General features: G+C 69.1%; 110 protein-coding genes, 5 tRNA genes and 1 riboswitch (2 of these 116 running past the window's edge). Of the genes, 76 read left to right on the forward strand and 39 right to left on the reverse strand.

The annotated features are described in order from the left end of the window. Positions 1–791 carry the 3' portion of a TIGR03564 family F420-dependent LLM class oxidoreductase gene (locus G6N14_RS01095; protein WP_085134927.1) on the forward strand. The gene continues 163 nt to the left of window position 1, outside the view, so the window shows 791 of its 954 coding nt (coding positions 164–954); its start codon lies beyond the left edge, outside the window; it ends in the stop codon at positions 789–791. Next, the gene (locus tag G6N14_RS01100; RefSeq protein ID WP_085134928.1) at positions 792–1817 is read left to right on the forward strand and encodes a CaiB/BaiF CoA transferase family protein; all 1026 of its coding nucleotides are present in this window, start codon (positions 792–794) and stop codon (positions 1815–1817) included. A gap of 26 nt (positions 1818–1843) precedes the next feature. On the opposite strand, the gene G6N14_RS01105 is transcribed toward G6N14_RS01100, so the two are convergent. From G6N14_RS01105 to G6N14_RS01115, 3 genes are all read right to left on the reverse strand, one after another. After that, a complete protein-coding gene (locus G6N14_RS01105; RefSeq protein ID WP_085134929.1) occupies positions 1844–2998 on the reverse strand; it encodes a thiolase family protein in 1155 nt (384 codons plus the stop codon). A gap of 13 nt (positions 2999–3011) precedes the next feature. Then, positions 3012–3428 carry a Zn-ribbon domain-containing OB-fold protein gene (locus tag G6N14_RS01110; protein WP_085135072.1) on the reverse strand — a complete coding sequence of 139 codons (417 nt, stop codon included), beginning with the start codon at positions 3426–3428 and terminating at the stop codon, positions 3012–3014. A 210-nt stretch (positions 3429–3638) separates the two neighbouring features. Next, complete coding sequence (locus G6N14_RS01115) at positions 3639–4355, reverse strand: TetR/AcrR family transcriptional regulator (RefSeq protein ID WP_109559752.1); 717 nt, start codon at positions 4353–4355, stop codon at positions 3639–3641. Positions 4356–4525: 170 nt separating this feature from the next. On the opposite strand from G6N14_RS01115, the gene G6N14_RS01120 reads away from it, so the two are divergent. Next, complete coding sequence (locus G6N14_RS01120) at positions 4526–5308, forward strand: enoyl-CoA hydratase (protein ID WP_085134930.1); 783 nt, start codon at positions 4526–4528, stop codon at positions 5306–5308. Positions 5309–5427: 119 nt separating this feature from the next. Next, positions 5428–6780 (forward strand): cytochrome P450, encoded by a 1353-nt coding sequence (locus G6N14_RS01125; protein WP_085134931.1) that lies wholly within the window; start codon positions 5428–5430, stop codon positions 6778–6780. Here G6N14_RS01125 and G6N14_RS01130 read toward each other — a convergent pair. From G6N14_RS01130 to G6N14_RS01150, 5 genes are read right to left on the reverse strand one after another with little or no spacing between them, the layout of a single operon-like run. Then, positions 6749–8215 carry an AMP-binding protein gene (locus G6N14_RS01130; RefSeq protein WP_085134932.1) on the reverse strand — a complete coding sequence of 489 codons (1467 nt, stop codon included), beginning with the start codon at positions 8213–8215 and terminating at the stop codon, positions 6749–6751. The genes G6N14_RS01125 and G6N14_RS01130 overlap by 32 nt on opposite strands. Beyond that, entirely contained in the window at positions 8212–8997 is a 786-nt protein-coding gene (locus G6N14_RS01135; protein WP_085134933.1) for an SDR family NAD(P)-dependent oxidoreductase, read from the reverse strand. The genes G6N14_RS01130 and G6N14_RS01135 overlap by 4 nt, the downstream gene beginning before the upstream one ends. Positions 8998–9000: 3 nt before the next feature. Next, a complete protein-coding gene (locus tag G6N14_RS01140) occupies positions 9001–10602 on the reverse strand; it encodes an AMP-binding protein (protein WP_085134934.1) in 1602 nt (533 codons plus the stop codon). Beyond that, a complete protein-coding gene (locus G6N14_RS01145; RefSeq protein ID WP_085134935.1) occupies positions 10599–11336 on the reverse strand; it encodes a GntR family transcriptional regulator in 738 nt (245 codons plus the stop codon). Before G6N14_RS01145 ends, G6N14_RS01140 begins: the two co-directional genes overlap by 4 nt. After that, positions 11333–12940: an SMP-30/gluconolactonase/LRE family protein gene (locus G6N14_RS01150; protein WP_085134936.1), complete on the reverse strand. Its 1608-nt coding sequence runs from the start codon at positions 12938–12940 to the stop codon at positions 11333–11335. The genes G6N14_RS01145 and G6N14_RS01150 overlap by 4 nt, the downstream gene beginning before the upstream one ends. Before the next feature lie 176 nt (positions 12941–13116). On the opposite strand from G6N14_RS01150, the gene G6N14_RS01155 reads away from it, so the two are divergent. From G6N14_RS01155 to G6N14_RS01225, 15 genes are all read left to right on the forward strand, one after another. Then, on the forward strand, positions 13117–14253 hold the full coding sequence (locus G6N14_RS01155; protein ID WP_085135074.1) for a CaiB/BaiF CoA transferase family protein: 1137 nt from the start codon (positions 13117–13119) through the stop codon (positions 14251–14253). After that, a complete protein-coding gene (locus G6N14_RS01160; RefSeq protein WP_085134937.1) occupies positions 14250–15419 on the forward strand; it encodes an acyl-CoA dehydrogenase family protein in 1170 nt (389 codons plus the stop codon). The genes G6N14_RS01155 and G6N14_RS01160 overlap by 4 nt, the downstream gene beginning before the upstream one ends. Continuing rightward, complete coding sequence (locus tag G6N14_RS01165; protein WP_085134938.1) at positions 15416–16333, forward strand: acyl-CoA dehydrogenase family protein; 918 nt, start codon at positions 15416–15418, stop codon at positions 16331–16333. Before G6N14_RS01160 ends, G6N14_RS01165 begins: the two co-directional genes overlap by 4 nt. Further along, positions 16330–17112, forward strand: a complete 783-nt coding sequence (locus tag G6N14_RS01170; protein ID WP_085134939.1) for an enoyl-CoA hydratase/isomerase family protein — start codon at positions 16330–16332, stop codon at positions 17110–17112. The genes G6N14_RS01165 and G6N14_RS01170 overlap by 4 nt, the downstream gene beginning before the upstream one ends. Next, positions 17109–18380 (forward strand): acyl-CoA dehydrogenase family protein, encoded by a 1272-nt coding sequence (locus tag G6N14_RS01175; protein WP_234808842.1) that lies wholly within the window; start codon positions 17109–17111, stop codon positions 18378–18380. The genes G6N14_RS01170 and G6N14_RS01175 overlap by 4 nt, the downstream gene beginning before the upstream one ends. Further along, positions 18377–19393 (forward strand): acyl-CoA dehydrogenase family protein, encoded by a 1017-nt coding sequence (locus G6N14_RS01180; RefSeq protein WP_085134940.1) that lies wholly within the window; start codon positions 18377–18379, stop codon positions 19391–19393. The genes G6N14_RS01175 and G6N14_RS01180 overlap by 4 nt, the downstream gene beginning before the upstream one ends. A 35-nt stretch (positions 19394–19428) precedes the next feature. Then, entirely contained in the window at positions 19429–21135 is a 1707-nt protein-coding gene (locus G6N14_RS01185) for a thiamine pyrophosphate-binding protein (RefSeq protein ID WP_085134941.1), read from the forward strand. Positions 21136–21193: 58 nt separating this feature from the next. Next, complete coding sequence (locus tag G6N14_RS01190; protein ID WP_109559744.1) at positions 21194–22384, forward strand: acyl-CoA dehydrogenase family protein; 1191 nt, start codon at positions 21194–21196, stop codon at positions 22382–22384. Further along, positions 22384–23589, forward strand: a complete 1206-nt coding sequence (locus G6N14_RS01195) for a CaiB/BaiF CoA transferase family protein (protein WP_085134943.1) — start codon at positions 22384–22386, stop codon at positions 23587–23589. The genes G6N14_RS01190 and G6N14_RS01195 overlap by 1 nt, the downstream gene beginning before the upstream one ends. Beyond that, entirely contained in the window at positions 23589–24395 is an 807-nt protein-coding gene (locus G6N14_RS01200) for an enoyl-CoA hydratase/isomerase family protein (RefSeq protein ID WP_085135076.1), read from the forward strand. The genes G6N14_RS01195 and G6N14_RS01200 overlap by 1 nt, the downstream gene beginning before the upstream one ends. A gap of 4 nt (positions 24396–24399) precedes the next feature. After that, a complete protein-coding gene (locus G6N14_RS01205) occupies positions 24400–25545 on the forward strand; it encodes a thiolase family protein (RefSeq protein WP_085134944.1) in 1146 nt (381 codons plus the stop codon). 8 nt (positions 25546–25553) lie between these two features. Continuing rightward, a complete protein-coding gene (locus tag G6N14_RS01210) occupies positions 25554–26702 on the forward strand; it encodes an acyl-CoA dehydrogenase family protein (protein WP_085134945.1) in 1149 nt (382 codons plus the stop codon). Positions 26703–26796: 94 nt separating this feature from the next. Then, positions 26797–27411, forward strand: a complete 615-nt coding sequence (locus tag G6N14_RS01215; RefSeq protein WP_085134946.1) for a TetR/AcrR family transcriptional regulator — start codon at positions 26797–26799, stop codon at positions 27409–27411. Positions 27412–27431: 20 nt separating this feature from the next. Then, positions 27432–27947: a hypothetical protein gene (locus G6N14_RS01220; protein ID WP_085135077.1), complete on the forward strand. Its 516-nt coding sequence runs from the start codon at positions 27432–27434 to the stop codon at positions 27945–27947. A 24-nt stretch (positions 27948–27971) separates the two neighbouring features. Further along, a complete protein-coding gene (locus tag G6N14_RS01225) occupies positions 27972–28724 on the forward strand; it encodes a fatty-acid--CoA ligase (RefSeq protein WP_085135078.1) in 753 nt (250 codons plus the stop codon). A 4-nt stretch (positions 28725–28728) separates the two neighbouring features. Here G6N14_RS01225 and G6N14_RS01230 read toward each other — a convergent pair whose 3' ends face one another. After that, complete coding sequence (locus G6N14_RS01230; protein ID WP_085134947.1) at positions 28729–29031, reverse strand: hypothetical protein; 303 nt, start codon at positions 29029–29031, stop codon at positions 28729–28731. Next, positions 29028–30545, reverse strand: coding sequence for a class I adenylate-forming enzyme family protein (locus G6N14_RS01235; RefSeq protein WP_085134948.1), 1518 nt, complete (start codon positions 30543–30545; stop codon positions 29028–29030). Before G6N14_RS01235 ends, G6N14_RS01230 begins: the two co-directional genes overlap by 4 nt. A 96-nt stretch (positions 30546–30641) precedes the next feature. Here G6N14_RS01235 and G6N14_RS01240 point away from each other — a divergent pair, with 96 nt between their 5' ends. Genes G6N14_RS01240 through G6N14_RS01255 form a run of 4 tightly spaced genes read left to right on the forward strand, consistent with a single transcriptional unit; the run spans position 30642 to position 35045 of the window. Then, positions 30642–31598: an enoyl-CoA hydratase/isomerase family protein gene (locus G6N14_RS01240; RefSeq protein WP_085134949.1), complete on the forward strand. Its 957-nt coding sequence runs from the start codon at positions 30642–30644 to the stop codon at positions 31596–31598. A 26-nt stretch (positions 31599–31624) separates the two neighbouring features. Continuing rightward, positions 31625–32770 carry a CoA transferase gene (locus G6N14_RS01245; protein ID WP_235674194.1) on the forward strand — a complete coding sequence of 382 codons (1146 nt, stop codon included), beginning with the start codon at positions 31625–31627 and terminating at the stop codon, positions 32768–32770. Then, positions 32764–34095: an amidohydrolase family protein gene (locus G6N14_RS01250; RefSeq protein ID WP_085134951.1), complete on the forward strand. Its 1332-nt coding sequence runs from the start codon at positions 32764–32766 to the stop codon at positions 34093–34095. Before G6N14_RS01245 ends, G6N14_RS01250 begins: the two co-directional genes overlap by 7 nt. Before the next feature lie 35 nt (positions 34096–34130). Next, complete coding sequence (locus tag G6N14_RS01255) at positions 34131–35045, forward strand: class I SAM-dependent methyltransferase (RefSeq protein ID WP_085134952.1); 915 nt, start codon at positions 34131–34133, stop codon at positions 35043–35045. Positions 35046–35095: 50 nt separating this feature from the next. On the opposite strand, the gene G6N14_RS01260 is transcribed toward G6N14_RS01255, so the two are convergent. Further along, a tRNA-Lys gene (locus G6N14_RS01260) sits at positions 35096–35171 on the reverse strand. Between the two features lie 134 nt (positions 35172–35305). On the opposite strand from G6N14_RS01260, the gene G6N14_RS01265 reads away from it, so the two are divergent. The 4 genes from G6N14_RS01265 to G6N14_RS01280 all read left to right on the forward strand — a co-directional run bounded on the left by G6N14_RS01265 (position 35306) and on the right by G6N14_RS01280 (position 36544). Continuing rightward, positions 35306–35378, forward strand: a tRNA-Glu gene (locus G6N14_RS01265). A gap of 33 nt (positions 35379–35411) precedes the next feature. Further along, positions 35412–35485, forward strand: a tRNA-Asp gene (locus G6N14_RS01270). A 29-nt stretch (positions 35486–35514) separates the two neighbouring features. Continuing rightward, positions 35515–35588: transfer RNA gene (locus G6N14_RS01275), tRNA-Phe, on the forward strand. A 593-nt stretch (positions 35589–36181) separates the two neighbouring features. Beyond that, a complete protein-coding gene (locus G6N14_RS01280) occupies positions 36182–36544 on the forward strand; it encodes a DUF732 domain-containing protein (RefSeq protein ID WP_085130306.1) in 363 nt (120 codons plus the stop codon). A gap of 45 nt (positions 36545–36589) precedes the next feature. Here G6N14_RS01280 and G6N14_RS01285 read toward each other — a convergent pair whose 3' ends face one another. Together G6N14_RS01285 and G6N14_RS01290 are read right to left on the reverse strand one after the other, a co-directional pair. Continuing rightward, entirely contained in the window at positions 36590–37039 is a 450-nt protein-coding gene (locus G6N14_RS01285; RefSeq protein WP_085130325.1) for a DUF5994 family protein, read from the reverse strand. A gap of 296 nt (positions 37040–37335) precedes the next feature. Next, positions 37336–38703, reverse strand: a complete 1368-nt coding sequence (locus tag G6N14_RS01290; protein ID WP_085134953.1) for an FAD-binding oxidoreductase — start codon at positions 38701–38703, stop codon at positions 37336–37338. A gap of 101 nt (positions 38704–38804) precedes the next feature. Between G6N14_RS01290 and G6N14_RS01295 the strand changes: the two genes are divergently transcribed. Both G6N14_RS01295 and G6N14_RS01300 read left to right on the forward strand, forming a co-directional pair. Beyond that, entirely contained in the window at positions 38805–39596 is a 792-nt protein-coding gene (locus G6N14_RS01295; protein WP_235674195.1) for a LuxR C-terminal-related transcriptional regulator, read from the forward strand. Between the two features lie 49 nt (positions 39597–39645). Next, positions 39646–40458, forward strand: a complete 813-nt coding sequence (locus tag G6N14_RS01300; protein WP_133054896.1) for a chymotrypsin family serine protease — start codon at positions 39646–39648, stop codon at positions 40456–40458. A 53-nt stretch (positions 40459–40511) separates the two neighbouring features. Here the strand turns inward: G6N14_RS01300 and G6N14_RS01305 are convergent, their stop codons facing one another. The 3 genes from G6N14_RS01305 to G6N14_RS01315 all read right to left on the reverse strand — a co-directional run bounded on the left by G6N14_RS01305 (position 40512) and on the right by G6N14_RS01315 (position 42419). Continuing rightward, positions 40512–41510 carry an oxygenase MpaB family protein gene (locus tag G6N14_RS01305; RefSeq protein ID WP_085130310.1) on the reverse strand — a complete coding sequence of 333 codons (999 nt, stop codon included), beginning with the start codon at positions 41508–41510 and terminating at the stop codon, positions 40512–40514. 5 nt (positions 41511–41515) lie between these two features. Continuing rightward, positions 41516–42022 carry a DUF5078 domain-containing protein gene (locus tag G6N14_RS01310; protein ID WP_085134955.1) on the reverse strand — a complete coding sequence of 169 codons (507 nt, stop codon included), beginning with the start codon at positions 42020–42022 and terminating at the stop codon, positions 41516–41518. A gap of 64 nt (positions 42023–42086) precedes the next feature. Beyond that, positions 42087–42419: a DUF732 domain-containing protein gene (locus G6N14_RS01315; RefSeq protein WP_234808843.1), complete on the reverse strand. Its 333-nt coding sequence runs from the start codon at positions 42417–42419 to the stop codon at positions 42087–42089. Between the two features lie 99 nt (positions 42420–42518). On the opposite strand from G6N14_RS01315, the gene G6N14_RS01320 reads away from it, so the two are divergent. Both G6N14_RS01320 and G6N14_RS01325 read left to right on the forward strand, forming a co-directional pair. Next, positions 42519–42962 carry an SRPBCC family protein gene (locus G6N14_RS01320; RefSeq protein WP_085134957.1) on the forward strand — a complete coding sequence of 148 codons (444 nt, stop codon included), beginning with the start codon at positions 42519–42521 and terminating at the stop codon, positions 42960–42962. 54 nt (positions 42963–43016) lie between these two features. After that, positions 43017–43469: an SRPBCC family protein gene (locus G6N14_RS01325; protein ID WP_085134958.1), complete on the forward strand. Its 453-nt coding sequence runs from the start codon at positions 43017–43019 to the stop codon at positions 43467–43469. Here G6N14_RS01325 and G6N14_RS01330 read toward each other — a convergent pair. Then, positions 43456–44658, reverse strand: a complete 1203-nt coding sequence (locus G6N14_RS01330; RefSeq protein WP_407663057.1) for a pyridoxal phosphate-dependent aminotransferase — start codon at positions 44656–44658, stop codon at positions 43456–43458. The genes G6N14_RS01325 and G6N14_RS01330 overlap by 14 nt on opposite strands. 183 nt (positions 44659–44841) lie before the next feature. Between G6N14_RS01330 and G6N14_RS01335 the strand changes: the two genes are divergently transcribed. The 3 genes from G6N14_RS01335 to G6N14_RS01345 all read left to right on the forward strand — a co-directional run bounded on the left by G6N14_RS01335 (position 44842) and on the right by G6N14_RS01345 (position 48563). Further along, on the forward strand, positions 44842–46053 hold the full coding sequence (locus tag G6N14_RS01335) for an acetyl-CoA C-acetyltransferase (RefSeq protein WP_085134959.1): 1212 nt from the start codon (positions 44842–44844) through the stop codon (positions 46051–46053). A gap of 15 nt (positions 46054–46068) precedes the next feature. Continuing rightward, on the forward strand, positions 46069–48201 hold the full coding sequence (locus G6N14_RS01340; protein ID WP_085134960.1) for a 3-hydroxyacyl-CoA dehydrogenase NAD-binding domain-containing protein: 2133 nt from the start codon (positions 46069–46071) through the stop codon (positions 48199–48201). 68 nt (positions 48202–48269) lie between these two features. Continuing rightward, a complete protein-coding gene (locus G6N14_RS01345; protein WP_085134961.1) occupies positions 48270–48563 on the forward strand; it encodes a hypothetical protein in 294 nt (97 codons plus the stop codon). Here the strand turns inward: G6N14_RS01345 and G6N14_RS01350 are convergent. The 3 genes from G6N14_RS01350 to G6N14_RS01360 all read right to left on the reverse strand — a co-directional run bounded on the left by G6N14_RS01350 (position 48560) and on the right by G6N14_RS01360 (position 53081). After that, positions 48560–48985 carry a pyridoxamine 5'-phosphate oxidase family protein gene (locus G6N14_RS01350; protein WP_085134962.1) on the reverse strand — a complete coding sequence of 142 codons (426 nt, stop codon included), beginning with the start codon at positions 48983–48985 and terminating at the stop codon, positions 48560–48562. The genes G6N14_RS01345 and G6N14_RS01350 overlap by 4 nt on opposite strands. A 45-nt stretch (positions 48986–49030) precedes the next feature. Continuing rightward, positions 49031–50683: a DNA repair helicase XPB gene (locus tag G6N14_RS01355; RefSeq protein WP_085134963.1), complete on the reverse strand. Its 1653-nt coding sequence runs from the start codon at positions 50681–50683 to the stop codon at positions 49031–49033. 85 nt (positions 50684–50768) lie between these two features. Continuing rightward, entirely contained in the window at positions 50769–53081 is a 2313-nt protein-coding gene (locus tag G6N14_RS01360) for a helicase-associated domain-containing protein (RefSeq protein WP_085134964.1), read from the reverse strand. Between the two features lie 62 nt (positions 53082–53143). Between G6N14_RS01360 and G6N14_RS01365 the strand changes: the two genes are divergently transcribed. From G6N14_RS01365 to G6N14_RS01380, 4 genes are read left to right on the forward strand one after another with little or no spacing between them, the layout of a single operon-like run. After that, positions 53144–53332 (forward strand): hypothetical protein, encoded by a 189-nt coding sequence (locus tag G6N14_RS01365; RefSeq protein WP_085134965.1) that lies wholly within the window; start codon positions 53144–53146, stop codon positions 53330–53332. Between the two features lie 56 nt (positions 53333–53388). After that, positions 53389–53817, forward strand: coding sequence for a cyclic pyranopterin monophosphate synthase MoaC (gene moaC / locus G6N14_RS01370; protein WP_165756876.1), 429 nt, complete (start codon positions 53389–53391; stop codon positions 53815–53817). Next, the gene (locus tag G6N14_RS01375; RefSeq protein WP_109559745.1) at positions 53814–54293 is read left to right on the forward strand and encodes a MogA/MoaB family molybdenum cofactor biosynthesis protein; all 480 of its coding nucleotides are present in this window, start codon (positions 53814–53816) and stop codon (positions 54291–54293) included. The genes moaC and G6N14_RS01375 overlap by 4 nt, the downstream gene beginning before the upstream one ends. Further along, complete coding sequence (locus G6N14_RS01380; RefSeq protein WP_220096714.1) at positions 54290–54727, forward strand: molybdenum cofactor biosynthesis protein MoaE; 438 nt, start codon at positions 54290–54292, stop codon at positions 54725–54727. Before G6N14_RS01375 ends, G6N14_RS01380 begins: the two co-directional genes overlap by 4 nt. 56 nt (positions 54728–54783) lie before the next feature. Here the strand turns inward: G6N14_RS01380 and G6N14_RS01385 are convergent, their stop codons facing one another. From G6N14_RS01385 to moaA, 3 genes are all read right to left on the reverse strand, one after another. Further along, positions 54784–55833 carry a transglycosylase family protein gene (locus G6N14_RS01385; RefSeq protein WP_163786999.1) on the reverse strand — a complete coding sequence of 350 codons (1050 nt, stop codon included), beginning with the start codon at positions 55831–55833 and terminating at the stop codon, positions 54784–54786. A 9-nt stretch (positions 55834–55842) separates the two neighbouring features. Next, positions 55843–56020, reverse strand: a riboswitch (cyclic di-AMP (ydaO/yuaA leader). Positions 56021–56268: 248 nt separating this feature from the next. Beyond that, positions 56269–56565, reverse strand: a complete 297-nt coding sequence (locus G6N14_RS01390; protein WP_272937737.1) for a MoaD/ThiS family protein — start codon at positions 56563–56565, stop codon at positions 56269–56271. A 3-nt stretch (positions 56566–56568) separates the two neighbouring features. Beyond that, positions 56569–57582, reverse strand: coding sequence for a GTP 3',8-cyclase MoaA (gene moaA / locus G6N14_RS01395; RefSeq protein ID WP_234808856.1), 1014 nt, complete (start codon positions 57580–57582; stop codon positions 56569–56571). 333 nt (positions 57583–57915) lie between these two features. Here moaA and G6N14_RS01400 point away from each other — a divergent pair, with 333 nt between their 5' ends. From G6N14_RS01400 to G6N14_RS01415, 4 genes are all read left to right on the forward strand, one after another. Further along, on the forward strand, positions 57916–58326 hold the full coding sequence (locus G6N14_RS01400; protein WP_085134970.1) for a cold-shock protein: 411 nt from the start codon (positions 57916–57918) through the stop codon (positions 58324–58326). A 118-nt stretch (positions 58327–58444) separates the two neighbouring features. Beyond that, a complete protein-coding gene (locus G6N14_RS01405; protein ID WP_085134971.1) occupies positions 58445–59167 on the forward strand; it encodes a FadR/GntR family transcriptional regulator in 723 nt (240 codons plus the stop codon). Continuing rightward, complete coding sequence (locus G6N14_RS01410; protein WP_085134972.1) at positions 59164–59817, forward strand: sterol desaturase family protein; 654 nt, start codon at positions 59164–59166, stop codon at positions 59815–59817. The genes G6N14_RS01405 and G6N14_RS01410 overlap by 4 nt, the downstream gene beginning before the upstream one ends. A 48-nt stretch (positions 59818–59865) precedes the next feature. Beyond that, positions 59866–60888: a glutathione S-transferase family protein gene (locus G6N14_RS01415; RefSeq protein WP_085135082.1), complete on the forward strand. Its 1023-nt coding sequence runs from the start codon at positions 59866–59868 to the stop codon at positions 60886–60888. Between the two features lie 34 nt (positions 60889–60922). Here G6N14_RS01415 and G6N14_RS01420 read toward each other — a convergent pair whose 3' ends face one another. After that, positions 60923–61432, reverse strand: a complete 510-nt coding sequence (locus G6N14_RS01420; RefSeq protein WP_234808844.1) for a DUF2771 domain-containing protein — start codon at positions 61430–61432, stop codon at positions 60923–60925. A gap of 7 nt (positions 61433–61439) precedes the next feature. Then, positions 61440–63023, reverse strand: a complete 1584-nt coding sequence (locus G6N14_RS01425) for an MFS transporter (protein WP_109559746.1) — start codon at positions 63021–63023, stop codon at positions 61440–61442. Positions 63024–63304: 281 nt separating this feature from the next. Between G6N14_RS01425 and G6N14_RS01430 the strand changes: the two genes are divergently transcribed. Continuing rightward, positions 63305–64294, forward strand: a complete 990-nt coding sequence (locus tag G6N14_RS01430) for a DUF3027 domain-containing protein (protein ID WP_085135084.1) — start codon at positions 63305–63307, stop codon at positions 64292–64294. Here G6N14_RS01430 and G6N14_RS01435 read toward each other — a convergent pair. The 3 genes from G6N14_RS01435 to G6N14_RS01445 are packed head-to-tail and all read right to left on the reverse strand — an operon-like array spanning position 64291 to position 65668. After that, complete coding sequence (locus G6N14_RS01435; RefSeq protein ID WP_085134974.1) at positions 64291–64875, reverse strand: hypothetical protein; 585 nt, start codon at positions 64873–64875, stop codon at positions 64291–64293. The genes G6N14_RS01430 and G6N14_RS01435 overlap by 4 nt on opposite strands. A 44-nt stretch (positions 64876–64919) precedes the next feature. Then, entirely contained in the window at positions 64920–65378 is a 459-nt protein-coding gene (locus G6N14_RS01440) for an SRPBCC family protein (protein WP_085134975.1), read from the reverse strand. 23 nt (positions 65379–65401) lie between these two features. Continuing rightward, positions 65402–65668 carry a DUF2530 domain-containing protein gene (locus tag G6N14_RS01445; RefSeq protein ID WP_085134976.1) on the reverse strand — a complete coding sequence of 89 codons (267 nt, stop codon included), beginning with the start codon at positions 65666–65668 and terminating at the stop codon, positions 65402–65404. Positions 65669–65707: 39 nt separating this feature from the next. Here G6N14_RS01445 and G6N14_RS01450 point away from each other — a divergent pair, with 39 nt between their 5' ends. Both G6N14_RS01450 and G6N14_RS01455 read left to right on the forward strand, forming a co-directional pair. Next, a complete protein-coding gene (locus G6N14_RS01450) occupies positions 65708–66541 on the forward strand; it encodes a TrmH family RNA methyltransferase (protein ID WP_085134977.1) in 834 nt (277 codons plus the stop codon). After that, on the forward strand, positions 66538–66813 hold the full coding sequence (locus tag G6N14_RS01455) for a DUF2537 domain-containing protein (RefSeq protein WP_085134978.1): 276 nt from the start codon (positions 66538–66540) through the stop codon (positions 66811–66813). The genes G6N14_RS01450 and G6N14_RS01455 overlap by 4 nt, the downstream gene beginning before the upstream one ends. Here the strand turns inward: G6N14_RS01455 and sepH are convergent. After that, positions 66804–67580 (reverse strand): septation protein SepH, encoded by a 777-nt coding sequence (gene sepH / locus G6N14_RS01460; RefSeq protein WP_085134979.1) that lies wholly within the window; start codon positions 67578–67580, stop codon positions 66804–66806. The two genes, G6N14_RS01455 and sepH, sit on opposite strands and share 10 nt — an antisense overlap. Before the next feature lie 148 nt (positions 67581–67728). Next, complete coding sequence (serC, locus tag G6N14_RS01465) at positions 67729–68847, reverse strand: phosphoserine transaminase (RefSeq protein ID WP_085134980.1); 1119 nt, start codon at positions 68845–68847, stop codon at positions 67729–67731. Between the two features lie 186 nt (positions 68848–69033). Between serC and G6N14_RS01470 the strand changes: the two genes are divergently transcribed. Together G6N14_RS01470 and G6N14_RS01475 are read left to right on the forward strand one after the other, a co-directional pair. Then, a complete protein-coding gene (locus G6N14_RS01470) occupies positions 69034–70077 on the forward strand; it encodes an AurF N-oxygenase family protein (RefSeq protein ID WP_085134981.1) in 1044 nt (347 codons plus the stop codon). 14 nt (positions 70078–70091) lie between these two features. After that, on the forward strand, positions 70092–71783 hold the full coding sequence (locus tag G6N14_RS01475) for an FAD-dependent oxidoreductase (RefSeq protein WP_085134982.1): 1692 nt from the start codon (positions 70092–70094) through the stop codon (positions 71781–71783). A 128-nt stretch (positions 71784–71911) separates the two neighbouring features. Here G6N14_RS01475 and G6N14_RS01480 read toward each other — a convergent pair whose 3' ends face one another. After that, positions 71912–73027, reverse strand: coding sequence for a citrate synthase 2 (locus G6N14_RS01480; RefSeq protein WP_085134983.1), 1116 nt, complete (start codon positions 73025–73027; stop codon positions 71912–71914). Positions 73028–73111: 84 nt separating this feature from the next. Between G6N14_RS01480 and pdxH the strand changes: the two genes are divergently transcribed. The 5 genes from pdxH (at position 73112) to arfA (ending at position 77347) form a co-directional block, all read left to right on the forward strand. Next, the gene (gene pdxH / locus G6N14_RS01485) at positions 73112–73774 is read left to right on the forward strand and encodes a pyridoxamine 5'-phosphate oxidase (RefSeq protein WP_264079960.1); all 663 of its coding nucleotides are present in this window, start codon (positions 73112–73114) and stop codon (positions 73772–73774) included. Positions 73775–73784: 10 nt separating this feature from the next. Beyond that, positions 73785–75077, forward strand: coding sequence for an MFS transporter (locus G6N14_RS01490; RefSeq protein WP_085135086.1), 1293 nt, complete (start codon positions 73785–73787; stop codon positions 75075–75077). A gap of 99 nt (positions 75078–75176) precedes the next feature. Next, entirely contained in the window at positions 75177–76475 is a 1299-nt protein-coding gene (locus G6N14_RS01495; RefSeq protein ID WP_085134984.1) for a citrate synthase, read from the forward strand. Between the two features lie 5 nt (positions 76476–76480). Next, on the forward strand, positions 76481–76849 hold the full coding sequence (locus tag G6N14_RS01500) for an FKBP-type peptidyl-prolyl cis-trans isomerase (RefSeq protein ID WP_085135087.1): 369 nt from the start codon (positions 76481–76483) through the stop codon (positions 76847–76849). Then, on the forward strand, positions 76850–77347 hold the full coding sequence (gene arfA, locus G6N14_RS01505) for a channel-forming protein ArfA/OmpATb (RefSeq protein WP_085134985.1): 498 nt from the start codon (positions 76850–76852) through the stop codon (positions 77345–77347). It abuts the gene before it with no gap. Positions 77348–77357: 10 nt separating this feature from the next. On the opposite strand, the gene G6N14_RS01510 is transcribed toward arfA, so the two are convergent. Both G6N14_RS01510 and G6N14_RS01515 read right to left on the reverse strand, forming a co-directional pair. Continuing rightward, on the reverse strand, positions 77358–78692 hold the full coding sequence (locus G6N14_RS01510) for a HAMP domain-containing sensor histidine kinase (protein ID WP_085135088.1): 1335 nt from the start codon (positions 78690–78692) through the stop codon (positions 77358–77360). A 17-nt stretch (positions 78693–78709) separates the two neighbouring features. Continuing rightward, positions 78710–79420 (reverse strand): response regulator transcription factor, encoded by a 711-nt coding sequence (locus tag G6N14_RS01515; protein WP_085128295.1) that lies wholly within the window; start codon positions 79418–79420, stop codon positions 78710–78712. 193 nt (positions 79421–79613) lie between these two features. Between G6N14_RS01515 and G6N14_RS01520 the strand changes: the two genes are divergently transcribed. From G6N14_RS01520 to G6N14_RS01530, 3 genes are all read left to right on the forward strand, one after another. Next, complete coding sequence (locus G6N14_RS01520) at positions 79614–81338, forward strand: ABC transporter ATP-binding protein (RefSeq protein WP_234808857.1); 1725 nt, start codon at positions 79614–79616, stop codon at positions 81336–81338. Continuing rightward, on the forward strand, positions 81335–83137 hold the full coding sequence (locus G6N14_RS01525) for an ABC transporter ATP-binding protein (RefSeq protein ID WP_234808845.1): 1803 nt from the start codon (positions 81335–81337) through the stop codon (positions 83135–83137). The genes G6N14_RS01520 and G6N14_RS01525 overlap by 4 nt, the downstream gene beginning before the upstream one ends. A gap of 166 nt (positions 83138–83303) precedes the next feature. Then, entirely contained in the window at positions 83304–84158 is an 855-nt protein-coding gene (locus tag G6N14_RS01530; RefSeq protein WP_085134988.1) for an EamA family transporter, read from the forward strand. Between the two features lie 26 nt (positions 84159–84184). On the opposite strand, the gene G6N14_RS01535 is transcribed toward G6N14_RS01530, so the two are convergent. Next, positions 84185–85663: an acetyl-coenzyme A carboxylase carboxyl transferase subunits beta/alpha gene (locus tag G6N14_RS01535; RefSeq protein ID WP_085134989.1), complete on the reverse strand. Its 1479-nt coding sequence runs from the start codon at positions 85661–85663 to the stop codon at positions 84185–84187. Between the two features lie 28 nt (positions 85664–85691). Between G6N14_RS01535 and G6N14_RS01540 the strand changes: the two genes are divergently transcribed. The 6 genes from G6N14_RS01540 to G6N14_RS01565 all read left to right on the forward strand — a co-directional run bounded on the left by G6N14_RS01540 (position 85692) and on the right by G6N14_RS01565 (position 92628). Further along, complete coding sequence (locus G6N14_RS01540; RefSeq protein WP_085134990.1) at positions 85692–86423, forward strand: enoyl-CoA hydratase; 732 nt, start codon at positions 85692–85694, stop codon at positions 86421–86423. 76 nt (positions 86424–86499) lie between these two features. Further along, on the forward strand, positions 86500–87666 hold the full coding sequence (locus G6N14_RS01545) for an MBL fold metallo-hydrolase (RefSeq protein WP_085134991.1): 1167 nt from the start codon (positions 86500–86502) through the stop codon (positions 87664–87666). A 4-nt stretch (positions 87667–87670) separates the two neighbouring features. Further along, positions 87671–89239 (forward strand): serine hydrolase, encoded by a 1569-nt coding sequence (locus tag G6N14_RS01550; protein WP_085134992.1) that lies wholly within the window; start codon positions 87671–87673, stop codon positions 89237–89239. Then, complete coding sequence (locus G6N14_RS01555) at positions 89236–91653, forward strand: cation-translocating P-type ATPase (protein WP_085134993.1); 2418 nt, start codon at positions 89236–89238, stop codon at positions 91651–91653. The genes G6N14_RS01550 and G6N14_RS01555 overlap by 4 nt, the downstream gene beginning before the upstream one ends. A gap of 26 nt (positions 91654–91679) precedes the next feature. Then, the gene (locus tag G6N14_RS01560) at positions 91680–92117 is read left to right on the forward strand and encodes a type II toxin-antitoxin system Rv0910 family toxin (RefSeq protein WP_085134994.1); all 438 of its coding nucleotides are present in this window, start codon (positions 91680–91682) and stop codon (positions 92115–92117) included. A gap of 94 nt (positions 92118–92211) precedes the next feature. After that, on the forward strand, positions 92212–92628 hold the full coding sequence (locus G6N14_RS01565; protein WP_085134995.1) for a hypothetical protein: 417 nt from the start codon (positions 92212–92214) through the stop codon (positions 92626–92628). Here G6N14_RS01565 and G6N14_RS01570 read toward each other — a convergent pair. Then, entirely contained in the window at positions 92609–93427 is an 819-nt protein-coding gene (locus G6N14_RS01570) for an LLM class F420-dependent oxidoreductase (RefSeq protein ID WP_085134996.1), read from the reverse strand. The two genes, G6N14_RS01565 and G6N14_RS01570, sit on opposite strands and share 20 nt — an antisense overlap. Before the next feature lie 44 nt (positions 93428–93471). Continuing rightward, a complete protein-coding gene (locus G6N14_RS01575) occupies positions 93472–94467 on the reverse strand; it encodes a DUF1214 domain-containing protein (protein WP_085135089.1) in 996 nt (331 codons plus the stop codon). Between the two features lie 288 nt (positions 94468–94755). Between G6N14_RS01575 and G6N14_RS01580 the strand changes: the two genes are divergently transcribed. Beyond that, positions 94756–96744 (forward strand): DUF1214 domain-containing protein, encoded by a 1989-nt coding sequence (locus tag G6N14_RS01580; RefSeq protein ID WP_234808846.1) that lies wholly within the window; start codon positions 94756–94758, stop codon positions 96742–96744. Between the two features lie 13 nt (positions 96745–96757). On the opposite strand, the gene G6N14_RS01585 is transcribed toward G6N14_RS01580, so the two are convergent. After that, a tRNA-Arg gene (locus tag G6N14_RS01585) sits at positions 96758–96833 on the reverse strand. A gap of 135 nt (positions 96834–96968) precedes the next feature. Then, on the reverse strand, positions 96969–97496 hold the full coding sequence (locus G6N14_RS01590; protein ID WP_085134997.1) for a CGNR zinc finger domain-containing protein: 528 nt from the start codon (positions 97494–97496) through the stop codon (positions 96969–96971). Between the two features lie 80 nt (positions 97497–97576). On the opposite strand from G6N14_RS01590, the gene G6N14_RS01595 reads away from it, so the two are divergent. The 10 genes from G6N14_RS01595 to G6N14_RS01640 all read left to right on the forward strand — a co-directional run bounded on the left by G6N14_RS01595 (position 97577) and on the right by G6N14_RS01640 (position 106398). Beyond that, on the forward strand, positions 97577–98449 hold the full coding sequence (locus G6N14_RS01595) for an alpha/beta fold hydrolase (RefSeq protein WP_085134998.1): 873 nt from the start codon (positions 97577–97579) through the stop codon (positions 98447–98449). Between the two features lie 14 nt (positions 98450–98463). Beyond that, positions 98464–99153, forward strand: a complete 690-nt coding sequence (locus tag G6N14_RS01600; RefSeq protein WP_085134999.1) for a haloacid dehalogenase type II — start codon at positions 98464–98466, stop codon at positions 99151–99153. 34 nt (positions 99154–99187) lie between these two features. Continuing rightward, complete coding sequence (locus tag G6N14_RS01605; protein WP_085135091.1) at positions 99188–100234, forward strand: zinc-binding alcohol dehydrogenase family protein; 1047 nt, start codon at positions 99188–99190, stop codon at positions 100232–100234. An 85-nt stretch (positions 100235–100319) separates the two neighbouring features. Further along, positions 100320–101072: an SDR family oxidoreductase gene (locus G6N14_RS01610; RefSeq protein WP_085135000.1), complete on the forward strand. Its 753-nt coding sequence runs from the start codon at positions 100320–100322 to the stop codon at positions 101070–101072. A 7-nt stretch (positions 101073–101079) separates the two neighbouring features. Then, positions 101080–101508: a hypothetical protein gene (locus G6N14_RS01615; RefSeq protein ID WP_085135001.1), complete on the forward strand. Its 429-nt coding sequence runs from the start codon at positions 101080–101082 to the stop codon at positions 101506–101508. Further along, a complete protein-coding gene (locus G6N14_RS01620) occupies positions 101505–103181 on the forward strand; it encodes a GMC oxidoreductase (RefSeq protein ID WP_085135002.1) in 1677 nt (558 codons plus the stop codon). The genes G6N14_RS01615 and G6N14_RS01620 overlap by 4 nt, the downstream gene beginning before the upstream one ends. Before the next feature lie 97 nt (positions 103182–103278). Beyond that, a complete protein-coding gene (locus G6N14_RS01625) occupies positions 103279–103713 on the forward strand; it encodes a MarR family winged helix-turn-helix transcriptional regulator (RefSeq protein ID WP_234808847.1) in 435 nt (144 codons plus the stop codon). A gap of 61 nt (positions 103714–103774) precedes the next feature. Beyond that, on the forward strand, positions 103775–105112 hold the full coding sequence (locus tag G6N14_RS01630; RefSeq protein WP_085135004.1) for a cryptochrome/photolyase family protein: 1338 nt from the start codon (positions 103775–103777) through the stop codon (positions 105110–105112). 148 nt (positions 105113–105260) lie between these two features. Beyond that, on the forward strand, positions 105261–105896 hold the full coding sequence (locus G6N14_RS01635; RefSeq protein ID WP_085135005.1) for an SOUL family heme-binding protein: 636 nt from the start codon (positions 105261–105263) through the stop codon (positions 105894–105896). Between the two features lie 13 nt (positions 105897–105909). Continuing rightward, positions 105910–106398, forward strand: coding sequence for a TspO/MBR family protein (locus G6N14_RS01640; protein ID WP_085135006.1), 489 nt, complete (start codon positions 105910–105912; stop codon positions 106396–106398). Here the strand turns inward: G6N14_RS01640 and G6N14_RS01645 are convergent. Next, the gene (locus G6N14_RS01645; protein WP_085135007.1) at positions 106382–107773 is read right to left on the reverse strand and encodes a TIGR01777 family oxidoreductase; all 1392 of its coding nucleotides are present in this window, start codon (positions 107771–107773) and stop codon (positions 106382–106384) included. The genes G6N14_RS01640 and G6N14_RS01645 overlap by 17 nt on opposite strands. Here G6N14_RS01645 and G6N14_RS01650 point away from each other — a divergent pair. From G6N14_RS01650 to G6N14_RS01665, 4 genes are all read left to right on the forward strand, one after another. Next, positions 107751–109514, forward strand: a complete 1764-nt coding sequence (locus G6N14_RS01650; protein ID WP_235674196.1) for an SDR family oxidoreductase — start codon at positions 107751–107753, stop codon at positions 109512–109514. The genes G6N14_RS01645 and G6N14_RS01650 overlap by 23 nt on opposite strands. Next, positions 109511–109957: an SRPBCC family protein gene (locus tag G6N14_RS01655; RefSeq protein WP_085135009.1), complete on the forward strand. Its 447-nt coding sequence runs from the start codon at positions 109511–109513 to the stop codon at positions 109955–109957. The genes G6N14_RS01650 and G6N14_RS01655 overlap by 4 nt, the downstream gene beginning before the upstream one ends. A 173-nt stretch (positions 109958–110130) precedes the next feature. Continuing rightward, positions 110131–111897: an NAD(P)/FAD-dependent oxidoreductase gene (locus G6N14_RS01660; RefSeq protein ID WP_085135010.1), complete on the forward strand. Its 1767-nt coding sequence runs from the start codon at positions 110131–110133 to the stop codon at positions 111895–111897. A 74-nt stretch (positions 111898–111971) separates the two neighbouring features. After that, positions 111972–113728, forward strand: the start of a protein-coding gene (locus G6N14_RS01665) for a type I polyketide synthase (protein ID WP_085135092.1). Its footprint extends 3817 nt past the window's final position; only the first 1757 of its 5574 coding nucleotides appear in the window; it begins with the start codon at positions 111972–111974; the stop codon falls past the right edge of the window.

Consider the following 113728-nt stretch of genomic DNA (forward strand, 5'->3'; position numbering starts at 1 on the left):
CCGCGCACAGCACGCGGATCGAACTGGGCACCGCCGTGGTGCCGCTGCAGGCCCAGCACCCGATAGCTCTTGCCCGACAAGCGCTGTCGGTGCACGCGATCTCCGGGGGGCGGCTGGCCCTGGGCGTCGGGCCGTCGCATCACTGGATCATCCGGGACATGCTCGGCCTGCCCTACGACAAGCCCGCCGCCTACACCCGCGACTACCTGCAGGTGCTGGGCGCCGCCATCGCCGGCCCCGGCCCGGTGGATGTTGAGAACGAGCACTTCACCGTGCACAACCCCACCGCGCTGGGCGCCGAGACGAAGATGCCGGTGCTGGTGGCTGCGCTGGGTCCGGTGATGCTGCAGATCGCCGGCGAGTACGCCGACGGCACGTCGCTGTGGATGGCCGACGAGAAGGCGATCGCCGAGCACATCGCGCCGCGGATCAACAAAGCCGCGGCCGCAGCGGGCAAGCCCGCGCCCCGCATCGTCGCCGGCATTCCGGTCACGCTGTGCGCCAACTCCGAGATCGAGACCGCCAAAGAGCGGGCCAACCGGATCTTGGCGGAGGCCGAGACCTCGCCCAACTATCAGCGACTGCTCGACCGCGGTGCGGCCCGTGACGTGGGCGACCTGTGCGCCGCCGGCGACGAGGAGTCGATACTCAAGCGGTTCAAGCAGTTCGCCGACGCCGGAGTGACCGACCTGTCGGTGCGACTGCTGCCGATCGGTGACACCCGCGATGAGCTGATCGCCTCGAAGTACCGCACCCGCGACGTGATCGCCGAGCTCGCCAAGGCGGTCTAGGTGAGCGGACCGCTTGCCGGGATCCGCATCCTCGAGGTGGGGGTGATGCTGGCCGGCCCATACGCCACCATGCTGCTGGCCGATCTCGGCGCCGAGGTCATCAAGATCGAACCGCCGGGCGGGGAGATCTCGCGCCAGGTCGGCCCGAGCTACTTCGCCAGCCTCAACCGCAACAAGACCAGCATCCAGCTGGACCTGACGTCGCCGGCCGGCCAGGCGAAACTGGGACAGCTGGTCACCGAGTCCCATGCGCTGCTGGTGAACATGAAGCCCTCGGTGATCAAGCGCCTCGGCCTCACCTATGACGCCCTGCGCCGGCACAACGAGCGGATCGTCTGTGTCGCCCTCACCGGATTCGGCCTGCAGGGCGGCGACGAACCGGCGTTCGACTACGTGATCCAGGCCGCCACCGGGGTGGCCGCGATGACCGGGGATCCGGACGCGCCGCCGACGCTGCCGGGCTACTCCTCGGCGGACAACTCCACCGGACTGACCGCGGCGTTGGGTCTGCTGGCCCAGATCGTCAGCGGGCGCGGCGGGCAGGTGGAGGTGTCGCTGCTGGACGTGATGCTCTCGCAACTGAACTACCGAGCGTCGGCCTACCTCAACGACGGTGTCGAGCCCCAGCGCTATCCCCATGGAGCGCATTCGTATTACGTTCCCGCGCAGCTTTTCCCGACCGCACAGGGATATCTGGCACTGTTCGTCACCCACGACGGCTTCTGGAAGGCGTTCGCCGCAGAGGCCGGCATCGAGGGCTTCGCGACGATGGCGCAGCGGGTGGCGCGCCGTGACGAGGTGCTCGCGGTCGTCACCACCGCGCTTGCCGCCGACACCGCTGCGGGGTGGGAGGCGCGGCTTCGCCCGTTGGGCATCCCCGCGGCAGCGGTGCGGACCTTGCCCGAAGCACTCAAGGAGCACCCGGAAATGATCGTCAGAGCAGGCGATTTCCGGCTGGTGGGCAGCCCGATCCGGGTCGCCGGGTACGAGCCGTCCTACCGGCCGCCGCCGGAATTGGGCGACTGACGCGGCGGGCGGGGAGCGACCGCGCCCTAGACGGTGAGGATCGATGCAGAGGCGGTGCCCGGCGCGCCGTAGACCTGGGCGAAGCCCACTTTCGGGCCGCCGGGCACTTGGCGGTCGCCGGCCTCGCCGCGCAATTGGCGCACCAGTTCGTGGATCTGGCGCAACCCCGAGGCACCGATCGGTTCGCCGTTGGCGATCAGCCCGCCGTCGGTGTTGACCGGCAGTGACCCACTGATCTCGGTCGCGCCGTCGGCGAGCAGCTTCTCCTGGTCGCCGTCGGCGCAGAAGCCGCACTCGGCCATGTGGATGATCTCGGCCCCGGCGTCGGTGTCCTGCAATTGGATGACATCGACATCTTCGGGTGCCACACCGGCCTTGTCGAAGGCGGCGCGCGCGGCGTAGACCGTCGGTGCCACGTCCTCTTCGATCGGGGCGGAGGTGGCGTGCACCTCGTAGGCGCCGTAGCGGCGGGTGCGGATCTCGGTGGCCTGCAGGTAGACGGGCTTGCCGCTGAAGCGGTGCGCGATGTCGGCGCGGCACATCACCACCGCGGCTGCGCCCTCGTCGGGGGCGCAGAACATGAACTGGGTGAGCGGGTAGTTCAGCGCCGGCGAGTCGAGGATGGCGTCCTCGGACATCGGCTTGCGGCGAAATGCGTTCGGGTTCAACGCTCCGTTGCGGAAGTTCTTGGCGGCGACCTTGGCCAGCGTCCGCTGGGAGATGCCGTGATCATGCAGGTAGCGGTTGGCTTTCATGCCGAAGAATTTGGTGGTGACGAACTGCCCGTTCTCGGCGTACCAGGCGGGCAGCGCCAGCTTGGCCGGGTCGTCGGTGAACGCGCCGCGGGGGTGCTTGTCCATGCCGATCGCGATGCCGATGTCGTACTTGCCCGAACGGATGTTGTCGGCGCAGACCTGGGTGGCGGTGGCCGCGGTGGCGCAGGCGTTGAACACATTGGTGAACGGGATGCCGGTGAGACCGACCAGTCGCGTCACCGCATCGGGATTGGAGATCTCATAGCTGCCGCCGACTCCGAACTGGATGTCCTTCCATTCGGCCCCGGCGTCGGCCAGGGCCAGGTGGATGGCCTCGGCGCCCATCTGCATCGCGGACTTGTCGAATCGGCCGAAGGGGTGCAGTCCGACGCCGATGATCGCCACATCGTTGTTCGCTACCGTCATTGTCCAGGTCTCCTTAGACGGGCTGGAACGCCCAGGTGAGAATCTCGGTCCCGTCGTCGTCGACATAGAACGGCACCATGGTCAATTCGACGTCCATGCCGAATTGCAGCTTGGCGGGATCGGATTCGGTCAGACGGGCCTCGACCTGAACCACGTCGCCGAGTCGGACCAGCCCGACCCCGTACGGGGTGAAGCCCTCGGCGGTCTCGCCACCGGCGTAGGGCAGCTTCGGCACGAAGCCCTGGGTGGTCCAGGCCTCCAGGGTGCCCTGGCGGGGCAGCAGCACATCGCGCATCTGCGGGCCGCTGCATCGTGGGCAGTGGTCTTGGCGGGGCCAGACAGTCGCCTCGCACTCCGCGCACCGGCTGCCGATCAGGGCCAGATTCTCGTCCGGCCAGTTGGTGACGTCGGGGGCAAGCGGCTTACGCACCGCTGCCACCGGGCCGCTGACCAGTCGCCCATCCGAGGGAAATCACATTCTCGATTAGAGCATACGTGCCTACTGCGGGGGAAGGCGAACGCCGCGAGTTGCGTGGGTGGCGGGCGGTCCGCCGGGGGTATCGCCGGGATCGGCCCGGCGTGTCAGTGCCTGCCGCGGGTGCGCGCGGCCGCCGCGGCGAGGGCGGCTACCGGCCGGGGGCTACTTGGCGATGCCGTGGGCGCAGAAGTCCCAGACTTCTTCGGCGGTGATCGGGTGGGCCGCCGGGTCGTCGGATTCGGCGCTGGACTGGGCGACGAACATGACGGTCTGCATGGTCATCGCCGCCATGCGCCGGGCGTCGACGCCCTCGCGCAGTTCACCGGCCGCCTCGGCAGCTTCCATCAGCTCGGTGAGCAGTGCCAGCAGTGGGGTGAAGGCGACGCGCACCTCGGTGGGGTGCGAGACCAGCAGGCGCGGCGCGAAGTCGGTGAACAGGGGCCGCTTGGCCGCGGGGTCCGGCCGGGACAGTTCGAAGAGCAGCTCGACTGCCACTTTCAGCTGCTCCAGCGGTTTGGCCTGACCTTCGGTGGCGGCCCGGATCTGGTCGGAGGTGCGCACCAGGGCGTCTTCGAACAGCGCCAGCAGCAGCTCGTGCTTGCCGTTGAACTGCAGATAGAAACTGCGCAGCGACTGCCGCGAGCGCTCGACGACTTCCTGCACGGTGAAGTCGGTGCTGCCCTTTTCGATGATGATGGCCTGGGCCGCGTCCAGGAAGCGCTGAACGCGCTGGGCGGCCCGCAACCGTGCGGTCTTGATCGACCGCTCGACCGCCCGCTGCTTCCAGACGGGCTCTTCTTCCGGGTTACTCACCAGCGGCTCCAGCTGTTGCCTTTTTGGGAGAACACGAATGCACCCTACCGGAGAATCGTGGCGCAGCGTTGTCGGCCGTCGGAGCGCTGCCATGGCGATAAATAAGATGGTAACTTTCCTAAAAGGAGAAGTTGCTTCTCATCCGGGGTTTCCGCACCGCGGGCCGGCGCGTGACCCGGTGACAGCCCACCGCTCCGCCGGCGACCGCCGTCCCGGCCCGCTGACGAAGGACGCCGATGTACATCGACTACGAGGTCGCCGACCGGATCGCGACCATCACCCTGAACCGGCCCGACGCGGCCAACGCCCAGAACACCGAGCTGCTCGACGAACTCGACGCGGCATGGACCCGGGCCGCCGACGACGACGAGGTTGCCGTCATCGTCCTGCGCGCCAACGGCAAGCACTTCTCGGCCGGCCATGACATCAAGGGCGGCGGCCCGGTCCCGGACAAGATCACCCTGGAGTTCATCTACAAGCACGAGTGCAAGCGCTACCTGGAGTACACCCTGCGGTGGCGTAATGTGCCCAAACCGTCGATCGCCGCGGTGCAGGGCCGCTGCATCTCCGGGGGCCTGATGCTGTGCTGGCCGTGCGATCTGATCATCGCCGCCGACGACGCACAGTTCTCCGACCCGGTGGTGCTCATGGGTATCGGCGGCGTCGAATACCACGGCCACACCTGGGAACTGGGAGCCCGCAAGGCCAAGGAAATGCTGTTCACCGGGCGCGCGATGACCGCGCAGGAAGCCGAACGGACCGGCATGGTCAACCGGGTGGTGCCGCGCGAGCAACTGGATGCCCAGACCCGCCAACTCGCCGAGCACATCGCCACCATGCCGTCGTTCGCGCTGCGCCAGGCCAAACGTGCGGTCAACCAGACCCTGGACGTGCAGGGCTTCCATTCGGCGATCCAGTCCGCGTTCGACATCCACGAAACCGGTCATGGCAATGCGCTCTCGGTGTGCGGTTGGCCGATTCTGGTGAACCTTGACCAAATGAAGTCGCAGGTCACGTAGTGAGACGGCCGGGCGTGGCCTGGCGCTTTTGTTCTCGGGGAATCTAAGGGTTGAGCTGGCCGGTGCCATAGGGCAGCGTGGTACGCGCATGTACCGCGGGGTGTTCGAAAGGTGTTGGCGTGGCCGAGAAGACTAGTGATCCGGTGCTGCTGCCACCGGTGGTGCCGATCCCGGCACTGTTGACGGCGCTGCTCTTCCTTTTCGGCCGCAAGGGCGCCTTTCGGGCGGTGCAACGCCGCTACGGCGGCGCGTTCACGGTGCGCTTGCCGGTCGTCGGACAAGCGGTGGTGATCAGCGACCCGGTGTTGGCGAAGAATCTGTTCACCACCAGCAGCGACCTGGTGGCCCGGGCCAACAATCTGGGGGCGGTGCTGGGACCCGGATCAACGTTCAGCTTGGCGGGCGCCGAGCACCTGCGCCGGCGCAAGCTGCTGGTGCCGCCGTTCCACGGCAAACGGATGGCCGGATATGAGTCGATAGTCGAGCAGGAGGCGCTACGCGAGGTCGCGGCCTGGCCCGAAGGGCGTGAGTTCGCCACCCAGCCGTCGATGATGCGCATCACCCTCAACGTGGTCCTGCGGGCGGTCTTCGGTGCTGAGGGAGCCGAGTTCGACGAACTGCGCCAGATCCTGCCCGCACTGGTGGAACTGGGGTCCCGACTGGCGGTACTGCCGCCACGGGTCCGCCGCGACTACGGTCCGCTCAGCCCCGGGGGGCGCTACGCCTTCTACCGGCGGCGATACGACGCATCGATCGCGAGACTGATCGCCAGAGCACGCCAGGACCCCGATTTCGCGGAGCGCACCGACGTGCTGTCGCTGCTGTTGGCGGCGCGCTACGACGATGGTCAGCCCATCAGCGACGCGCACATCGCCGACGAGTTGCTGACCCTGCTGGCTGCGGGCCACGAAACGACGGCGACCACTCTGGCGTGGGCGGTGGAGCGCATTCGCCGCCATCCGGACCTGTTGGAGCGCCTGGCGGCAGAGGTCGACGCCGGCGGTTCGGAGCTGTTGCAGGCCGCGGTGTGGGAAGTGCAGCGGACCCGTCCGGTGGTCGAGGGAACCGGGCGCCTTACCCACGCACGGATCAGACTGGGGCCGTGGGTGATCCCCGACGGACGCATGGTGGTGGTTCCCTTCCGGATGCTGCACCGCTCTGCGCAGCATTACGAGGATCCCGAGCTGTTCAACCCGGACCGGTTCGTGGGCAACCCGCCCGACACCACCTTCTGGGTTCCTTACGGCGGCGGGGTGAACCGTTGTGTGGGAGCGGCATTCGCCAACATGGAGATGTTGGTGACGCTGCGCACCCTGTTGCGCGAGTTCGAATTCGTCAGCACCACCGCGCGAGGAGAACGCAACCGCTCCCGAGGAGTGACCACCGCGGCAGCACGCGGAGGCCGAGCGGTGGTGCGGCGGCGGCACAAAGACGCCCGCCTCACCCCAGTCGGCAGCGCAGCTGGCGTTTGAGCACCTTGCCGTAGCTGTTCTTGGGCAGCGTGTCGACGAACTCGTAGCGCTTGGGGCGCTTGAACCGCGCGATGCGCTCCAGCAGATGGCTGTCCAGCTCGGTGGCCGACACGCCTCCCACGATGAAGGCCACCACTGTCTCGCCCCACTGCGCGTCGGGTGCGCCCACCACCGCGGCCTCGACGACGCCGGGATGACTCAGCAGCGCCTCCTCGACTTCACGCGGATAAATATTGCTGCCGCCGCTGATCACCACGTCCTTGGAGCGGTCCCGCAGGGTCAGGAAGCCGCGGGCGTCGAACGAGCCCCGGTCCCCGGTGAACAACCAGCCGTCCCGGAGCGCCTCGGCGGTGGCGTCGGGGTTGTTCCAATAGCCGGCCATGACGACGTCGCCGCGGCAGACGATCTCGCCGACCTCGCCGGCCGGGGCCCGGGAGCCGTCGTCGCGCAGCACCGCCACCTCGACACCCGACCGCGGCCAGCCGACCGAGCCCAGGATCGCCTCGTCGCCGAGGTGATCGGCTCGCGCCAGCCCGGTGATGGTCATGGGCGCCTCGCCCTGGCCGTAGAGCTGGGCGAACACCGGCCCGAAGGCGGTCATCGCCCGTTTGATGTCCCCGAGGTACATCGGCCCGCCGCCGTAGACGATGCTGCGCAGGTTGGCCGGCCGGTCCCGGCCGGTGGCCACCAGGCGGGCCACCATGGTCGGCGCCAGGAACGCGGTGGCGCCCGGATGGTGGTCGCACAGATCGAGGAACTCGCCGGTGTCGAACGAGCTCGACGCCGGCACCACCTGGCGCGCGCCGCGCAGCACGTAGGGGGCGATGTAGAGCCCCGATCCGTGCGACATCGGCGCACCGTGGATCAGGCTGCAGCCGGCGTCCGGGTCGTCCAGGTCGGCCAGATGCGCCACCGTCATCGCCATCAGGTTGCGGTGGGTCAACATGGCGCCCTTGGAGCGTCCCGTGGTGCCGCTGGTGTAGAACAACCACGCCAGCCGGGAGGGATCCGGGTCGGCGGTGTCAGCGGGCGGGCAGGTGAATCGGTCCCGATAGGCGGCGCCGCCGATGGTCTCCACGGGGGCCCTGACCGCCGCCGTGAGTTCCGGGGCGAGTTTCGGTGACGCGAAGACCAGCGCGGCACCGGCGTCGGCGATGATCTGCGCCATTTCCTTCGGATGCAGCTTGTAGTTGAGTGGCACGACGACCAGACCGGCCGCCCAGGTGGCGAACATCAGCTCGATGATCTCCGGACGGTTCTCACTGGCGATCGCGATCCGCGCGCCGGGGTCGGCGCCCCGGCCCAGCGAGGTCGCCAACCGGCGCGCGCGATCGGCCAGCCCGCTCCAGGTGTGCAGCAGCCGTTCACCGTGATACACCGCGCCCCGATCGCCGAACCGGGCCGCTGCCTGATCCAGCACCGTGAACAGGTTCACGGTGTCACCCAGTCGGAGTCCAGTCCGAAGTCCGAGAGGTATTTGGTCGAGCTCCAGCCGCCGTCGACCACGATGGTCTGGCCGTTGATGAACGAGCCCGCCTCCGAGCACAGGAACGCCACGGTGCCGGCGATGTCGTCCACCCGGCCCAGTCGCGGGTACGGCGTCATCTCGGTGTTCAGCTTGCGAAAGCGGTTGTCGGTCAGGCGTTGTTCGACCATCGGTGTCACGGTGACACCGGGGGCAACCGCGTTGCACCGGATGCCCTGGGGCCCGTACTGGCAGGCGATGTGGGTGGTCAGCGCGGTCAGCCCGCCCTTGGCGGCGGAGTAGGCCCCGCCCCGCAATCCGCCCACCACGGCAAAGGTCGAGGTGATGTTGATGATCGCCGAACCGGGTCCCAGATGGGGCAGCACTTGGCGCGTCAGGCGGAAGGGCGCTCGCAGCATCAGATCGAGGAAGTGGTCCAGGGTCTCGTCGTCGGTCTCGTGCAGCGGCTTGGGGCTGCCGATGCCGGCATTATTGATCAGATAGTCCACCCGCCCCCACCGGGACAGGGCGGCGTCGACGATCTGCTGAGGTGCGGTGTCGGTGGTCAGGTCGACGGCCAGGGTGGCGATCCGGTCGGGATCGGCGCCCGCGGCACCCAGTGTCTCCGCCAAGCCGGCCAGGCGCCCCGCATCGCGGCCGGTTGCCAGCACCGCCATCCCGGACTCGGCAAGCCTGGTCGCACAGCCGAATCCGATTCCGCTGCTGGCCCCGGTCACGATCGCCACCTGCATGATCTATTCACCTACCTCTGCCTGGGTCAGCTTCGCCCGGATCTGCTGCTTGAGAACCTTGCCGGCGTCGTTCTTGGGCAGCGCATCCCAGAACGCCACCTGCTCGGGGGCTTTGAACGGCGCAACCCCGCGCTGAGCCAGCATGGCGCGCAACTCGGCCACGCCGGGAGGGGTCGGTCCGGCCGGCACGATCACCGCGCAGGCGCGCTCACCGGTACGCGGGTCGGGGATTCCGACCACAGCGACTTCGCCGATCTGCGGGTGCCCGGCGAGAATGTCCTCCACCTCGCGCGCGGAGATGTTCTCCCCATTGCGGATGATCACGTCCTTGAGTCGGCCGGTGACGAGCAGGTAATCCTCATCGACCCACCGGCCGAGATCGCCGGTGGCGAAATAGCCCTGCGCGTCGAAGCAGTCACGTTCGTCCTCGGGGTGCTGGTAGCCCACCAGCATCTGCGGGCCGCGAACACAGATCTCGCCCTCGCCCGGCGGTGCATCGGGGCGGGGGACCAGCTTGATATCGGCTATCCCGGCCCGGCCGTCGGTTTCCGCGGCGTGGGAAAGATCGTGGGGCCCCAGCGATCCAACGGTGGCGACCGGTACCTCGCTGGATCCGTAGACCCGGGTGACGGTCGCGGTGTGAAAGTACTCGGCCGCCTCGCGGATCAGTGCTGCCGGAACCGACGCACCGCCGCAGACGAACAGCTTGAGGTCGGGAAGTCGGGTACCGGAGTCGCGGGCGGCGGCGAGCAGTTGGCGCAGAAACGGCGTCGCCCCGGCCACATGGGTGCAGCGTTCGGCGAGCATGAGTCCCACCGCCGCCTCCGGGTTCCAGATGTCCATCAGCACGGCGGTGCAGCCGAGCAGCAGCGGGGCCTCGAACGCATAGATCGAGCCACCGATGTGGGCGATGGGCGACGGCACCAGAAAGGTGGCCCCGCTCTGCATCCTCCAGTGCCGACCCAGCTGGTGCATCAGGGCGTTGATCGAATTATGGCTGTGCAGGACGCCTTTCGGGCGGCCGGTGGTGCCCGAGGTGTAGAGCAGAAGTCGTGTCGCGTCGGGATCCAGGGTCGGCAGCGTGACGGGATGCCGGGGGGTGTTCAACAGGCTGGGATAGGCGGTGTGGTCGGAGGAAGAGCCGCGCACCAGCACCACTTCGGGTGGCTCGGAAAGTGCGGCGGTCACCCGGGTCAGCATCGCGGGGTAGTCGTGGCCGCGGAACTGCGCTGGCGCGAAGAGCATACGAGCGCCCGAGTCGGCGAGAATAAACCGCAGCTCCGCGTCGCGCAGCGACGGCAGGATCGGATTGACGACCATCCCGGCCATCGTGGCGGCCAGATACACCACGGCCGCCTCGTGCCAGTTCGGCAGCATGAACGACACGACACTGCCCCCGGGCATCCGCGCCCGCATCGCCGCGGCCAACGCCGTCGCCCGGCTGTGCAGCTGCTCGCAGTTCAGCCTGGTGGCGCCGTCGACCAGCAGAACCCGCTGCGGGGTCTGCTGCGCGGCGGTCTGCAGACTGTCGGCCAGGGTGGTCGAGACCCACAGGCCCGCAGCGTATGCGGCGGCGGCCCGGTCGGCGGTGATGTGCGCGGTCACGGGCCGCTCGGCTCGGTCACCCGGTGCAGCGTCATCGAGTACCGGTAGTCGTCGCCGGCATGGGTGTTCACCGTCACCTGCGCGATCTCGCCCTCGGAGGTGGTGTAGCGACGCTGCATCTGCAGCCCGGCGGTACCGGGTGCGGCGGCCAGCGCCGTCGCGAGCTCGGGGCTGATGATCACCGCGCGGATGTGTTGGCGTACTTCGACGACGCTGACCCCGAACACATCTTCGATCAGGGGGAAGATCGGCCCGGAATGCCGCTGCAGCAGTCGGCCGACTCCGGCGAAGGTCCGGTTGATGTAGTACTCGGTGCGGCAGATCGGTGCGGCATGCCCCGCGGTACGGCGGTTGCCGCGCACGGCCAGCCACTCGGTGCCCGCGGGCAGACCGGTGCGCGCGGCGGTCTCGGCATCCAGGGTGAGCATCGCATTGGAGTCGATCTCGAATTCCGCACCGGCGGCGAAGGCCACCAGGTCGTCGATCGACACCACGTCTTGGGCATAGCGGTTGGTGGCGGCGCGGGGGATGACCACCGTGCCCGCGCGCGGACGGGAGATCACGAGGTTGTCCTCCCGCAGCCGGCGCAGCGCTTCACGGACGGTGTAGCGGCTGACGGAGAACCGTTCGCACAGCTCGTGTTCGGTGGGAAGTTGCGAGCCGATCGGATAGACCCCGTCGGCGATCTCCTTGCGCAACACCCGCGCGACGCGCAGGTAGCGGTGGTCGGTCACGGACCGACCGGTTGCAGGGCCAGCACGCTGCCGTCGCCGTCGGCCGAGACGAACAGGGTGCCGTCGGCTGTCCGGGTGATGCCGGCGAATGGGCCCTGCGGGCCGGAGAACGGCGGCATGCCATTGAGCGGCTTGGGCGCCACGCCCGGTGGTGGGCCGACCGGCAGCCCGTCGGCGAGCGCCTGCCGCGCCCCGGTGTCGAGATCGACGGCCAGTACCTGGCGGGTTCCGGCGTCGACGACGTAGAGGGTGCGGCCGGCCAGCGCGATGCCTTGCGGTCGAACGAGTCCGTCGACCACCGTGTGGACCGCTGACCCGCTGACCCGCACCACCCGACCCGCGCCGGATTCGGCCACCAGGCAGGTTCCGTCATCGGCGATCTCCACCCCGACCGGCCCGGACAATCCCTGCGCCACCACCTCGACCGCGCCGGAGCGCACGCCCAGCACCCGGCCGGTGCCGAACTCGGTGATCACCACGCCGCGGGGATCCGCCGCCACGCCGTAGAGCTGGTCGAGACCGTCGACCAGCACCTCGCTGGATGACTGCGCCGGCCGGTAGCGACTGACCTGCCCGCCGGAGGTGGTGACCACGAACTCGTCGGGGCCGATCGCCGTCACGCCGCGCACGAAGCCCGGATAGCCCGGGCTGAACAGCATGCCGAGGGTTTCCAGGCGGCCGCCTTCGCCGACGGCGTAGAAGTAGGTGCCGTCGGCCACGTAGAGCCTGCCGGTGCCGTCCACGGTGAGATCCAGCGGCCAGTTCAGTCCGCCGGGAAGCACCGTCGACACTTCTCCGCTCGAACTGATCGCACTGATCTCGCCGCTGAAGTTGGAGACGAACAGCCGGCCGTCCGCGAACGTGCAGTTGTCCAGGCCGGGGCGTAGCTGGGCCAGCACGGTGCGCTCACCGGTGCGCGGATCGATGCGCAAGACCTGCCCACTGGCGGCCTGGGTGGACACGATGAAACCGTCGGCGTCGAACTTCACCGAGTCCGGCACGCCCAGCTCTGCGGCGACCCGTTGCGGGGCGGCGTCGGCGGCGAAGGGGTCGATCCGCCAGATCTCGTTGGCGGTCATCACCGGGAAGTACAGCAGCCCGTCGGGCCCGACCTCCATGGCGTTGGGTGACGGCAGGTTCTCGGCGATGATGCGGGCGGCGCCGGTGGCCCGGTCGAGTTCCATCAGCCGGCCGCCGTCACGGCACTCGCCGACGAACAACCGGTCGTGATGCACCGTGATGCCGTTGGCGCAGGGCAGGTCGTCGCGCAGTGTGCGGCTTCGCCCCGCGGCGTCGAGCGCACTGACCCGGGCGTCCATCACCTCGGTGGCGTACAGCGTGCCGTAGGAGTCGAACGCGACATCGTCGGGCGCGACAAGGTCTCCGCCGCGTGCGCTCACGACCCCCAACTCGCCGGTGGACACGTTCAGGGCGCTGACCTGGCTGCCGGTCACCTGCGCGACATAGACCCGCCCGTCGGGGCCGGTCCGCAGCCCGTTGGCGCCGAACAGCCGACTCGGTTCGGTGACCCGCTGCAGCTGCCAGCCCGGAGCGACCGAGGGGGCCCCGGCCGCCTCGCGAGCCAGTGGCACGACATCCGTCATGACACCGGACGCTATCAAGCCCCGTTAGTCCAGACAATAGTCGGCGATGGCGGCCCGATGCGGCCTTGACGCACGAATAACCGCTGCGGAATAGTGTTCTGAAATACGCAGAACGGAGTATTTTGTCCGAACAAATCACGTCTGGTGGTAGCGGGGAAGCCCCGGCGCGCGGGCCGCTGAGCGGGGTGCGTGTAGTCGATCTGACGACCATGGTGATGGGCCCGTACTGCACGCAGATCATGGCGGACATGGGCGCCGACGTCATCAAGGTCGAACCGCCCGAAGGCGACCCCACCCGCTACATCTCGGCTGGTCCCGCCCCCGACATGAGTGGGGTCTTCGTCAACGTCAACCGCGGAAAACGCAGCGTTGTGCTGGATCTGCGCAGCGCGCCCGGACAGGCCGCGATCACCGCACTGATCGGCCGGGCGGACGTGTTCATCCATTCGATGCGGGCCAAGGCCGTGGCGAAGCTGGGCCTGGGCTACGCCGAGGTCGCCGCGGTCAACCCGGGGATCGTCTACACCAACTGCTACGGCTACGGTCGCCGCGGCCCGGCTGCGGATCGCCCGGCCTACGACGACACCATTCAGGCCCAGTGCGGACTGCCTGCCGTCCAAGAGCAACTGACCGGCCGGGCCGACTACGTCGGCACCATCATGGCCGACAAGATCGCCGGGCTGACCGCCCTGTACGCCACCATGATGGCGCTGTTCCACCGGGAACGGACCGGGCAGGGCCAGGAAGTCGAAGTCGCCATGTTCGAGACCATGGCCTCCTTCATGCTCGTCGAACACGCCAACGGCGCGATGTTCGACCCGCCGCTGGGCCCGGCCGTCTACCCCCGCACGGTCGCGCCCAACCGACGCCCGTACGCCACCAGCGACGGCCAGATCTCGGCGCTGATCTACAACGACAAACACTGGAACGCCTTCATCGGCGCGGTGCGGCCGCCCTGGGCCGGCGAGCAGTACGCCACCCTGGCGCAGCGGGCCCGCCAGATCGACACCATCTACGGCCTGGTGGCGCAGACCATGAAGGAGCGCACCACCGCCCAATGGCTGGCGCTGTTCGAGGAGTTGGAGATCCCCGCCGCCCCGTTGAACTCCCCGGGGGCACTGTTCGACGATCCGCACCTCAACGCGGTGGGCCTGTTCGAGACGGTGGACACCCCCAACGGCCCGGTCCGCTTCCCCGGCGTGCCGACCTGGCTGTCGCGGACCCCCGGCCGGGTCACCGGTGCCGCACCGGAACTCGGTGCGCACACCGAGGCGGTCTTCGCCGAACTCGGCATCGGGGGGGAGTCGGCATGACCCTGGACTTCGACATGGGGCCGCGCGCCGCCGAGCTGCGGAGCCAGCTGCGTGAGCTGATCGAACGGGAGCTGCCCCCGCGGTTCCCGGGCGCATTCACCGACGACCCCGCTGACCTCGCTGCGGCGCAACGGTTCTGCCGGGCGTTGGCGGAGCAGGAGCTGCTGTGCCTGTCCTGGCCGCAGGAGTTCGGCGGGGCGGGCGCCTCGGTGTGGGAGCAGACCGTGGTGCGTGAGGAGATGTGGGCGCACCACGAGCCGCGCGGCGCGCAGTACATGGGGGTGAACTGGGTCGGCCCGATCCTCATGCGGCATGGCACCCCCGAACAACAGCACCGGCACCTGCCGCCGATCGCGGCCGGTGAGGTGATCTGGTGCCAGGGGTTCTCCGAGCCCGAAGCCGGTTCCGATCTGGCTTCGCTGCGCACGTACGCCCGCCGCGACGGTGACGGCTGGCTGATCAACGGCCAGAAGATCTGGACCTCGTACGCGACCATGGCGCAGTGGTGTTTCCTGCTGGTGCGCACCACCCGCGTCGGGGAAGGGTCCGTCACCAAAAAGCAGCAGGGCCTGACCGTGTTCCTGGTCCCGATGGACGACCCCGCCATCACCGTGCGCCCGCTGGGCACCATGATGGGCCCGCACCACCTCAACGAGGTCTTCTTCGATGACCTGCGCGTCACCGATGCCGACGTCCTCGGTGAGGTCGACGCGGGCTGGTCCATCGTGGCCGACGTGATGGCGTTCGAACGGGTCGGAATCGCCCGCTACGCGCGCTGCGAACGCCTGCTGGCCGCGGCGCCGCACGCGCTCGGGCAGCGTTGGGATGCCCTGCCGGCAGAGCTGATCGCCCGGTGGGTGCGGATGTTCACGCACTGCCGACGTGCCCGGCTGATGGCGTATCGGGTGGTGTCCCTGCAAGCCGGTGGCCGGGTTGCTCCCGGCGATGCGGCCGCCTACCGGATCGCCGTCACCCGGCTGGACCACGAGAGCGCGGAGGTGCTGATGGAGATCACCGCCGAAGCGCCCGCCACTCCGCTGGCCCAATGGTTTCGCCAAGAGGTCGAAGACCACTGGCGCTACTCGCAGGCCGCCACGGTGTCCTCGGGAAGCATTGAGATGCAGCGCATCCTGCTCTCACGTGCCCTGCTGGCGGCGCCGCGATGAACCTCGAGCTGGGCAGCGAAGCGCAAGAGTACGGGCGGGCGGCGCGCCGCGCCTTCGAAGCCGCCGGCGGCGACGAGCTGGTGCTGCGTGCCGACGCCGACCCGGGACTGCGGGAGCACCTGGTGGGGCCGGTCCTGCGGGAGTTGGGCGCCTTGGAACTCCACCCCCGCGCCGATGCCGCCGAACTGGAGGCGGCCGCCGCCCTGTGCCGCAGCGCCGGGTACTGGGCGCTGCCCTACCCGGTGGCCGAATGTCTTTCCGCGCCGGCTGATCTCGACGTCGACGGATTGATCGTGGTGGCCGAGCACGCCCCTGCCGGGGCGGTTGCCGGACTGACCAAGCGCTGGGCGACCGTCACCCTGGCCGGCGTGCGCAGCACCGTGGTGGCACAGTCGCCGCCCCGGCCGGCCCTGGTGGCGGAGCTGACGCTGGCCGACCTCGACAGCGCCGGCGCCGGCGACATCGCCCTGGCACTGGCCCTGCCCTGCTGGACGCTGCTGGGGATGCTGGACCGGGCCATGGATCTGACCGTCTCGCATGTACGGCTGCGGGAACAGTTCGGTCAGGCACTGTCGACGTTCCAGGGCGTGCAGTTCCAACTCACCGACGCCGAGGTGGAGCGCGCCGGGCTGGACATGCTGGCCAAATACGCGCTGTGGAGTATCGCGACCGGGCGCCCTGAAGCCGTCGATGACGCACTGGCGCTGCGATCGGTGGCGCTGGAGGCCGCCGAGGTGGTGTTCCGCGTCTGCCACCAGCTGCACGGCGCAGTGGGGTTCTGCGACGAGACCGCGCTGTCGTGGCTGTCGCGCTACAGCCAGCCCCTGCGGCGCCTGCCCTGGGGACTCACGGCCACCCGCGACCGGCTGGTCCGCCGCGCCCCGCGTACCGGGCTGACGGGAATCTACGCATGAGATACCAGCTGCCGCAGGAGATCACCGTCAGCGGTGACGGGCCGGTCCGCACCGTCACGATCAACCGGCCAGACGAGCTGAACAGTGTCAACGCCGACCTGTACTGGGGCTTGGCCAACGTCTGGCGCCAACTGGCCGCCGACAAGACGATCCGCGTCGTGGTGCTGACCGGAGCCGGGCGCGCATTCTCCGCCGGCGGTGACCTCAACTGGATCACCACGTTCCTCGACGACGAATCCGCCCGCGACGAGAGCATCCGCGAAGGGGCGCAGATCATCGAAGAGATGCTGCGGTTCCCCCTGCCGATCATCGCCGCCGTCAACGGCCCCGCCGTCGGGTTGGGCTGCAGCGTGGCGGTGCTCTGCGACATCGTGTTGATCGCGCAGACGGCGTATCTGGCCGATCCGCACGTGGCGGTCGGACTGGTCGCCGGCGACGGCGGGGCCGCGCTGTGGCCGCTGATCACCCCGATCCTGCGGTCCCGCGAATACCTCTACACCGGGGACCGCATCGACGCCGCCACCGCCGTCGAACTCGGACTGGCCAGCCGTGCGGTGGCGCCTGAGGAACTGCTGCCGCAAGCCCATCAGCTGGCCGCCCGGCTGGCCGCCCAGCCGCCCGAGGCGTTGCAGGGCACCAAGCGCGTGGTCAACATGTATCTGTCGCAGGTGCTGGCCGGGCCGCTGCAGGCGGGCTTCGCCGCGGAAGTGGCCACCATGAAGACCGCCGAACACCGGCAGCGCCTGCTCGCCTTCGCAGAGCGGGCGGCCCGGCGATGACCGGCGGTTCAGCGAGGCTCGACGCAGGAGAGGCGAAGCTGGGAACGCCGCATGGGCCCGGCGGTTCAGCGAGGCTCGACGCAGGAGAGGCGAAGCTGGGAACGCCGCATGGCACCACCGAATTCCGGCTCCAGGTGCGGCAGTGGTGCCGCGACAACATCCCGGCCGACTGGCGGCGCGCCCAGACCGGGGTGAGTGAGCGTGAATTCGTCGACTTCCAGCGCAGCTGGTTCGCCACCCTGCACAGCGCCGGGTTCGCGGTCCCGCACTGGCCGGGCGAATGGGGCGGCGGGATGTCGGTGGCTGAGCAGGCCGTGCTGTACCAGGAGTTGGCCGCCCACGACGCCCCGCGGCTGGTGCTGGCTTTCGTCGGCATTCACCACGCCGCGGCGACGCTGCTGGCCGCCGGCACCGACGAGCAGCGCCGCCGGCACCTGCCGGCGATCCTGGACGGCGAGATCTGGGTGCAGGGCTTCTCCGAACCGGAGGCGGGCTCGGACCTGGCGTCGCTGCGGACCACCGCACGCCGCGTCGGTGAGAACTATGTGGTCAACGGCCAGAAGCTGTGGGCCAGCGGCGCCCGGCACGCCCAGTGGTGCCTGCTGTTGGCCCGCACCGACCCGCACGCCCCCAAGCGCAAGGGCATCTCCTACTTTCTGTTGGACATGGCCACCCCCGGGGTGCAGGTGCGGCCGATCCGCAACGCCGTCGGCGACAACCATTTCTGCGAGATCTTCCTCGACGACGTGGTCATCCCGGCGACCAACCTGATCGGCGCGGAGAACACCGGATGGCAGGTGGCGCAGGCGACGCTGGGCGCCGAACGCGGCTTGACCATGCTTGAGCTGGCCGAACGGCTGGGGTGCGCCGGATTTCGCTGGCTGGCGCAGGCCGCGCCCGCCGGGGACCCGGTGGTGGCCGACCGGTTGGCCCAGCTGGAAACCGAGATCACCGGACTGCGCAGCATGTGCCGGGAACTGGTGCGCAACGCCGAAGCCGGCACCGCCGGACCGGCGGACGCCTCGATCGTCAAGCTCGTCTACAGCGAGCTGCTGCAACAGCTCACCGACTTCGGCGCCGAGATCGCCGGTCCGCAGGCCCACACGGTGCTCGACAAGCCGTTGTCCAGCGGCTGGGAATCGGGATCGTGGGTGCTGGACTTCATCGGCTCCTGGGAGTGGACCATCCCCGGCGGGTCCAGCGAGATCCAGCGCAGCATCATCGGCGAACGCGGCCTCGGCCTGCCCAGAGAGCCGAGCATGCCGTGACCACAACCGATTTCGCTGAGCTGCACGACGACCTTCGTGCCGTCGCCGCCGATGTGGTGGGCCGTGGACGCGAGGTGGACTGGTCCACCATGGCTGATGCCGGGTGGCTGGGGCTGGAGGTCCCCGAAGCCCTCGGCGGGGCCGGAGCGACTTTCGCCGAGGCAGCGGTGATCTGCGAACAACTGGGCCGCGCCGCTGCGGCATCGCATTACCTGGGCGGCGCGGTGCTGACCGCAGGCGTGTTGAACAGCCTGCAGGACAGTGCGACTCGCGACGCGCTGCTGTCCGACCTCGCCGTCGGACGGAGCCGGATCGCCACCGTGCCCGGAGGCTCCTTCGTACTTGACGGTGCCGGACGGCTGACCGGGAGCGCCACCTTCGCACTCGACGCCGACGGCGCCGACCGACTGGTGGTCCTGGCCACCGAAGAGTCCGGGGACCCGGTAGCCGTCCTCGCCGAGGGTTGCACCGTGACACCCCAAGCGGTGCTGGACGAGACGCGCCGGATCGCCACGGTCACCGCCGAGGGGACCGCAGTCGCCGACTCGGCAGTGCTGCGGTTCGCCGATCCCCACGGGGCTCAGGCGGTGCGCCACCGGGCGGCGGCGGCAGTGGCCTGCGACAGCCTGGGACTGGCCGAGGCGATGCTCGCCGCAACCGTGACCTACGCGCAGACTCGAGAGCAGTTCGGGCGTCCGATCGGCTCCTTTCAGGCTGTCAAACACGCCTGCGCCGACATGCTGGTGAAAGTCACGATGGCGCGCACCCTGGTCCGCGACGCCGTCCGGGCGGTCGCGACGAACAGCCCCGAGGTGGATGTCGCGGTGGCCATGGCGAAGTCCTACACCTGCACTGCCGCAGTCGACGTCGTCGGCAAAGCGCTGCAACTGCACGGTGGCATCGGCTACACGTGGGAGAGCGGGATCCACGTCTATCTCAAGCGCGCCACGTTCAACCGGTCGCTGTTCGGATCTCCGGCAGCGCACCGGCGTCGGCTGGCGCAACGGTACTGAGTCAAAAAAATCAAGTGAATCAAGGAGTTTCGACTGTGGGTGTGCCCGTATATCGCCGGATTCTGGAGTTGTTCGAGGCCGAGGGCGTCAACACGCTGTTCGGCATCCCCGACCCCAACTTCGTGCACATGTTCGTCGAGGCCGAGCAACGCGGCTGGTCGGTGGTGGCGCCGCACCACGAGGAGAGTGCGGGATTCATGGCCGAGGCGGCCTCCCGGATGACCGGCCGGCCGGGTCTGTGCATCGGCACCCTGGGACCGGGAGTCGCCAATATCGCCGGGGCGATGATGTGCGCGAAGGTGGAGAACTCCCCGGTGGTGTTCCTGGGCGGCCAGCGCGCCCGCATCACCGAGCGCCGGGTGCGGCGCGGGCGGATCCAGTTCGTCCGCCAGGAAGAGCTCTTCACGCCGTCGGTCAAATACAGCGCGTCGATCGAATACGCCGACCAGACCGACGAGATCGTGCACGAGGCGATTCGCCGCGCGCTGTCCGGCACGCCCGGACCGGCCTACATCGAATACCCGTCCCACGTCATCCTCGAAGAACTCGACGTCGCCGCCCCGGCCGAGCCGCACCGCTATCGGCTGGTCAACCAGCGCGCCGGCGGGCCCGAGGTCGCCGAGGCCGCCGAGATCATCCGCAACGCATCCAGCCCGATCCTGCTGGTGGGCCACGGGGTGCACACCTCACGCAGCGCGTCCGCGGTCGCCGAGCTGGCTCAGCTGATGGCCTGCCCGATCATCCAGACCTCCGGGGGCACCGCGTTCATCCCCGGCCTGGAAGAGCGCACCTTTCCCTACGGTTTCTCCACCGCGGCCGTCGAAGCCGTCGCCGGCTCCGATGTCTGCGTGGCGCTGGGCACCGAGTTGGGCGAGCCGGTGCACTACGGCACCACCCGGCACTGGGCGGACAAGAACGCCGAACGCAAGTGGATCTACGTCGAGCAGGACCCGATGGCGATCGGGGTGAACCGGCCGGTGGACGTGCCGCTGGTGGGCGACCTGCGCGGTATCGTGCCGCAACTTGTCGACGCGCTCAAAAACAGCCCCCGCACACCGTCGCCCGACCTGGCCAGGTGGATCGAACAGGATGCCGACCAGCTCGCCGAGTTGGCCCAAACCGCACCCGCGGGGCGCAGTCCGGTGCACCCGGCGCGCTTTGTGGTCGAGGCCACGAAGGCTTTTCCGTCCGAGGGCATCATGGTCCGCGACGGCGGCGCGACGGTGATCTTCCAGTGGACCTACTCACAGGCCAAACCGCATGACGTGATGTGGAACCAGAACTTCGGACACCTGGGCACCGGACTGCCCTACGCCGTCGGGGCCTCGGTCGCCGAGGGCGGTAAACGGCCGGTGATGCTGCTGACCAGCGACTCGGCGTTCCTGTTCCACATCGCCGAGCTGGAGACCGCGGCCCGGCTGAACCTGCCGCTGGTCTGCGTGGTGGGCGTGGACCACCAATGGGGCCTGGAAGTGGGGGTCTACAAGCGGACGTTCGAACAGCCTTCCCCGCAGCCCGGCGTGCACTGGAGCAAGAACGTCCGGTTCGACAAGATTGCCGAGGGCATGGGCTGCCATGGGGAGTACGTCGACGACGAGGCCCAGATCGGACCGGCGATCGAGCGGGCCTACGCCACCGGCGGGACGGCGGTGATCCACGTCTGCATCGACCCGAAGGCGAACTCCGAAGAGATGCCCAACTACGCCGAGTTCCGGACCTGGTATGCCGAGGGAACCCAGTGAGAATATTTTTCTCGTTTAGGAATAACAACGTGCAGGCGCGGAGGGGCTGGAGGCGATCATGTCCGGCGGAATGAGCTTCGAACTGACCGAGGACCAGCAGCTGATCCGCAAGTCGATCGCCGAACTCGCGGCGAAGTTCGACGACCACTACTGGATGACCAAAGACCTGGCGCACGAATTCCCCCAGGAGTTCTACGACGCCGTCGCCGGCGGCGGCTGGCTGGGCATGACCATCCCCGAGCAGTACGGCGGCCACGGGCTGGGCATCACCGAGGCGACGTTGCTGGCCGAGGAAGTCGCGCGCTCGGGTGGGGGCATGAACGCGGCCAGCGCCATCCACATGTCGATCTTCGGCATGCAGCCAGTGGTGGTCTTCGGCTCGGATGCGATGAAGGCCGAAACCCTGCCCCGCATCGTCAGCGGCGACCTGCACGTGTGCTTCGGCGTCACCGAACCGACCGCGGGACTGGACACCTCACGTATCACCACGTTCGCCCGGCGGGACGGCAGCGACTACGTGGTCAACGGCCGCAAGGTGTGGATCTCCAAGGCACTGGAGTCGGAGAAGATCCTGCTGCTGACCCGCACCGAGTCCCGTGAGGACGTGGAAAAGCGAGGGGCCAAACCGACCGACGGCCTCACCCTGTTTCTCACCGACATCGACCGAAACCACGTCGACATCCGGCCGATCACCAAGATGGGCCGAAATGCGGTGTCGTCCAACGAAGTGTTCATCGACGACCTGCGCATCCCGGCCGAACACCGGATCGGGGAGGAGGGCAAGGGGTTCTCCTACATCCTGCACGGGCTCAACCCAGAGCGCATGCTGATCGCCGCCGAGGCGCTCGGCATCGGCCGGGTCGCCCTGGACCGGGCGGTCAAGTACGCCAACGAGCGAGTGGTGTTCGACCGGCCGATCGGCATGAACCAGGGCATCCAGTTCCCCCTCGCCGACTCGCTGGCTCGCCTGGATGCCGCCGAGCTGATCCTGCGCAAGGCCACCTGGCTCTACGACAACGGCAAGGCCTGCGGCAGGGAAGCCAACATGGCCAAATATCTGTGCGCCGACGCCGGGTTCGCGGCCGCCGACCGCGCTTTGCAGACCCACGGCGGGATGGGCTACTCCGAGGAGTACAACATCTCCCGGTTCTTCCGGGAGTCCCGCCTGATGAAGATCGCGCCGGTCAGCCAGGAGATGATCCTGAACTTCCTCGGCTCGCACGTGCTCGGCCTGCCGAGGGCCTACTGATGGCCGCCGCGCCGCTGGCCGGGATCACGGTGGTGGCGCTGGAACAGGCGGTGTCGGCGCCCATGTGCACCCGCACCCTGGCCGACTTCGGCGCCCGTGTCATCAAGGTGGAGAACCCCGACGGCGGTGACTTCGCCCGCTATTACGACGACGTCGTCAACGGCCAGGCCGCGCACTTCGTCTGGGTCAACCGGGGCAAGGAGTCGGTGACACTGGATCTGAAAAGCGAAGCGGGACGCGACGTCTTGCATCAACTGTTGGACCGCGCGGACGTGCTGGTGTCCAACCTCGCGCCGGGCGCGACCGCACGGCTGGGCCTGGCCGCCGAACAGATGGCGCAGCGGCACCCGCAGGTGATCGCCGTGGAGATCGACGGCTACGGCAGCGGCGGGCCGCTGTCGCACAAGCGGGCCTACGACCTGCTGGTACAGGCGGAGTCGGGAGTGTGCTCGGTGACCGGCCACCCGGGCGCGCCGGCGAAACCGGGTCCGCCGGTGGCCGATGTGACCTCCGGGCTCTACGCCGCGCTGTCGATCATGGCCCTGCTGATAGGCCGCCGGGCGCAACCGGATTCGCCCGCTCCGTCGGTCGGGGTGAGTCTGTTCGACACCATGGCCGAGTTGATGGGCTACCACCTGACCTACGCGCGGCACTCCGGAATCGATCAGCAGCCATTGGGCATGAGCTCGCCGGCCGTGGCGCCCTACGGCGCCTATCCGACCGCCGACGGCCACACCGTGGTGCTGGGCACCACCAATGACCGGGAGTGGCAGCGGCTGGCCCGGGAATTGCTGGGCCGCAACGACCTTGCCGACGACCCCCGATTCGCCGGCAACGCGGACCGGGTCGCGAACCGCCCGATCCTCGACGAAGCGATCGCGGCGTGGTGCGCGCGCCACGACCTGGCCCACATCCAGGACACCGCCGATGCCGCCGGAATCGGCAATGCGCGCTACAACACGCCCAGCGACGTCCTGGCGCACCCGCAGCTTGCCCAACGCGACCGGTGGCACCGGATCGACACCCCCGCCGGCCCCATCCCGTCGCTGCTGCCGCCGCCGGTGATCGCCGGCTACCAACCCCCGATGGGGGCGGTACCGGGCCTGGGCGAACACACCGACGCGGTGCTGGGCGAGCTGGGGCTGAGCAGCGCCGACATCGCCGCCCTGCGCCGGCAGGGGGCGATAGGGCAGGCTGAGTGCTGATGGCCTCCGACGCTGAACCGCTGCTGCTGCGTGCCGACCGCGACGGCGTGCGCACACTGACCCTCAATCGGCCCGCCCGCAAGAACGCGATCAGCCCGGCGCTGTGGCGCCAGCTGCGCGACGCCCTGCGCGACGCCGCCGACGACCGCGATCTGCGGGCACTGGTGATCACCGGTGCCGGCGGGGCGTTCTGCTCGGGTGCCGACATCGGCACACCCGACGAGGTCCACCCGGCCGAGAAGTTGCGCCGGCTGTCCGATGTCGCGTTGGCCCTGCATGAGTTGGCCGTGCCCACCGTCGCGAAAGTGAACGGTGTCGCGGTCGGGGCCGGCTGGAACCTGGCGCTGGGGTGCGACCTGGTGGTGGCGACCCCGGAGTCGCGGTTCTGTCAGATCTTCGCCAAACGCGGGCTTTCGCTGGACCTGGCCGGGTCCTGGCTGCTGCCCAAACTGGTCGGGTTGCAACAGGCCAAGCGCCTGGCGCTGCTGGCCGACACCATCGACGCCGCCGAGGCGCAGGCGCTGAACCTGGTGACCTGGGTGGTCGGCGCCGGGGAGATCGACGGCTTCGTCGACGACCTCGCCGACCGGCTCGCCGCCGGCCCGCCGCGGGCGCTGGCACAGACCAAGGCACTGCTCAACCAGGGCGCCGACGCCACCCTGGCCGAGGCGCTGGCCAATGAGACCCGCGCCCAGATCGCCAATTTCGCGGGCACCGATGCCGCGGAAGCCTATGCGGCCTTCGCCGAGAAGCGCCCCGCGCGCTTCACCGGCGGCTGGCTGCCCACGTCAAGGAGATCGGAGTAGTCAGATGCGACCCACGGTGATCGTCGAAGCGGTCCGCACCCCCGTCGGAAAGCGCAACGGCGGGTTGTCCGGTACGCACGCGGCGGACCTGTCTGCGATCGTGCTCAACGAACTGATGCACCGCGCCGGCGTCGAGCCCGAGGTGGTCGACGACGTGGTGTGGGGCTGCGTGTCGCAGATCGGCGACCAGTCCTCCAACGTCGGCCGCTACGCGGTGCTGGCCGCCGGTTGGCCCGAGCACGTTCCGGCCACCACCGTCAACCGCGCCTGCGGCTCCAGCCAGCAGGCGCTGGACTTCGCGGTGCAGGCCGTGATGTCCGGCCAGCAGGACATCGTGGTCGCCGGGGGCGTCGAGGTGATGAGCCGGGTCCCGCTCGGGGCCGCGCGCGCCACCGGAGAACCTTTCGGGCCCAAGGCACTGGCCCGCTACGACGGCTTCCAGTTCAACCAGGGGACCGGCGCCGAGATGATCTGCCAGAAGTGGGGTTTGGACCGCACTGCGCTCGACGAGTACTCGGCGCGTTCCCATGAGCTGGCCGCCGCCGCGCAGGACGCCGGGGCTTTCCGCGACCAGATTGTTCCCGTCGCCACCGACGGCGGGGTGGTCGACGCCGACGAGGGCATTCGCCGCGGCACCACCGCCGAGAAACTGGCCGGCCTCAAACCCGCCTTCGCCGAGGACGGCCTGATCCACGCCGGCAACTCCTCGCAGATCTCCGACGGCGCTGCGGCGCTTCTGGTGATGAGCGAGGACGAGGCCGCCCGGCGCGGGCTGACCCCGCTGGTGCGGTACCGGGCCGGCGCGGTGACCGGGGCCGACCCGGTCCTGATGCTCACCGGCCCCATCCCGGTCACCGCGAAGGTGCTCCAGCGTGCCGGACTGGGGATCACCGACATCGGCGTGTTCGAGGTCAACGAGGCGTTCGCCCCGGTGCCGCTGGCCTGGCTGGCCGAGACCGGCGCGCACGCCGACCGGCTCAACCCGGTCGGCGGAGCGATCGCCTTGGGTCACCCACTCGGCGCTTCTGGAGCGGTGCTGATGACCCGGATGATTCATCACATGCGCGACAACGGGATTCGCTACGGGCTGCAGACCATGTGCGAGGGCGGCGGTACCGCCAACGCCACCATCGTCGAGCTGGCCGGATAGGAACTCGTATGCGGCGCGACCTTTTCACCCAAGACCACGAGTCGTTCCGGGCACTGGCCCGCGACTTCGTCGAGAAGCATGTGGTGCCCGAATATCCGCAGTGGGAGAAGGCCGGCCGGATGCCCCGTGCGGTGTTCGAGCAGCTGGGCTCACTGGGGATGCTCGGGATGGCCATCCCCGAGGAGTACGGCGGCGCGGGCATCGACGACTACCGCTACAACGTGGTGCTGCAGGAGGAGGCGGCCCGCGCGCTGGTCACGTTATCCACGGTGCGCACCCAACTCGAGGTGATCCTGCCGTATTTCCTGCACTACGCGAACGACGAACAGCGGGCGCGCTGGTTTCCCGGCCTGGCGGCCGGAACCCTGCTGACCGCGATCGCCATGACCGAACCGGGCACCGGATCGGACCTGGCCGGTATGCGCACCACCGCCGTCCGCGACGGCGAGGACTACATCCTCAACGGGGCCAAGACCTTCATCACCGGCGGCATCCAGGCCGACCTGGTGATCGTGGTGGCCCGCACCTCGACCGACCCCGACAACCGGCGCCGTGGGCTGACCCTGCTGGTGGTTGAGGGCGGCATGCCCGGCTTCGAGCGGGGACGCGAGCTCGACAAGATGGGCTGCAAGGTCCAAGACACCGCCGAGTTGTCCTTCACCGATGTGCGGGTTCCGGTGACCAACCGGCTGGGGGAGGAGGGCGAGGCCTTCAGCTACCTGGGGCACAACCTTGCCCAGGAGCGCCTGACGGTGGCGGTGGGGTCGGTGGCACAGGCCCGCTCGGCGTTGGCCGCCACCATCGACTACGTCAAGAACCGCAACGTGTTCGGCTCGCCGGTGGCGTCGTTCCAAAACACCAAGTTCGAGTTGGCCGCGGTGTCCACCGAGATCGAGGCCGCGCAATGCATGCTCGACCGGGCGGTAGCCGATCACGTCGAGGGATCGCTGTCGGGCCCCGACGCCGCCCGCACCAAGCTGTTCTGCACCGAGATGCAGGCCCGGGTCATCGACCGCTGCCTGCAGCTGTTCGGCGGCTACGGCTACATGATGGAGTACCCGATCGCGCGGCTCTACACCGACGCGCGCGTCGCCCGGATCTATGCCGGGACCAGCGAGGTGATGAAGATGATCGTCGCCAAGTCGCTGGGGTTGTGAGCGCGGGAACAAAAATTCTTCGATGAGACCCTTGTCACAGCCGGCCTAACCAACCTACTGTGTGTTCACTCGGTTGGTTGAACGAAGGAGACCGGTGACGTCACCGCGGCCGTACGCCACTCTGCTGGCCAAGGGTGAGGACCGCAGGCAGCGGATCTTGCTGGCAGCCGAACAGCTGTTGGCACGCAATGGCTGGCGCAACACCTCGCTGGCGCAGATCGCCCGCAACGCCGGGGTCAGCGCGGCCGGCCTGTTGCATCACTTCGCATCCAAGGAGCAGCTGCTGCATGCGGTGCTCGACGCCCGCGACGCCGATGACGACATCCACGCCGACCGCAGCGGCGATCTGATCGAGGAGATCCGGCGGGTGGCCGAGCGGTTCAGCCGGGCGCCCGAGCTGGTCGGCACCTTCACCGTCCTGCTCGCCGAGAACGTCCTGCCCGAAGCGCCGCTGCACGACCGCATGCTGCACCGGTACCGCAGCGCGTGGCAGATCGTCGCCGACCTGATCCGGCGAGGCATACATGACGGCCGGTACCGCTCAGACCTCGACGCGGACGCCAAGGCCGTGGAGATTATCGCCTTTATCAACGGAATGGAGATGTCATGGCTGCTGGATCCATCAATACCGCTGACCGAGGTGTTCGCGGGGTACGCGGAAACACTGGCCCGCGACTTCACTCCCCGGGAAAAGGACGCCCACCGGTGAGCGGGGCCGAGGACCCGGACATGCGCTACCGGTTCGACATCGTGGGCCGCAGCGTCATCGACGTCGTCTCCGCGGCCGGGGGTTGGCTCTATGACCGTGCGGCAGCCGGCTGGGACGTCACCGTCATGATCGACGGCGCCGAGGACGTCCGGCCCCTGCAGATCCTCGGGGCTCGGGTGGCCGACCTGGCGTCGGTGCTCAAGCAGTGGGACCGCTGGCCGCACCCGCAGACCATCGCGGTGTGCGCGCAGATGTTCGACGGCCATGCCCAGGTACGCCAAGGCGTGCTCGATGCGCTCGACCACAGCAGCACCGAGGTGACCCTGTGGGGCGACGTGCCGGCGGAACTGGACAGCGACGTCGACGTCCGCCAGCACCGGCTCAGCGCGGCGGCGCGCGCCTTCAAGGCGCAGGCGCTGCGCGCGGCCGGCATCGCCCCGGCGGGCGCGCGCGACCGCAATGCCCACGTGGAGTTCTTCCGGTGCGGACCGGCCGCGTGTAGCTCGGTCGCGGCGGATCTGAGCCCGGCCAGTTGAGAGCGCGCCCGCGCGTCCGCGATGATGCCTGACCCACTGGCACGCTCGGTGGTGCTCGTGACCGACTACCGGGTGCCGGACCCGGGCAGGGTCTGGCCGCTGGTGGAGCAGCACCGCGACAGCCTCGCCCGGCTGGGCGCCCACCACGTCCTCGTCTACACCTCGGCGGTGGAGCCGGGTCGGGTGCTGGCGGTGATGGCGATCGACGCCGTGCAGCCGATAACCGACCTCCTGCGCCAGACCGGGTTCATGGCCTGGTTCGATGCCGTGGGCGTCATCGACATTCCGGCGGTGTTCGCCGGTTACCTGGTGCAGCGCATCGAGCTCACCGATCCGGTCGATGCGAGCGCCACCTCGACTCCGGCGAGCCTCGCCGAACCGCCCGGCTCATGGGGCGGTTCCGGCTTCACCTCGACTCCGCCGGCCCGGGGGCCGACTCCGGCGAGCCTCGCCGAACCGCCCGGGGAGGTGGTTGCGGCGGTCGCCGAAGTCGCCGACCCCCAGACGCTGATCGCCCACGTCCAAGGCACCACGAAGCAATTCCATGCCGCCGGCATCCGGAGGATCTGGATTTTTCAGGCCTTCGACAACCCGCGGGAGATGTTCATGCTGCAGGAGGCCGCCGAGGGCGTGGCCGAGCGCGCAGCGGTGCGCTGGATCGACGAACCCGAGTTCGCCGCCGAGTGGATCACCCGAGCCGGCGTCGGCATCTATCCGCCGGTGTTCGTCGGCCGGCTCGCGCAACTGATGCGCGTGGGCGACGACACCGCCGACTGAGCCCTCAGTCGCTGGCGGGCAGCGGCTTTGCTTCCTTGATGGTCAGCGGCACACTGCCGATGCTCAGGGTCCCGGCGCCGGCCTTGGTCACCAGCAGCTCGGCGCCGGCCTCGTCGACGTAGCGCTTGCCCATCACCGACCCGGCGGAGAACTCCGGGTCGAGCACTGCGCTGTCCGATGCGGCCTCGTCCAGCGGCACCATCGGGGCGCCGCCGGCGCGCAGGTCTTCGAGGCTGTCGGCGGTTTTGACGACGATCACCTGCGTGTCGCAAACCTGGCTCTTCAGACGAGTACCGGACTTGATCATTGCGCCCCTTCGGTATTCACGGTCTGCAGTTCTTCGGTCAGTCCCGATACCAGTTCCCGGCGCAGCACCTTGCCCGTCGGGGTGGTCGGCAACTCCGCCCGGAATACCACCCGGTCCGGAGTGCGGGAGCCGCGAAGCTGCTCCCGAACATACTCGCGCAGCGCTTCGGCATCCGGCGACGCACCGGGCGCCGGCACCACGCACGCGACGATGATCTGCCCCCACTCGGGGTCGGGAGCGCCGACCACCGCCACCTCGAGGACCTCGGGGTGCTCGACCAGCACGTCCTCGATCTCGGCAGGGGCGATGTTCTCCCCGCCGCGGATGATCGTGTCGTCGGAGCGGCCGATGATGAACAGGTAGCCCTCCTCGTCGAGGACGGCGAGATCGCGGGTGGGAAACCAGCCCTGCGCGTCAAGCACCGAGCCGATTCCGGTGTAGGTGCCCGACACCTGCTCGCCGCGGACATACAGTTCACCGGGCTGCCCCGGCTCGAGCGCCCGGCCTTCCTCGTCGCGGATGACGGCCTCGATCCCGGGCACCGGGCGCCCCACCGAGCCCAGCCGCTTGCGGATGGCTTCGTCGCTGGAGGCATGGGCGGTGCGGTGGTCCTCGGGGGTCAGCACCGCGACCGTCGAACTGGTCTCGGTCAGCCCGTAAGCGTTGACGAAGCCCACCTCGGGCAACAGTTCCAGTGCCCGGCGCACCAGCGGCAGCGCCACCTTGGAGCCGCCGTAGGCGAGGTTGCGCAGGGCGGGCAGCGGGGTGGGACTGGCTTCGAGCTCAGAGACGATGCGCTCCAGCATGGTCGGCACCACCGTCGCGGTGGTGACGGCTTCGGTGCTGGCCAACCGAATCCATTCGCCGGCGCTGAACCGGCGCAGATACACCATTCTGCGGCCCGCATACAGGTTGCTCAGCGCCGCGCCGACACCGGCGATGTGGTACGGCGGCACACAGATCAGCGCGGCGTCGGTGGGATCGGCCGAACCGAACTCGACGGTGCCGGTCACGTAACTGGTCAGGTTGTTATGCGTCAGCTCAACGGCTTTGGGCTTGGAGGTGGTGCCGGACGTGAACAGCACCACCGCCACGTCGTCGGGATCGGGCCACGGCACGGCTGGCGCGGTGCTCTGGGTGCGGGCGCAGAAGGTGTCCGAATCCATCACCGCGACACCGATGTCGCCCACCACGTCGCGGTATTCCTTGTCGACCACGATCAGCGGCCGGGGCAGGCGCTCGATCAGCTCCCGCAGCGATTGGCCGCTGAGCCGGTAATTCAGCGGTGCCAGCGGACGCCCCGCGCGGGCACAGGAGAACAGCAGCAGCGGCAACATGTCGCCGCCCATGCCGACGTAGGCGACGCTGTCGGCGCCGGTCTCGTCGATCACCCCTGCGCCGGCATCGGCCAGGGCATTGAGTTCGGCGGTGGTGTAACGCGCGGTCTCGGAGACGACGGCGACCCGGTCCGGGTCCATCGACACCGCCATCTCCAGCAGCAGCGAGATACTCACGGCTCAGCCCTCATGAGAACGACATTATCAGTTTCCGGAAGTAGAGCTGCCGCACAGGCGGCCCGCGATCCGGTGCTGGGTAGGCTGACGCGCGAGATGATCCGCACGGTTGACCTCGACGAATCCGAAGACCAGCTCGACGCCGAGCCCGGCGCCGGGATCATCGTCGCGACCGGCAGCCGGCTCGGTACGACCCACGCCCGACGCTGGCTGGAGCGGGCCACCTTCACGCTCTCCGAGACCGACACCGCCGACCGCCGGGTGATCACCGTCGCCTCGGTGCCCGAGGCGCTCACCGAGATCGCCGACCGCTGCCGGTGGCGGCCACACGCCGCGGCCATCTGCGACGACGTGCTGCGCGCGGTGGATCCCGCCGCGCCGGCCTCGGCCGGGCTCACCACCGAATCCCTGGCCTACTCGGTGCTGCAGGCCGGCCCGGAGTTCGCCGACTGGCTGGCCGCGCGCGGGCCCGCCGATGCGCCGCAGACCGCCGAGCCGATGCTGCTCGACCGCGACGGCGACACCCTGCGGCTGCGCTTCAACCGGGCGCAGCGCCACAACGCCTTCGACAACGCGACCCGGGCGGTGCTCCTCGACGGGCTGGCCGTCGCCGCCGCCGACCCCGCGATCGACGAAGTGGTGCTCAGCGGCGTCGGGCCGTCGTTCTGCAGCGGCGGTGATCTCGCCGAGTTCGGCGGTTTCACCGATGTGCCCAGCGCGCACCTGGCACGCACCCGGCACAGCCCCGCGCGGGCCCTCGACGCGCTGACCGGCCGGCTCGGCGCCCGCTGCCGCGCCGAGATCCACGGCCAGGTGCTGGGCAGTGGTCTGGAGATGGCTGCTTTCTGCGGGCGGGTGCGGGCGGACCCCGACACCGTGCTGGGCCTGCCCGAGCTGAACCTGGGGCTGATTCCCGGCGCCGGCGGCACGGTCAGCGTGACGCGGCGCATCGGCCGCTGGCGCACCGCCTACCTCATCCTGTCGGGCCGCACCATCGACGCGCAGACGGCGCTGCGGTGGGGCCTGGTCGACGAGATCGCCCCGGTGCCGTGACGCAGGCGGCCTGGGGCGCGTCAGGCTTGGCCTGGCTGACCGGGCGGCCCGACGGCGCCGCGGACTTCTCCCGGGCCGCGGTACTGCAGCGCTGCGGGCAGCGGTTGGCTCGCTTCACCGCCGCGACCGGGGTGGCGGCCGACGCCGGGCAGTTGCTGGCCGGCCGTGCCGGGCTGCTCGGCTTCACCCGCGCCGGGCGCATCTCCGCCGGAGGAGCGTCGCGCCTGCTGGCCGCGGCGGACGGCTGGTGGGCGCTGACCCTGTCACGGCCCGACGACATCGACGCCGTACCCGCTTTGATCGAATCCGACGGCGCGCAGCCGTGGGATGCCATCGCCGCGTGGGCAGCGCAGCGGCCGGTGAGCCAGGCCGTGGAGCGGGCCAGGCTGCTCGACCTGCCCGCCGCCGCACTGGGGGAGACCGCTGCCGGTGCACCGGTGATCCGCCGGGCCGGTGCGGCGGGCCCCGGCCGCGGGGTGCGTGGCGCCCTGGTGGTCGACCTCACCGCACTGTGGGCCGGGCCGCTGTGCGGTCGCCTGCTGGCGCAGGCCGGCGCGACGGTGGTCAAGGTGGAGAGCCCGTCCCGCCCGGACGGCACCCGCCGCGGGCCCAGCACGTTCTTTGACTGGATGAACGCCGGAAAGCTTTCCTGCTCGCTGGATTTCGACCGCGACTCGCAGACCCTGGCCCAGCTGCTGGCGGCCGCCGACGTGGTGCTGGAAGGCTCGCGCCCGGCGGCGCTGGCCCGCCGCGGTCTGGGGCCCTTCGACGTCGCGGGCCGGCCCGGCCGGGTGTGGCTGCAGATCACCGCGCACGGCGCCCGGGCCGGCTACCCGGGCTTCGGCGACGACGCCGCGGTCGCCGGCGGCCTGGTGGGCAGCGACGGCCGGGGCGGTCCGGTGTTCTGCGCCGACGCGATCGCCGACCCGTTGACGGGCATCGAGGCGGCGGTGCACGTCGTCGACGCGCTGGCCCGCGGTGGCGGCGAGGTGATCACGCTGGCGCTGTCCGCCGTCGCCGCCGGATACGCCGCACTGCCCTGCCAGGCCGGCTCCGGTGCGGTGCCGGTGCTGGCGCCCGCACCCCCGCCCATCGCGGCCCGCGGGCCGGCGCTGGGGGCCGACAACGCCCGGATCGCGCAGCTGACAGCCCGGGCGGAGGCGCAGTGCTGATCCGGCGAGCCGTGCTGCTGGACGGGACGCCGGTCGACATCCGGCTCGGTGCCGGCATCGAGCAGGTCGCCCCGGCATTGCGGGCGCGACGCGGCGAACAGGTTCTCGACGCCCGGGGCGCCACGGTGATTCCCGGCCTGCACGACCACCACGTGCACCTGAGATCGGCGGCGGCAGCACTGGATTCGGTGCGCCTGGGCCCACCGCAGGTACACAGTCAGACGGACTTGGCGGCGACGCTGGCCGCCGCGCAACCCGGGCCGGACGGCTGGGTGCGGGCCTACGGCTATCACGAATCGGTGGCCGGGGAGCTGACCGCGCAGCTGCTGGACCGGTACTGCCCGCACCTACCGGTTCGGGTGGCGCATCGCAGCGGCGCGCTGTGGGTGCTCAACTCGGCCGGTCTGGCCAGCTCCGGAATGACCGGCCACCCCGACGGCCGGCTGCTGCGGGCGCACGGCGATCCGGCGCCCCGGCTGCCACTGCGGGAACCCGCCCTGGCGAGGTTGAGCCGAGAGCTGGCGGCGCGCGGCGTCACTGGAGTCACCGAGGCCACCCCGGGGCACACCGACGCCGACATCGCTGCCTTCGCCGCGGCACGCAGCCGCGGCGACCTGCTGCAGCGACTGCACTGCCTGGCACCGGCCGGCACCGCCACGCCTGCCGAGGTCACCCTGGGACCGATGAAGGTCATCCTCGATGACGAGCGCCTGGACTTGGACGCACTCGTCGCGCTGATGCGCGACACCCATGCCCGCCGGCATGGCGTGGCGGTGCACTGTGTCACCGACGCCCAGCTCGCCGTCGCGATCGCCGCCTGGCAGGCCGCCGGTACGCACCCCGACGACCGGATGGAACACGCGGCGGTGGTGCCCGACGATCGGCTGACCGACTTGGCCGCGCTCGGGATCACCGTTGTCACCCAGCCCAACTTCGTCGCCGAGCGCGGCGACCACTACCTCACGGGCGTCGAACCCGACCGCCACCACGAACTGTGGCGGGTTGCGTCGTTGCGGTGCAACGCGATACCGGTGGCGTTGTCCACCGACGCGCCCTTCGGCGACAGCGACCCCTGGGCGGCCATGCGCGCGGCGGTGCACCGGCGCACCCCAGGCGGCGCCGTGCTGGGACCGGGGGAGCGGATCTCGGCGGGCGCCGCCCTGCGCGGATTCGCCGGCCGCGCCGACCGGCCCGCGACCGCGCGCGCTGTGGCAGCCGGCGAACCCGGCGACCTCTGCCTGCTCGACGGTGATCCGCTGGCCCTCGACGCCGGTCTGGTGGCCGTGACGATCGTCGCCGGTGCCGTGGTGCACGACGGTCGGTAGCCTAGCTAGATAACTGGAGTTCGAGAGAGGCATAAATGACGCGCACCGACAGCGACAGCTGGGACCTGGCCACCAGTGTGGGGGCCACCGCGACCATGGTGGCCGCGCAGCGTGCCCTGGCCACCGCGGGGCCGGACAAGCTGATCGACGACCCCTGGGCGGCGCCGCTGGTGCGAGCCGTGGGCATCGACTTCTTCACCCGGATGGTCGACGGCGATATTCCCGTGGTCGAAGGCGGCGACTACGACCCGGTCGCGATGGCGCACGGCATGGGCGTGCGGACCCGGTTCTTCGACGATCACTTCCTGTCGGCGGCGCGCAGCGGCATCCGCCAGGCGGTGATCCTCGCCTCCGGCCTGGACTCCCGGGCCTACCGGCTGGACTGGCCGGCCGGCACCGTGGTCTATGAGGTCGACCTGCCCGAGGTCATCGACTTCAAGACCCGCACCTTGGGCGACTTGGGCGCCCAGCCGACCGCGCAGCGCCGCACCGTCGCCATCGACCTGCGCGACGACTGGCCGACCGCGTTGCGGGCCGCCGGTTTCGACCCGCAGGCGCCCACCGTGTGGAGCGCGGAGGGCCTGCTGATCTACCTGCAGCCCGAGGCCCAGGATGCCCTGTTCGACACCATCAAGTCGCTGAGCGCACCGGGCAGCCGGGTGGCGTGCGAGTTCATCGGCGACACCTCGGTGTTCGCCGGCCCCGAGTGGCGCGCCCACCGGGAGAAGATGTCGGCGCTGGGATTCCAGGTGGAGATCGGCGATCTGATCTACCACGGCGAACGCAACCACATCGTGGAGTACCTGACCGCCGCCGGCTGGACGGTCACGGGCCGCCAGGTGCGCGAGCTCTACGCCGAGTGCGGCCTGGAGTACGGGGACGACGAACTGGCGATCGCCTTTGACGACTTGACCTATCTGAGCGCCGTGCTCGACGAGCCGTCGGTATGAAACGGGTCACAGCCTGTGGGGCGCGACAAAGCGAGCGTCCGAACTTGGTGTGGTGCCCCCAGCAGGGCTCGAACCTGCGACCTGCGGATTAAAAGTCCGTAGCTCTACCAACTGAGCTATAGGGGCCGTGCTGGAACAGGATACTGCCTGCGCGCTCGGGCTCGATGGGGGCCGGGTTTGAGGTTTCGGTCCACCGTGCCCTAAGCTAGCGAAGCTCCCAACGAGAACCGTTGCGAGTGCCTCGGAGAGATTCGGTTCTGGCCCCCATCGTCTAGTGGCCTAGGACGCCGCCCTTTCACGGCGGTAGCACGGGTTCGAATCCCGTTGGGGGTACTCGCATCGTAGTAACAACGGAGCGAACAGCAAGGCCCTGTGGCGCAGTTGGTTAGCGCGCCGCCCTGTCACGGCGGAGGTCGCGGGTTCAAGTCCCGTCAGGGTCGCTTTAACGGCGAGGCACCTGGTGCCTTCCGGCCAGGTAGCTCAGTTGGTACGAGCGTCCGCCTGAAAAGCGGAAGGTCGCCGGTTCGATCCCGGCCCTGGCCACTTCAGGGGCTGCTCATTGCTTGGCGGCTTTCCTTGGTGGCGAGGCCCATGGGACCCGACCCGGCGCCCCGACTCCACTCTCAGCAATCTCGCAGGCTTGTGAGGCATCCGTCATCGAGCCGTCGCCCGCTATTGAGGCGATTTGCGGCACCGGGGTCATGTGATCTGTTGGACCGTTTCGGCGCGCCGCTGCGCGATCCCCGATTGGCGTATGTCCGGAACACACGATGAATTAACCAGAAATGCAGCATTCGTTCGCGCCCGGATGGTCCGCAACATCAGACAATAAAGCAATCAGCCCGCACGTTGGAATGGTCCACTGCGCGGGGTTCGCCGGATCGGTCTCGTTCTGACAGGCGGTGAGACGCTAGGTGGCAAGTGCGCATTGCCATTTGGCGACTCGGCGCCGGTCCCGGCAACCGTCAAGGCGCCTCGCTGTACGGGGTGCGGTCCGCTGATCCCTCGAGTGAGCCTTCATGCGGTGAATGCCTTAATGCTGCTGCGGCCAGTTCTCTATGCTGAAAGTGCATGCCCTGAAGGAACCCGCCCCGCAGACGACCTCTGCAACGGGATAGGCCGGTGAAAGGGACCAAATGAAACACATCAGAGTCGGTCGTTTGCGAATCATGTTGGCGACGTTTCTCCTCCCGGTCCTCCTGTCGGCGCTCCCCGCATCTGCCGTTGGCCTCGCGCATGCCGATAACAGCGCCTACCTCAACGAGGTGCAGTCAACGGTCAGGGTCCGGATGAACGAGAACCAAGCGATGCGGCTCGGTTCGGCGGTTTGCCAAACATTGCGCAAGGGTCCGGACGGACAGGTAACCGACCAGTCGCGAGCCGAGGCCGCCCAGGCTGTCGCCAGGACATCCCGCAGCGTGGGCGTGAACCGCAACGACGGTCTGGACCGCGGCAACGCGATGCGGCTCACCGTCGCCGCCGAACACCACCTCTGCTGAATCACGTCCCCCCGTCGGGGCGGTGTCGGGAAGGCTCCGGCTAGGTCAGCAGCCCCCCGCAGCGTCACGCTGTCGTCGGGCGTAACGCAGCACCGAACCGGCGGTCAGGCATGCGGGCTTGTCGCGATCCGCGGACTCGATGGGCAGATTCGCCGCACAGCGCATCACCATCATGGCCAGGGCGCTGTGGGTCGCATACGAGATGACGAGCAGATTGGCGTGAGCCCGCTGGCCACCGAGGGTCATCACATGCTGGGGTTTGCTCTCCCAGGCTGGCCAGTTGAGGTCGGGCGGTCGTTGCAGCGGCGACCAGTTGACGTTGATGGTGGTGATGTTGCCCAGCAGGGGTGTCAGCACGGAGATCAGGTCCGGCAACTCAATGGTGATCCGATCTGTGCGCGGCCACCACGCGCCGTCGATTCCCCCGCCGAGCTCTCGGGCCACAGTGACGCGGACGGGGCGGGCGTGGCGGGTGCTTCCTACCGGCGCGATCATCGCTGCGGCGCCGACCGGTGCCGACGGCATCCGGTGATCGACCCAGCTATAGCTAAGTTACGCAAAACATCTCACAATCCACGGCGGTTCCGTCACGTTCGGATTCGTCTGGCTGCGGGTTGCGGCTAGGCGGAGGAATCACAATTGCCTGTGGGACCGCCCGGGGAGATTGGGTGGACCGCCACTGGCGATGAAATGGCTCCCCTCGACCGTACGCGGACTGGGGCGATTCGGGTTCCGTTCGGCAGAAGCTGGACGGGCGCGGTGGAATGCGGGTTCCCGTAGGAGCAGCCGTGTCAGCCCGCGGTGACCTCGTGCACGGCTACCCACACCTGCTGCGGGTCGTACCGTTCGCGCACCCGCTGCAGCCGGCTCCAGGCCGCAGCGCAGAAAGCCGTCGAGGCATCGCCCGGGCGGTCGTCGAAATTGCCCAACGATGTGCCGGTGGACCAGGGCGCCAGCGCGGCGACCACATCGGCGGTGTCGTTCAGGGCCCGCGCCGCCAGGTCCGGAGTGTCCGCGGTCGCCGCCGCGAACAGCGCGTAGCCCGCGTCGACGCGCGGCAGGGCGGCGTCGATATCGCGCCCGAGTGCGCCGCCGAGGTGGCGCAACTCGGCGAACATCAGCGAGGTGTCCGCGTCGGGCCCCGCGGCCGACAGCAACGCCGCGACGGCCGCAGCGGGCAGCTCACCCAGCAGTGCGTGGTCGGCCACGATCGGGGTCGGACCGGGCGGGTCCATGTGCACGGCGGTCAACGCATGTGACGGGATCCGTGCGAAGGTGTCGAGTTCGGGCCGCAGTTCGCGCAGCGGCGCGAGGATCTCGGCGGCCTGGTTGTCCGAACCCAGCACCGCGCCGTCGATGACCACCAGCCGGCGGCCACGCACGGCATCGGGCAGCTCGGGCGCCGGGGGGAAGCGCATCAGGCGCAGCGAGGTGGTGGCGGACTCCGGGGCGGTGAGGGTCCACTGCGCCCAGGCCGGGAGGACGCGCGGGGCCGCGTCCAGATCCCACAGCAGCATGCCGGCCACCACGTCGGGCAGCGGCAGCAGATCGATCTCGACTGTGACGACCACACCGAAACTGCCGCCACCGCCGCGGATCGCCCAGAAAAGATCGGGCTCCTCCGTGGCCGATACCCGCCGCAGCGCACCGTCGGCGGTCACCACCTCGATCTCGCGCACTGTCGAGGAGCCCAGGCCGTAGGCGCGGCCATAGAACGAGATCCCGCCGCCGAGCAGGAATCCCACCGCGGACACGTCGCCGGCGCTGCCGTGGACCGCCGTCAGCCCGTGCGGTGCGCAGGCTGCCAGCACTTCGCTCCACTGGGTGCCGCCCAGAATCCGGGCGGTGCGGGCCAGCGGGTCGACCTGCACGCCGGTCAGTCGGTGCAGCCGCAACAGCAGGGTGTTGTCGAGGGCGTCCGGCGGGAGCGCCGCGGCCGCGTGCCCGGTGCTCTGCGGCGCCACCCGCAGGCCGCAGCCCACCGCGGCCTGCACCAGCAGCACCAGCTCCTGCACCGATGTCGGTACACCCACCACCGGTGGCCGCTGCGCGACCGCGACGTTCCACGGCTGGCAGGCGAGTTCGTATTCCGGTTGGCCGGGCAGGTGCGCGAGGCCGTCGTGCACCAGTGCGCTCAGATCTGCGGCGGCGATGGGCATGAAGTTCCTTTCGGCGAACAAGCCCCGGAGGGCGGCTGGACGCCCACCAGACTGGCCGCCGTCGCGTGCCGCCACCATCCCGGCCGCGGGGAGACATCGACGTGCTGTCGCGGGCCGGACTCGACCTCGATCACTTCCTGCAGGAGGCGGTCGGTGCGGTCGGGCGCGCCGTGCCGTGGGCCGGAGTGTGTGTGGGCACCCATGACCCGGCATCGTTGATGCTGAGCGCCCGCAAGTTCGGAGCGCTCACCCCGAACCTCGAAGACGACCTGATCTTCGGCCAGTTGGAGTACGGGCTGGGCGAATTCACCTCCTTTCGGTCCCTGGTGCACCACGACATCTGCGCCGTGTCGATGCTGCAGCTTCCGCAGGGCGCCGTCGAGGGCTCGCCGCGCACCCAGCAGCTGATCCGGCCGGTGTACGGGTTCACCGACGAAGCGCGCCTGGTGATGCGCGACGACACCGGCATGTGGGGATGTCTGGCCCTGTTCCGCGACGACGGCGTCGCCTTTGCCGAGGACGATCTGACGTTCCTGGCGTCGCTGTCGGAGGCATTCGCGCGCGGAGTGCGCAGCGGGATCCTGGCCCGCATCGGTGCCGCGCAGGCCCAAGCACCCGCGGCCCGGGGGCCCGCGGTGGTCATCGTCAACGCCGCCGGGGAGATCCTCACGCCGCGGGAGCGGGACGTGACACGAATGGTGCTGCAGGGCAGCGACACCAAGGCGATAGCGGCGGCACTGCACGTGGCGGCGTACACGGTCCAGGACCATCTCAAGTCGGTGTTCGCCAAGGTAGGTGTGCGCAATCGCCGCGACCTCATCGCGCGGGTGTACTTCGATCAGTACGTGCACCGGATGGGTGCGGCGGTGGGGCCGGCCGGCTACTTCCTGTGACCGCGGTGATCCACCGATATCGGCCCAGACCCTCATAGACTGTGCCGCTGTGCACCTGCTATCCCTTCGACGAGCCGCGGCGATCGCCGTGACCGGTGTCGCTCTCATGGCGCTGCACGGCCTTCCCGAGAGTGCAGCGGTCCAAGACAAACTGCTGCTCGGCGGCGGCGCAGCGATCCTGCTCCACGATGACGGGCTGTGCACCTTGACCACCATCGGCTACGACAACGGTGGCCGGATCGTCGGTTTCACCGCCGCGCACTGCGGCGGGGTGGGTTCGCCCGTGCTGGTCGAGGGCGCCGAGGATCACGGCAGCGTGGGGACCGTGGTCGCCGCCGAGGACAGCCTTGACTACGCGATCATCGAGTTCGATCCGCTCCTGGTGGCCTCGATCGCCGACTACGAGGGCTTTGGGATCTTCGGGATCGATTCGATGGACCCCGTCGTCGCCGAGCCCGCCGAGCCCGCCGAGCCCGCCGGCCCGGAGGCGCCCGCCGACGCCGAGCCCGGCCCCGAGCACGGCGCCGGGCACCACGCCGAGCCTGGTCCCGAGCACGACGCCCAGCCCGGCCCGGAGCACGGTGCCGTGCGCCATGCCTGCAAACTCGGCCGCGGCAGCGGCCTGCAGTGCTTCGACATCGGGCCTGCCGGAGTGGAACTCGCCGACGAACCGTGGTGGCTACCCGGTGATGACGGGGCGCCGGTCACCGTCGACAACCTGCTGGTCGGCATGGTCCGTGACGGCACCGTCCCCGCCGGCCCGCTCACCGAGCCGGGGCCGGGCGTCGTGCTGTTTACGGCGATCCTCGATGACGTGGACGCCAAAGGCGGGCCGGGCGCCGGTTTCGGCCGGCGCTCCTAGCGCTCAGCGGTCGCGGTAGCGCATCGCGGTGGTGGTCAGGCCCCGCGTCTTCATCAGTTCGCCGTCCGCAATGTTGCTTTCGCGGTCAGTTGGATCTGCCGGCGGGCCTGCGCGAGCTGGAGCCGATCGGATTCGCCCAGATACCAGCGCAGAACCGCCCGCGCGATCGGTGGGATCTCCAGGAGCGCGAAGAAGGGCAGCGCAGCCATCCGTGTCACCGCCATGGCCGGGTCGGTGATCGCCGCAAGGCGGTGCAGCCGACGCGACGGCTTCGGTAGGGCGGCGTAGGCGACCAGAGTCGATATCACCAGCGCTATGTCGTTGACGGTGGCCGTGACATCCGACCACGAGTCGGGCACCAGCAGGGCGGCGGCGGTGCGCAGCCGCGCGGACTCCCAGCCCGGCCTGAAGCCGAACTTGGCCGCTATGGACCGGTAGTAGCGATCGACGGCGCCCGCGCTCATCGGGACGTCTTCGGCGGGGACACCCATCAGGACGGCGATCTGCGCCATTTCGGCGAAGTACCGGTCACGCTCGGCAGGGTTGAGCCGGCGCGGAATCGGGCGGGAGTCGAACGCGAAATTCTCGTAGCCGATCAGGGCGGCATGAGAAATGGTCACCGCGGCAAAGAGCATCGACTCCGGCGATGTTGCGGCATAGGGCGTCTGGCCGTCGGCGCCGACCCCCGTCATGGGGCGGTGGTAGTTGAAAAGCCTTGTGGCGCAGCTTCTAGCGGCTTCCTGGTCGCCCAAGACCATGGGCAGCGGCACGGACAGGGTGCGCCGCAGCCGGTCGTGGAAGTGGCCGTCCTTGCGCCGCCCGGCGCCGCGGGGACCCCGCTGGCGCTTCTTGTTGGTGGGAAACAGCGGGTCATGATCGAACAGCACCGCTTGGAAGTCCAGATGGGGAATCTCGAGCAGGTTGGTGATCTGCGCGATCATCAGCGCCGTCGCCGGGGCGGTCAGGACCCGCCAGGACACCGACTGCGGGCCGAACGAAGCCGGGGTCTCGTACGGTGCGGGTACGCCGGCTTCGCGCGCATCATGGGCCATGCCGCTCAGGTAGCGGCCGGACCTGCGCCGTCCGTGGCGGGAGCGGCCGGAACTGCGCCATCCGTACTGGGAGCGGCCGGTTCGGCGGCAGGGGCCCACACCGAGGGATCCTCGGCCGGGAAGGTGCTGCACTGCTCGGCGATCTCCGGAGCAGCAGATTCCTGCGCACGGAACAGCGCCGCGTAGTACGGGAAGACGATGCCGAGCTGATCCACCTCGGCCTGCCGGCCGGCAGGGTCTTTGGCCAGCAGATTCTTCATCCGCAAGACGATCTGCTCCTGCAGCACCTTGGGCTCTTGGTTGTACTTGGTCACGATCGCGTCGTAGGCCGGCTGGTCGACGACCTTGGTCGCGGCCATCAACTGATCCAACGAGCACTGCGTGGTCAGAATCGGCTCCGGTACGGCATTCAGGTCGTCTGCGGCGGCAACGCCCGTGCCGGCGGCAACCAGGGCCGCACCAACTGCTGCAAGGCCCGCGGTGCGCGCGAACCGACTCACTGTGGATGTCATGCGGCGCGACGTTACCAGTTTGGGCGTTGCGGGACTCCCGCTTTCGGCCTTAACAAGTGCGGGGTCAGGGCCGCAATGTCTCCGGACACAATTCGGCCTGAGCCGCCTGAATCTGAACGTCGGCGGCCTCGGGGCTGTAGTAGAAGGTGTTGGTCAACTGGCGCACCAAGTCCCCCGGCGACAGACCCGAGCGGTAGGTCCCGGTCTGGCCGTACATGCGTAGCAGGGCGCAGATGTAGTGCCCGGAGGTCACCTTGACCTGATCGGCGACCGGGATCGCCACCGGGGCGGCGTTGACCCGGGCCAGATAGCTGGCGTCGTCGGCGTGCGCCGGCGGCGCGATGGCCAGTGCCGCGACGGCCAACACGGGTGCGGCGATCCGGACGGTCGAGACCATGACGTCCATCGTGCCACCGCCGCCCCGCCCGGCGGGGCGACTCTCGGGAGCGACGCAAATCCCCGCGCGCCCAGGTGCGGCTGGCTAGGGTTTGCAGCCATGGCAGTCAAGGATTCCCGCGAGGTGGTCATCGAGGCGAGCGCCGAGGAGATCTTCGACGTCCTCGCCGACGTCGAATCTGTTCCGACCTGGTCGCCGCAGTACCAGAGCGCCGAGGTGCTCGACACCCATGACGACGGGCGCCCGCGGCGGGTGCGGATGACGATCAAGGCCGCGGGCCTGACCGACGAGCAGGTCGTCGAGTACACCTGGACCGACGACAGTGTCGGCTGGACGCTGATCTCGGCCGGCCAGCTGAAGTCCCAAGACGCCAAGTACACGCTCACGCCGCAGGGCGACACAACGAAGGTCCGGTTCGACATGGCCGTGGACCCGTCGATCCCGATCCCGGGGTTCCTGCTCAAGAACACCCTCAAGGGCGGCATGAAGACCGCCACCGATGGCCTGCGCACCCAGGTGCTCAAGGTCAAGAAGGGCCGCTGAGTTCGGTGCCGCGAAATCCCGCCGGCGGCAGGTTCGGGCGTTAGGCTCGGCTAAGTGGCTGTTCGAGCATCGCGGGAAGTAGTGATTGACGCGCCGCCGGAGAAAATCCTCGACGTGCTCGCCGATGTGTCCGATTTAGCGTCCTGGTCGCCGGTGCACAAGCGGGTGGAGATCCTCGACCGGTACGAAGACGGCCGTCCTCATCACGTACTGGCGACCATCAAACTTCTGGGTTTGGTGGACAAGGAACTCCTGGAATATCACTGGGGCCCGGACTGGATGGTCTGGGACGCGCAGGCCACCGCGCAGCAACGCGCTCAGCACGTCGAATACACCTTGACCCGCGAAGGGCCCGACAGCACCCGGGTGCGATTCGACATCACCGTCGAGCCGTCCGGACCGATCCCCGAGTTCGTGGTCCGGCGGGCCAGCAAGCTGGTGCTGAGCATCGCCACCGAGCGGCTGCGTGAGCGAATCCAGGCCGACGGCGCGGCTACTGAGCCGTGACGGGGCCCTCGCGCAGCACCGCCAGCCGCCGGATCGCCTCGTCGAGGGTGTGCTCCGGTTTGACGAAGGTGAACCGGACCAGGTGAATCCAGACCTGTGAGGCGGGTGCTTGGGCGCCTGGAACGCAGAACGCCGACAGGGGGATGGCCGCCACCCCGGCCCGGTGCGGCAGCTCGGCGCAGAACGCCGTGCTGTCGTGGTAGCCGAACGGACGGGGGTCGGCGCACAGGAAATAGGTGCCGAAACTGTCGTGCACCTCAAAGCCGATGCTGCGCAGGCCGTCGCTCAACCGGTCGCGGCGGGCCTGCATGGTCGCCCGCAGCGACTCCACCCAGGCGTCCTCGGTGTTGAGCGCCAGGGCCACGGCCGGCTGAAATGGTGCACCGCCCACGTAACTCAGGTATTGCTTGGCGGCCCGCACCCCGGCCAGCAGTTCCGCCGGGCCGCACGCCCAGCCGATCTTCCAGCCGGTGCAGTTGAACATCTTCGCCGCACTCGAGATGGTGACGGTGCGCTGCGCCATTCCCTCGAAGGCGGCCAGCGGGCGGTGGGTCCGTCCGGCGAAAACCAGGTGCTCGTAGACCTCGTCGGAGATCACCAACAGGTCGGCTTCCACCGCAATGCGGGCGATCTCGGCCAACTCGGCTTCGGTGAACACCGTGCCCGTCGGGTTGTGCGGCGAGTTGACGATCAGCGCCCGGGTAGCCGGGGTGATGGCTTGCCGCAGAGCGTCGGCGTCCAAGGCGAACCCGTGGCCGTCGGGCACCAACGAGACACTGACCCGCCGCGCCCCGGCCATGGCCACCACCGGCGAGTAGGAGTCGTAGAACGGTTCGAGCAGCACCACCTCGGAGCCCGGCTCCACCAGGCCGAGCACCGCGGCCGCGATGGCCTCGGTGGCGCCCACCGTCACCAGGATCTCGGTGTCGGGGTCGTAATCGATGCCGTATTTCCGCGAGCGCTGCCCGGCGATGGCTTCCCGCAAGGCGGGGATACCAGGCCCGGGCGGGTACTGGTTGATCCCGTCGGATATCGCGGCCCGGGCCGCCTCGAGCATGGCCGCCGGCCCGTCCTCGTCCGGGAACCCCTGGCCGAGGTTGACCGCCCCGATCCGGGCGGCCAGCGCCGACATCTCGGCAAAGATCGTGGTGGCATAGGGCTCCAGTCGTGCGACCATCCGCGCCGTCATGGCTCACGAGCCTAAAGGGCACCGGCTGCCGACCGGGCGCGCAGACTGTGCAAAAGGGGTGCACGATCGGACCAACCATCCGGTTGATAGGCCACCCTGTTAGGGTGGAAATTCGGGGACTACGCTCCGAGCAGACGCGACCGAACAATCTGCACCGAACACCAATCTGAAGAGGAATCTCCCATGTCCGAAGAAGCCTTCATCTACGAGGCCATTCGCACCCCGCGCGGCAAGCAGCGCGGCGGGGCGCTGACCGAGGTCAAGCCGCTCAGCCTGGTTGTCGGCCTGATCGACGAACTGCGCACCCGTCACCCCGACCTGGACGAGAACTTGATCAGCGACGTCATCCTGGGCTGCGTCTCGCCCGTGGGTGACCAGGGCGGCGACATCGCCCGCACCGCGGTGCTGGCCGCGGGCCTGCCCGACACCACCGGCGGCGTGCAGCTCAACCGGTTCTGCGCCTCGGGCCTCGAGGCCGTCAACACCGCCGCCCAGAAGGTGCGCTCCGGCTGGGACGACCTGGTGCTGGCCGGCGGGGTGGAGTCGATGAGCCGCATCCCGATGGGCTCCGACGGCGGCGCGATGTTCTCCGACGTGCCCTTCACCTACGACAACTACATCGCCCCGCAGGGCATCGGCGCCGACCTGATCGCCACCATCGAGGGCTTCTCCCGCGAGGACGTCGACAACTACGCGCTGCGCAGCCAGCAGCGCGCGGCGGCGGCCTGGTCGGGCGGCTACTTCGCCAAGTCGGTCATCCCGGTCCGCGACCAGAACGGCCTGGTGATTCTCGACCACGACGAGCACATGCGGCCCGACACCACCCTGGAGGGCCTGGGCAAGCTGCGCACCGCCTTCGACGGCATCGGTGCGATGGGCGGCTTCGACGACGTGGCGCTGCAGAAGTACCACTGGGTCGAGTCCATCAACCACGTCCACACCGGTGGCAACAGCTCGGGCATCGTCGACGGCGCCGCGCTGCTGCTGATCGGTTCGGAGAAGGCCGGCGCCTCGCAGGGGCTGACCCCGCGGGCCCGCATCGTGGCCACCGCAACCAGCGGCGCCGACGCCACCATCATGCTCACCGGCCCCACCCCGGCCACCGTGAAGGCGCTCGACCGGGCCGGGCTCACCGTCGATGACATCGACCTGTTCGAGCTCAACGAGGCGTTCGCATCGGTGGTGCTGAAGTTCCAGAAGGACCTCAAGATCCCCGACGAGAAGCTCAACGTCAACGGTGGCGCCATCGCGATGGGCCACCCGCTGGGCGCCACCGGCGCCATGATCACCGGAACCATGGTCGACGAGCTCGAGCGTCGCGGTGCCAAGCGTGCCCTGATCACGCTGTGCATCGGCGGCGGCATGGGCGTGGCCACCATCATCGAGCGCGTCTGAGAGGTTTGAGAAAAAATGGCAGAGAACACCATTAAGTGGGACAAGGACGCGGACGGCATCGTCACGCTGACCCTGGATGACCCGACCGGGTCGGCCAACGTGATGAACGACCACTACCGCGAGTCCATGCACAACGCGGTGCAGCGTCTCATCGAGGAGAAGGATTCGGTCACCGGTGTGGTGCTCACCAGCGCGAAGAAGACCTTCTTCGCCGGCGGCGACCTCAAGGCGATGATCCACGTCGGCCCGGACGACGCCCAGGCCGTGTTCGAGCAGTGCGAGGGCATCAAGGCCGACCTGCGGGCCCTGGAGACCCTGGGCAAGCCCGTCGTGGCCGCCATCAACGGCGCCGCGCTCGGCGGCGGCCTGGAGATCGCCCTGGCGTGTCACCACCGGATCGCCGCGGACGCCAAGGGCAGCCAGCTCGGTCTGCCCGAGGTCACCCTGGGCCTGCTGCCCGGCGGTGGCGGTGTCGCCCGCACGGTGCGCATGCTGGGCATCCAGAACGCCTTCATGAACGTGCTCGCGCAGGGCACCCGATTCAAGCCGGCCAAGGCCAAGGAAATCGGCCTGATCGACGAGGTCGTGCCGACCGTCGAGGAGCTGGTCCCGGCCGCCAAGGCGTGGATCAAGGCCAACCCGGACGCCGGCGTGCAGCCGTGGGATGCCAAGGGCTACAAGATGCCCGGCGGCACCCCGTCCAGCCCGGCCCTGGCGGCGATCCTGCCGTCGTTCCCGGCCCTGCTGCGCAAGCAGCTCAAGGGGGCCAACATGCCGGCGCCGCGGGCGATCCTGGCCGCCGCGGTCGAGGGTGCGCAGGTGGACTTCGACACCGCCAGCCGTATCGAGACCCGCTACTTCGTCTCGCTGGTCACCGGCAACGTCGCCAAGAACATGATCCAGGCGTTCTTCTTCGACCTGCAGCACATCAACGGCGGCGGCAGCCGGCCCGAGGGCATCGCGCAGACCCCGATCCGCAAGATCGGTGTGCTCGGCGCCGGGATGATGGGTGCCGGCATCGCTTACGTGTCGGCCAAGGCCGGCTACGACGTGGTGCTCAAGGACGTCTCCCTGGAGGCCGCCCAGCGCGGCAAGGGCTACTCGGAGAAGCTGGAAGCCAAGGCGCTCGAGCGGGGTCGCACCACCGCCGAGAAGTCGCAGGCCCTGCTGGACAAGATCACCCCGACCGCCGATGCCCAGGACCTGGCCGGTGTCGACTTCGTGATCGAGGCCGTCTTCGAGAGCCAGGAGCTCAAGCACAAGGTCTTCCAGGAGATCGAGGACATCGTCGAGCCCAACGCACTGCTGGGCTCCAACACCTCGACCCTGCCGATCACCGGTCTGGCGACCGGCGTGAAGCGCCAGGAAGACTTCATCGGCATCCACTTCTTCTCCCCGGTCGACAAGATGCCGCTGGTGGAGATCATCAAGGGTGAGAAGACCTCCGATGAGGCGCTGGCCCGGGTGTTCGACTACGTGTTGGCCATCAAGAAGACCCCGATCGTGGTCAACGACAGCCGCGGCTTCTACACCTCGCGCGTCATCGGCACCTTCGTCAACGAGGCGCTGATGCTGCTCGGTGAGGGCGTGGAACCGGCCAGCATCGAGCAGGCCGGCCTGCAGGCCGGCTACCCGGCCGCTCCGCTGCAGCTCTGCGACGAGCTCAACCTCGAGCTCATGCAGAAGATCGCCATCGCCACCCGCGAGGGTGTCGAGGCGGCCGGCGGCACGCTGCCCAAGCAGCGCAACGAAGAGGTCGTCGACAAGATGATCGAAATCGGCCGTCCGTCGCGCCTCAAGGGTGCCGGCTTCTACGAGTACGTCGACGGCAAGCGCAAGGGCCTGTGGCCGGGTCTGCGGGAGACGTTCAACTCCGGCAGCTCCACCCCGCCGCTGCAGGACATGATCGACCGGATGCTCTTCGCCGAGGTCCTCGAGACCCAGAAGTGCTTCGACGAGGGCGTGCTGACCTCGACCGCCGACGCCAACATCGGCGCGATCATGGGCATCGGCTTCCCGGCGTGGACCGGTGGCACCGCGCAGTTCATCGCCGGCTACCCCGGTGGCAAGGCCGCGTTCGTCGAGCGGGCCAAGGAACTGGCCGCCAAGTACGGCGAACGGTTCAGCCCGCCGCAGTCGCTGCTGTAGCTGCGCCGATGGCGGTGAACAGCCGCGATCGGCTCCGCCGGCCTGGCAGTCCCCGCTAGGCTGCAGACGTGGAATCCCCCGAACCCTCATGGCTTCGGGGGATTTCGCGTCTGCTGGACTACCGGCTGAGCATCACCGTGGCCAAGCTGCTGGAGACGGCGCTCTGGCTCGGTCTGGTGTACGTGATCATCGGCGTGGTGTGTCTGTTCCTGCGGCCCGACGGCGTGCAACTGCTGCAGACCCGGGCCCAGGAACAGTTCGGTATACCGCCCAGCAGCATCTACGAGGTGGCGACCGTTGCCGGGGTGCTGCTGTGGCCGCTGATGATGTTGCTGCCCGGCACCGCGTGCGGGGACGGTTAGATCGCCCCCAGGTCGGCCGAGATCCAGTGCTCGGGCCGCAGCGCGATCACCACCTGCTCGCCCAGTTCGGCCCGCGCGAACTCCAAGAACCGCTCGGCCCGGTCGGGCGGAAGGTAGCGGTGCGCCAACTCGGCATGCAGTTCGTCAGTGCCCGGCTCGATGCGGCTGACAGGACCGTCGACGGCGACGTAGCGCAACGTGGGCTCCGTGCGCTGGACCATCAGCGAGAAGGACCCGGCCGCCTCGATGAGCTTGGTCTTGCGTGACGAGGCCCCGGTGAACACCCAGGGCTCGCCGCCGGGGGAGTACTGATACCAGATCGGCACCGTGAGGGGGCCGCGGCCGGGGCCGGCGTTCACCGACAGCGCCGCGATGTGCGGTTCGGACAGGAACTGCTCGCGCTCATCCTGGGACAGGGCCATGATTCGAGGCTAACCGCGACGCGCCCGCCCCGCCGCCGGGTTGCCTCAGATCGCCGGGCCGAGCAGGTCGTCGGCGTCCCGGATGATGTAGCCGTAGCCCTGCTCTGCCAGAAAGCGCTGCCGGTGGGCGGCGTACTCGGCGTCCAGGCTGTCGCGGGCGACCACCGAGTAGAACACCGCGCCGCCGCCGTCGGCCTTGGGCCGCAGCAGCCGGCCCAAGCGCTGGGCCTCCTCCTGCCGGGACCCGAAGGTGCCCGAGACCTGAACGGCCACCGATGCCTCCGGCAGGTCGATGGAGAAGTTCGCGACCTTGGACACCACCAGTGTCGAGATCTCGCCGCGACGGAAGGCGTCGAACAGCTTTTCGCGCTCGGCGGTGCGTGTCGAGCCCTGGATCACCGGGGCGTCCAACTGCTGGCCGAGCTCTTCGAGCTGGTCGAGGTAGGCGCCGATCACCAGGGTCTGCTCGCCGGCATGCTGCCGGAGGATCGAGCGCACCACCGCGATCTTGGAGTGCACCGTCGAGCACAGCTTGTAGCGCTCCTCGGGTTCGGCGACGGCGTAGGTCATCCGCTCGCTGTCGGTCATGGTGACCCGCACCTCGATGCATTCGGCCGGCGCGATCCAGCCCTGGGCCTCGATGTCCTTCCAGGGCGCGTCATAACGCTTGGGCCCGATCAGCGAGAACACGTCACCTTCGCGGCCGTCCTCGCGGATCAGCGTCGCGGTCAGCCCCAGCCGGCGCCGCGACTGCAGGTCGGCGGTCATCCGGAACACCGGCGCCGGCAGCAGGTGCACTTCGTCGTAGATGATCAGGCCCCAGTCACGGCTGTCGAACAGCTCCAGGTGCCGATACTCACCCTTGGTACGCCGGGTGATCACCTGATAGGTGGCGATGGTGACCGGCCGGATCTCCTTGCGCTCACCGGAATACTCGCCGATCTCTTCCTCGGTCAGCGACGTGCGCGCCACCAGCTCGCGTTTCCACTGCCGGCCCGCCACGGTGTTGGTGACCAGAATCAACGTGGTGGCCTGCGCCTTGGCCATGGCTGCCGCGCCCACCAGCGTCTTGCCGGCACCGCACGGCAGCACCACCACCCCCGACCCGCCCGCCCAGAACGAGTCCGCGGCCATCTCCTGGTAGTCGCGCAGCTGCCAGCCGTCCTGGCGCAGTTCGATCGGGTGGGCCTCGCCGTCGACGTAGCCTGCCAGGTCCTCGGCGGGCCAGCCGATCTTGAGCAACATCTGTTTGACCCGGCCGCGTTCGCTGGGATGCACCACCACGGTGTCGTCGTCGATGCGGGCGCCGAGCATCGGGGCGATCTTCTTGTTGCGCAACACCTCTTCCAGCACCGCGCGGTCCAGGCTGACCAGCGTCAGGCCGTGGACGGGACTCTTGACCAGTTGCAGGCGCCCGTAGCGCCCCATGGTGTCGACGATGTCGACGAGCAACGGCTGGGGGACGGCGTAGCGCGAGTGGCTGACCAGCGCGTCGACCACCTGTTCGGCGTCATGGCCCGCGGCTCGGGCGTTCCACAACGCCAGCGGGGTGATGCGGTAGGTGTGCACATGCTCGGGCGCACGCTCGAGTTCGGCGAACGGTGCGATGGCCGCCCGCGCCGAACCCGCCTGCTCGTGGTCGACCTCGAGCAGCACGGTTTTGTCGGATTGGACGATCAGTGGCCCATCGGTGCTCATGGGCCCATTATCCGGGCGGCTCGGACATGCGACGTCGCCGTGCGGTGTTGTGCCAGGCCGGGGCGCCGGCCGCAGCCGGGCAGGGTCAGCGCTCGGCGTCGTCCTCGGCGACCGATGACACCGTCGTGATGCGGTGGATGGCGAAATCGCGCATCTGTCCCGACGTCGCGTCGAACGCCACCAGCCGGCCGCCCAGGACCTGGGTCGGGGCCACCTCGCGCTGGGTGGCCACCCCCGCGGCATCGATGTAGCCGATCATCACCGTGGCCCGCTCCAGTGCCGCGCGCTTCAGCATGATCATCGCCGTCACCGGCTCCAGCCGGATGTTGTCGAACGGCGCCGATGTCACGGTGCGCAGCACCCGCACCAGTGCGGTCAGGTTGTCGTCGCCGGGACTCGGGTGCGGCCGGTGCGCGCGGCGCTCCGCGGGGGTGTGCACCCGCATTCCGCGCGGCCGGATGTCGACGATCGTGCCGGTGGTGTCCTCGGCGGCCGGGGCGAAACCGGCGTCGCGCAGTGCCGCCAGGACATCTGCCAGGGGTGCCTGCGCCACCGCCACCGTAGGGGCCAGCAAGCGCAGGCCCAGCGCCTCGGCGGCCGGGACGGCAACGGCCTGGGCCAGCAGAACGGGATCCTCACAGCGCACGAACGACGTCGCCAACCCGATCCGGAGCTGCCCGTGGCGGCGCGCGACGTCGTCGATGAGGTAGCTGAGGCCTTGCGGCACCGGGGTCTTGGAGTGCTTCTCGAAGAAGGCGTGCAGCCCCGCCCCGGTGCGTCCCACGTCCAAAGCGGAGCGGATGGTCTGTTCGGAAACCCGGTAGACCATGGCGGCGCCGGCGGACTCCACGGCCGCGACGACGGCCAGCTCCTCGGCGAGTTCGCGCTTCAGCGGCCCCGGCACCACCACCGTCAGATCGGCCTGCACCAGGAAGTGGTCGATCGGCTCCGGCAATGCCTTGGCCATCGCCGCCACGGCGGCGGCACCGTCGGGATCGGCGGCGGCGCCGGCCAGCAGGGCTCTCCCGGGGGAGCTGAGCGCGCCTCGGCCCAGAACCCCCAGGGCATGCGCCTCGTCGAGCAGCTCGCCGACCGGGCCGGGCTGCAGCCGGCCGGCCCAGCGCGGCCGGCGCCAGACCAGCGCCTGCGAAGCGGTCACGGCGCCGACCCCGGCGCCGCCCGGCAGCTCGGCGAGCAGGCCCAGCAGCAGGCGGCGATCCAGCGGTGCAGCGGTGGAGAACAGCGGCGTGGACAGGGCGGCCCGCGGCTTGCCGTCGGCGCCGCGGCTGCCGATCAGGCCGGGGCGGGACGGCAGGTCGAGCCAGGTGGCGGCCAGCAGATGCCAGCGCTGGGCGGTGGACTGCTCGGCGAACCGATCGGCGAGCACCGTCGGCGCCCAGTACGGACCGTCGGCGTCGGGCCAGTCCCGCAGGTCGACCGTCGCCGGGTCGGGAACGTCGGCCGCGATCAGACGGGCGGTGGCAGCCACCTCGAGCAGCAGGCCCAGCCGGGCCTCGTCGACACCGGTGGTCTTGGCCAGGCGCTTGACCTCGCGCACCCCCAACCCGCCGCTGCGGAGTTCTGGCACCGGGGATTCGCCCAACGCCGCCAGGAGCGCGTCGAGTTCGCGCAACAGGTCGATCACCGCGCCGGCGGCGGCCGCGTCCACATCGGCCGTGGTGGTCTGCGACACGACCGGATCCGGCTCCCGCAACGACAGCGGTCCGGGCTGTTCGCCCCGCAGTACCTGCCCGACGAGCCGCGGCAGGATCACCGTCTCGTCATCGACGCGGCGCAGCAGCCCCGCCGCCAGCAGCTGGGGCACCGGCCGCTCCGGCGGCGCGCCCGGCGCCGCGTCGCGGGTGCGCCCCACCGGGGAGCCGGTCAGCAGCTTGTCGAGCAGGTCACGCTGCGGTGCGTCCAGGCCGGCGACGGCAGCGCGCAGCGCGGTGATGTCCGCGGGCGCGAGGGCCTCTTGGGTTACCTGACCGGGGTGCCAGGGCAGGCCGGCGCCCGCCTCGGCGACGACGCGCAGCACGCCGCCCGGTTCCGGCGAGCCCCAGCACAGTGCTCGCTGAATCAGATCGGCCAGCGCATCGGTCACCGCGTCGGCTGACGCCCGGTTGCCGAGCAACGCCAGCAGATCGGCGACCGGCACACCGGCGGCGTCGGCATGCAGTTCCAGCAGCGCGTCGAGGACGGCCAGCCGCAGGAAGTCCAGCTCATCGGTGGCCGCCCGCACCGACTGGCGGGCCTGGGCCCGCGCCGCGAGGGCGGCAATACTCCCCGGCGGGGGCTGGGCGAGGTCGGGCCGCAGCTTCAGTAGCCGGATCAGATCGTCATCGGGCAGGTCGGCCAGCCACGACCCCAGTGGCACACCCCGGGCGCGTTCGGTCATCGATGATCAGGGTAAGGCCCAACCGGTGAACGCCGTCGATCGCGACCTGTCAGAATGGAGCCGTGGCTGGAAACCAGGACAAGAAGAACCGCTACGTCGACAACGGTTGGCCGGAGACCGACGGCGAACCTGCTGTGAGCGAGCTGCGCACCGACCGGACCGGCGCACTGTCGCCGTTTGGGAGCCTCGAGTTCCCGCTGCCGGCCGACGAGCTGCCTTACCTGCATCCGGTCACCGTCATCAACCGGTAGCCGGTGACGCTGTGACCGGGCCGCTGTCCCACCTCGATGAACGGGGCGCGGCTCACATGGTCGATGTCAGCGCGAAGGCGACCACCAAACGAGTTGCGGTCGCCGGTGGGGTGCTGCGCACCACCGCCGAGGTGGTGGCGCTGATATCGGCCGGCGGCCTCCCCAAGGGAGATGCCCTGGCCACCGCACGGGTAGCGGGCATCATGGCGGCCAAACGCACCAGCGATCTGGTCCCGCTCTGCCACCAGCTGGCCCTGACCGGCGTGGACGTCGACTTCACCATCGGAACGGCTGCCATCGACATCACCGCGACAGTGCGCACCACCGACCGCACCGGCGTGGAGATGGAGGCGCTGACCGCGGTCAGCGTGGCGGCGCTGACTCTGTACGACATGATCAAAGCCGTCGATCGCGCCGCGGTCATCGACGGCATCCGGGTGCTGAGCAAAGACGGCGGTCGCACCGGGGCCTGGGAACGCCCGTGAGCGCCCGGGCGGCCCGGGTGATCATCGCCTCCACCCGCGCCTCGACGGGGGTCTACACCGACCGCACCGGGCCGATCATCGCCGAGTGGCTGCAGCAGCGGAGCTTCGCTCCGGTGCAGCCGGAGGTCGTGGCCGACGGCGAGCCGGTCGGGGCGGCCCTGCGAGCCGCCGTGGCGGCTCAGCCGGAGCTGATCATCACCTCGGGCGGGACCGGGATCGCGCCGACCGACGACACGCCGGCGCAGACACTGCGCGTGCTCGACTACGAGATCCCCGGTCTGGCCGACGCCATCCGCCGGTCCGGGCTGCCGAAGGTGCCCACGTCCATCCTCTCCCGCGGCGTGTGCGGGGTCGCCGGTCGCTGCCTGGTGGTCAACCTTCCCGGGTCCACCGGGGGGGTTCGCGACGGGCTGGGAGTGCTTGCCGACGTCCTGGATCACGCGTTGGACCAACTGGCCGGCGGGGACCACCGGTGACCGCCGGAAGTGCCCGCGTGCTGCGGGCCGAGATCACCGAGCAGCCCATCGTGCTGGCCGACCACGAGGACCTGGTGGGCCACCGCGCCGCGGGCGCGGTCGTCGGATTCGTCGGCATGATTCGCGACCACGACCACGACCGGCAGGTCAGCAGGCTGGAATACTCTGCGCACCCGTCGGCCCAGCAGGTCATGGCCGATGTGCTGACCGAGGTCGCCGAGCAGGCCCAGGGGGTCCGCGCGCTGGCGGCCAGCCACCGGATCGGCGTCCTGCGCATCGGCGACGCCGCGCTGGTGGCCGCGGTGGCCGCCGATCACCGTCGGGAGGCGTTCGAGGCCTGCGCGCTGCTGGTCGACACCGTCAAGGCCCGGCTGCCGGTATGGAAGCACCAGTTCTTCGCCGACGGCACCGAGGAATGGGTCGGCTCGGCCTGACCGCTCAGCGACGAAAAGCGGGGCCGGCGATTGCTCTTGTCTTGCCGGCGTCCTGCCTAGAGGACCCGGCTGGGCTGCTGCGCGAACGCGGCGAGCGCGGCGTTGCCGCTGATGTTCTCCGACTGCACGGCGTCCCACAGCTGCTGGTGGAAGCCGACCGAGACCGCGTCGCGGTTGCCGTCCTGGGCAGGAGCGGTCTCGCCGCCGGGGGCCGGAGCCTCCGGAGCGGGAGCCTCGGGGGCCGGAGCCTCAAATGCCGGAGCTTCGGGGGCCGGAGCCTCCGGGTTCCACCACGGCGCGGGGGGCGCCTCGGGGGCCGAGGGAACTCCTTCGGCGGCCGGAGCCGGAGCCTCGGGGGCCGGAGCCTCAAATGCCGGAGCTTCGGGGGCCGGAGCCTCAAATGCCGGAGCCTCGGGGGCGGGAGCCTCAAGTGCCGGAGCTTCGGGGGCGGGTGCCTCCGGGGCCGGGGCCTCGGGGGCCGGAGCCTCGAATGCGGGCGCTTCAGGTGCCGGGGCCTCGGGGGCGGGTGCCTCCGGTGCCGGCGGAATCCAGCCCGCGGGCTCTACCGGTGCCGCGCCTTCGGCGGGTGCCGGTGCCTCGGGGGCCGGGGGAGCCCACCACGGCGCGGGCTCGGGGGCGGGCGGGGGTGCCAGCGGGTTGTCCAAGGCCACGGCCTCGCCGCTGAGCTCGGGGTTGTCGATCGGGGCGTCCGCCGGCGGTGCCACCGGAACTTCGCGCTGGCTTGCGCTGGACAGGCCGCGCCCGCAGACCGGCCAGGCGCCACGGCCCTGGGTGGCCAGAACGTGCTCGGCGATGGCGATCTGCTGCTCGCGGCTGGCCATGTGTGCCGAGGGGGCGTACTTGCCGCCGCCGTGGGAACTCCACGTGCTGGGCGAGAACTGCAGTCCGCCCTGGTAGCCGTTGCCGGTGTTGATGCTCCAGTTGTTGCCGGATTCGCAGCGGGCTACGTGCTCCCATTCATCATCGGTGGCTGCGCCGGCGGTTGCTGCGAGGGCGAGGCTGCCGCCACCGACCACGGCTCCGGTGAATGCGATTTTGGCGAAGTTGACGTGCGATTGGGTGGGCTTGCGATGCCGTCCACTCATACGGTGGTGAATTCCTCTCTGTCTACGCCTGCGAGGTCAGCGTCGGGTTCGGGCAGGGGGGCTGCCCGGCCGGGACGCGCCGTTGGCACATCGCCGGCTTCACCTCTAGAGGCCTGTCATGGCCTCAGGGCCGCACTCGGCGGACCCATCGGGTCCCTCGTCTTCATCCATCAGGTATTTGTGGTTTTCCTCGCCCGCTGGATGAAGCTCGGCGCTACGGGTGAGGAAAGGCGGATCGAACGGAAGATTTTTCGATACACCCGGGAAGCACCGTATCGGGTCTCTTGCCTTGAGTCACCCTTGGCGCGTCCCGGCGTTTTCATCGCTGTTTCTTCTCATAACGCCAGGAACCGGCCCTATTTACGCAGGTCAGAGGCACCGCAATCAAGCCGTTGTCGACCCGTGATCAATTCGTTATGTGACGTAGATCATGTTTTAGCCGCCGGCGAACGGCGGCAGGACGTCGACGGTTTCGCCGGGGCGCAACGCGGCTTGGTGGTCACGCACGGCGACGCCGTCGCGCAGATAGGAGCAGCGGCTCAACACGGCCGCCAGTCGCTCATCGCGGCCGGAAAGCGTCTCGGCCAGGCCCGCCACCCCCGCGCCGCGGGGCACGCTGACGGTCTCGGATTCGGCCCCGGCGGCCGCCCGGGCCGCGGCGAAGTAGCGCACCGTCACCGCGACGCTGTCCATGGGTCCTCCGGTCTGAGTGCTCGCTGCGGTCTCGGTCATCGTTCAGCCCCCGATCGCGCTCATCGGCCGGTCCGGCTGGATGAAGTTCGGGTCGTTGATGCCGTGGCCGGCCTTCTTGAGCCACATCGCGGCACGCCACGCCTGCTCGATGGCGTCGTCGTCCGCCCCGCTGCGCAGCAGGGCGCGCAGGTCGGACTCGTCCGTGGCGAACAGGCAGTTGCGGATCTGGCCGTCGGCGGTGAGCCGGGTCCGGTCGCAGCTGCCGCAGAACGGGCGTGACACCGAGGCGATGATTCCGAACGTGCCCGCGGGAGTGTCCGGGCCTTCCTGGACCTGCCACAGCTCGGCAGGCGCGGATCCGCGCGGCTTGGCGTCGCGGCGCAGCGCGAAGCGCGCCCCCACCGCCTCCAGAACCTGGTCGACGTCGAGTCCGGCGTCGCGGGTCCAGCGGTGGTCGGCGTCCAGCGGCATCATTTCGATGACCCGCAGCTGGTAGCCGTGCTGCAGGCAGAAGTGCAGCAGGTTGACGATGTCGTCACCGGTGATCTTGGGGTCCAGGACGGCATTGACCTTGATGGGTGTCATGCCGGCCCGGGCGGCCGCGTCGAGCCCGGCGAGCACGTGGGGCAGGCGGTCGCGGCGCGTGATCTCGGCGAAGTGGGCGCGATCGACGGTGTCCAGCGACACGTTGATCCGGTCCAGGCCGGCCGCCACCAGGGCGCCGGCGCGCCGGGCCAGACCCAGGCCGTTGGTGGTCAGGGCGATCTCGGGGCGCGGCCGTAGTGCTGCGGCGCCGGCCACCACGCTTTCGAGGTGCCGGGCAAGCAGCGGTTCGCCGCCGGTGAACCGGATGTCGGTGATGCCCAGCCGGGTGACGCCGATCCGCATCAGCCGGATCAGCTCGGCGTCGGACAGCAGGTGGGTGCTGGGGATCCAGTCCAGCCCTTCGGCGGGCATGCAGTAAGTGCAGCGCAGGTTGCAGCGGTCGGTCAGCGATATCCGCAAGTCGGTGTGGACGCGGCCGAAGGAGTCCACCAACGGTCCGGAGGTGGGCATCGCGGTGGCGGCGGCGCGTTGCACGGCCTGGTCGAAAGCCTTTCGGGTGACTGCGTCCGGGTGTGCCTCGGCCGCCACCTGCCCTGGCGGGGTGCGTCGATCCCGTTGCCTCAACGTCATGTCCGTATCCGATTCCGTCGGCCGGAGAGCGGCCGGATCGATTTCGGCGCGCGGTCCAGATCTCGTTCAGCGCCTTGGTCAGCCTACCGAGTAAACCTGGGTGTTTTGTGGGTCGCGGTCCGAGTAAGATCGGCTGCTGACGCGTCCTGCGCAGGCGGGACGCTTCCTTTATGTCCTTGAGTCCGTGATCAGCAAGACAAGCAGGTGAGACCAGTGCCGACCGGCAAGGTGAAGTGGTACGACGCCGAGAAGGGCTTCGGCTTCCTGTCCCAGGAAGAAGGTGAGGACGTCTACGTCCGTGCCTCGGCCCTGCCAGCCGGTGTGGAGGGTCTCAAGGCGGGTCAGCGGGTGGAGTTCGGCGTCGCGGCCGGCCGCCGCGGCCCGCAGGCGCTGACGGTGAAGCTGATCGACCCGCCGCCGACCCTGTCCCGGAATCGCCGCGAGGCGGCTCCGGCCGAGCACCGGCACACCCCCGACGAGCTGCACGGCATGGTCGAGGACATGATCACCCTGCTGGAAGGCACGGTGCAGCCCGAGCTGCGCAAGGGGCGCTACCCGGACCGTAAGACCGCACGGCAGATCTCCGAGGTGGTCAAGGCCGTGGCCCGCGAGCTCGACGCCTGAGCTCAGCGGGCCGCGGATCTGCCGCGGCCAACCTGTTGTGTCGGTGCGGTCGGCCCGGTTTCGGCAAACTGGTCTGACCACCAGACCTCCGGCCAATGAAGGTGCTAGTGTCCGGGCTGTGAGCCTGCAGCCGATCGCCCGCCAGTCGATCCCCGACGAGATCTTCGCCCAGCTTGCCGGGCAGGTGCTCTCCGGCGACCGGACGCCCGGCGAGACCCTGCCCAGCGAGCGGACCCTGTCCGAGGCGCTCGGCGTCTCGCGGGCCGCCGTCCGGGAAGCGCTGGGCCGGCTGGACCGCGCGCGCCTCATCCAGGTCCGTCAGGGCGAGTCGACCGTGGTCCGCGACTTTCGTGCCGAGGCCGGCTTCGATGTCCTGCCGCTGCTGCTGGTGCACGGCGGCGACGTCGACCGGGACACCTTGGCCAGCGTGATCGAGGCCCGCGCCGTGATCGGCCCCCAAGTGGCCGCCCTGGCGGCGGCGCGCGTCACCGACGACGCTCGCCTACGTCTGCGGGCCGCAGTCGATGAGTTGGCAGCCGAACCCGACCCCCTGCGCCGAATGTGGCAGGCTCTCGGCTTCTGGGAAATCATCGTCGAGGGCGCCGAATCCATTGCGTTCCGGCTGCTTTTCAACACGTTGCGGCAGGTCTACATCCCCGCCCTCGATGTGCTCGTCAATGTGATGGCCGCTGAGGTCGGCGATATTGCGCACTATCGGTCGCTCGCCGAGGCGATTGCCGCCGGGGACCAGGACGACGCCCGGGGGATCGCACAACAGCTGCTCGCACTGGGCAGCGCCGCGTTCGCCGAACTCACCGCCCAGCTGGAGGGCCCGCGATGACCCGCAAGCAACAGGGCCTGCCGCAGGCATTCGCCGAGTTCATCCGGCACCCGACTCCCTGGATGCTCGTCACCTGGGCCGCAGCCCTACTGGCGGCGCGCCTGGCTGTGGGCGGCTGGTCGATCGTCGATACGGCTATTGCCGTTGCGCTGGTCGCTTTTTCGCCTCTCGGCGAATGGTTGATCCATACCGGCATCCTGCACTGGCGGCCGCGCACGCTGGCCGGTGTCACATTCGACTCGCGCCTGGCCCGCGACCATCGCCGGCATCACCGCGACCCCCGCGACATTCCGCTGATCTTCATCCCGTGGCCCAGCCTGATCGTGATCATCGCCGGTTTGACACCCATGGCGTTCATCGCCTTGGGCAACCCCGGAAAAGGGCTGACATTCGCCTTGACCATCGCAACGTTCCTGGTGTTCTACGAGTGGATTCACTACCTGGTGCACACCGACTACAAACCCCGCCACGCGATCTACCGTGGGGTCTGGCGCAATCACCGGTATCACCACTTCAAGAACGAGCGGTACTGGTTCACTGTGACAACCGCCGGCACCGCCGACCGGCTGCTGGGCACCTACCCGGACCCGCGCGAGGTGCCCTCGTCGCCGACAGTGCGAAACCTGCACGCGCCGACGGCAACCGGCTGACCTCCGTAGCGGCCGCAGCAGGTGGCCGGCCATGGCACTCTGGAAGGCATGGCCAGCTACCTCGCCGGCGGCGATTTCATGCGCGACACCGCCTACATCTCCACCCGTATCACCGCCGATGGCCGTGACGGATATCCGGTAGAGCCGGGCCGGTACCGGTTGGTCGTCGCGCGGGCCTGCCCGTGGGCCAATCGCGCGATCATCGTGCGGCGCCTGCTCGGCCTGGAAAGCGCCATCTCCATCGGGTTTTGCGGGCCCACGCACGATCAGCGCAGCTGGACCTTCGACCTGGACCCGGGTGGGGTTGACCCGGTCCTGGGGATACCGCGACTGCAAGACGCGTACTTCAGGCGCATTCCGCACTATCCCAAGGGGATCACCGTCCCGGCGATGGTCGACGTGCCCACCGGTGCGGTGGTGACCAACGACTTCGCCCAGATGACTTTGGACTTCTCCACCGAGTGGACGGCCTATCACCGGCCGGGGGCTCCGCAGCTGTATCCCGAATCGCTGCGCGACGAGATCGACGAGGTGGGCAAAAAGATCTACACCGAAATCAACAACGGCGTGTACCGGTGCGGCTTCGCCGGCACCCAGGAGGCCTACGACGCCGCCTACGGCCGACTGTTCAGCGCGCTGGACTGGGTCAGCGAGCGACTGGCCGGCCAGCGATATCTGGTGGGGGACACCATCACCGAGGCCGATGTCCGACTGTTCACCACGCTGGCTCGGTTCGACCCGGTCTACCACGGTCATTTCAAGTGCAACCGGCAGAAGCTTTCCGAGATGCCGGTGCTGTGGGCCTATGCCCGGGATCTGTTCCAGACGCCCGGGTTCGGCGACACCATCGACTTCGTCCAGATCAAACAGCACTACTACATCGTGCACGCCGACATCAATCCGTCGCAGATCGTTCCCGTCGGGCCGGATCTGGCTAATTGGCTGTCGCCGCATGGACGAGAAGCATTGGGCGGCAGGCCGTTCGGGGACGGAACGCCGCCGGGTCCGGTGTCTGCCGCAGAGCGGGTGCCGGCCGGACACGGGACTGAACCGGCAAGCGCCGGCCGTTAGCGCGGCGCAGCCGGCGCCGGTAGGGGTATCGGCATCAGCTCAGCGCCGGACGGCTCCAGCGCATCCCGACCGCCCATTCGGCGTGCGGCACCGCGAACTGTTCGCCGGTGCTGCTGTCCACCACCAGGGTGAGCAGCTGCACCACCAGGCCGCGCAGCGGGCCGCGCTGCGGGTCCACAGTGGGGATGGTGACCGCAAGCGTGCTTCCCGGCGGATACATCCTGCCGGTGGATTCGTCCGGGTTGTCGTAGAGCCGCAACAACCGCCATGGCGCCCGGCCGATGGTGGTGTCCACCGACAGCTGCACCGGATGCCGCGAGTCGACCGGCAGGGTGGCCCGTTCCTCGGTCAGCAGGCACTCATCGAGGTCGAGCACGCTGCAGTACAGGTACGGGCCGACCCGGCTGAGGTGCCCGTTGGAGAACACGCTGATCTGCGGCGGCGTCGGCTCCTCGGCCCGGGTGAACCACCAGGTGCCCAACCCGGCAAGCGTCGCGGCCACCACCGCCAGGACCGCCACCGCGACGACCGTCGAGCGCTTCACCTGCACATCACTCCTGTCTCGCCGCATCCAGGCGGGCACCGTCCTGCTCGATCAGCACCGGCCGGTTGCCCCCGAGGCCGGGAATCAACGAGTCGCCGTGGAACGACAGGATGGTCTGGGCCAGACCCGGGATCAGCAGAGCGGTGATCGCGGTGAAGCCCACCCACAGGTCGGTGTATACCAGCACCCCCAGCGCACCACCCAACACCCAGGCCAGTTGCAGGGTGGACTCGGTGCGGCCGAACGCCGACGCCCGCGACTCTTCGGGCAGGTCGTCCTGGAGCGCGGCATCCAGCGACGCCTTCGAGATGGCGCTCGCCCCGGAGGTCACCAGCGCGGCGACCGCGGCCATCACCAGGGTTCCGGCCACCGCCGCGGCCAGCGCGACCGCAGTCACCGCCATGGTGCAGCGCACCACCAGGACCGCCGGGCGGCCGAGTTGAAGACGTGCGCTGGTGAAGTTGCCGGCGAAGTTGCCCACACCCGCCGCCGCCCCGATCAGCCCGAGGATGCCCAGCTGCACCCAGCCGCCGGCGTTGTGCTGTTTGGCGACGAAGGCCGGGTACAGGAACAGGAACCCGACCATGGCTTTGATGGTGCAGTTACCCCACAGCGCGGCGATGATGTTGCGGCCCAGGGGTTGCCGCAGCGGTTGACTCAGCCTCCCGCCGGCCCGCCGGACCTGTTCGGGCCAGCTACGGCGCCGCTCGTCGAAGCGATAGCTCAGCGTGGTCGGGACCTCGCCGGTGGTCACCTCCACCCATCGCGGAATCCGCATCGACAGCACCGCGCCGGCCACCGATACCGCGACGAGCACCAACAACGCGCCCGGCAGCTGCAACAGGCGGCTGAAGACGTACTCCGCGCCCGCGGCGACGCCGCCGCCCACAATCGTTCCGCCGAGCAGGCCGAACACCGTCAGCCGGGAATTGACCCGCACCAGGTCGATCGACGGTGGCATCACCCGGGGCGTCACCGCGCTGCGCAACACCGTGAACGACTTGGACAGGGCCATCATTGCCAGCGCGCAGGGGTAGAGCACCCAGGAGCCGAATGTTCCCGCGACACCGTCGTAATTGGCGATCAGCACCAGGGCCAGCGCCGTGCGCAGCGCGAACGACATGGCCAGCGCCGCGCGGCGGCCGTGCTGGACGCGGTCCAAGGCGGGACCGATCAGCGGCGCGACCACCGCGAACGGCGCGATCGTCACCAGCAGGTACAGCGCCACCCGCCCCTTGCTCTCGCCGGCCGCGGCCGCAAAGAACAAGGTGTTGGCCAATGCCACCGCCATCGCCGCGTCCACCGCGAAGTTGGCCACCACCGGCCAGGTCAGCGCGGTCAGACCGGACTTGTCGGCGCCGTCGGCGGTGGCGGCCCGCTGCACCAGCCCGTACATCCGGGAGCCCATCTCGCGGCTGCGGGCCGCCGCGGCCCGGGTGACCCCGATCCGGTCGCTGGTCTGCGAACCGCCCGACGGCGGGTGGTCGCGCGGCCCCTCGGTGTGCTCGCGCAGCGGTGGCAGGTAGCGATTGGCACTGGGCATCGGGCGTCGGCGCTGGTCACCCGTATGGTTACTGGGGTAGTTGGCCATGCCGGGATGTTGTCCGGCGGAGCCGTTGCGCCCACCGCCGCCGGCGGCCGGGGGCGTACGGCGCCGGCCCGGTTCGGGAAGATCACGCCGCCGTGCAGACACATCCGCGATTCTTCCCTATGCCGGCCGCTTGCCCGCGCAGGCCGTCGTCGTGCCTGCATGTGGCTGACTGAGCCGCGCTGCGGCAGTATGAGGGACGTCATTGAACGGAAGGGACCCGCGTGACCGGACCCAGCGCAGAATCAGACACTGCGACCATCGCCGTGCCCACGGTGTTGGCCATGGCTGTCGAACAGGCACGCTCGGCCGTCGCTGAATTCAGCGGCGCCGATACCGTCGGTGAGCATTTGGGCGTCGACTACGAGGACGCCAGTGCGGCCACCCACCGGTTCCGGGCACTGCTGCCCGGCTACCAGGGCTGGCAGTGGGCCGTCGTCGTCGCCGCCGTTCCCGGCGCCGTCCGGCCCACGATCAGCGAGGTGGTCCTGGTGCCCGGGCCGGCGGCCCTGCTGGCTCCCGAGTGGGTGCCGTGGGACCAGCGCGTCCGGCCGGGCGATCTGGGACCGGGCGACCTGCTGGCACCGCAGGCCGACGACCCGCGCCTGGTGCCCGGCTACACCTCCAGCGGCGACCCGCAGCTCGACGAGGTCGCCGGCGAGATCGGCCTGGGCCGACGCTGGCTGATGAGTCCGGTGGGCCGCGCCGAGGCAGCGCAGCGCTGGCACGACGGGGAGTACGGGCCGGATTCGGCGATGGCGCGCTCCACCAAGCGGATCTGCCGCGACTGTGGCTTCTATCTGCCGCTCGCCGGCGAGCTGGGCACCGTGTTCGGTGTCTGCGGCAACGAGATGTCCGCCGACGGACATGTGGTTGACAACCGGTACGGCTGCGGCGCGCACAGCGACACCCCGGCGCCCGCGGGAACCGGTTCCCCGGCGTATGAGCCTTTCGACGACGGTGTGCTGGAGGTCGTCGACGCCACTGCGGTTTCGACCGCCGATCCGGCTGAGACGGTGGACGAGGCCGCAGCCGAGCAAGACGCCGTCGGCGAAGCGCCGACCGACGTTCCGGTTGAAACCGACGCTCCGGTTGAAGCCGACGCCGACGCGGCTTCCGAGCCAGCTGCGGGCGAACCCGAGGTGGACGCTGCCGTGGGTGAAGCCGCGGAGGCGGCTACCGCAGCCGCCCTCGACGCCGGTGAGGCCACGGAGGCTCCCGTCGGCGACGCCGCGGAAAACCCGGGCGAGCCGGACGAGCCGCAGACGCCCTAACCGAAGTTGAACAGGTATTCGCCCGGCAGCACCAAGGCCATGTTGAACACGGTGCCGATCACGGCTCCAGGCAGCCCCACCACGTAGTTGACGATGTCCAGCGGGATGCTGACCGCCTGACTGAACGCCATCCCGAAGTCCAGGTTGAGCAGGCTGGTGATCAGGTTCTCGACGTCGTTGTACAGCGTGAACGGCAGGCTGATGAAGCGGTTGAACAGCCCCACGGCGGCCGCCACCTCGGCGTTGAACAGGCCGACGAAGTCGAACGCGGCGGCGGCGCCCGGCACGTCGAACGCGTCGGCCGCGCCGGGCAGGAGGTCGTACAGGTTGGTGTCGCCCGGCAGCAGTTCGAGCAGATCGGCGCCGCCCGGGATGTTGAGCTCCTCGGCGACGGCGGTCAGGTCGAATCCCGCCAGCGCATCGAAGCTGTCAGCCACCGCATTGCCGGCCAGCGCCACCTGCGCCGATACCACCGGCAGGGGCCGGCTGGTGGCCTCAAGTGATGCCGCCACGGGGGTCAGGCCGGCGGCCAGTAAGGCCGTGGCCGCGAGCAGCCCAGTTCCGGATTTCACCGAGTCCATGGATTCCTCCCAGTTCCGACGGTCATCACTCCGCTGCCCCGCCGTCAGCTGCGTTCTGCCGCGGCCTTGATCTTGGCCAGCGAGGCGTTCATGCCCTCGACCAGCTCCTGCTCGAAAGAGGGAGTCCCGCCCATGAACTTGCCCACCAAAAACGCCGAGACTGCGGTGGTTTCGCCGTTGTCGACGTGCCGACTCTCCACGACCCGCGTCCCTGCCGCGGTCGGCTCGAGCTCATAGCTCCACACGGTGCGGTTCTCGCTGACGCGGAAAGCCAGCTTGCGCTCGGGGGCGTATTCGGTGATGACGGAGGTGGTGGGCCAGTACATCCGGCCGCGCCGGTTGAAGTTGATGGTGCGGGTGCCCGGGCGTACCGCGCCCAGTGGCTTCATCCACCTGCACTGCGGGCTCCACTCGGGCATCCGCCGGAAGTCCGAGATCAGTGCCCAGACCTTGGCAACCGGCGCGTTGATGTCGATCTGTGCCGTCAGCAGTGGAGCCGCCATAGCATTCCTCCTCGATTGTCGGTTCACAACTCTATTTCGTGTTCCAGTCCGGTTTGCGCTCCACGCGAGCCGCGGCGCGCCGCCGCACGCTGCACCAGAAAGACGGTGGTGCCGATCAACCCGACGCCCAGACCCCCCACGCTCACCGATCGCCAGCCCTCCAGGGCGGGCACCGTGAACGCGGCGAGCGTGGCGCAGCAGAAGCCGACGAATCCGGCGCCGATCACCGGCCACACGCGTAGCAGCGCGGTCGGCAGCGGGGGTGGCTCGGGGGAGTGTGGAGGGGTCATCGCCGTTGACGTTAGCGCCTCGCCGGTAAAGTGCGCGCAGTGACCAGGGTCGTTGATGTTGTCGATATCGACGACCCGCGCGATGCTCGGCTGGATGACTTCCGCGACCTCAACAGCATTGATCGCCGCCCAGACCTGCCGTCGGGCAAGGGGCTGGTGATCGCCGAAGGGGTGCTGGTGGTGCAGCGGATGCTGGCCTCGCGGTTCACCCCGCGGGCGCTGCTGGGCACCGACCGCCGGTTGACCGAGCTGAGCGCTGACCTGACCGGCGCCGACGCCCCCGACGTCCCGTTCTATCGGGTGTCGGCAGAGGTGATGGCCGAGGTGGTGGGGTTTCACCTCAACCGGGGTGTGCTGGCCGCGGCATCGCGGGTGCCCGAACCGCCGGTGGCCGAGCTGGTGGCGGGCGCGCGGACCATCGCGGTACTCGAGGGCGTGAACGATCACGAGAACCTGGGGTCGATCTTCCGCAACGGCGCGGGCTTGGGCGTGGACGCGGTGGTGTTCGGCAGCGGCTGCGCCGACCCGCTCTACCGGCGTTCGGTGCGGGTCTCGATGGGGCATGCTCTGCTGGTGCCGTTCGCCCGCTCGGCGGACTGGCCGGCAGACCTGGCGATGCTGCGCGAGCGGGGATTCCGGTTGCTGGCGATGACGCCCGACCCGGGCGCGGCGGTGCTGTCCAGTGCCATGACCACGCTGCGCGACGAGCGGGTGGCGGTGCTGGTCGGAGCGGAGGGGCCGGGCCTGTCAGAGCGGGCGATGCGCGCCAGCGACATACGGGTCCGCATCCCGATGTCGCGGGGAACCGACTCCCTCAACGTCGCAACGGCGGCGGCGCTGGCGTTCTACGAGCGCAGCAGGCTGGCGCAATGACCTCCAGACCGCGTACGCCGTGGGGGACGGGTCTGACCGTGGCCGCATTCGCCGCGGCGGTGACCGGCACCGCGATCGCGGTCTTGACGCTGGGCCTGCTCCGGGTGCACCCGGCGGTGGCGGTGGTGCTCAACGTGGTCGCGGTGGGCGGCCTGGCTCCGACCGTGTGGGGCTGGCGGGGCACGCCGGTGCTGCGATGGCTGGCGCTGGGCGCCGGGTTAGGGGTGTTGAGCGGGTGGGTGGCGCTGGTGGTGCTGGTCGTTCAGCGCTGACCGGTCGAACGGACCCCGAGCAGGACGTCCTCCCACCCCGGTACCGGGGGCTTGCTGCGGCGGGCGCGGCTGCCCGAACGCTGCTGGACCGGTTCCTCATCGACCTCCGCGGGGGCGGACGGCTCCTGGAAGTCCAGCGCCGCGACCGCGGCGACCGGCCGCAGCGGACGGTCGAAGTCGGGGTCGATCAGCCCCATGGCCGCGTCGTCGACGGCGGTGACCGTTCCGCCGTGTGCGCCCGGAGCGAACCGGAAGTGGGCGACGTTGTCCGAGCGCCCCGCCTTCCATGCCAGCTGTACCGTCCAGCGCCCGTCGTCGTTGCGCCACGCGTCCCAATTGGTGCTGTTGGAGCTCAGGCCCCGCGACAGCAGCGCGGAGGTGACGACCTCCAGCAGGGTCGAGACCGCCGGGCCGTCGGCCAGCACCGGGTGGGCGGCGGCGGCAAGTTCGGCGGCCCGGGACCGCTCGAGCAGCACGGGGTGGGCGAAGCGCTCAACCCGGGCCACGTCGACCCCGGCCGCGGCAGCCACCTGTTCGACGGAAGCCCCGGCCCGGATCCGGGCCTGGATGTCCTTGGGGCGCAGCATGCTGCTGGCCGCATCGGCCGTGTTCTTTCCCACCCGGTGGCCCTCGCCGCGGACCGCGCCGCGCAACCGGTCATCGATGCGCACCCGGAACATCTCGGTGTGGTCCTCGCCGTCGCCGGCGCTTTCGCAGATGATGTGGTTGCCGTCGACGTCGAGGCCGATGGCCCTCAGTTCCCGCATGACTTCTCCTTGCGAACGCCGGTTACCTGCGGACTCTAGTCCAGTCGGCAGCCCGGTCCGGCGTGACACACCGGCGTTATAACGATCCGATCACGGGCGTGGGAAAGCGGCGGGGCCGCCGTGGTCCGCACTCTGTGCGCAAGTGCGCTCAGAGGCGCTCGACCACCCAGTCCACGCACTCGGTCAGGGCGCTCACGTCGTCGGGCTCCACCGCCGGGAACATCGCGACACGCAGCTGGTTGCGGCCCAGCTTGCGGTAGGGCTCGGTGTCGACGATGCCGTTGGCCCGCAGCACCTTGGCGACCGCCGCGGCATCGACCTCGTCGACGAAGTCGATGGTGCCCACCACCTGCGAGCGCAGTGCCGGGTCGGCGACGAAGGGCGTGGTGAACGGCCGTTCCTCGGCCCACGAGTAGAGCCGTTGCGCCGAGTCCGCGGTGCGCTTGACCGCCCAGTCCAATCCGCCGTTGCCCAGCATCCAGTCCAACTGTTCGGCCAGCAGCGCCAGGGTGGCGATCGCCGGGGTGTTGTAGGTCTGGTTCTTGGTGCTGTTGTCCACCGCGATCGGCAGCGACAGGAACTCCGGCACCCAGCGGCCGGACGCCGCGATGGCCTCGATGCGCGCCAGCGCGGCCGGGCTCATGATGGCCAGCCACAACCCGCCGTCGGAGGCGAAGTTCTTCTGCGGGGCGAAGTAGTAGGCGTCGGCCTCGGTGATGTCGACCGGCAACCCGCCGGCGCCCGAGGTCGCGTCGATCACGATCAAGGCGTCGCCGGCGCCGGCGGGGCGGCGCACCGGCACCGCCACACCGGTGGAGGTCTCATTGTGCGCCCAGGCGATCACATCGACCGACGGGTCGGACTGCGGTTCGGGGGCGCTGCCCGCGTCGGCTTTGATGATGATCGGGTCACCCACGAACGGGTTCTTCGCCACCGCCGAGGCGAACTTCGCGCTGAACTCGCCGTAGGTCAGGTGCAGCGACCGCTTGTCCACCAGGCCGAACGCCGCCGCGTCCCAGAAGGCCGTGGATCCGCCGTTGCCCAGGACCACTTCGTAGTCGTCGGGGACTGAGAACAGCTCGCGCAAGCCGGAGCGGACGCGGCCGACGAGGTCTTTGACCGGGGCCTGTCGGTGCGAGGTGCCGAACAACGGCGCGGCCGTGGTGACCAGCGCGTTCAACTGCTCGGGGCGGACCTTCGACGGCCCGCAGCCGAACCGTCCGTCGGCGGGCTTGATGGTTCCCGGGATTGTGAGCTGTTCAGCCATGGGCTCCAGCGTAGACAGCGGGCTCTGCCCTGCTGCATCGCAGGTTTACTGTGACACAGATCACTTGTGGCGCTTGACACCTGTCACGCCCACAGGGTTGGGCTCAACCCTGGACGGGTAACCGATACCTGCGGTACCGTTATACATACGCCCAGCAAATGTAAACGATTGGTGGAGGTTTCTCCGATGGCTCAGAAAGCAGCCCGAACCCGGATCGTGCGCCGGTGGCGAGCCAACATGGAAGTGACCGACGACCCGGCATACGTCGAGACGCTCAACACCCTGTCGGAAGGTTCGGTGCGCCGGAACTTCAATCCCTACACCGACATCGACTGGGACAGCCCTGAGTTCAAGGTCACCGACAACGACCCGCGCTGGGTGTTGCCGGCCACCGACCCGATCGGCCGGCACCGGTGGTACCAGGAGCAGCCGCAGGACGTGCAGATCAAGATCGGCATGTGGCGCCAGGCCAACGTCGCCAAGGTGGGCCTGCACTTCGAATCCATCCTGATCCGCGGCCTGATGGAGTACGCGTTCTGGGTGCCTAACGGTTCACCTGAGTACCGCTACTGCCTGCACGAGGCGGTCGAAGAGTGCAACCACACCATGATGTTCCAGGAGATGGTCAACCACATCGGTGCCGACGTTCCCGGGATGCCGCGACTGCTCAAGTGGGTCCAGCCGGTGATCCCGCTGGTTGCCGGACCGGCGCCCATCCCGTTCTGGTTCGGCATTCTCGCCGGCGAGGAGCCCATCGACCACATCCAGAAGAGCATCCTGCGCGAAGGCAAGACCCTGCACCCGATCATGGAGCGGGTGATGGCCATCCACGTGGCTGAGGAGGCGCGGCACATCTCCTTCGCTCATGAATACCTGCGCAAGCGCATCCCGCATCTGCCGCGCCGTCAGCGGTTCGCGCTGTCGCTGTACGTGCCGATCGTGATGCGAATTCTGTGCTCGGCGATCGTGGTGCCGCCCAAGGCTTTCTGGAGCGAGTTCGACATCCCGCGCGAGGTGCGCAAGGACATCTTCTTCCGCTCGGTAGAAGCCCGCCAGATGCTGCAGGACATGTTCGGCGACGTCCGGATGCTCTGCCACGACACCGGTCTGATGAACCCAGCGGCCAAACTGGTCTGGCGGATCTGCCGCATCAACGGTGCACCGTCGAGGTTCCGCAGCCAGCCGCAGCGCAAACACCTCACCCCGGTGGCCTCGGCCTCGGTCGCGTAGCGGCGCCGCGCGCCATGCCACACGTTATTACCCAGGCGTGTTGTAACGACGCGTCCTGCGTGTTCGCCTGCCCGGTCAACTGTATTCACCCCACGCCCGACGAACCGGGCTTCGCCACCTCGGAGATGCTCTACATCGACCCGGATGCGTGCGTGGACTGCGGGGCCTGCGTGCGGGCCTGCCCGGTCGACGCGATCGTCCCGCACGCCAAGGTGGTCAGCGAGCAGCTGCCGTTCGTGGAGATCAACAAGTCCTTCTACCCCGAACGCCCCGCGGGCGTGAAGTTGCCGCCGACCTCCAAACTGGCTCCGGTTCTGCCGGCCGCCGAGGTGCCGCAGCGCGGCAAATATCCGCTGACGGTGGCCATCGTCGGTTCCGGCCCTGCGGCCATGTACGCCGCCGACGAGCTGCTGACCCAGCCGGGCGTGCTGGTGAACATGTTCGAAAAACTGCCCACCCCCTACGGCCTGGTGCGCGCCGGCGTCGCACCCGACCACCAGCGCACTAAGCTCGCCACCCGGCTGTTCGACCAGATCACCCGGCGCCGGGGGTTCCAGTTCTTCCTCAACGTCGAGGTGGGCAGACATCTGAGCCACGCCGACCTGCTGCAGCACCACCACGCCGTGCTCTACGCCTCCGGCGCGCTGCACGACAAGCGGCTGGAGATCGACGGCATGGGGCTGCCCGGAACGGGCACGGCGACCGAGATCGTCGGCTGGTACAACGGGCATCCGGACTTCGCCGAGCTGTCCGTCGATCTCAGCGGCGAGCGGGTGGTGATCGTGGGCAACGGCAATGTGGCCCTCGACGTGGCGCGCATCCTCACCGCCGACCCGGATCGGCTGGCCCACACCGACATCGCCGACTATGCGCTGGCGGCGCTGCGTGACTCGGCTGTCCAGGAAGTGGTGATCGTCGCTCGGCGCGGGCCTGTCGCCTCTGCGTTCACCCTGCCCGAGTTGGTGGGGCTGACGCAGGTGGCCGACGTGGTACTCGACGCCGAAGACCACGCCCGGGTGCGCGAGGATCTGGCCACGGTCCAAGACATGTTGACCCGCCAGAAGCTGGAGGTACTGGCCAAGCTGGGCGATGCCAGCGCGCCGGTCACCCGCCCCCGGATCCGGTTCGCCTACGGGCTGACCCCGGCCCGAGTGCTGGGCGACAGCCGTTGTGAAGCAATGGAATTCACGGTCACAGGGACCGATCAGGTGCGGCGTATCGACGCCGGTATGGTGCTGACGTCGATCGGTTACCACGGCACGCCCATCGCCGATCTGCCTTTCGACGACGTGGCCGGCGTGGTCCCCAACGAAGGCGGGCGCGTCATCGACCCGGCGACCGGGCGGCGCGTTCCGGGCGCCTATGTCTCGGGCTGGATCAAGCGCGGCACCAATGGTTTCATCGGCTCCAACAAGGCCGACTCGCTCAAGACCATCCAGACGCTGGCCTCCGACTACAACGCGGGCCTGCTGACCGAGCCGGTGGCCGGGCCGCGGGCGGTGGCCCGGATGGTGCATGCTCGCCAGCCCGACGTCATCGACGCCGCCGGATGGAAGGCGATCGACCAAGCCGAAGTCGAGCGCGGACAAGCCCAGGGCCGGCCGCGGGTGAAGTTCACCCGGGTCCCCGACATGCTCGACGAGGTCAAGGACCACTCGAGCCTGCCGCTGCTGCAGAACCTGCTCGGCGCGTTGCGGCGGCGCTGAACCACCGACTCGCGCTTCGCCGAGCGTGTACTGAGGGCGGGAATCCGCGCAGAATCTCGGCCTGGTTACACGTTCGGCGCAGCGAGGGGCGCAGCGAGGGGCGCAGCGAGGGGCGCAGCGAGGGGCGGTCAGGCGGAGGCGATGCGTTCCCAGCCCGCAACGGAAGCCGCGCTACGCGGCGCGGGCCCGACGTAGATCGCCGACGGGCGCACCAGCTTGCCCAGCCGCTTCTGCTCCATGATGTGGGCGCACCAGCCCGCGGTGCGGCCGCAGGTGAACATCGCCGGCATCATCGCGGGGGGCACCTCGGCGAAGTCCAGAATCACCGCCGCCCAGAACTCCACGTTGGTCTCGATGGCCCGATCCGGGCGACGCTCCCGAAGTTCGGTCAGCGCCGCCTGCTCCAGCGCCGCGGCCACCTCGAAGCGCGGGGCGTCCAGTCGCTTGGCGGTGGCCCGCAGCACCCGGGCGCGGGGGTCCTCCGCGCGGTACACCCGGTGCCCAAAACCCATCAGCTTCTCGCGCCGGTCCAGGATGCCCTTGACCACGGCGCGCGCATCACCGGTGCGTTCCGCCTCGGCGATCATCGGAATGACGCGGGCCGGCGCGCCGCCGTGCAGGGGGCCGCTCATCGCGCCGATCGCCCCGGACAGGGCCGCACCGACATCGGCTCCGGTGGAGGCGATGACGCGGGCGGTGAAGGTCGAGGCGTTCATCCCGTGCTCGGCCGCCGAGACCCAGTAGGCGTCGATCGCCTCGGTGTGGCGCGGGTCGGGCTCACCGCGCCAGCGGGTCATGAACCGCTCGGTGATGGTGGAACACGAATCGATCGTCTGCTGCGACACCGCGGCCTGCTGGCCGCGAGCCGACTGGGCGACATAGGACAGCACCATCACCGAGGCGCGAGCGAGCTGGTCGCGGGCGGTGGCGTCGTCGGTGTCCAGCAACGGCTGAAAACCCCACTGCGGGGCCAGCATCGCCACCCCGGCCTGAGCGTCGACCCGGACGTCGCCGGTGCGCACCGGCAGCTCCAGCGGTTCGGCAGGGGAGAGCGGGCGGTTGAAGTCGCCGTCGACCAGCAGGGCCCACACATCGCCGAAACCGACCTTGCCGGCAAGGTCCTCGATGTCGACGCCGCGGTAACGCAGCGCGCCGCCATCCTTATCAGGTTCGGCGATTTCGGTGGTGAAGGCCACTGTGCCTTCCAAGCCGGCGACAAAATTCTCCGGGACCGCAGCAGTCATGCACCGGATTCTTCCACCCCGCTGACCGGCCGTTGCTACCGGCCGGTAAGGCCGCCGCGCGGGCGCCGGGCGTAGCGTTGGGCGGTGCACAGTACGGGCCCCGACAACGAGCACCTGGCGGCGATGCGAGTGGAGTATCAGGAGAAGGACAACAGCGGCGACCTCGACGTGGACTGGCTCGAGGAGGGCTGGGAGGTTCTGCTGCGCAATTGGATCGGCGATGCCGAGCGGGCCGGGATCGCCGAGCCCAACGCCATGGTGCTGTCCACCGTCGACGCGGGCCGCCCCGTCAGCCGATCCGTGCTGTGCAAGAACCTCGACGAGAACGGTGTGACCTTCTTCACCGACTCCGATTCCGCCAAGGCCGCGGAACTGGCCGCCACCCCCTACGCCGCAGCGACGTTCCCCTGGTACCAGCTGGGCCGGCAGTTCCACATTCGCGGACCGGTCACCCAGCTCGACGAGACGGTCAGCGCGCAGTACTGGGAACACCGCCCGCGGGCATCGCAGCTGGGTTTCTGCGCCTCGGCGCAATCGCAACCGATCGCATCGCGTGCCGCACTGCTGGCACAACTGGACGCGGTGACGGCCCAGTTCGCCGGCATCGAATCGATCCCCGCCCCGGCCAACTGGCGCGGCTACCGGATCGCCCCGGAAGTGGTGGAATTCTGGCAGGGCCGGGAAGGCCGGTTGCACAACCGGATTCGGGTGACCGGTGGTGGGGTGGTGGAGCGGCTCCAGCCGTGAGGCTGCTGCGGTGAGGATTTTCGCCGACACCACCCCGCTGCGCAGCCCCGACTTCCGGCGATTGTGGCTGGCCGGCATCCCGACCGTCATCGGTGCGAACCTCACCATCTTCGCCGTCCCGGTGCAGATCTATGCGCTGACCCGAAGCTCGGCCTACGTCGGGTTGTCCGGACTGTTCGCGCTGGTGCCGCTGATCGTCTTCGGTCTGCTCGGCGGTGCCTGGGCCGACGCCATGGATCGCCGCAAGCTGCTGATCATCGCCTCCTGCGGGCTGGCGGGCGCCTCACTGCTGCTGTGGTGGCAGGCCGCGGCCGGCGTGGACAACGTCTGGGTGGTGCTCGTGCTGCTGGGCGTGCAGCAGGGGTTCTACGCCGTCAACGCCCCGACCAGATCCGCGGCGATTCCACGGTTGGTGGCCGGCAGGGATCTGCCTGCCGCCAACTCGCTCAACATGACCGTCATGCAGTTCGGCGCCATCATCGGGCCGCTGCTGGCCGGGCTGTTGCTGGGCTGGGTGGACCTGTCGACGCTGTACCTGATCGACGCGGCCGCCTGCATCTTCCCGATCTGGGCGACATTCCGGCTGGCGCCGATGCCGCCGGCGGAATCGGCCGGGCCGTCCGGCTTCGGGATCGCGGCCGTGCTGGACGGATTCCGTCACCTGGCCGGCAACACCGTGGTGCTGATGTCGTTCGTCGTGGACCTGATCGCGATGGTCCTCGGCATGCCGCGGGCGCTGTTTCCCCAGATCGCGAGCGTGAACTTCGGCGGCCCGGTCGAGGGCGGCACCACCATGGCCCTGCTGGCCGCGGCGATGTCGGCCGGGGCCGTGCTCGGCGGGGTGTTCTCGGGCTGGTTGCCCCGGATCACCCGGCAGGGCCTGGCCGTGGTCGCCGCCATCGTGGTCTGGGGGGTGGCCATGGTCGGCTTCGGGCTCGCCATCGCCCACGCCGGTGGCCATGCCGGCCCGGTGCTGGGGGTGGCGCTGGCGTTCCTGGCGGTTGGGGGCGCCGCAGACATGGTCTCGGCGGCGTTTCGTTCGACCATGCTGCAGCAGGCCGCCTCCGACGAGGTCCGGGGCCGGCTGCAGGGGGTGTTCATCGTGATCGTGGCCGGCGGCCCAAGGCTTGCCGATGCCGTGCACGGCGCCGCCGGGGCAGTGGTGGGCACCGCCGCGGCGGCCGCCGGCGGTGGGGCTCTGGTGGTGTTGGGCGTGCTGCTTGCGGCGCTGGCAGCGCCGGCTTTTCTGCACTATCGCCGGCCCGCCGACGGTAGGCAACGATCCTTGCCGGATCACCGATAGGAGATACCCCGCCCCCGGGCGGGCGCGCTGGCCCAGAACCGACTACCTTTTCCTATACACGTTCTATCTGTTCAGCCGAATAGCGCAAAGGGGTTCCCTGTGGCCGCAACCGATGACACCGCCACTCTCCGGTATCCGGGCGGCGAGCTAGAACTGCCGATCGTCAAGGCGACCGAGGGGTCCGACGCGCTTGCCATCGGTTCGCTGCTGGCCAAGACCGGCTACACCACGTTCGACAACGGCTACGCCAACACCTCGCCGGTCAAGAGCGCCATCACCTACATCGACGGGGACGCCGGCATCCTGCGTTACCGCGGTTACCCGATCGAGCAGCTGGCCGAGAAGTCGACCTTCATCGAGGTCAGCTACCTGCTGATCTACGGCGAGCTGCCCACCGCCGAGCAGCTGGCCGCGTTCACCGGCCGGATCCAGCGGCACACCATGCTGCACGAGGACCTGAAGCGGTTCTTCGACGGCTTCCCCCGCAACGCCCACCCCATGCCGGTGCTGTCCAGCGTGGTCAACGCGCTGAGTGCCTACTACCAGGACTCGCTGGACCCCTCCGACAACAACCAGGTCGAACTGTCGACCATTCGGCTGCTGGGCAAGCTGCCCACCATCGCCGCCTACGCCTACAAGAAGTCGTCCGGCCAGCCGTTCCTGTACCCGGACAACTCGCTTTCCCTGGTGGAGAACTTCCTGCGGATGACGTTCGGCCTGCCCGCCGAGCCCTACGAGGCCGACCCCGAGGTGGTGCGGGCCCTGGACATGCTGTTCATCCTGCACGCCGACCACGAGCAGAACTGCTCGACGTCCACGGTGCGCCTGGTGGGCTCGTCGCGGGCCAACCTGTTCACCTCGATCTCCGGCGGCATCAACGCGCTGTGGGGCCCGCTGCACGGCGGCGCCAACCAGGCGGTGCTGGAGATGCTCGAGCAGATCCGCGACGAGCAGAACGGCAACGTCACCGACTTCGTACGCAAGGTGAAGAACCGCGAGGACGGCGTCAAGCTGATGGGCTTCGGCCACCGGGTCTACAAGAACTACGACCCGCGGGCGCGCATCGTCAAGGAGCAGGCCGACAAGATCCTCGGCAAGCTCGGCGGTGACGACGAGCTGCTCAACATCGCCAAGGACCTCGAAGAGGCCGCGCTGACCGACGACTACTTCGTCGAGCGCAAGCTCTACCCGAACGTCGACTTCTACACCGGCCTGATCTACCGGGCGATCGGATTCCCGGCCCAGATGTTCACGGTGCTGTTCGCCCTGGGCCGGCTGCCCGGCTGGATTGCGCACTGGCGCGAGATGCACGACGAGGGCGATTCCAAGATCGGCCGCCCCCGCCAGGTGTACACCGGCGCCACCGAGCGCGACTACGTCGGCATCGGCGGGCGGTGACCATCGTGTCCGATTCCGGTAAGCCACAGATCACCGTTCCGACCGGCCCGGCACCCACCGAACTGGTCATCGAGGACATCGTCGTCGGCGACGGCGCCACGGCCGCCCCCGGCGCGCTCGTCAACGTGCACTACCTCGGTGTCGACTACGACACCGGCGCGGAGTTCGACAGCTCCTGGAACCGCGGCGAATCGCTGGAGTTTCCGCTGGACGGCCTCATCGCCGGCTGGCAGGACGGCATTCCCGGGATGCAGGTCGGCGGTCGCCGGCAGCTGGTGATCCCGCCGGAGCTGGCCTACGGCCCCGCCGGAACCGGGCACCCGCTGGCCGGCAAGACCCTGGTGTTTGTGATCGATCTCCTCGGCACCCGCTGAGTGCGTGCTCGGCTGATCGCCACGGCGCTGGCCACGGCGCTGCTCGCCGCGATCGGATACGGGCTGCTGCAGCGTGCGCCCCAGCCCGTCGCGGATCCCGAGCTCGCGGCGGGGCGCCCCGAACCCGTAGCGGTGATCCGGCGGGGCAGTGAGGTCACCCTGGCCGGCGACGTGGCCGATCCGGCAGCCCGGCGTGCGCTGCTGGATGCGGTGTACGGCTCCAGTGAGGACCTCACCGTCGTCGACCGACTCGGGGTGACGCCCGCGGCGCCGAGCATCGACCTGTCGGGCGTGGGCCCGGTCTTCGAGGCGGCGGCGGCAATAGACGACTTCACCGTGGCTTTCGACGGCGCCACCGTGCGGCTGGGCGGCACCGCGGCCATTGCCGGGGAGGCCGCCGCCGTCGGGGACGCGGCACAGGACGCCTGGGGCCGCGACCACGTCGTCAACGACATCGCGACCGGCTCGCAGCGCGCGGACCGGCCCGCCGGCGACTGATCGCCGGCGCTCAGCGCGGCGGCGGCAGCTGCAGCAGCAGGCGGGCCCCACCCAGCGGGCTGTCGTGCAGGGACGCCGTGCCGCCGTGCAGTTCGGCTTGCTGGGCCACCAGCGCCAGGCCCAGCCCGGAGCCCGAATGCGAAGCCGTCGATCCGCGCGAGAAGCGCTCGAAGACGACGTGGCGCTCGTCTTCGGGAACCCCGCCGCCGTTGTCATCGATGGCGATCTCCACGCCCTCGCGGGAGGTGACCGCCGACAACTGCACCTCGGTGGCGTTGCCGTGTTTGACCGCGTTGGCGATCGCGTTGTCCACCGCCAGCCGCAGCCCCGCCGGAAGGCCGACGATGATGCAGGTGGGCGACGGCACCAGCGACACATTCAAGTCGGGGAACACCCGCATCGCGTCATGGGCCGCCCGGTCGAGCAGGTCGGTGATGTCGACCGGCACGTGGTCGTCGGAGGTGGACAGTTCGCCCTGCGCCAGCCGCTCCAGGGCCGAGAGCGTCGCCTCGATCCGGGTCTGGGTCCGCACGACGTCGTGCAGCACTTCCTTGCGCTGATCGTCGGGCAGGTCCAGGGTGGTCAGCACTTCGAGGTTGGTCCGCATGGCGGTCAGCGGAGTGCGCAGCTCATGCGAGGAGACGGCGGCGAAGTCGCGTGCCGACGCCAGCGCCTCCTTGGTCCGGTCCTGTTCGGTCCAGATCCGTTGCAACATGCCGCGCATCGCCTCGGCGATCTCCACCGCCTCGGTGGCGCCGCGCACCTCGATGTCGGGCCGTTCGTCGCTTGCGTCGATCGACCGGGCCTGCTGTGCCAGCCGGCGCAGGGGCCGCACGGCGAACGCCGTCAACAGCCAGCCCAGCAGCGCGGCCGCACCGATCGCGGCCGTGCAGAGCAGGATCACCCGGCGGTGCAGGTTGTTGGTGTCGGCAAGGGTGGCGTCGTAGGTGGCGCCCACGGCCAGCGACCGTGGCCCCGGACCGGGAATGTCGACGGTCCGCACCCGGTAGCGCACGCCGTCGATCTCGGTGTCGGCGTAGCCCGGTTTGAGCTCCGGCAGCACCACCGCGGAGTTCGACGTCACCTCGTTGGGGCGCCGCAGCGTGATCACCGCGTCGGTGGTGCCGGCCGACCGCGGCAGTTCACCCAGACCGATCAGCGGCACGGTCAGCCCGGCGGCCTCGTCGAGGCGCCGGTCCAGCCAGTACTTGCGGTCGTTGGTGATCCCGACCCACACGATGGCGCCGATGATCACCGTCACGATCGCGGTGCCGATCGCCGTGGCCAGCATCACCCGGGTCCGCAGTGACGGCGTTCGGGCGAAGATACGCCGGAGCAGCTTCATGACGTTCACGCTGGCCTTCACTGTGTTCGCAGGACGAAGCCGACACCGCGAACGGTGTGCAGCAGCCGCGGCGCGCCGCCGGCTTCGAGTTTGCGCCGCAGATAGCCGATGAACACGTCGACCACATTGGTGTCGGCGGCGAAGTCGTAGCCCCAGACCAGCTCGAGCAGCTGCGCGCGCGACAGCACCGCGGTCTTGTGTTCGGCCAGCACAGCCAACAGGTCGAACTCCCGCTTGGTCAAGTCCACGTCCACACCCTTGACCCGGGCACGCCGGCCCGGGATGTCGACCTCGAGGGGACCCACCGTGATGGTCTCGGAGGAGGAGCTGGCCGCCGACCCCCGCCGCCGCAGCATCGCCCGGACCCGGGCCACCAGCTCGGCGAGCACGAACGGTTTGACCAGGTAGTCGTCGGCGCCGGCCTCCAGCCCGGCAACCCGGTCGTCGACCGAGCTGCGCGCGGACAGCACACAGACCGGGACGTCGTCGCCCATGGCCCGCAGCGCCGTCACGACACTCACGCCGTCGAGCACCGGCATGTTGATGTCCAGGACGATGGCGTCGGGTCGGGTCTCCTTCGCGCTGCGCAACGCCTCGGCGCCGTCGGCCGCCGTGGACACCTCGAATCCAGACAGTCGCAGTCCGCGTTCCAGCGAGGCGAGTACGTCGGAGTCGTCGTCGACGACCAATACCTTGGGTGATGCCGGGGCTGCGGCGCCGTTGTCCATGGCGCCATTTTGCCTGAACGCGCGCGCCGAGCGCGGGATGCGCCTGCGATCAGTTTCACGGCGCCCGCCGCCGCGCCGCACTCGCGCCCCCCGTGGCGGCCGCGGTCATTCTAGGGTCGATTGCGTGACCTCGGCCTCGGCGCTGCGCAGTCTGCTGCCCTATCTGCGCCCCTACCGGGCACGGTGGATCACGATGGTGACGGTGGCCGTGCTCGGCTTGGTGGCCACCGTGGTGATTCCGCTGATGACCAAGGCTGTGATCGACGGGCCGGTGCTGCACCGCGACCAGGCAGAGCTGTGGGTGCTGGGCACGGCGGCGACCGCGCTCGGGGTCACCGAGGCGCTGCTGTGGTTCGTCCGGCGCTGGCTGATCGCGCACGCCACCATGGGCGTGGAAGCCGACATCCGCACGGACCTGTTCGCCCGGCTGCAGGTGCTGCCGCTGACCTTCCACGGTCGCTGGCAGTCCGGGCAGTTGTTGTCGCGGATCATGAACGATCTGTCCGCGGTGCGGCGCTTCCTGTCGTTCGTCGCGTTGTTCTTGCTGCTCAACACCGTGCAGATCCTGGTCGTGACGGTGATTCTGCTGGTGCTCTACTGGCCGTTGGGCGTGGTGGTGTGCACCTCGCTGGTGCCGGTGATGCTGGCCGTGCAGCACTTCCGGCGTCAGTACACCCGGCTGACGCGCCAAGCGCAGGACCAGGCCGGCCAGGTGGCCACCGCGGTCGAGGAGTCCGCCGCGGGCCTGCGCACCATCAAGGCGTTCGGACGCGAGGACTACGTCTTCGCGCGCTTCGATGACCAGGCAACCGCCCTGCGCGACCTCGGCGTCGCCAAGGTGAGGGTGTCGTCGAAGTTCTGGACGCTGCTGGAGGTGATCCCGAATTTCACCCTGATCTCGGTGGTGGCGTTCGGCGCCTACGCCGCAGGGCACCACCTGGTCACGATGGGCACCCTGGTCGCGTTCATCACGATGATGCTGTCGCTCATCTGGCCGCTGTCGGCGCTGGGCTTCCTACTGTCGGCCACCCACGAGGCGATGACCGCCGCGGATCGCATCACCGAGATATTCCGGGCGCCGCTGGAGATCACCGGCGGCGACGATCCGGTGCCGCCGTCGGGCCGGGTGGAGTTGCGCGACGTCGGGTTCCGCTTCGACCAGGCCGGACCCGATGCGCCGTGGGTGCTGCGCGGCGTCAACCTGGTGATCGAGCCGGGCGAGACCGTCGCCCTGGTGGGCGCCACCGGGTCCGGCAAGTCGGTGCTGGCGATGCTGCTGTCGCGCCTCTACGACGTCGGTGAGGGACAGATCCTCATCGGCGGCCGCGACATCCGGACGCTGACCCTGGCGGCGTTGCGCACGGCGGTGGTGACCGCCTTCGACGACCCCACCCTGTTCTCGATGTCGGTTTCCGAGAACCTGCGGCTGGGCCGGCCCGACGCCGACGACGCGGAGCTGGCCCGCGCCCTGGCGGTGGCCGCCGCGGATTTCGTCTACGACCTGCCGGCCGGGCTGGACACCCGGATCGGGGAGCAGGGCATGAGCCTGTCGGGCGGACAGCGTCAACGGCTGTCGCTGGCGCGGGCGCTGGTTGCGGCGCCCACCATCCTGGTGCTCGACGACACGCTGTCCGCCCTGGACGTGCACACCGAGGCCGCCGTGACCGCCGCGCTGCGCGGGGTGCTGGGCAGCGCCGCGGGTCCGGACCGCCCGCCGATCACCGGGGTGGTGGTGGCCAACCGGGCGTCCACCCTGGCGCTGGCCGATCGGGTGGCGCTGGTCGAGGACGGCACCATCACCGCCGTCGGCACCCACGCCGAGCTGCTGGGCCGGGTGCCGCGCTACCGCTCGCTGCTGGCCGCCGACGACGAGCTCGACGACGGCGCCGAACACCTGATCGACTGGGCGCGGCGGTGACGCCCGAGCCGAGCCGGGCGGCGGCGCGGGCGCTGCTGTGGTCGGTGTTGCGTCCCCACCGTGCGGCGGCGCTGCTGTTGGCGTTGGCCGTCGTGGTCGAAAACGCCGCCCGGCTGGCGGTGCCGCTGCTGGCGCAGCGGGGTATCGACCGGGGTATCCCGCCGATCGCCCAGGACGGCTCGACCCGGGAGCTGGGTGTCATCGTGGGTGCGCTCGCCCTGGTGGTGCTCACCCAGGCCGGCACCCGGCTGGTGTTCCTGCAGTGGTCGGGCAGGATCGGCCAGCAGGTGCTGTTGGCGTTGCGGCGGCGGGTGTTCCGGCATTTTCAGCAGCTGGACGTGGCGTTCCACGAGCGCTACACCTCGGGCCGCGTGGTGAGCCGGCTGACCAACGACGTCGACGCGATCCAGGAGCTGCTGCAGTCCGGGCTCGACGGGCTGATCAGTGCCGCGCTGACGATGGCAGGCACCGCGGTGCTGCTCGTCATCCTGGACTGGCGCCTGGGCCTGATGTGTCTGACCGCCTTCCCGGCGCTGGTGGGGCTGCTGCGCTGGTTCCAGGGCGAGTCCGCCAAGACCTACACCGCGGTCCGCGAGCAGGCCGCCCGGGTGATCGTGAAGTTCACCGAGACCATGACCGGGATCAAGGCGGTCCAGGCCTACCGCTGCGAGGACCGCAATCAGCAGGCCTTCGCCGACATCGCCGACCGCTACCGCGCGGTCAATGAGCAGGCGTTCAAACTCGTTGCGATCTTCAGTCCGGGCATCAAACTGGTCGGCAACCTCACCACCGGGGTGGTGCTGCTCTACGGTGGCTGGCGGGTCCTGCATGGGCACATGACGATCGGGACGTTCACCGCGTTCCTGCTGTATCTGCGGATGTTCTTCGACCCGATGCAGGACATCAGCCAGTTCCTCAACATCTTCTCCTCGGCGACGTCAGCGCTGCAGAAGCTGGCCGGTGTGCTCGCCGAAACACCCACGGTCACCGATCCGCCCGCCCCGCAGACGGCCCGCCTCCCCGAGCCGGTACGCGGTGAGATCGCGTTGACCGATGTGCATTTCGGCTACCGCGACCGCCGATCGGTGCTGGCGGGGTTGTCGCTGCACATCCCAGCCGGCCAGACCGTTGCGCTGGTCGGCGACACCGGCGCCGGCAAGTCCACCATCGCCAAACTGATCGCCCGGTTCTACGACCCGGTGTCGGGAGCGGTGACACTCGACGGCGTCGACCTGCGTGCGCTCACCCAGGCGACGCTGCGGCGTCACGTGGTGATGGTCACCCAGGAGAACTTCCTGTTCGCCGGGACCGTCGCGGACAACATCCGGTTCGGCAGCCCCGAGGCGACCGACGCGCAGGTGGCCGCTGCGGCGCGCAGCGTGGGCGCGGACGCGTTCGTCACCGCGCTGCCGGACGGCTACGGCACGGAGGTCGCCCAACGGGGCGGGCGACTGTCGGCCGGCCAACGCCAGCTGGTCGCTTTCGCCCGCGCCTTCCTCGCCGACCCGGCGGTGCTGATCCTCGACGAGGCGACCTCGGCGCTGGACATCCCCGGCGAGCGGATGGTGCAGCAGGCGCTGCGCAGCGTGCTGGCCCGGCGGACCGCCCTGGTGATCGCCCATCGGCTCTCGACGGTCGAGATCGCCGACCGGGTCCTGGTGATCGAAGGCGGGCGGATCGTCGAGGACGGGCCGCCGGGGGAGCTGATCCGGGCCGAGGGCCACTACGCGGCCCTGCACAGCGCCTGGCTACGGTCCCTGGCGGAAAACACCGGGACAGGGCCGCCGACAGCAAATTAAATTCAGGCGAATTCGAATCCAACGATGTGCAAAGATCGGCCCGTAGGCCGCAAAGATCTTGCAAACGCCGCGGTGCGCGGGTTCGCCACCCACTTAGGCTCACCGCCGTGACGGTCACATCGAACGCTCAGGACACCACGATTGCCGAGGCCGCCAAGGTAGCGGCGTGATCGGCTCGCCGGCAGCGCAGGGCTTGGCGTTGGCTTCGGCGACCAGTTTCGGGATCAGCGACTTCGTGGGCGGTGTCGCGTCCCGGCGGGTCGCCGCGCTTCGCGTTGTCCTGGTGTCCACCCCGGTATCGATGGTGATGCTGGGGATCCTCGCGCTGATCGGCGGCGGACGGGTCACGACGGCGGCCGTGGTCCTGGGCATGCTCGGTGGCCTCAGCCAGGCGCTGGGGATCTGGTCGTTCTACGCGGCCATGGCCGCCGGCCCGATCTCGGTGGTGTCGCCGCTGGCCGCTGTGGTGGACGCCAGCGTCCCGGTGTGTATCGGGCGGATTCTGGGCGAGCGGCCCGGGTTGCTTGCCAGCGCGGGCATCGCGGTGGCACTGGGAGCGGTGGTGCTGATCAGCTGGCATGCCGGCGACGGCGGCGCCGTGCGGCAGGGCCTGACCCGCGGGGTGGTCTGGCTGACCATCGGATCGGGAGTGGCGCTGGGGCTGAACTTCGTCTTCCTGGATCGCACGCCCGCGGACGCCGGCCTGTGGCCGCTGCTGTTCGCACGGGGGGCGGCCACCGTGCTGGTGATCGCGGTCGCAGCGCTGAGCCGCAACCTTCGGGTGCCGACCGGCACGCCGCTGCGGCTGGCTTTCGTGATCGCGCTGCTCGACACCGCCGCCAATGTCACCATGCTGTTCGCTCTGCAGCTCTCGTTGTTGTCCCTGGCCAGCGTGCTGATCTCGCTGTATCCGGCGGCCACCGTGGTCTTGGCGGTGGCGGTGCTGCGGGAGCGGGTGCGCCCGCGGCAGGTGGCCGGGATGGTTCTGGCCGCGGTGGCGGTCGCGATGATCACCGGGTAACTCGGCTGTCACGTCGGTCTCGACGATCAGTCCGGCAACCCGATGCGGCCATAGCGCTGCAGACGGGTCGCCAGCCGCTCCTCGGCGGGCACCCCGCGCAGCGCGTGCAGCTCCACGGCGATGGCCCGCGACATCCGCTTGGCGAAAGCGATCGGCTCCGCGGCGGCATCCGGGTCCTCGCCCACGATCACGTCCACGATTCCGTGCTGCTGCAGATCCTGCGAACGGATGCCCTGGGCGGCGGAGAGCTCTGCGGCGTGCCCCGTGTCGCGGAACACGATGGCGCTGGCCCCCTCGGGCGGCAGCGGCGCCAGCCAGCCGTGCAGCGCGGCCAGCACCCGATCGGCCGGCACCATCGCCAACGCCGGGCCGCCACTGCCCTGACCCAGCAGCACCGACACCGTCGGCACCTCCAGCGTGACGAGCTCGGCCAGGCACGCCGCGATCTGGCCCGCCAAGCCGCCCTGCTCGGCCTCCACCGACAGCGCAGGACCCGGGGTGTCGATGACCAGCACCAGCGGCAGCCGCAGACCCGCGGCCAGCGCCATGCCCCGGCGGGCGTCGCGCAACGCGACCGGATCGGTCAGGCGGTCCGCGCCGCGGAGCTGCCCCAGGACCACCGCCGGCTGACCGCCGAAGCGGGCCAGCGCCAGCAGGATGGTGGCGCCGCGTTCGGTGCTGCCGGTGCCCGACAGGAAGACCCGCTCGGTGGCCCCGTGCCGCAGCAGAAACCCCGCCCCCGGCCGATCCGGACGCCGCGACGCGCACACCGAATCCCACGCCGGGATGTCGGGAATCGGCGCAGCGGCCGGCTTCGCCGGCGCCGGGCCCGGATCATCGAGCAGCACCTTCAGCGCCCGCGCACAGATGCGCCGCAACCACTTCACCGGGATCACGCCGTCGATGACGCCGTGGGCCTGCAGATTCTCGGCGGTCTGGACGCCCGGCGGAAACGGCGCGCCGTAGAGCTGTTCGTAGACGCGCGGGCCCAGAAACCCCACCAGCGCCCCGGGCTCGGCCAAGGTGACGTGCCCCAGGGAACCCCAGGAGGCGAACACCCCGCCGGTGGTGGGGTGGCGCAGATAAACGAGGTAGGGCAGGTGCGCCCGCTTGTGCAGTTGCACCGCGGCGGCGATCTTGACCATCTGCAGGAACGCGACGGTGCCCTCCTGCATCCGGGTGCCGCCCGAACTGGGCGACGCCAGCACGGGCAGCCGCTCGGCGGTGGCCCGCCGGATCGCGGCGGTGATCCGCTCGGCGGCGGCCACCCCGATCGAGCCGGCCAGGAAGTCGAAGTCGCTGGCGATCACCGCCACCCGCCGGCCATTGATCCGGCCTTCGCCGGTGAGCACCGCTTCGTCGCGCCCGGTGGCCCGTCGGGCGGCGGCCAGCTCGGCGGCGTAGCCGGCACCGACCGGTATGGCCAGCGGCTCGGCGTCCCAACTGAGGAACGTGCCGCGGTCCAATACGGCGTCGCGTAGTTCGTCGGCCCCGGTCCGGCTCACACCGAAAGCGTAATTAGGCTGGGATGCCATGATCGGTGTTACCCGCGACGAAGCCGTCACCACTATCGAATTGCAGCGTCCGGAGCGGCGCAACGCGCTCAATTCCCAGCTCGTCACGGAACTGCGCGAGGCCATCGTGGACGCGGCCGACCACGACGTCCGGGCTATCGTGCTGACCGGGCAGGGCACGGTGTTCTGCGCCGGCGCGGACCTGTCCGGCGACGCCTTCGCCGCGGACTACCCCGACAAGCTGCGCGCCCTGCACCAGAGCATCAGTGACGTACCGGTGCCGGTGATCGGTGCCATCAACGGGGCGGCGATCGGCGCCGGCCTGCAGTTGGCCATGGTCTGCGACCTGCGGGTGGTGGCGCCTGAGGCGTACTTCCAGTTCCCGGTGGCCAAGTACGGCCTGGCGCTGGACAACTGGAGCATCCGCCGGCTGTCCACGCTGGCCGGCTATGGCCGGGCGCGGGCGATGATGCTGACCGCCGAGAAGCTGACCGCCGAGACGGCACTGCTGACCGGGATGGCCAACCGGCTGGGCACCCTCGCCGATGCGCAGGCCTGGGCACATGAGATCGCCGGGCTGGCACCACTGGCCTTGCAGCACGCCAAGCGGGTGCTCAACGACGACGGCGCCTACGAGGAACAGCAACCGATCCACAAGGAACTGTTCGACCGGGCCTGGAGCAGCCAAGACGTCATCGAGGCCCAGGTGGCGCGGGTGCAGAAGCGGCCGCCGAAGTTCCAGGGCGCCTGACGCGGCGATCGCGACGCGGTGATGGCAAACGCGGGCCGAACCGGGGGATGCGGGTCAGCGCCATAGACTCGACGGCATGCTGCGCGGTGCACTTCGACTGGCGGGGGCAACAGCATCCCTGGCCGCTGGCGGCTGGACGCTGCGCGCCCTGCGCGGCACGCCCGCCGCGCTGGGAGCGGCGCCCAGCGCCATCGATGCGGTGGCCAGCCGGTCGAGCCACTACCGCGACGGCGTCTTCCACAACCTGGAACGCGCCTCGGTGGTCAACATGGACCTCGAACAACGGCGGCTGATACTGCGCGAGTTGTTCGCCGACCGCGACGGACGGCGGCCGGGCGCGCCGATACCGCTTGAAGAGCCCGACTTCGGGATCGACGGCGCGCCGCTGGCCGTCACCTGGCTGGGCCACGCGACCGCGCTGGTGGAGATCGACGGCTACCGGGTCCTGACCGACCCGGTCTGGAGCGAACGCTGCTCGCCGTCGGACGCCGTGGGGCCCCGACGGCTGCACCCGCCGCCGGTGGGAATCGGGGCGCTGCCGGCGGTCGACGCGATCGTGATCAGCCACGACCACTACGACCACCTCGACATCGACACCGTCACCGCGCTCGCGCGCAGCCAGCGGGCACCGTTCGTCGCGCCGCTGGGCGTCGGGGCGCACCTGCGGGCCTGGGGCATCCCGGCACAGCGGGTCATCGAACTCGACTGGGACGAGCACACCACGCTCGGCGATCTCACCGTGACCTGCACCCCGGCGCGGCACTTCTCCGGGCGTTTCTTCACGCGCAACCAGACGCTGTGGGCGTCGTGGGCGATCGTCGGGCCACAGCACCGGGTCTATTTCGGCGGCGACAGCGGCTACACCGGCAGCTTTGCCCGCATCGGTGCCGACCATGGACCGTTCGATCTCACGCTGTTGCCGATCGGGGCCTATAACAGCGCCTGGCCGGACGTCCACATGAACCCCGAGGAGGCGGTCCGGGCGCACCTCGATCTGAACGGCTCGGAGCCCGGGCTGCTGGTGCCGATTCACTGGGGAACGTTCCGGTTGGCGCCGCACCGATGGGATGAGCCGGTGGAACGGCTGATCGCCGCTGCCGACGCCGCCGGGGTGACGGTGGCGGTGCCCAAACCCGGCGGTTCAGTGAGGCTCGACGAAGGAGAGGTGAAGCTGGGACCGCCGCAGGGGACCGGCGGCCGGGTGCAAGCCGGGGCCCCCGCAACGGCGTGGTGGAGGTCCTAGCCCCATGATCAGGTGGGCTGCCACGGTCGGGGCCGCCGTATTGGCCGTTGCTCTGACCGCGTGCGTTCCGGTGGCGAACCCGCGTGAGCTGTCCGAAACCCCGCCGAACGAGGTGTCGGGCGTCGACATCCCGGTCGGGCGGGTCGACGCCGCGGTGGGCCGGCTCGACGGGCTGGCGCGCGATCTGCTGGACAGCACCGGAATCCCCGGCCTGGCCGTCGCAGTCGTGCACGGCGGGAAGACCGTGTACGCGCGGGGATTCGGCGTCCGCGACACCGGCAGGCCGGGGCCGGACAATGCGGTGAACGCCGACACGGTGTTTCAGCTGGCGTCGCTGTCCAAATCGGTCGGCGCCACCGTGGTGGCGCAGCAGGTCGGTGCGGGGGCCGTCGCCTGGGACACCCCCGTGGTGACGCAGCTGCCGTGGTTTGAGCTGGCGGATCCCTACGTCACCGAACACCTCACCATCGCTGATCTGTATGCGCACCGGTCGGGCTTGCCCGACCATGCGGGCGATGGGCTCGAAGACCTCGGGTACGGCCGCCGGGAGGTGCTGGAGCGGCTCAAATATCTTCCGCTGGCCCCGTTCCGCAGCAGCTACGCCTACACCAACTTCGGGGTGACGGCCGCCGCGGAGGCGGTGGCCGCGGCCGCCGGCGTCGGGTGGGAGCAGCTGTCGGCCGACGTGTTGTACCGGCCACTGGGGATGGCGTCGACCAGCTCCCGCTACGCGGACTTCGTTGCGCAGCCCAACCGCGCGGCAACCCATGTCAAGGTCGGCAACGGCTACCAGCCCCGGTATCAACGCAACCCCGATGCCCAGTCCCCGGCCGGCGGGGTCAGTTCGTCGGTGAACGACATGGCGCGTTGGCTGGCCATGGTGCTGGCCGGCGGCAGCCATGACGGCAGCCGAATCATCGAAGCCCAGGCGCTGCTGCCGGCCATCACCGCGCAGATCGTCAGTGCCCCCGCTGGAGTCGGTACGGCCCGGCCCGGCTTCTACGGCGAGGGCTTCAACGTGTCGATCACCTCATCGGGGCGTACCCAGTACGGCCACTCGGGTGCCTTTCTGCTGGGGGCGGCGACCGCGTTCGCGGCGCTGCCGTCCCAGGACGTCGGCATCGTCGTGCTGACCAACGCCACCCCGATCGGCGTCCCGGAGACCCTGATCGCCCAATTCCTGGACCTGGTCCAGTACGGCGAGATCCGCTCGGACTGGGCAGCGCTGTACCGCGAGGCGATGGCGCCGATGTTGCAGCCCGAAGGCGCGCTGGTCGGGGCGCAACCGCCGGCGAATCCGGCGCCCGCCCGCCCGTTGTCCGAGTACGTCGGCTCGTACGCCAACCCCTACTGGGGGCCGGCAACCGTGCGCGAGGACCAGGGGGCACTCGAGGTCGTGCTGGGACCGCAACGCCGACGCTTCCGGCTGGCCCACTACGACGGTGACACCTTCACGTTCGCCGTGCAGGGCGAAAACGCGCCCGAGGGAACCATTTCCAAGGCCGAGTTCACCAAGGACGCCCTTGAGCTGGAATTCTTCGATCACGACGAGCTGGGAAGGTTCACCCGTTGACCGCCGCGCGAACAGCCCAAGGCCTGACCGACGCTGAAGTCGCCCAACGCGTCGCGCAGGGGCAGACCAACGACATTCCGGCGCGGGCCGCACGCAGCGTCCGCGAGATCATTCGCGCCAATGTGTTCACCCGGATCAACGCCATCCTGGGTGTGCTGCTGGCCATCGTGCTCACCACGGGCTCGCTGATCAACGGGCTGTTCGGGCTGCTGATCTTCTTCAACAGTGTCATCGGCATGGTGCAGGAGATCCGGGCCAAACAGACCTTGGACAAGCTGGCCATCGTCGGTCAGGCGAAGCCGGTGGTGCGCAGGCAATCTGGGACGCAGCAGCTCCTGCCCGCGCAGGTGGTGCTCGACGACATCATCGAACTGGGGCCGGGGGATCAGATCGTCGTCGACGGCGAGATCGTCGAATCTGCAGGCCTGGAGGTCGACGAGTCCCTGCTCACCGGCGAGAACGATCCGATCGGCAAAGACGGCGGCGAACAGGTGCTCTCGGGCAGCTTCGTGGTGTCCGGCAGCGCCGCCTACCGGGCCACCCGGGTGGGCAGGGAAGCCTATGCGGCCAGGTTGGCAGAGGAGGCCAGCAAGTTCACGCTGGTGCGATCCGAGCTTCGCAGCGGCATCGATCAGATCCTGAAATTCATCACCTACCTGCTGATCCCGGCCGGCCTGCTGATCATCTACACGCAGTTGTTCACCACCGGCGTGGGCTGGCGGGAGTCGGTGCTGGCGATGGTGGGCGCCCTGGTGCCGATGGTCCCCGAGGGCCTGGTGCTGATGACGTCGCTGGCGTTCGCGGTCGGTGTGGTGCGACTGGGGAAACGCCAGTGTCTGGTGCAGGAACTGCCCGCCATCGAAGGGCTGGCCCGCGTCGATGTGGTCTGTGCCGACAAGACCGGCACCCTGACCGAGAACGGTATGCGGGTCGCTGAGGTTGTCGAACTTCCTGGCGCCGAAGGCCTTCCGGTACGCCAGGCGCTGGCCGCGCTGGCCGCCGCGGACTCGCACCCCAACGCCAGCATCCAGGCGATCGGTGGCGCGTTCCCCACATCGCCGGGCTGGAGGCAGAGCGCATGCGCGCCCTTCAAGTCGGCGACGAAGTGGAGCGGCGTCTCCTTCCACGAGCACGGGAACTGGGTGATCGGGGCTCCGGACGTGCTGCTCGAACCTTCGTCGGCGGCGGCCGAACAAGCCGAACAGATCGGGGCGCGCGGCCTTCGGGTGCTTCTGGTGGGAACCTGCGACCAGTCGGTCGACCACCCCGACGCGCCCGGGAACGTGACCCCGGTGGCGTTGGTGGTGCTCGAGCAGAAGCTGCGCCCCGACGCCCGGGATACCTTGGATTACTTTGCCGCGCAGGAAGTGTCGGTGAAGGTTATCTCCGGGGACAACGCGATGTCGGTGGGCGCGGTGGCTGCGGAGCTGGGGCTGTCCGCAGATGCCGTGGATGCCCGCAAACTGCCCACTGAGCCCGACCGGCTGGCGGGCGTCCTGGAGGAACACACCGTGTTCGGCCGGGTGCGCCCCGACCAGAAGCGGGCCATGGTGCACGCACTGCAGTCACGTGACCACACGGTGGCGATGACCGGTGACGGTGTCAACGACGTGCTGGCACTCAAGGACGCCGACATCGGCGTCGCGATGGGCGCCGGGAGTTCGGCGGCCCGCGCGGTGGCCCAGATCGTGTTGCTGGACAACAAGTTCGCCACCTTGCCCTACGTGGTGGGCGAGGGGCGCCGGGTGATCGGCAACATCGAGCGGGTGGCCAACCTGTTCTTGACCAAAACGGTGTATTCGGTGCTGCTGGCACTGCTGGTGGGGCTGGTGGGGCTGGCATCGGCCCTGTTCGGCACCAAGCCGTTGCTCTACCCCTTCCAGCCGATCCACGTCACCGTCGCGGCGTGGTTCACCATCGGGATCCCGGCGTTCATCCTGTCGCTGGCGCCCAACAACGAGCGGGCCCACCCGGGATTCGTGCGCCGGGTGATGAGCGGGGCACTGCCCGCAGGCATCGTGGTGGGCATCGCCACCTTCTCGTCCTACCTGGTGGCCTACCGCGGCAGCGAAGCCACGCCGGTCCAGCAGATTCAGGCCTCCACCAGTGCCTTGATCACCTTGTTGGTCACGGCGGGATGGGTGCTGGCGGTGGTGGCCCGGCCCTATCAGTGGTGGCGGCTGTTGCTGGTCATCAGCTGCGGACTGGCCTACGTGGCGATCTTCGCGATGCCTCTGACCCGGGAGAAGTTCCTGCTGGATCCCTCCAATGTGGCGCTGACCCTGCTGGCGCTGGGCATCGGCGTACTCGGCGCCGCCGTGATCGAAGCGATGTGGTGGGCACGGGGCGGCATGCTCGGTGAGCAGCCGAAGTTGTGGCGGGACTCGGCAACGACCACAATGACCCAGCGATAAACCGCGACACAAGGGGAAAGCACGACATGGCCAAGCTCTCCGGATCCATCGACGTCCCGCTGCCTCCCGAAGATGCCTGGACGCACGCCTCGGATCTGTCCCGCTACAAAGAGTGGCTGACCATTCACCGGGTGTGGCGAAGCGTACTGCCCGAGACTCTCGACAAGGGCACCACCTTGGAGTCGATCGTCGAGGTCAAGGGCATGCTCAACAAGGTCACGTGGACGATCGTGAACTACAAGCCGCCCACCGGCATGACCCTCAACGGCGACGGCAAGGGCGGGGTGAAGATCAAGCTGCTCGCCAAGGTGGCGCCGGCCGACGAGGGCTCCACGGTCAGCTTCGACGTGCACCTGGGCGGGCCGGCGTTGTTCGGTCCGATCGGCATGCTGGTGGCCGCCGCGCTCAAGAGTGACATCAACGAGTCGCTGCGCCGGTTCGTGACGGTGTTCGCGCCCAACTGATGCCGTTGCGCGGCGGCTCGCCACGAAGCGTTGCCGGCCGGCGGGGCATGACCACGGTGTCGGTGTACGGGTCGATGCGGGCTAGTGTCACAACATGACTCGCTCGCGACCCGGTTGGCTGATCGCGCTGTGCGCGGCGACTCTGTCGGGCAGTGCCTGGCTGCCGTGGCTGCACACCACGGCCCACGGTGGCGGGCATGCCAGTGCGATCGGGGGCAGTGCCGGCGCCATCGAGCTGCCGCCCCGCTTCGGTGTCGGCCAGCTGATCGTGCTGCTGGCCTCCGTCCTGCTGGTGGCCGGCGCGATGGTCGCCCGGGAGCTGTTCACCCGACTGGCCGCGGTTGCCGCGCTGCTGGACACCGTGGCGATCGCTGCGTTGGGCGTGTGGTACTACCGCGTGAACGTCGTAGCTCCGATCGCCGCCGGCTATGGGCTCTACATCGGCGCCGTCGCCGTGGCGGGCGCGCTGGTGTGTTCGCTGTGGGCGCTGGTCATCGCAGTGCGGCGATGACCTCGGCGAAGGCCCGGGCGTGTTGCTGCTGGACGGTGAAGTAGCTGATCCCGTACCGGCTGCGGAGTTCACGCAGGGCGTCGGCCATGTCGCGGACCGATCCCGACAACACGGCCGGTGAGGCCAGCAGCTGCTCATCGGACGACGCCGGCGCGAACCGGCGGGTAAGCGACAGATCGGGTATCCCGGACGGCCCGGTCGGCACCGCCGTGATGGCCAGGTTGAACTCCAGGGTGTCGAACCGGTCGCCGGCCGCCGCGCGGACGAAGCCGACCCGCTCGGCCAGCGGATCCTCGGCGTCGCGCACCCGCGCTCCGGTCAACCCGACGATGCCGGCATGGCGGGCCGCTACCGACAGCAGCCGGTCGCCGTTGCCGGCGATCAGGATGGGCACACCGGGCTGGTGCGTGGCCAGGTAGCTCGTCACATGCTCGAGGTAGTCGACCCGCCGGCCGGCGGCGGGAAAGGGCAGCTCGGCGGCCTCGAACTCGGCGCGCACGTAACCCGCACCCAAGCCCACCTCCAGCCGGCCGTCCGACAACAGGTCGGTGTCGGCGATATCGCGGGCCAGCAGCGCCGGTTTGTAGAAGCAGGCGTTGAGGACGTAGGTGCCCAGCCGGATCGTCGAGGTGGCCGCGGCGGCCGCGACGAGCACCGGGAACGGGGCCGGGGCGCCGAGATGGTCGGGCACGTGCAGGACGTCGAAGCCGTAGCCTTCCAGCCGCCGAGCGGTGTCGGCGAGATCGGCCGCAGAGCGAACCCGGTTGAGGCCCACGCCGAAGCGGAACTGTCTGTGCACCTGAATCCTCCTCAACCGGCCACGCCGAATGCCGGGCTCTGCGGTCAGCGCGGCGGGCGCAAGGACGGTGCCGGCGACGGGAAGCGGGTCTCACTGTCCGCCGACTCATCCTGTTGCGCCACCGGGAAAACCCACTTGCCGGAGAGGATGTCGTTCTCCGGCTGGTAGAGCCGGACGGTGTAGTTCCAGCCCGGGGTGATCGGCAGGCAGTTGGTGTCCTCGGCGGAACAGTCGCCGAACTGCACGGTCACCGATCCGTCCGGCGCCTTGGCGGCGGTGATGTTGTTGACCGAGTACGCCTGCTGCGGGTTCTCCGTGAGGTAGCCGTTCTTGTTGTAGACGGTGACCGACCAGAAGCCCTTCACCGGAACGTCTTTGACCGTCAGGCGGTACACCGTGTTGCCGTCGTTGCGGGCCGGCCGGACAGTGAGGTACAGGGCCTCGGTCTCGGGATTGCCGCCCCATCCGGCGGCCGCGCCGATCAGATGCCGCACCGGGTCGGTGTCGGCCTGGGTGCCGAACATGCCCCGGGTGTCGGGCAGGGTCTCGGCCAGGTCCAGCAGGGCGTCGTTGACCTTCTTCTGGCTGACCGGATCCCACCGGGGTACCTCGAAGCTGCCGGGGTTGTCTTGGCGGACCGTGATCGCGTCCTGCAGCCGGTGTGCTGCGGCCAGGTCGGCGCTGTCGCCGGGGTCGGCCAGGATGCGCACGGCCACCAGGACGTAGCGGGTGCCCACGCGCTCCTCATCCAGGGTGTGCTGGCCACCCCCGTAGAAGATGTCGGTGACGTACTCGTCCTGGTTGATCACCTGCGCCGACATGTAGCGCTGCCCGGCATCGGGCAGGGTCAGGGTCACCGGGCCGGCCTGCAGGTCGAACACCGCCGCCGAATACAGCGTGTCCCGGTTGGGCCGCACCACCAATTGCCGGTCGATCGGTGTGACTTCGCGCAGGTGGAAAAAGCGGCCGAAACCGTTCTCGTTGACGACGTTGGTGAACTCCTGGTCGCTGATGGCCCGCACGAAATTGTCCGGCGACACCAGGACCATGCCGTTGGGGGTGCTGCGCGGCGTCTGGTTCGCCAGTGGGTGCGGTCCGGCCTGGGTCACCGTCAGGGCGCAGCCGGACAGGGCCAGCGCCGTCGCCGCCATCCCGAACGCGCAAAGCCATCGTTTGGACATGCAGCGCAACCTACCCGTCGGCCCGGGCAGGCGTCGGCATGGGATTGCCGACCTGACGCGCGAAATGCGCGTTGCGGCTATTGCAACCCCTGAAGACCGGACGTATCGTCCAAAATAAAAATTCACCGTGAGTAAAAAGAGAAAACTATGAGTGCGAGCGGGGGAGTGGTCGTGGAGCTGACCGGGAACGGGGCGGCGGGCGTAAGCCGAACGCGCCGCTACGGCATGGCCGCGGCGGCCGCGGGCACCGCGCTGTCGCTGGTGGTGGGCGCTCCGCCGGCCCACTCCGCCACCGCCTCGCCCGCGGTCGCGTTGACGGCCACCGACGGGTTCCAGCCGGCGATCGACGCGTTGCTGGAGGTCATGAGGCAGACCGTCGAGTACGACATGGCGCTGCCCTACGCGATCCCCGGCAGCGAAGACAACGTCATGGAGATGGTGCGAAACACCAACTACCAGTTGCTCAGTGCCGGGCTGTCACGCGTGACGAATCTGTTCAACGGCGTGTTCTTCCAATCGCCGGAGGTCATCGCAGGCAATGCCACCGAGCCCCGGCAATACTTCGACTTCTTCACCCCGGACATCTACTACCGGGTGACCGCCGGGCTGGCGCCGGGCGCCACCTACGTGCTGCACGGCACCATCGGGGACGGCACCGAGCACTTCGCGATCAGCACCCAGGCCGTCACCGGCGGCACGGCGCAGGCCATCCAGGATCTGGAGCTCAACGAGGGCCTGGTGCTCAACCCCGACGGCAGCTTCACCGTCTACATCGGGCCGGAGGCACCGGCCGGTGCGCTGAACTTCATGGACTCGACCGACGCCACCGTCGGCGGTGCCGCGACGCTGCTGATCCGCGACATCCTCGGCGACTGGGCCAAGGGACCCGGCGCCATCACCATCCAATGTGTCGCCGACTGCCCGCCGTTCTTCGCCATCCCCGAGGGCGGCTTCTTCCCGACCGACGATCCGGTGGCCACCACCCTGGCCGGCTCCGGCGGGCTGGGCTCGGTCGACGACATCCTGACCATGCTGTTCAGCGCCTTCGCCCAGATCGTCGGCCCCTTCAACGCCCGTGCCATCGAGGGCGGGGCGTCGGTGGGCATGAACATTCCCGCCAACACCATGCATGATCTGGGCCCGCAGACCAGCTACGGCGCCGGTCTGGCCAGCGCGGTCGTCACCGGCGGCAACTTCGACCTGAACTCCGATGAGGCGCTGGTCATCAAGATTCCGAGCCTGGAGTCGGCCTACAGCGGCATCCAGCTGATGAACGTCTACGGCGGGGCGCTGCCCTACGTCATGGCGCAGACCACCCTGAACCACACCACCACTTTTCACGCCGACGACGGCTACACCTACTACGTCGTCAGCGGCACCAACCCGGGCGTGGCGAACTGGCTGGACACGGGGGGCTTGTCCCGGGGCGAGATCTTCGCTCGTTTCGAGCACGTCGCCGACCCCGACAGCGCGCTGGGCCAGAACGTGAGCGCGCAGGTGGTGCCGATCAGCGACCTCGCCCAGTATCTGCCCGCCGGCACTCCGACCGTCAGCCCCGAGGAATTCGCCGCCGACATGACGCAGCGGGTGTTGTCCTACGGCTACGGGCTGGATCTGTCCCGGATGAACGCCCAGCCGGACTGGGTGCTGCAGAACCTGCTGATGAACTCGCTGCAAGCCCTGATGGGCGAGGAGAACTACGGCGAGGTGTTCGGCGAGCAGCCGTTCACCCCGATGGCGCTGCGGTTCACCGAAGCGCTGAGCCCGGACTGGGATGCCGTGCTGCGCAGCGCCATGGACAACCCGATGGAAAGCCTGACCGCGGTGTGGAATGCGTTGCCGCTGCTGGCCAGCGACATCAACCTGCCCGTCTCACTGTTCCTGGCGCAGACCGCCCTGTCGGTGGTGATGCCCCAGCTGCTGCTTCCGGCCATCAACGGGGTGCTCTTCGATCCCAACACCAGCCTCATGGCCGGGCTGCTCAACGCCCGCGACGATCTGGCCACGGTGATCTTGACTGCGAACGACGACTGGCCGACCGCACTGAGCGAGCGCGCGGCGGAGCAATGGGCGAACATGTCGGAGTTGATCGCCTCGACCCCGAGCTTCGACCTGATGGATCTGTTCGGCGGCTGATCGGCGACACCTCTGGTGCCCCCGGCAGGATTCGAACCTGCGACACCGGCTTTAGGAGAGCCGTGCTCTATCCCCTGAGCTACGGGGGCGGGGGACCTAGAAAGCGGTCGGTGTAGAGAACCCGCGGGGCCGTCTCATGCTAGTCGGCGAGCTGGCGGCCGCGGCATTTGGGCTCGCGGCGGCGCTAGCGCGTCTCCGGTAAGGCGGCGGGCGCGTTGGGCGCCTCAGTCGCTGGTCGTGGCTTTGTTTCGCTGGTAGTGCCGGCGTGCCTTCATCCGGTTGCCGCAGATGGCCATCGAGCACCACCGGGCCGTATTGGGCTTGCTGCGATCAATCAGGAACAGTTGGCAGTCGGCATTGGCGCAGGGCCGCAGTCGCCCTGGGCTGGAGATCCGCAGTGCGTCCCAGGCGAGGATGGCGCGCGCAGCGGCCGGCGACGCCTTGCCGGTGTCCAGGGTCCAGGTGATGCCGTTGTCGCTGAGTGCTGGGAACAGTCCGACTCCAACGAGGAACGGCTGCAGGGCCTGCGGCGTCCGGTCTCCACGCACGATGTCTTGCAGCGCATCCCGGACGTCGCGGAGTTCTTGCATGCGCTGTTCGTTTGCCGGGCCGAGGTCGCGGGAACTCAACCACGCTGGTGCCGTCACCGGGTCCGCGAGTTCATCGCGTGCCACGCCGTCGATGACGGGGGTGGAGTTGAGCAAGTCCAAGAGCAGCGCCTCGTCGCCGCGGCCGGCCACCACGATATCCATATAACCTCCAAAAATCTATTGACAGGTTACATCACGGGTGCTTCACTCCTAACTATCAAAAATAAATTAAGGAGTTAGGTATGGTTGCTACGGCCAGATACCACCACGCCACCGTCGGCGGGCGCCGGTTGTTCTACCGCGAAGCCGGACGCGGTGATGCGCCCGCCGTTGTATTGCTGCACGGCTTTCCGACCAGCTCGTACATGTTTCGGGATCTGATCACCCGCCTGGCGGACGACTACCACGTGATCGCCCCGGACTACCTCGGCTTCGGCTATTCGGACATGCCGCTGGCGAGCGAGTTCGACTACACCTTCGACAACCTCGCGGAACTCACGCAGGCACTGCTGGACCAGCTGGGGCTGGACCGCTATGTGATCTATGTCCAGGACTATGGGGCCCCGATCGGCTGGCGGCTGGCGCTGAACCGCCCCGACTCCATCCGCGCGATTGTCACGCAGAACGGCAATGGCTATGACGAGGGGTTCGTCGAAGGCTTCTGGAAAACCGTCTGGGACTACCAGCGTGAGCAGACACCCGAGACGGAGGCGGCCATCCGGACGGCGTTGGATGCCGAGTCGATCAGATGGCAGTACCTGACCGGCGCCCCGGATGAGACCGTGGTCAGCCCCGATACCTGGACTCTGGATGCTGCGCTCCTGGCTCGTCCGGGCAATGACGAGATTCAACTCAAGCTCTTCCGGGACTACGCCACCAATCCGCCGATGTATCCCGCTCTGCACGAGTACCTGCGCACCAGTGAAGTCCCGGTGCTGGCGGTCTGGGGTCAAGGGGACCCGATCTTTGGCCCCGAGGGTGCCCGAGCATTCGGCCGCGACGCCGTCGACGCGGAGATCCATCTGCTCGATGGCGGCCACTTTCTGCTGGAGACCGCCGCCGACGAGGTCGCCGCCCTGATCAAGGGCTTCTTGAGCCGGGTCGGCGGACAGTAGCCGTCATTGCCGCCGTGGCCCGACCTGTGGTCCTGGTCTTCGACGTCAACGAGACCCTTATCGACATCGAAGCACTGGAGCCGTATTTCGTCAGATTGTTCGGGCGTCCCGGCGCGCTCCGGGAGTGGTTTGGCCAGCTGGTCATGTATTCGATGGCCGTCACACTGGCCGACTGCTATACCGGCTTCTTCGCCTTGGGTCAGGCCGCGCTGAGGATGCTCGCCGAGACGCACGGCGTGCAATTGGCGGACGGCGACGTGGCGGCCCTGACCGACGCGATGGCTACCATGCCGGCACATCCCGATGTTGCACCCGGGCTGGCACGCCTGCGCGACGACGGCTATCGATTGGTGGCGCTCACCAACTCGCCGAGCCGCCGCGGTCGCCGGACAGCCTTGGAAAGTGCTGGTCTGGACGGTTATTTCGAGCGCCAGTTCAGCGTCGACGCGCTGCGGATCTTCACGCCCGTAACGGCGCTGTACCTGCACACGGCCGGCGACCTGAGAGTGCGGGCTTCGGCCTGCATGATGGTCGCCGCCCACGCCTGGGACACGATCGGCGCGCAATCCGCCGGATTCAGTGGAGCGTTGATCGCGCGCCCCGGCAACGCGCCGCTACGAGCGGAGGGGGTTCACCAGCCCGACCTCATCGCAGCCGACCTCGTCGATCTCGCAGAAAAACTGGCGCAGAAATTCGAATCATAGTACGCACCAAAAATCTTCATAGGAGATGAAACTGATGAGCACCACGCCGAAACCAGCCATCTCGACCGAACCCGCGGTTGTACGAGAACCCCCCGGCGGCCCGACCATGCGGGCGATCGTTCTCGACGGCTTCGGTGGACTGGATGTCCTGACCTACACCGACATCCCCAAGCCACGACCGAAGGACGGCGAGGTGGTGATCAGGGTCAAAGGATTCGGAATCAACCACGCCGAAATGCACATGCGCCGCGGTGAGTGGGCCGAGGCCGCCGAAGTCAGCGGTATCGAATGCGTGGGCATCGTCGACGCCTGCCCGGGAGGAGAGTTTCCGACCGGCGCCAAAGTCGCGGCCCTGATGGGCGGGCTCGGCCGCACCATCAACGGCAGCTACGCACAATTCACCCGCATACGCGCTGAGAACGTCGCCCTGATCGAGTCCGAGCTGTCGTGGGACCAGCTGGCCGCACTGCCGGAAACCTATGCCACCGCATGGACCTGCCTGTTCCGCAACCTTCATCTGACCGCCGGACAGACCGTCGTGATCCGAGGCGCAACATCGTCCTTCGGTCAAGCGGCCGTGAAGCTGGCCGTGGAGGAGGGGGCCCGTGTCATCACCACAACCCGCAACCGGGAACGGTTCGGCCTGCTGATGTCACTGGGCGCCGAACGTGCCGAACGGGAGAGGCCTGACCTGAGTGCCCACATCGCCGAAGCCAAAGAGATCGACGCCGTTCTCGATCTCGTCGGCAACAGCACCATTCTGGATTCCCTGGACATGCTGCGCCGCGGCGGCACGGCATGCCTGGCGGGCTGGCTCGGCGGGCTGGACCCCATCGCCGATTTCAACCCGCTGCTGCAGATGGCCAGCTGTGTCAATCTGAGCTTCTTCGGCAGCTTCGCCTTTGGCACGCCCGGTTTTGCGCTGTCGGATGTGCCACTGCAGGACATCGCCGACACGGTACGCCACGGCCGTCTCGACGCCACCCCCTCGAAGGTGTTCACCTTCGACCAGATTCGTGAAGCGCACCGGGTCATGGAAAACGGCGAGGCTGCCGGAAAAATGGTGGTAGTACTCGACTGAGCTACTCGGATACCAGCACGTCACGCACACGACCAGGAACCTGGCGACAACGGTATTCCTCGGCCATAACCGGAAGGGAAGCATTGTGAAGATCGCGGTTGCCGGCGGTACCGGCAAGACCGGACGCAAGGTGGTCGAACACCTGCACAGCCAAGGACACCAGCCGGTCATCCTGGCCCGCGCCCACGGGGTGGACCTGCTGGAAAACACCGGTCTCGACGCCGCGCTCGAGGGCGTCGAGACCGTCATCGACGTCAGTGACTTCGCGGCCGTGAACGCCAAGAAGGCGCGGGCGTCCTTCGGTACGGCGACGGCGAATCTGCTGGCTGCCGCGCAGCAAAACGGCGTGCGCCACCATGTGGTGTTGTCGATCGTCGGAGTCGACCGGGTGGGAACCGGCTACTACCAGGGCAAGCTGCACCAGGAGGAGTTGGTCAAGGCCGGTCCCATCGCGTGGACCATCCTGCGGGCCACCCAGTTTCACGAATTCGCCGACCAGGTCCTGTCGCAGGTGCCAGGGCCTGTGGCGCTGGTCCCCAGAATGCAGTCGCAGCCCATTGCCGTCAGCGAGGTGGCTGTCCACCTGTGCGAGCTGGCGGTCGGGGCACCGCAGCAGATGGCGCCCGAGATCGCCGGGCCGCGCGTCGAATCGGTGGTCGACATGGCCCGCCAATTGGTCCGGCACCGTGGCCGGCACCGGCCGATGATTCCGCTGCCGGTACCCGGCGCCGCCGGCAAAGCCATGGCCCACGGTGGCCTGTTGCCCACCGGGCCCGGCCCGCGGGGCCGGCAGACCTACGCCGAGTGGCTGGCCGCACTGACCCCGGAAGAACGGTGACCCCGCCGTGAACCGCAACGTGCACCGCCTCGCTCTGAGCTACCTGACGTTCTTCGGTTTCGGCCTGGGCCTGTGGGCCTACGCGGCTCCGCTGCACTGGTACCAGACGTTCCCCGGGATGGGAATGACGTGGCTGCCCGTACTCGGCCCCTACAACGAGCATCTGGTGAAGGACGTGGGCTCGGCGTTGCTGGGGCTGGGAGTGCTCAGTGCCGCGGCGCTCTATTACCTGAGCAACCGCGCCGTGGTGGTGGTCGCCGCGCTGAGCTGGTCGACCTTCAATGTGCTGCACCTGATCTACCACCTGGGCATGCTGCACATGTACGGCCCGCGCGACGCGGCGCTCAACGCGGTGGGCCTGAGCCTGCTGTCGGTGGTGTCGCTTGTGCTGCTGGTGCCCGCACGCCGGGACACCGAGGTATTGAGCCCCCAATGACCTATGACTACGACGTTGTGGTGATCGGCTCGGGTTTCGGCGGCAGTGTGGCGGCGCTGCGGCTGACCGAGAAGGGTTATCGCGTCGCGGTGCTGGACATGGGCCGCCGGTGGGCGCCCAGCGACTTCCCGCCCAACAATTGGCATGTCCGCAAGGCCATGTGGGCGCCGAAACTGGGCTGCTTCGGTCCGCAACGGCTGACGGTGCTGGGTAAGACGTTCATCGCCAGCGCCGTCGGCGTCGGCGGCGGTTCGTTGATCTACGGCAACACCCTCTATGAACCGCTGGAGCGGTTCTTCGCCGACCCGCAGTGGGCGCACATCACCGATTGGCGCGCGGAGCTCGCGCCGTATTACGACCAGGCCCGCCGGATGCTGGGGGTGACCCCCACCCCGCACACCACCCCGGCCGACGAGGTGCTGCGGGCGGTGGCCCGCGATCTGGGCGTCGAAGACACCTATCACCCCACCAACGTGGGTGTGTTCTTCGGCGACGAACCGGGTAAGACCGTCGCAGATCCGTTCTTCGGCGGGGCAGGTCCCGAGCGCACCGGATGCATCGGCTGCGCACAGTGCTTCACCGGATGCCCGCACAACGCCAAGAACACCACCGAGACCAACTACCTGTATCTGGCCGAGCGTGCCGGCGCCCAGATCCATCCGATGACCACGGTCACCGATGTGCGCCCGGCCGGCGACGGCTACGTGGTCAGCACCGTGCGCACCGGCCGGTGGGTACGCAAGGCGCGGCGCGATTTCACCGCGGGTCAAGTGGTGTTCGCCGCGGCGGCGCTGGGCACCCAGCGCCTGTTGCACAAGCTGCGCGACACCGGATCGCTGCCGCACCTGTCGTCGCGCCTGGGCGAGCTGACCCGCACCAACTCCGAAGAGGTGCCGGCGGTGTTCACCCCCGAGCGCGACGACTTCGCGCAGGGTGTGGCGATCACCTCGTCGATCCACCCGGAGGCCAACACCCATGTGGAGGTGTGCCGCTACGGCAAGGGATCCAATCTGTTGTCGATGATGGGCACCCACCTGATCGACGGCGGCCCGTGGCGTTTCGCCCGGTTGATGCTGACCATCGCACGTCACCCGGTGATGCTGTTGCGCAGCATGTTCCCCCGCAACGCCTCGGCGCATTCGATCATCGTGCTGGTGATGCAGTCGCTGGACAACTCGCTGACCACCTACCGCAAGCGCGGTCTGTTCGGCACGCGTTTGACGGCGAAACAGGGTGTGGGCGAACCGAACCCGGATTGGATTCCGCTGGCGCACGACGTGGCGCGCCGGATGGCCGAGAAGGTCGGCGGGATGGCCGGCGGGACCTATCTCGATGCGCTCAACATCCCGCTGACGGCGCATTTCATCGGCGGCTGCCCGATCGGGGATTCGGCCGATTCCGGCGTCATCGACCCCTATCAGCGGGCCTACGGGCACCCCGGTCTGCATGTCGTCGACGGCTCGGCGATCACCGCGAACTTGGGGGTGAACCCCTCGTTCACCATCACCGCGCAGGCGGAACGGGCGATGGCGTTGTGGCCCAATAGGGGAGACCCGGATCCCCGGCCCCCGCTGGGGCAGCCTTACCGGCGCATCGCACCGGTGGCACCGCGATACCCGACGGTGCCCGACAGTGCCCCCGGCGCGCTTCGGCTGCCGTTGTCGCCGGCTTGACGGCGGCGATGCGGAGCGGCCCCGCTCGGCGATATCGTTGGCAACTGTCATGAAACCCGATGAGGACGCCGCTGGCCGAGCCGCGCTTGAGTGGCTGATGTCGGCTGATCTGCGGGAGTTGGCCGCCGAATCCGAATACATCGCTCAGCGTTTCGCCGGCTCCCACGACGTGCGCCCCACCGACTTCCGTGCCCTGCTGCACATCATGGTCGCTGAGACCGCCGGAACCCCGATCAGCCCCGGCGAGCTGCGCCAGCGGCTGGGACTCTCGGGTGCCGCCATCACCTATCTCGTCGACCGTCTCATCGCGTCCGGCCACGTGCGGCGTGAGGCGCATGCATCGGATCGGCGCAAGGTCACGTTGCGCTATGCGGCGCTGGGTCTTGACACCGCCCGCGCGTTTTTCGCGCCACTGCAGGCGCATACGCATCAAGCTCTCGCAGAGATCTCCGATGCCGACCTGCAGACCGCCCACCGCGTCTTCACCGCGCTGATCGGGGCCATGCGGCAGTTCCATTCCGAGTTGGAGTGACGTCGGGTGGCCTGCTCGTCGGTCGGCGCCGCTGCGCTAATCCGCGGGGCAAGATGGTCAGATGCCGGCCCTGCTGTGGTACCGCCGTGACCTGCGCGTCGGCGACCTGCCGGCGCTGTCGGCGGCGCTCGCGGACGATCCGCAGGTGCTCGCCTGTTTCGTCCTGGACCCACGCCTTGAGGCCTCCGCGGGGCAACGCCGGCTCCAGTATCTGGCGCAGTGCCTGCGCAGCCTGCGCGATGACCTGGGCGGCCGGCTGCTGGTGACCCGCGGATCCCCGCAGGAGCGGATCCCGCAGATCGCCGCGGAACTCGGTGCTACGGCTGTGCACGTGTCGGAGGATTTCGGTCCATACGGCCGGCGTCGCGACGCGCAGGTGCGCGCCGCGCTCGGCGAGGTCCCCCTGGTCGCCACCGGATCGCCGTACCTGGTCTCCCCGGGCCGGGTCGTCAAAGACGACGGAACCCCCTATCGGGTTTTCACCCCGTTCTTTCGCCGGTGGCGCGACCACGGCTGGCGCCGCCCGGCCGGCTCGCAACCGGTGCACTGGATCGATCCGCGCGACGTGCCCGGCACGACCGCGCTCCCGGTCGAAATCCCGGAACCCGGCGGGCGCGCCGAATTTCCGGCGGGGGAGGCTGCCGCGCGCGACCACTGGGCGGCGTTTGTGGCCGGTGAGCTGCACCGGTACGCCCAGGATCGCGATCGGCCGGACCGCAACGGGTCAAGCCGGATGTCGGCCCACCTGAAATTCGGCACCATCCATCCCCGCACCATGGCCGCCGATCTCAACCCAGGCAATGCGGGGGCCGGCGCCTATCTGCGGCAGCTGGCCTTCCGGGACTTCTACGCCGCGGTGCTGTATCACTGGCCGGGCAGTTTGTGGGCCAACTGGAACCGCGAGTTCGACGGCATCCAGACCGATACCGATACCGAGGCGTGCCGCCGGTTCGAGCGCTGGAAAGCGGGCCAGACGGGCTTTCCCATCGTCGACGCGGGCATGCGTGAGCTGTTCGCCACCGGGTTCATGCACAACCGGGTGCGCATGATCGCGGCCTCGTTTCTGGTCAAGGACCTGCACCTGCCCTGGCAATGGGGCGCCCGGTGGTTTCTGGACCAGCTGCTCGACGGGGACATGGCGAACAACCAGCACGGCTGGCAGTGGTGCGCGGGCTGCGGAACCGATGCGGCGCCCTACTTCCGGGTGTTCAACCCGACGCTGCAGGGCCGCAAGTTCGATCCGGACGGCGCCTACATTCGCCGCTGGGTGCCCGAGCTCGCCGACGTCGCCGATCCGCACCTGGCGCGGGAGGCGCCGCCGGGTTACCTCGAACCGATGGTGGATCACCGCGAAGAACGGGCGGAAGCGCTGCGCCGCTACCAGCGGATCAGCGGCTAGAACACCCGACGCCATGGCGAGCCACACAATAATTCATTAAATGAATAATTAAGTTGTTGAACCAACTGTGCCGGTGGAGCTACAGTGGAAGCTCTAGGGGAAACGACGCGGAGGGGGCCACGTTGAGCAGTCAAAGGCAGCGGCCGCTATGAGCGGGCCGTTCGGAATGATCGGTGCGGCCTTCGAGGCCGTCGGGTCGGTGGTGGGGTGCCGATCGGGCACCGAGGAGCCCGACCACACCGTGGAGCAGCGGCTGGGTTCTGTCGAGATCCGCCGCTACCACGAACGCGTCGTGGCGCAGACGGTCGTCACCGGTGATGAGGAGGCAGTCCGCAACGTCGGCTTTCGGCGGCTTGCCGGCTACATCTTCGGCGGCAACCGCTCACGGACGAAGTTGGCGATGACCGCCCCCGTTGCTCAAGGGACCGCCACGGGCGAGCGCATCGCCATGACGGCCCCAGTGGCCCAGCAATCCACCGGTGCGGGGCAATGGGTGATCCGTTTCTTTCTGCCGGCCGACGTCAGCCTGGAATCGGCGCCGGAACCCGACAACCCGGCGGTGCAGTTGGCCCGGGTGCCTGCCGAAACCGTGGCGGTGCACAGATTTTCCGGCGATCGAGGCCGCCGTGCCGTCGAATCGCACAGCGCCACGTTGCTGAACGCCTTGAAAGACACGGAATATGAGCCAGTCGGCTCACCGCAGGCATGGTTCTACGATCCGCCCTGGACGGTTCCGATGTTTCGCCGCAACGAGATTGCGGTATCTGTCACAAAAAGCAGTTGACCTAAGGAGTAACGTGCGCATCTCCACTCTGCTCGGAACCGGCGCAGCGGTAGCCGCCACGGCCGTCGCAGGATCTGCTGCGACCACGCCAGAGGTCAAAGCCGACTGGTACGAACGGCTTTCCAAGCCCCCGTACCAGCCGCCTCCACAAGTATTCCCGGTGGTCTGGCCGGCGCTCTACACCGACATCGCCGCCGTCTCGGCAAGCACCATCGACGAATTGCACGCACGCGGTGAGTCGGGCAAACAGCGCTCTTACATCGTCGCGCTGATCGTCAACCTGCTGCTCAACGCGGGCTGGTCGTGGGTTTTCTTCAAAGGGCGGCGATTCGGGTCTTCGGCCGTGGTCAGCGCGGCGCTGGCGGCCAGCAGCGCCGATCTGGCGCGCCGAGCCATCGCGGTGCGGGGTGCACGCGCGGTACCGCTGGTGCTCTACCCCTTGTGGTGCACTTTCGCCACCGTGTTGAGCGGGCACATCGCGATACTCAACCGCCGTCGTTAGACGCGCGGTCCGGCTCTTGGTCGGCGGCACGGCCCAGCAGATGCCGCAGCAACGGTTCGAGCTCGGGCAGGCGGAACCGGTGATCGGCAGCGCTGAGACGCGCGGGCAGGACCCGCTGGCTCGCGCCGGCGAGTTCGCGCGCACCTTGTGCGCCCAGCAACAGCCGCGGACCCAGGCTCGGTACCGGAAGGACCGTGGGCCGGTGCAGGACCCGCCCCAGCGTTTCGGTGTATTCGCTGTTGCGCACCGGATTCGGCGCGACGGCATTGACAGCGCCGGACAGTCCGGTATCCCAGAGGGCGCGATGATAGACATCGATCAGATCGTCGATGCCGATCCACGGCAGCCACTGCCGGCCGTCGCCCAGCTTGCCGCCGAGGCCGGCGGAGAACAACGGCCGCATGAGGCGCAGCGTCCCGCCGCTGGGCGATTGGACGATCCCGGTGCGGATCCGGACGACGCGCGCTCCGGCCTGCTCGGCGGGTGCCAGTGCGTCCTCCCAGTCGGCGACCACGTCGGCGAGAAACCCGTCGCCGCGCGCACTGTCCTCGGTGAGGATCTCGTCTTGTCGGTCATGCCCGTAAAAACCGACCGCTGAGGCGCACACCAAAGCCACCGGATGTTCGGTGCTGCGAGCCACCAGTTCGGCAAGTCTGCGGGTGGGGCCGATTCTGCTGTCGCGGATCGCGCGGCGGTGCCCGGCGGTGAAGCGGCCCGCGATCGACTCGCCGGCCAGATGGATCACCGCGTCCACACCGGCCAGCAGATCCCGGTCCGGGTCGTCGGGGTTCCACTGCCGCTGCTCCGGACCGGATGCGGCATGCCGAACCAGCCGGATCACCCGATGGCCGCCCGTGCTCAAGGATGCGGTCAGGGCCGAGCCCACGAGGCCCGACGATCCGGTGACCGCCACCGTCAGGGGCTCAAGGCCATGCTGTTGCGCGCGCTGGTGCGCGGCGAGGTCATCGGCGAGCTGGCGATGCCGGTAGACGAACATCGGCCGCAGCAGGGACCCGGGGATCGGGGTGTCGACGTGGTCGATCACCCGGGTCCGACCGTCGCCCAGATCCTCGAAATCGTGGGTGTGCGTCCAACTGAGCGTCGCGCGGGTGGGAAGTGATGCCAGGCCGTGCCCGCCGAGCGCGTCGACGAATCGCGCGGGCGGGTCATAGCCGTCGGGCTGGTGTTCGGCGACCCACCGGAGTCCGCCGGGAAGAGCCAGTACGGCCGTCCCGTCGCGCAGCGAATCGGCCTCGCTGACCAGGCGCATCGGCTGCCACGGCGGACTCAGTCGGGTGAACGCGCCCGGCCGCTCATGCCATGCGAAGACCTCCGCGCGCGGAGCGGCAACGGTGCTGGAGAAGTCCACACTCATTCCTCGACGCTACTGGGAGGAGCCAGTTATGCAATCGCTGTCGGCGATCCTGCCGTCGAACCCGACCACGGCGTCCGCGGTTCCGAATCACAGTTATGCGGCGTCATGCGAAAAGACAGGTTGCCTCGATTGCGCACACCAAGCGCGGCAGATTCGTGGTCGGGTGAGCCGCGTGACGGAGCCCGATCGCGGAGATCAGCCATTGAACGTATTGGTGACCGGGGCAACCGGCTACATCGGGGGCCGCCTGGCTCCCCGCCTGGTCGAAGCCGGCCACCGGGTACGCGTGTTGGCCCGTAACCCCGACAAGATCAGCGATGTCCCGTGGGCGGCGGACGTCGACGTGGTTCGCGGCGACCTCACCGACCCGGACTCTCTGGACGAAGCGTGCCGCGACATCGACGTCGTCTACTACCTGGTGCACTCGATGGGAAACCCGGGGGAATTCATCGAGTCGGAGCGGCGGTGCGCGCAGAATCTCGCTGCCGCGGCCCAACGGGCCGGGGTGGGGCGCATCGTCTACCTCGGCGGCCTGCATGCGGAATCGGATCGTTTGTCCACGCATCTGCGATCACGCGGCCAGGTCGGAGAGATCTTGCTCAACTGCAATGTGCCGACCGTGGTACTGCAGGCCGGGGTGGTGATCGGTTCCGGCTCGGCGTCTTTCGAGATGATTCGGCACCTGACCAATCGGCTACCGGTGATGACCACGCCGCGCTGGGTCAACAACCGCATCCAGCCCATTGCGATCCGCGATGTCCTTTACTACCTGCTCGCCGCCGCGACCATGCCGCTGCCGCGTAGTCGCTCCTATGACATAGGTGGTCCCGATGTCTTGCGCTACGGCGAGATGATGCAGATCTATGCCGACGTGGCCGGGCTGACCCGACGCAGAATCCTCGTCCTACCGGTCCTCACGCCGAAACTGGCCGGGCTGTGGATCGGGCTGGTGACTCCTGTCCCGCCCCGGATCGGTCGCGCCCTGATCGAGTCCTTGAGCACCGACGCAATCGCTTCCGAGCAGGACATCGATGCAGTGATTGCGCCGCCACCCGGCGGCAAGACCCGCTACCGAGACGCCGTTGCGCTCGCGCTACGCCGCATCGACAGCGGTGATGTGGAAACCACCTGGGCCGATGCTTCTGCCACCGGCGCCCCCGCTGACACGCTGCCTTCGGATCCCAGCTGGGCTGGGGAAGTGGTCTACACCGACGATCGCAGCGTCGACTGCGACGCCACTGTCGAGCAGGTGTGGCAGGTCGTCGAAGGTGTGGGTGGTGAGAACGGCTGGTACTCCTTCCCGCTCGCCTGGACGATCAGGGGCTGGCTGGACCGACTCACCGGGGGCGTCGGGTTGGCGCGGGGCCGCCGCAACCGACAGGTCCTGCACACGGGTGACGTCCTCGACTTCTGGCGAGTCGAACGCCTAGAGCGACCGCATCTGTTGCGGCTCCGCGCCGAGATGCGTACCCCGGGCGGTGCCTGGCTCGAATGGCGGCTTGAGTCGTGTGGCGCACACACCACCAGACTGCATCAGCGTGCGATCTTCTTCCCCAAAGGCCTTGCCGGACAGCTCTACTGGTATTCACTTATGCCGTTCCACGGCATCATATTCACCGGCATGGCCAACAACATCGCCGTCGCCGCGGGCCGCGTACCACGAAGTCCGGGCGCGGAGACGGATGGTTCAACGACCGCTGATCGTCGGGTCGAAGGCTGCTCGCCGCAGGAGCGCTCATGATCACCATGCAGCGGGAGGTGAGCAGTGACGTGGCGCCGGATGTGGCGTTTGCGTACCTGGCCGATTTCACCACCACCGAGCTGTGGGACCCGGGAACCATCACGACAGTGCGTGTTTCGGGTGACGGCGGGGTGGGAACCCGCTACCGGAACACGTCCCGGTTCGCCGGACGGGTGAGCACCGTCGATTATGTCGTCACGGCGCTGCGGCCGGGCCAGTCGATCGACCTGCGCGGGGAGAACGCCTCCGTCATCGTCTGCGACACCATCACCGTCAACGCGCGGCAGACCGGCTGCGTGATCACCTATCGGGTGACGTTCGCCTTTCAGGGGTGGTTGAAGTGGATCGAGCCAGTGCTGCGCCCAGCCGTCACCCGGTTGCTCGACGACGGGGTGCGCGGACTTCGAGGGGAGCTGCGGCGCATCGGCGAGCAGGGGATCTGACCGGCGCCGGTGATCGGTGGTCGCAATCGTTGAGGATGCTTTCGAAGTTGGGCGCCACTCGAACCCGACCGTCGGCGGTGCGGCTCCGAATAACTCCTATGTATGCCCTACCGAAGACTGTGGCGCCTGCCCCGGTCGACGAATCCCCTGCCCGGTGTGCGGGTAGGTGAGACGTGGACGCCCGCGTGGAGGCCGCTGGCCTGAGTGAACAGACGCGAGAGGCTCTCGCCCGGCGCATCCGCGCCCGCCTCTCGGCCGCCGAGCACCAGAAGGCGGATCATGATGTGGCCATCGTCGGTGATGGAGTCTCCGCGCTTGCCCTGGCATTGGAGCTGCGCCGGGCTCGCCCGCAGACCCGGATCCTCGTCATCGGGCCGACCGACCACCCGGTTCCCGAGATCACTCACACGGTGGGCGAGTCCACCGTGGAGGTGTCGGCGCACTACCTGCGTCACCTCGGCTTGACCGAACACCTCACATCCCGGCAGATCCGCAAGATGGGTCTGCGCATGTTCTTCTCGAACGGCGGCAACACCGACATCACCAGGCGCCTGGAACTGGGCAGCTCCACCTACGCCCCGCAGGTGACCTACCAGATCGATCGCGGCAGGTTGGAGAACGAGCTCGCCCGCAGCGCCGCCGCCATGGGTGTTCGATTCGCCGGCGGACGGGTCCGCTCGGTGCAGATCACCGGTCCGGACGGCCTACACGTGGTCACCATCCAGGACGCCGAGGCGATTACCCGGACAACGGCGCGCTGGGTGGTCGACGCCTCGGGCCGCAACCGGCTGTTGCCCCGACAGCTTGAACTGCAGCGGCCCAATGCACACCAGTGCAATGCCGCCTGGTTCCGTGTCGCGACGGAGATCGATGTGGGTCGCTGGAGCGATGACCCGGCCTGGCGCCAGCGACTGAGCGAGGGCGACCGCGCGATGTCCACCAATCACCTGATGGGCCCGGGCTACTGGGTCTGGCTCATCCGTCTCCCGTCGGGAGCCACCAGCGTCGGCATCGTGGCAGACCCCGACTTCGAGCCGTTCGACGGTTTCAACACCTTGGACAAGGCCAAGGCGTGGCTGCGCGCACATGAGCCGCAACTGGCCGAGGTGCTGGAAGAGCACACCGGCGCGATCATGGATTTTCGGGTCATGAAGAGGTACAGCCATGGCGCGAGCAAGGTGTTCGACGGCCGCGACCGCTGGTGCCTGACCGGGGACGCCGGCATCTTCCTGGATCCGCTGTATTCGTCTGGACTGGACTTGGTCGCGATCGGCAACGGCCAGATCACGGACATGGTCACTCGCGATCTCGACGGCCAAGACGTGGTCGCGCGTGCACAGATCAGCGACGCGGTGTTCCGATCGCTCGGCGAAATGTGGCTGGTGGTGTACCAGGGGCAATACGCCTTGATGGGCAGGCCCGCCGTGATGTCGGCGAAGATCATCTGGGATATCGCGTTCTACTGGGGATTCATCGGCCTGCTTTACATCAACGGCCGCTTCGTCGGCATCGCCGACGACCCGGAGTTCGTCCCGCACCTCAACGGCCTCATCGCGCTGAGCAATCGGGTCCAGAAGTTTCTTCAGGAGTGGGCGGAAATCGATGACGGCACCCCGTCAGTGCCCTTCGTCGACTTGTACGCTCCGCTGAATTTCATGGTTTCGCTGCACGTTTCGATGATGGAACCCAGCAGGAACTTCGCGGAGCAGTTCGACGCGAATGCCGCGTTGCTGCGCCGGCTGGCCGGACAGCTCGCCGAGACGGTGATCGCGGAGAAGTCGCTGGAGTTCGACGACGACAACGTCATGGCGACGGTGCAGAACTGGCAACAGGATCCGCTGCTCCGAGAGTTGCGCTCGGCCTACCGGCGCGGCCAGCGCGACGATCCGCTCAGTGAGGGCTGGATCGTCACCTCGTCACCGAAACTGCAACCGACCTAACGACCCCGGTGGTCGCGTTCGCCGCCGGCCCGCCGGCAGATGGGTACTCCAAGCACCTTATGCGAGAACAGGAGATGAAGTTGCCAGACGATGACGACCGCCGTGAACCGTTGGCCATCGTCGGGATCGGATGCCGGTTTCCCGGTGGTGCCGATTCCGCCGAACGCTTCTGGCAGCTGTTGCACAGTGCGACCGATGCGACCTGCGTAGTCCCCGAAACACGGTGGAACGCAGCCCGATACCACGATCCGAGCCCGGCCAAGGTCGGGAAGGTGGTCACGGCGCGAGGTGGCTTCCTGGGTGAGATCGATCAATTCGACGCACAGTTCTTCGGCATGTCGCCCCGCGAGGCGCACGCCCTGGACCCCCAACAACGTCTGCTGCTGCACGCCGCGTGGGAGTCGCTTGAGGACGCGGGAATACCGGCCGGTGACGTTGCCGGTGCCGATGTGGGCGTCTTCGTCGGCGGGTTCACGTTGGACTATCAGCTTCTCCAGAATCAGGGACATGCGAGTCGCTACCGGTTCAAGGCCCATTCGGCGACCGGGATGATGATGACGATGCTGGCCAACCGCATCTCCTACGCATTGGACCTACGCGGGCCGAGCATGTCCATCGACACCGCATGCTCAAGCTCGCTGGTGGCGGTGCACTTGGCGGCGCAAAGCATTTGGAACGGCGAATGCGAGCTGGCGCTGGCGGGCGGCGTCAATGTGATGATCGGCCCCAACACCGCCATTGCCGAATCCAAGAGTGGATTCCTGAGCCCGGAGGGGCGTTCCAAGGCCTTCGACGATGCCGCAGACGGCTATGCGCGCGGCGAGGGCGCCGCGATCGTCGTGATCAAACGGCTGAACAACGCACTGGCCGACGGCGACGAGATCTATGCGCAGATCCTCGGTACCGCGGTGTCGCAGGACGGCCACACCGACGGCATCACCGTGCCCCGCGGCCAAGCCCAGGAATGCGCCATCCGGACGGCACTGGATCGAGCGGGCGTGCAGCCGGCCGACGTCGGCTACGTCGAAGCGCACGGCACCGGCACGCCCGTGGGCGACCCCATCGAATTGCAGGCTCTCGCAGCCGCATTGACCATCGAACGGCCTGCGACGGCCCCACTTCTGATCGGCTCGGTCAAGACCAACATCGGTCACCTGGAAGCGGGCGCCGGTGTCGCCGGCCTCATCAAAGCGGCCCTGGTGGTCAAGCATGGCTACATACCGGCCCATCTGCACCTGCGGACACCCACTCGGTACGTCTCGCTGACCGACCTGAAGATCGATATTCCGGCGACGGGCAGACCATTCCCGGAATGCGAACGGCGCATCGCCGGTGTCAACTCGTTCGGATTCGGGGGCACCAACGCCCATGTCGTACTCGCCGAACCGCCGGTGGCGGACTCGGCCCCGCAGGTCGCCGAGCGTCCTGCGCTACCGCTGACCATCCTGCCGATATCGGCGCGTAGCGAGGACGCCCTGGTTGCCGCGGCCGGCCGACTGGCCGACCACGTCGACACCCATCCCGACATCGCGTTGCCGGACCTGGCCTACACCCTGAGCAGGCGGCGCACCCACCTGAACTATCGCCATACGCTGATCGCAGCAAGCGCCGCCGAAGCCCGCGCACAGCTCCGGAGCCTGGCCGAGGACAGCAAGGTCTCCACCGGCAGGGCCGTCCAGGACGTGCCCAAGCTGGCCTTCGTGTGCAGCGGCATGGGGCCCCAGTGGTGGGGGATGTGCCGCGAGCTGATGGACGTGTTCCCCGAGTTCACCGCCAGCCTCGAGCGCAGCGACCGCGAACTGTCTCGGTACGCGGACTGGTCCCTGATCGA

This window comes from Mycolicibacter hiberniae, from assembly GCF_010729485.1.
GTDB lineage: Bacteria > Actinomycetota > Actinomycetes > Mycobacteriales > Mycobacteriaceae > Mycobacterium > Mycobacterium hiberniae.

Coding starts and splice junctions, on each gene's coding strand:
- G6N14_RS01305 (WP_085130310.1), bottom strand. CDS start 41,510: ATGGCCCATGATGCGCGCGAAGCCGGCGTACCCGCACCGTACGAGACC.
- G6N14_RS01335 (WP_085134959.1), top strand. CDS start 44,842: ATGTCCGAAGAAGCCTTCATCTACGAGGCCATTCGCACCCCGCGCGGC.
- G6N14_RS01290 (WP_085134953.1), bottom strand. CDS start 38,703: ATGCCCATCGCCGCCGCAGATCTGAGCGCACTGGTGCACGACGGCCTC.
- G6N14_RS01515 (WP_085128295.1), bottom strand. CDS start 79,420: ATGGACAACGGCGCCGCAGCCCCGGCATCACCCAAGGTATTGGTCGTC.
- serC (WP_085134980.1), bottom strand. CDS start 68,847: ATGGCTGAACAGCTCACAATCCCGGGAACCATCAAGCCCGCCGACGGA.
- G6N14_RS01135 (WP_085134933.1), bottom strand. CDS start 8,997: ATGCAGGTGGCGATCGTGACCGGGGCCAGCAGCGGAATCGGATTCGGC.
- G6N14_RS01510 (WP_085135088.1), bottom strand. CDS start 78,692: ATGAAGCTGCTCCGGCGTATCTTCGCCCGAACGCCGTCACTGCGGACC.
- G6N14_RS01455 (WP_085134978.1), top strand. CDS start 66,538: ATGACCTCCAGACCGCGTACGCCGTGGGGGACGGGTCTGACCGTGGCC.
- G6N14_RS01195 (WP_085134943.1), top strand. CDS start 22,384: ATGGCCGCCGCGCCGCTGGCCGGGATCACGGTGGTGGCGCTGGAACAG.
- moaC (WP_165756876.1), top strand. CDS start 53,389: ATGGTCGATGTCAGCGCGAAGGCGACCACCAAACGAGTTGCGGTCGCC.
- G6N14_RS01320 (WP_085134957.1), top strand. CDS start 42,519: ATGGCAGTCAAGGATTCCCGCGAGGTGGTCATCGAGGCGAGCGCCGAG.
- G6N14_RS01280 (WP_085130306.1), top strand. CDS start 36,182: ATGAAACACATCAGAGTCGGTCGTTTGCGAATCATGTTGGCGACGTTT.
- G6N14_RS01635 (WP_085135005.1), top strand. CDS start 105,261: ATGAGCGGGCCGTTCGGAATGATCGGTGCGGCCTTCGAGGCCGTCGGG.
- G6N14_RS01620 (WP_085135002.1), top strand. CDS start 101,505: ATGACCTATGACTACGACGTTGTGGTGATCGGCTCGGGTTTCGGCGGC.
- G6N14_RS01355 (WP_085134963.1), bottom strand. CDS start 50,683: ATGAGCACCGATGGGCCACTGATCGTCCAATCCGACAAAACCGTGCTG.
- G6N14_RS01205 (WP_085134944.1), top strand. CDS start 24,400: ATGCGACCCACGGTGATCGTCGAAGCGGTCCGCACCCCCGTCGGAAAG.
- G6N14_RS01210 (WP_085134945.1), top strand. CDS start 25,554: ATGCGGCGCGACCTTTTCACCCAAGACCACGAGTCGTTCCGGGCACTG.
- G6N14_RS01170 (WP_085134939.1), top strand. CDS start 16,330: ATGAGATACCAGCTGCCGCAGGAGATCACCGTCAGCGGTGACGGGCCG.
- G6N14_RS01120 (WP_085134930.1), top strand. CDS start 4,526: ATGTACATCGACTACGAGGTCGCCGACCGGATCGCGACCATCACCCTG.
- G6N14_RS01190 (WP_109559744.1), top strand. CDS start 21,194: ATGTCCGGCGGAATGAGCTTCGAACTGACCGAGGACCAGCAGCTGATC.
- G6N14_RS01550 (WP_085134992.1), top strand. CDS start 87,671: ATGATCAGGTGGGCTGCCACGGTCGGGGCCGCCGTATTGGCCGTTGCT.
- G6N14_RS01415 (WP_085135082.1), top strand. CDS start 59,866: ATGGCCAGCTACCTCGCCGGCGGCGATTTCATGCGCGACACCGCCTAC.
- G6N14_RS01560 (WP_085134994.1), top strand. CDS start 91,680: ATGGCCAAGCTCTCCGGATCCATCGACGTCCCGCTGCCTCCCGAAGAT.
- G6N14_RS01175 (WP_234808842.1), top strand. CDS start 17,109: ATGACCGGCGGTTCAGCGAGGCTCGACGCAGGAGAGGCGAAGCTGGGA.
- G6N14_RS01590 (WP_085134997.1), bottom strand. CDS start 97,496: ATGGATATCGTGGTGGCCGGCCGCGGCGACGAGGCGCTGCTCTTGGAC.
- G6N14_RS01410 (WP_085134972.1), top strand. CDS start 59,164: ATGACCCGCAAGCAACAGGGCCTGCCGCAGGCATTCGCCGAGTTCATC.
- G6N14_RS01595 (WP_085134998.1), top strand. CDS start 97,577: ATGGTTGCTACGGCCAGATACCACCACGCCACCGTCGGCGGGCGCCGG.
- G6N14_RS01350 (WP_085134962.1), bottom strand. CDS start 48,985: ATGGCCCTGTCCCAGGATGAGCGCGAGCAGTTCCTGTCCGAACCGCAC.
- sepH (WP_085134979.1), bottom strand. CDS start 67,580: ATGCGGGAACTGAGGGCCATCGGCCTCGACGTCGACGGCAACCACATC.
- G6N14_RS01430 (WP_085135084.1), top strand. CDS start 63,305: ATGGCTGTCGAACAGGCACGCTCGGCCGTCGCTGAATTCAGCGGCGCC.
- G6N14_RS01200 (WP_085135076.1), top strand. CDS start 23,589: ATGGCCTCCGACGCTGAACCGCTGCTGCTGCGTGCCGACCGCGACGGC.
- G6N14_RS01605 (WP_085135091.1), top strand. CDS start 99,188: ATGAGCACCACGCCGAAACCAGCCATCTCGACCGAACCCGCGGTTGTA.
- G6N14_RS01220 (WP_085135077.1), top strand. CDS start 27,432: ATGCGCTACCGGTTCGACATCGTGGGCCGCAGCGTCATCGACGTCGTC.
- G6N14_RS01445 (WP_085134976.1), bottom strand. CDS start 65,668: ATGACCCCTCCACACTCCCCCGAGCCACCCCCGCTGCCGACCGCGCTG.
- G6N14_RS01655 (WP_085135009.1), top strand. CDS start 109,511: ATGATCACCATGCAGCGGGAGGTGAGCAGTGACGTGGCGCCGGATGTG.
- G6N14_RS01625 (WP_234808847.1), top strand. CDS start 103,279: ATGTCGGCTGATCTGCGGGAGTTGGCCGCCGAATCCGAATACATCGCT.
- G6N14_RS01520 (WP_234808857.1), top strand. CDS start 79,614: ATGGTGACGGTGGCCGTGCTCGGCTTGGTGGCCACCGTGGTGATTCCG.
- G6N14_RS01480 (WP_085134983.1), bottom strand. CDS start 73,027: ATGACTGCTGCGGTCCCGGAGAATTTTGTCGCCGGCTTGGAAGGCACA.
- G6N14_RS01440 (WP_085134975.1), bottom strand. CDS start 65,378: ATGGCGGCTCCACTGCTGACGGCACAGATCGACATCAACGCGCCGGTT.
- G6N14_RS01470 (WP_085134981.1), top strand. CDS start 69,034: ATGGCTCAGAAAGCAGCCCGAACCCGGATCGTGCGCCGGTGGCGAGCC.
- G6N14_RS01645 (WP_085135007.1), bottom strand. CDS start 107,773: ATGAGTGTGGACTTCTCCAGCACCGTTGCCGCTCCGCGCGCGGAGGTC.
- G6N14_RS01580 (WP_234808846.1), top strand. CDS start 94,756: ATGAGTGCGAGCGGGGGAGTGGTCGTGGAGCTGACCGGGAACGGGGCG.
- G6N14_RS01230 (WP_085134947.1), bottom strand. CDS start 29,031: ATGATCAAGTCCGGTACTCGTCTGAAGAGCCAGGTTTGCGACACGCAG.
- G6N14_RS01475 (WP_085134982.1), top strand. CDS start 70,092: ATGCCACACGTTATTACCCAGGCGTGTTGTAACGACGCGTCCTGCGTG.
- G6N14_RS01425 (WP_109559746.1), bottom strand. CDS start 63,023: ATGGCCAACTACCCCAGTAACCATACGGGTGACCAGCGCCGACGCCCG.
- G6N14_RS01315 (WP_234808843.1), bottom strand. CDS start 42,419: ATGGTCTCGACCGTCCGGATCGCCGCACCCGTGTTGGCCGTCGCGGCA.
- G6N14_RS01630 (WP_085135004.1), top strand. CDS start 103,775: ATGCCGGCCCTGCTGTGGTACCGCCGTGACCTGCGCGTCGGCGACCTG.
- G6N14_RS01540 (WP_085134990.1), top strand. CDS start 85,692: ATGATCGGTGTTACCCGCGACGAAGCCGTCACCACTATCGAATTGCAG.
- G6N14_RS01285 (WP_085130325.1), bottom strand. CDS start 37,039: ATGATCGCGCCGGTAGGAAGCACCCGCCACGCCCGCCCCGTCCGCGTC.
- G6N14_RS01385 (WP_163786999.1), bottom strand. CDS start 55,833: ATGAGTGGACGGCATCGCAAGCCCACCCAATCGCACGTCAACTTCGCC.
- G6N14_RS01225 (WP_085135078.1), top strand. CDS start 27,972: ATGCCTGACCCACTGGCACGCTCGGTGGTGCTCGTGACCGACTACCGG.
- G6N14_RS01255 (WP_085134952.1), top strand. CDS start 34,131: ATGACGCGCACCGACAGCGACAGCTGGGACCTGGCCACCAGTGTGGGG.
- G6N14_RS01240 (WP_085134949.1), top strand. CDS start 30,642: ATGATCCGCACGGTTGACCTCGACGAATCCGAAGACCAGCTCGACGCC.
- G6N14_RS01105 (WP_085134929.1), bottom strand. CDS start 2,998: ATGACGGTAGCGAACAACGATGTGGCGATCATCGGCGTCGGACTGCAC.
- G6N14_RS01545 (WP_085134991.1), top strand. CDS start 86,500: ATGCTGCGCGGTGCACTTCGACTGGCGGGGGCAACAGCATCCCTGGCC.
- G6N14_RS01160 (WP_085134937.1), top strand. CDS start 14,250: ATGACCCTGGACTTCGACATGGGGCCGCGCGCCGCCGAGCTGCGGAGC.
- G6N14_RS01165 (WP_085134938.1), top strand. CDS start 15,416: ATGAACCTCGAGCTGGGCAGCGAAGCGCAAGAGTACGGGCGGGCGGCG.
- G6N14_RS01435 (WP_085134974.1), bottom strand. CDS start 64,875: ATGGACTCGGTGAAATCCGGAACTGGGCTGCTCGCGGCCACGGCCTTA.
- G6N14_RS01390 (WP_272937737.1), bottom strand. CDS start 56,565: ATGACCGAGACCGCAGCGAGCACTCAGACCGGAGGACCCATGGACAGC.
- G6N14_RS01330 (WP_407663057.1), bottom strand. CDS start 44,658: ATGACGGCGCGGATGGTCGCACGACTGGAGCCCTATGCCACCACGATC.
- moaA (WP_234808856.1), bottom strand. CDS start 57,582: ATGCCCACCTCCGGACCGTTGGTGGACTCCTTCGGCCGCGTCCACACC.
- G6N14_RS01340 (WP_085134960.1), top strand. CDS start 46,069: ATGGCAGAGAACACCATTAAGTGGGACAAGGACGCGGACGGCATCGTC.
- G6N14_RS01565 (WP_085134995.1), top strand. CDS start 92,212: ATGACTCGCTCGCGACCCGGTTGGCTGATCGCGCTGTGCGCGGCGACT.
- G6N14_RS01150 (WP_085134936.1), bottom strand. CDS start 12,940: ATGACGGATGTCGTGCCACTGGCTCGCGAGGCGGCCGGGGCCCCCTCG.
- G6N14_RS01310 (WP_085134955.1), bottom strand. CDS start 42,022: ATGACATCCACAGTGAGTCGGTTCGCGCGCACCGCGGGCCTTGCAGCA.
- G6N14_RS01360 (WP_085134964.1), bottom strand. CDS start 53,081: ATGACCGAACGCGCCCGGGGTGTGCCACTGGGGTCGTGGCTGGCCGAC.